Here is a 113,081-nt window from a genome sequence, read left to right on the forward strand (position 1 = left end):
ACCTCGTCCGAGATGGACGGGGTATCAACATATCTGGCGTTGACTTTTGGCACGCTGTTGAGTTCTCAAGGAACGGAAGCTTCCTTCGAGACCGTTTCACCGGCCCCTCCGGGCTTTCCCTTCGTTGTCTCCAACCTTACCAGATCCGTTTCGCGTTTCCGCTCTTCGTTTCCGGCCCCCTGTTGGAGCGGGGTTTTGTCTTCCGGCTTTCGCCTTTCGACGTTTCCGACTTTATCAGACTCTTTCGTGTCCGATTCCCGCCGGCGGGATTTACCTCTACGAGTAGCGACGCAAAAGACCACTCAGAATCTTGATTCTGAGAGGTTCGAAGCGATCGATAGTCAGTCGAAGTGGGCTAGATCCTAGCCGCTGGCCTCGAACAATGTCCAGTTCGTGGCAACTGCTCAAATCTACCTCCCCGCTCCACCCATGTCAACAGGCTTCTTGGGGCGGAGAGGAGACTAGCAGGTCAGCGAGGTCGGATGCACATCGACGGCGTACGCCGTCCGGGTCATGCCGCGGTGGGCAGGGTGTCGCTGCGGTCGGCACGCTCCAGGTCACCCGTCTCACCGTCGAGCGCGGCGCGGCGTCCGACGACGTACACGTACGCGAGGAAGAGCAGCTCCACGGCGACGCCTATGCCGATGCGAGCCCAGGTGGGGAGGTGGGAGGGCGTGACGAAGGCTTCGATGGCGCCGGAGACAAGGAGGACGGCGGTGAGGCCGATGGCCATGCCGATGGCGGCGCGGCCTTCTTCGGCGAGTGCCGTGCGGCGGAGGCGGGGGCCGGGGTCGATGACGGTCCAGCCGAGGCGGAGGCCCGTGCCTGCGGCGACGAAGACGGCGGTGAGTTCGAGGAGACCATGCGGGAGGAGCAGGCCGAGGAAGGTGTCCAGGCGGCCGGCGGAACCCATGAGGCCGAGGCCGAGCCCGAGATTGAGCATGTTCTCGAACAGGACGTAGAGGACGGGGAGCCCCAGGAAGGCGCCGAGGACCAGGCAGTAGCCCGCGGCCGCGGCGTTGTTCGTCCAGACCTGGGCCGCGAAGGAGGCGGCGGGGTGGCTGGAGTAGTAGCTCTCGTACGCCCCGCCGGGGCGGGTCATGGCGTGCAGTTCCTCCGGTGCGGCGATGGCCGACTGGACCTCGGGGTGGGTGGCGATCCACCAGCCGATGAGGGCGGCGACCGCGGTGGAGATCAGCGCTGTGGGGACCCACCAGTGGCGTGAGCGGTAGACCGCCGCGGGGAAGACGCGGGTGAAGAAGAGGGCGGCGTCGCGCCAGCTGGGAGTGCGGGCTCCGGTGACGGCGCTGCGGGCGCGCGCGACAAGGGTGGTGAGACGTCCGACGAGCGCGGGGTCGGGGGTGCTGGACTGGACGAGGGAGAGGTGGGTGGCGGCGCGTTGGTAGAGGGTGACGAGTTCGTCGGCTTCCTCCCCGGTCAGGCGCCCGTGCCGGCGCAGCAGGGTGTCGAGCCGGTCCCACTCGTGGCTGTGGGCGGCTGCGAAGACGTCGAGGTCCATGGGCGCTGCTCCTGGCTGGCCGGGAGGTCCCAGCTTGGCAGACCGGGCAGACTGGGCGCTCCGGGTCCGGGGTGGGCAGGAGGAGGGTTCCCGTATGAGTGAGATGCGTACGGCGGGCGGTGCCGGTCGGCTGGTGACGGGCGAGGCGGTGGAGCTGGGGCTGCACCCGGCGAAGCTGCCGAGCCGGGTGCTGGCCGCGTCGCTGGACGCCGTCGTGTACATCGGCGGTTATCTGATCGTCTCGATCCTGCTGATGGTCGCGACGGCGTCGATGGACGATGCCATGGTCATGGCGGTGTACGTGACCTCGCTGGTGCTGGTGCTGTTCGGGGTGCCGATCGCGGTGGAGACGCTGACCCGGGGGCGGTCGCTGGGGAAGCTCGCGTGCGGGTTGCGGGTGGTGCGGGACGACGGTGGGCCGATCCGGTTCCGGCACGCGCTGGTGCGCGGGGCGGTGGGGGTGGTCGAGATCCAGATGTTCCTGGGGGTGATCGCCTGTATCGCCTCGCTGGTGTCGGCGCGTGGGCGGCGGATCGGGGATGTCTTCGCGGGGACGCTGGTGGTGCGGGAGCGGATTCCGGTGCCGCGGGCCCAGCGACCGATGCCGCCCGCGCCGCCGTGGTTGTCGGGGCAGTTGGCGGGGGTGGATCTGTCGGCGGTGCCGGAGGGGCTGTGGCTGGCGGTGCGGCAGTACCTGTCGCGGGTGCACCAGCTGGATCCGCAGGTGGGCTGGTCGATGGCGGAACGGCTGGCGTCGGATGTGATGGCGTGCACGGGGGTGCCGGTGCCGGACGGGACGCCGCCGGCGGCGTTCCTGGCGGCTGTGGTGGCGGAGCGGCAGGCACGGGACGCGCGCAGGGTCTTCGGGGCCCCGGTCGGTGCGGCCCCGGCCGACGGGACTTCGGTCGGCGGGGCGCTGGAGCCGGGGGCCCTCGGGGTCGCGGGGCGGGGGCAGGCGCCGGGGCTGTCGTCGGCGGGCTGGGCGGCGCCGGGGGCGGACGGCGGGGTGCGGGTGGACGGCGGAGGCCGTGCGGGCGCCGTGTCGCCGGCGTACGCGAAGGAGTCTTCGGGAGCGCCGGTGCCGCCGGCCTCGTCGTCGACGGGGTTCGCGCCTCCGGCCTGATGGGCCGGGTTCCGCCCTGGGCTCAGTCCGTCGCCGGGAACCGGGACGGGGGTGACTCGAGGTCCTCGAGTTCGATGCCCGGGGCGGACAGGACGACGTCGCCGGCGATGTGGACGGTGTGCTGTTCACCGGTCTCCAGGTCGTTGACCTGGTATTCGTCCACGATCAGGGGGGCGTTGTCGGTGGGGTGTGCTTCGCTTTTCAGCAGGGCCCACGACTGGTCGAGGGTGCGGGGTGCGAGCACGGGGGGCTGGAATGCGACGAGGCGTACGCGGGTGGCCGGGGAGCCGGGCCGCAGGCGGAGCAGCCGAGCGGTGGCGATGTAGAACGCGGGTGACGCGCCGGTGAAGCCGTGGGCGGGGACGTTGCCCTCCTGAGCGTGTTCGCCGGAGGGGTCGGTGCGTACCCAGGTGACGCCTTCGAGGGCGGCGCCGCGGACCTGCCAGCTCGCGGCGTGCAGTTCCAGGCGGATGGGGCGGCCGAGTTCGTCGACGGTGAGGTCGACGGAGCCGGCGTGGCTGCCGTCGGGGTGGGTGTTCTGTGCGGTGTAGCGCCAGCCGGTGGGGCCGGTGGCGCAGTGGAAGTGTTCTTCGCCGAGGGGGGTGTGGTCGTGGGTGTCGTGGAACGAGTAGCGGCCGCGGGGCATGGTTCGACCTTACAAAGCGGGTGGGGGCCCGACGGGGCAGGCCCCCGCCGGGGGCGGGGGCCTGCGGGGTGGCTCCTGTGGTGCCGGTGGGGCCGGTGGCGCGCTCTCGCGCGGGCGGCCCGGGCGGCGTCAGTAGCGGTAGTGGTCCGGCTTGTACGGGCCCTCGACCGGGACGCCGATGTAGGCGGCCTGCTCGGGGCGCAGGGTGGTGAGCTTGACGCCGAGGGCGTCGAGGTGGAGCCGGGCGACCTTCTCGTCGAGGTGCTTGGGCAGGACGTAGACGCCGATCGGGTACTCCTCGGGCTTGGTGAACAGCTCGATCTGGGCCAGGGTCTGGTCCGAGAAGGAGTTGGACATCACGAACGAGGGGTGGCCGGTGGCGTTGCCCAGGTTGAGCAGGCGGCCCTCGGACAGGACGATGAGGACCTTGCCGTCGGGGAAGGTCCAGGTGTGGACCTGGGGCTTGACCTCGTCCTTGACGATGCCGGGGATCTTGGCGAGGCCGGCCATGTCGATCTCGTTGTCGAAGTGGCCGATGTTGCCGACGATCGCCTGGTGCTTCATGCGCTGCATGTGCTCGGCGAGGATGATGTCGCGGTTGCCGGTGGTGGTGACGAAGATGTCGGCGATCTCGACGACGTCCTCGAGCGTGGTGACCTGGTAGCCGTCCATCGCGGCCTGGAGGGCGTTGATGGGGTCGATCTCGGTGACGATGACGCGGGCGCCCTGGCCGCGAAGCGACTCGGCGCAGCCCTTGCCGACGTCGCCGTAGCCGCAGACGACGGCGACCTTGCCGCCGATGAGGACGTCGGTGGCGCGGTTGATGCCGTCGATGAGGGAGTGGCGGCAGCCGTACTTGTTGTCGAACTTCGACTTGGTGACGGCGTCGTTGACGTTGATCGCCGGGAAGAGCAGGGTGCCGTCGCGCTGCATCTCGTACAGGCGGTGGACGCCGGTGGTGGTCTCCTCGGTGACGCCGCGGATCTCGGAGGAGAGCTGGGTCCACTTCTGGGGGTTCTCGCCGAGGGTGCGGTTGAGGAGCAGCAGGATCTGCTCGTACTCCTCGCTGTCGGCGGTGGAGGGGTCGGGGGCCTGGCCGGCCTTCTCGAACTCGACGCCCTTGTGCACCAGGAGGGTGGCGTCACCGCCGTCGTCGAGGATCATGTTCGGGCCGCCGGTGGGCGAGTCGGGCCAGGTGAGGGCCTGCTCCGTGCACCACCAGTATTCCTCGAGGGTCTCGCCCTTCCAGGCGAAGACGGGGATGCCCTGCGGATTCTCGGGGGTGCCGTGGGGGCCGACGGCGATGGCGGCGGCGGCGTGGTCCTGCGTGGAGAAGATGTTGCAGGAGGCCCAGCGGACCTGGGCGCCGAGGGCGGCGAGGGTCTCGATGAGGACGGCGGTCTGCACGGTCATGTGCAGCGAGCCGGTGATGCGGGCGCCGGCCAGCGGCTGGGAGGCCGCGTACTCCTCGCGGATGGCCATGAGGCCGGGCATCTCGTGCTCGGCGAGGGTGATCTCCTTGCGGCCGAAGGTGGCCAGGGAGAGGTCTGCGACCTTGAAGTCGTTGTTGACGGGGGACATGCAGTCTCCTCGTGGGGTGCTTCGAGAGCGGACATCGGCTTTCCGCTGCGGGGCGTGGGGAGGCATGCGGACATACGTCTCCCTCGACCGCAGCTCAGCCCGTCGGAGGCCCTCTCTCCCTCGGCCGGTCCGGTGTACGGACCGCCCGACCGCCATCAGCAGCGACGTCTGGCTAGGGACGAATCTACACCGAGGGGCCGGGCGGGTCCGGAAGGTGCGTGGAGGTCGTGTGAAGGGGTTCAGTCCGTCGCGGTGGCCGTGGAGGCGGTGGGAGCGGCGGCCTGCTCGCGGTAGATGTCCGGTTCGAGGTAGATGACGCGCGCGATGGGCTCGGCCTCGCGGATGCGGGCCTCGGCGGCGTCGATGGCGCGGGCGACCTCGGCGGCGGTGTCGTCGTGCTGGACGGCGATCTTGGCGGCGACGAGGAGCTCGTCGGGGCCGAGGTGGAGGGTGCGCATGTGGATCACGCGGGTGACGGTGTCTCCGTCGACGATGGCCTCGCGGATGCGGGCGACGACCTCGGGGCCGGCGGCCTCGCCCAGGAGCAGCGACTTGGTCTCGGAGGCGAGGACGAGCGCGATGACGACGAGGAGGGTGCCGATGCAGAGGGTGCCGATGCCGTCCCAGATGCCGTCGCCGGTGAGCAGGGCCAGGCCGACGCCGGCGAGGGCGAGCACGAGGCCGACGAGGGCCCCGAAGTCCTCCAGGAGGACGACGGGGAGCTCGGGGGCCTTGGCGGTGCGGACGAACTGGCTCCAGCTCTGCCTGCCGCGCACCTCGTTGGATTCCTTGATGGCGGTGCGGAAGGAGAAGCCCTCGGCGATGATCGCGAAGACGAGGACGCCGATGGGCCAGTACCAGTGCTCGACCTGGTGGGGGTGCTTGACCTTCTCGTAGCCCTCGTAGAGGGCGAAGACGCCACCGATGGTGAACAGCACGATGGAGACGAGGAAGCCGTAGATGTACCGCTCACGGCCGTAGCCGAAGGGGTGTTCCTCGGTGGCCTTCTTCTGCGCTTTCTTGCCACCGAGCAGGAGGAGCGCCTGGTTGCCCGAGTCGGCCACCGAGTGCACGCCTTCGGCGAGCATGGACGAGGAGCCGCTGAAGGCGAACGCCACGAACTTGCTCACCGCGATGGCGAGGTTGGCGCCCAATGCGGCGACGATCGCCTTGGTTCCGCCTGACGCGCTCATAGGTGCTGGTGGTCCCTTCCATCGGCCCTGGTCTTTGCCCGGTCTTTACGGCGTTACGGCGGGACATTCTTGCAGGCCGTGATTCAGGCGGTGCGTCAGGCCACCACGGTGGCGCGGAAGACGGTTCCCTCGCCGCTGAGTTCGACCTGTTCGCCCGCGGGGACGTAGGCGGACTGGCCGCGGGTGAGGGTGAGTTTCGGGGCCGCCGGGTCGCCGGGCGTGCGCAGGGTGGCGGTGCCGTCGGTGCAGAGCAGGATCTGGGCGGTGCGGTCGTGGGGGGTGCGGGGGGCGGCGCCGGCGGCGAGGGAGTAGCGGGAGAGCCGGAATTCGTCGATGGGGGTGCCGTAGAGCTCCTCGCCGTCGGGGGACGCCTCGGGGCGCAGGACTCCTGCGTCGCCGGCCTGGAAGCGGACGATGCGCAGCAGTTCGGGGATGTCGACGTGCTTGGGGGTGAGGCCGCAGCGCAGGACGTTGTCGGAGTTGGCCATGATCTCGACGCCGAGGCCGCTGAGGTAGGCGTGGGGTATGCCCGCGCCGAGGAAGAGCGCCTCACCGGGCTGGAGGCGTACGTGGTTGAGGAGCATGGCGGCGATGACGCCGGGGTCGCCGGGGTAGGCGTGTGCGATGGCCGCGTAGGCGGCGTAGGCGTCGGCGTGCGGTCCGCCCTCGGTGGCGAGGCGGCCGGCGGCCTCGCCGGCTTCGTCCACGGCGCCGGCGATGGCCTCGGGTTCGGCGCCGAGCACGGCGGTGAGCACCTCGCGCAGGGCGGCGTCCTCGGGGTGGGCGCGCAGGATGTCTGTGTACGGCTTGAGGGAGTCGACGCCGAGGCCGCTGATGAGGGCGGCGGTCTCCTCGGGGTGCCGGAAGCCGCACAGGCCCTCGAAGGGGGTGAGCGCGACGATCATCTCCGGCTTGTGGTTGGCGTCCTTGTAGTTGCGGTGCGGGGCGTCGACGGGGATGCCGCGGGCCTCTTCGTCGGCGAAGCCGGCGGCGGCCTGGGCGAGGTCGGGGTGCACCTGCAGGGAGAGCGGGGAGCCGGCGGCCAGGAGCTTGAGCAGGAAGGGCAGCCGGGGGCCGAAGCGTTCGACGGCGGCGGTGCCGAGTTCGCCGGCCGGGTCGGCGGCGATGACCTGGTCGAGCGGGACCGGACCGTTGCCGCGGTCGACGCGGGAGGGGGCGCCGGGGTGGGCACCCATCCACAGTTCGGCCTGCGGCTCGCCCGTGGGGGTGGTGCCGAGCAGTTCGGGGATCGCGGTGGTGGAACCCCAGGCGTACGGGCGAATGGTGTTGGTCAGCCGATCCATGCGGTCATGATCTCCCGGTGGAGGTGATGGCGAGGTAAACGGAGGCGAAATCCGTGACGGCGAGGAGTTCGACGGCGGCTTCCAGGCTGCTGCCCTCGGCCGCGGCGAGTTCGCTGAGCGGGGTGTCGTGGGTCGCGGTGAGTTCGCGTGCCGCGGCGACGGAGCTGTGGGCGCCGTTGCCGAGGTGGTTCAGCAGCACGATGCGCAGTCGCAGGGCTTCGGGCTCCTCGACGCGGTCCCGGAAGAAGTCGTCGGGGTCGAGGGCGCCGGCGAAGGCGCCGGCGAGCAGCGCGGTGTGTGTGTCGAGGGCCTGGGGGAGTTCTCCGCACAGGGCGGGGCGGCCGGCGCGGGAGGCGATCGTGGAGGCGAAGCGGCGGGCCGCGACGGCGGCCACGGGGCCTTCGCTCCACAAGACGGGCAGAGTCTCGGCGAGTTCCGAGGCCAGGGTCTTGGCGGGATTGCTGTAGGTGGCGATGGCGGGGCCGCAGCGTGCGGCGACCTCGTCGAGTCGGTCGGCGACGCGTTCGACGGCGTCGGGCGGGGCGGCCAGCAGGCCGATCCGGTCGCCGAGGGCGAGCAGCGGGGTGAGCAGGGCCCAGAAGGCGCCCAGGTCTTCGGCGGGGTCGGCGGCCTCCCCCAGGACGCCTGCGACGGCGCCGGGGTCGGGTGGCGGGGCGTAGGGAAGGACCATGCCGCGCACCTGCTGGATCGCCTCGGCGATGGGTGAGCCGGGGGGGACGACCGCGGCCGCTGTGCAGCCCCGGCGGTAGGCCTGCTCGATGAGGTCGGCGAGGCCGGCCTCCGTGCCCACCGGGCTGGCGATGAGCAGCAGGTCCAGCGGGCCGGCCCAGCCGGGGAGGGTCCACCGCAGGTCGTACGGGGCGGGGCCGGTGGGATGCAGGGGCAGGACGGGGCCGCTGCCGTTGCCGAGGGCGGCCAGCAGTTCGGCGACGGTGGCGGCGGTGGCTGCGCCGGGGCCGGCGACCAGGACGCTGCGGGGCCGGCCGTCCGGCTTCAGTTCGCCGACGCCCGCCTCCTGGGCGAGGCGTGCGGCGGTGCGGACTCGGGCGCCGGCGGCGGCGACCCCGAGGAGGAGGCCGCGGGTGTCGGCGCGGGCGAGGGCGTCGGGGTCGTCGAGCTGCGTCTCGTCCAGCATCGGGAGGTGACCTCCGGTCCGGTTCTGTCGGTTGTCGCGGGGCGCCGTGCGCTGCGGTGTCGTTCGGGGCGCGCTACGCCGGGCGGCGGGCCTCGTCGACGAGCAGGACGGGGATGTCGTCGCGCACGGGGTAGGCCAGGCCGCAGTCGGCGGAGGTGCAGGTGAGCTCGGTGGCCTCGATGTCCTCGCGGAGGGGGGCGTGGCAGGCGGGGCAGGCGAGGATTTCCAGGAGGCTGGCTTCGACGAGCGGCATGGGTCGCGTCTTCCCTTGTGGTGGTCTCTTCCGGGCGTCCGCCGTGTACGGGCGTGCGCGTTCGGACCGGCGGTTTCAGCCTATCGCCGGGGGGCGGGGCGCGCGTGACCGTGTCGGGCGCTTCCCGGGCCCCGGGGGACGGTGTCCGCGTCCCGGCCGGAGGAGGCGGGCGGTGCCTCCTCCGGCCGGGGGCCGTCAGGCACGGACGATGGAGAGGACCTCGTCGCGGACCGCGGTCACGAGGTCGGTGTCGCGGGCCTCGACGTTGAGGCGGAGCAGGGGCTCGGTGTTGGAGGGGCGGAGGTTGAACCACCAGCCGTCGCCGGTGACCGTGAGGCCGTCGAGTTCGTCGATGCCGACGCCGGGGCGGTCGGCGAAGGCCGTGCGAACGGCGGCGGTGCGGACGGCCTGGTCGTCGACGGCGGTGTTGATCTCGCCGGAGGCGGCGTAGCGGTCGTACTCGGCGACGAGCGCGGACAGCGGGCCGTCCTGGCCGCCGAGGGCGGCGAGGACGTGGAGCGCGGCGAGCATGCCGGTGTCGGCGTTCCAGAAGTCGCGGAAGTAGTAGTGCGCGGAGTGCTCGCCGCCGAAGACGGCGCCGGTGCGGGCCATCTCCTGCTTGATGAAGGAGTGGCCGACGCGGGTGCGGACCGGCGTGCCGCCGTGCTCCCTGACGACCTCGGGCACCGACCACGAGGTGATCAGGTTGTGGATGACGGTGGAACCGGGGTGCTTGGCCAGCTCGCGGGCGGCGACGAGGGCGGTGATCGCGGAGGGGGAGACGGGCTCGCCGCGCTCGTCGACAACGAAGCAGCGGTCGGCGTCGCCGTCGAAGGCGATGCCGATGTCGGCGCCGGTCTCGCGGACCTTCTCCTGCAGGTCGACGATGTTCTTGGGGTCGAGGGGGTTGGCCTCGTGGTTGGGGAAGGTGCCGTCGAGCTCGAAGTACATCGGGACGAGGTCGAGGGGCAGCCCGTCGAAGACGGTGGGGACGGTGTGCCCGCCCATGCCGTTGCCGGCGTCGACGACGACCTTCAGGTGCCTGATCGAGCTCAGGTCGACGAGGGTGCGCAGGTGGGTGGCGTAGTCGGCGAGCAGGTCCCGCTGGGTGATCTCCCCGGGGGCGGCGTCGCTCGCCGGGAGGCCCGTGTCGGACCACTCCTCGACGAGCTCGCGGATCTCGGCGAGGCCGGTGTTCTGGCCGACCGGGGCGGCGCCCGCGCGGCACATCTTGATGCCGTTGTACCGGGCCGGGTTGTGGCTGGCGGTGAACATCGCGCCGGGGAGGTCCAGCTTGCCGCTGGCGAAGTAGAGCTGGTCGGTGGAGCACAGCCCGATCTCGGTGACGCTCGCGCCGCGGGACGCCGCGCCGCGGGCGAAGGCCCGGGACAGGCCGGGCGAGGAGGGCCGCATGTCGTGGCCCGTCACGATGGCGTCTGCGCCGGTCACCGTGACGAAGGCCGCGCCGAAGAGTTCGGCGAGCGGCTCGCCCCATTGGTCGGGGACGACTCCGCGGACGTCGTACGCCTTCACGAGTTGGGAGAGGTCGGTCACCGTATGTGCTCCGCTCTGAATCCGGTTGTCGGTGGATGAATCGTCGACAAGGCCAACCTACCCGGCGGATCCGAACGAGAGCGGATGAGGATCCCTGGTGGCGGGGTCAGGACTCCGGGGAGCGCAGGACGCGCAGGTGGCCGCGGCGGGTGATCTCCATGGGGCCGCCCCTGCCGTTCGTGCCGGTGCCGTCGCGCTCCTGGGGCCGGGCGGCCTCGCGCACGGCGTTGGCGAGCGCTTCGAGGTCGTCGCCGCTGGGGCGGGCGGGTCCGGTGTCCGTGGCGAGCCGTACGACCTCCCAGCCGCGGGGGGCGGTGAGGCGCTCGGAGTGCTCGGAGCACAGGTCGTAGCAGTGGGGCTCGGCGTAGGTGGCGAGCGGCCCGAGAACGGCGGTGGAGTCCGCGTAGACGTACGTCAGCGTCGCGACGGCGGGACGGCCACACGCGGTGCGCGAACAGCGACGTACAAGGCTCACGACGTTGGACGGTACCGCACTCTTGAGCGGGCCGCGACGACTCCCCAGGAGCTCACCCCGTCGTGTCGTCCGGGTTGGCCGGTAAGGTCCGACCTGCGGTCAACTCACCTGACCTGCAAAGGTCCGGAAATGTACGGCCGTCCCGGCGAGGACACCGATCACCAAGCGACGCAAATGATGCCAATTGCGATCGGTGAAGCGGTCAGGGCACAGGAAATGTCCGGACGACAGGGGCGGCCGACCGTACATTCTGCGACATCACGGGGGATGTCCGGTCCTGGTCCCCCGTGATGGTGGCAGCGGTCACGGACCCGCATACCCGGGGCTCCCGACGGCTACTCTCAGAGGTGATGGACACCCCTTCGCCCGCACCGCGCCAGCGCCGCCGCGACCGACACGGCCGTGGCATGCGCGGCCCGATCGCGCCCCCGCAGGTGCCACTGGCCCGCAGCCGCGCCGACGCCTTCGACGACCTGGTACGCGACGCGGCGGACCGGCTCGAACGGCGGTGGCCGCAGCTGGCGGAGGTGGAGTTCGCCGTGCAGGAGGTGCCCTGGCCCGCGGACGGCGTCGACGGTGCCGCGGCCGACGGCCCGCTCGACGACGCGGTGCCGCTGGGGCGGCTCGTCGGCGGGCACAAGGGCAGCCCGCACCGCATCGTGGTGTACCGGCGGCCAGTGGAGATCCGGGCCAAGAACCGCGAGGAGCGGGCGCTGCTGGTGCACGACGTGGTCGTGGAGCAGGTGGCGGAGCTGCTGGGGCTGTCCCCGGAGAACGTGGATCCCCGGTACGGGGAGGGTTAGCCCCCCGTACCGGTAAGCGTCGGTGCCCGGCGCGCGGCGCCCGGCCGTCACCGGTTCAGGATGGACAGGTCCTCTTCCGACTTCGGGACGGCGACCAGGCCGCGGTCGTCCGGCATGGTCTGGATCGTGAACATGGGGACGCCGTCCTGCGGCAGGGCGAGCATCCGGGAGGCGTAGACGGGGCCGCCCGAGGCGGGTTCGACCGTGACGGCGTACGCGCCCTTGCCCGCCGAGGGGGCGGGCGGGGACAGCACGACCGTCGTGCCGCGCTTGACCGGGACGTTCTTGGTGACGGGCTCGCCGCCCGCCGTGGAGGCGGAGGTGGTGACCCGCACCGTGGCGTCGCTGTCCGGCGCGGTGAGGGCGAGGGTCGAGCCCCTGCCGCGGTTGTCGGCGGCGGTGGCGCGGTCGCCGACGGGGGCGGTGGCGGGCAGGAAGGCGGTCTCCTGGTCGGCGCCCTTGCCCCGGGTGATCTGCAGGGCGGCGACCACGGGGGCCGCGCCGGAGGTGCCGGTCGGGGTCAGGACGAGCGAGCCGGCCTCGCCCTTGGTGACGTCGCCGAGGTCGACGGAAGTGGTCATGCCGCTCTTGACGTGGACCGTCTCGTGCCCGGCCGGGGTGATCTCGCCGCCGGCGGAGGCGAGGCGCACCTTCAGGTCGGCGTCGTCGTCGCCGGTCGCGAAGGCCACCAGGCGCACCTGCGTGGCGTCCGCGGGGATGCCGGGCATGACGAGGCCGGCGGCGGGGTCGGCGGAGGCGGGCAGCCAGTCGCCGCCGGCCTTGGCGTCCTCGGCCTCGACGGTGGCGCCGACCCGGCCGCTGCGGGCGCTGACGTGGAGGGTGAGGCCGGCGGACTTCTCCGTGGTGAGCGTGGAGAGCAGAACGGGGACCGTCGCGCCGGGCGGCACGGTGATCCCGTCGCTGGTGGCGGTCTTGATCTCGCCCTTGTCGCCGTACAGCTCGAGGTCGACGACGGCGGCGATGTCGTCCGGGTTGGTCAGGTGGACGTAGTCCTGGCGGTCGGCGGCGGTGCTGACGCCGGGGAACCAGAACTCGCTGTCCGGCACGGCGCAGGAGGTGCCGAGCACCGCCCGGGCCGGGCCCGCGTCGATGACCGTGGTCTGCTGCACGGTCCAGCCCGGGGCGAGCGCGCCGTCCGCGGTGCCGAGGAGGGCGGGGGCGTCGGCGACCTCGGTGGTGGCGGTGACCGGCTTGCCGGCCTCCTTCAGCGGGGCGACCGGCTTGCGCTTGGCGGCGGCCTTGCCGTCCTGGTCGGCTGCGGGCAGCAGCTGGGCGGTACCGCCCGAGCCCGCGGAGTCGCCCTTGGGCGTGAAGGCGGTGTAGGTGGTCGAGGCGAAGTCCGAGTCGGACGGGGCCGGGCAGGTGAGCGTGGACCGCTCGACGGGCAGCCGCGCGGCGCTCGCGGCGGGCGCCGCCTCCGGGGCGCCCGCACCGGTGACGGTGGCGACGCCGACGACGCCGGCCAGGGCGGCGGTGACGCCGATCAGGGACAGGGTGCTGCGGTTCACTGCTCGTTGCTCCCGTCGCGGCGGTAGCCGTCCGTGTCGTACGCGTCCGTGTCGTAGGTGCCGTAGGGGGCGTAGGAGGCGTCGTAGCCCTGCGGCTGCTGGGGCTGCTGCCCGTACTCCTGCCGGTCGTAGCCGGGCTGCTGCGGCTGCCCGCCGTAGCCGTACGGGTCGTAGACCTGCTCCTGCGGCTGGGCGGGCTGCTCGTAGCCGTAGGTGCTGGTGTAGTCGGCGGCCCACTGCTCCTGGCCGTACGGGTCGTCCTGGCGGGGGCCGGCTGCGTACGGGTCGTACTCGGCGTACTGCGCGTACTCGGTCTGCTCCTGGTACGCGGGCTCGGCCGCATCGGGGGCGACGGCGTCGGGGTCGACGGCGTCGTCGTCCGCCTCCGCCTCCGCGGCGGCGCGCAGCCGGCGGGCGCGGCGGCCGTCGCCGGCCTGCCCCGGGATGCCGGCGGCCGACGCGGACGGTACGGGCACGGGCTCCGCCTCGGGCAGGTCGTCGTCGATCTCGCGGCGCCGGCCCGGCAGGGCCATGACGACGAGCACCAGGCCGAGGAAGCCCTGGACCCACAGCCACACGGTGTGCGTGAACGGGTCGTCGTAGACGAGGTCGAGGCGGCCGCCGCTGCTGGGCAGCCGGAAGCCCTGGGCCCAGCCGTCGACGGTGGTGGCGGTGAGCTCCTTGCCGTCGAGGGTGGCGGTCCAGCCGGGGGCGGCGCGGTCGGCGACGCGCAGGATGCGGCCGTCCGCGCCGGAGGGGATGGTGGTGTGCGCCTCGACCTTGCCGGAGGCGACGGTCTCGGACCGGGCGGGGGTCGCGGCGCCGTCGCCGGAGCCGCCTTCACCGCCGCCGGAGGGCTCGACGATCGTGACGCGCGAGACCTCGTTGTCGACCCGCCACAGGGCGCTGCCGTCGGCCTGGCTGAGCCGGGACAGGCCGGGCGTGCTGTCGAGGGTGCGGCTCATCTCGCGCGGGGTGCCCTGCTGGACGAGGACGTAGCGCACGGCGTAGCCGCCGAGCTGGCTGGCCTGGTCGGCGCCGGAGCCGGCCACCAGGTTGCCGACGATCTTGCCGAGGCGGGCGTCGCCGCCGTACGCGGCGGCGATCTCGGCGTCACCGAGGCGGGCGCCGGCGCCCCGGACGAGGGCGTACGAGACATGGGCGGGCGTGCCCGAAAGGACGAGGGTGCGGGCCTGGTCGCGGGTGGTGCTCTCCTCGGCGACGAAGGCGGGCACCTGGGTGGGGTCGCGGCGCTCCAGCGGGCCGTCGGCGCCGCCGGCCATCCAGCCGACGGCGGCGGACAGCGGAGCGAGTACGGCGGCCAGGGCGACGAGAGCGGCGACCGGCTGGCGCCAGCCGAAGCCGGAGGCGGCGAGCCGTTCCTTGGCGCCCTCGGCGCCGACCGCGGCGGCCGCGAGCAGGGCGAGGCCGTACACGAGGGTGGCGGGGCCGGCCCAGGCGGTGGTGTTGGCGGCGACCGCGAAGACCAGGCCGGTCAGGGCGCCGGCCCAGGCGGTGAGGATGGCGGACCGCCGTTCGCCGCGCACGAGGGCGGCGAGTCCGGCCAGGACGATGCCCGCGAGCAGGTAGCCGCCGGCCGCTCCGGGGCCGCCGGGGTTGACCAGGAGAAGGTCGGTGGCGGTGGCGGCCTTGGCGCCGTACGGCAGTCCGGCCTCGTACAGGAAGCGCTTGGGGTGCGTCAGCAGCCCGATCGACCAGGGCGCGAGCACCACCACGGGGGCGCCGAGGACCGCCACGGCCCGCATGGCCAGCGGGACGACGAGCCGGCCCTGCCCGCGCACGACGCGCAGGGCGATGGCGACGCCGATGAGCACCAGCGTGACCGGCCAGGTGATGGGGGTGAACGCGGTGGTGATCGTCAGCAGCAGCGCGACGGCCCAGGCGGCGCGCCAGCCGGGGCGCAGGCCGCGGTCGACGGCCTCGTCGGACATTCGCAGCCCCGCGGCGGACACGGCGGCGCGCGCCATGAGCGGCAGCAGGACGGCGAGGACCGCGGTGCCGAGCCGGCCGCCGGCGAGGGCGCCGGTGACGGCGGGCAGGAAGGCGTACGCGACGGCGCCCCAGGCGCGCAGCAGCCGGGAGCCGACGAGCGGCCGCGACACGAAGTAGGCGCTGAGGCCCGCGAGCGGCACCGAGGCGACGAGGAGCACCGTCAGGGCGAGGCCTGTGCTGCCGAACAGGACGCTCGACAAGGTGGCCACGACCGCCAGGTACGGGGGCGCGGTCTCGGTGCTGCCGGCGCCGAGGGCATGCCAGCCGCCCAGGTAGGAGCCCCACAGGTCGGAGGCGTCCGAGGGGGCGGGCAGCAGTGCGCCGCCGGACAGGGCGCCACCGGCGAGGAGCGCGCGGCAGGCGATGAGGGAGAAGAGCAGCAGGACGGCGAAGAGCATCGGGGCGGGCTGCCGGGCGATGCGCCTGAGCAGCGCGAACTGCTCGACGTCCAGGTACTCGCTGTCGTCGTCGCCCCCGCTGGGCCCGGACTCCAGGCCGCCGCCGTGGCGTCCGGCGGAGGAGGCGTCGGCGGCGGCGCGGCCGGAAACGTTGCTGACGACCTGCTCGACGGTGGCCCGTACGGTCGCGCCGGGCGGCGGGAAGAGCGGCCGGAGTTCGGAGGCCGGGACCTCGGGCCGCGAGCGCCGGTGGCGGGCGCCGAGGAGGCGGCCGGGGCGCAGCAGGACCGACAGCAGGCCGGTGATCTCGTCGACGGCCTGTCCGGGGACCTTGCCGACGAGGTAGGCGAGGGTGCGCAGGACGGTGCCGAGCACGATGCGCGCGAAGACGTACGGGAGCAGGATGCCGCGGGTGTTGGCCAGCAGGGTGTAGACGGCGCCGGCCTTGTCGACGCGGTGCGGGTTGACGGCGGAGCGGCCGGCGCAGTCGACGGGGCGGCGCTCGCGGGAGGCGGCCTCGGCGTGCCGCAGGACGGCGTCGGGGGCGACGAGGACGGTGTGCCCGGCGGACTGGGCGCGCCAGCAGAAGTCGACGTCGTCGCGCATGAGGGGCAGCCGGCGGTCGAAGCCGCCGAGGTCCTCCCACACGTCGCGGCGGACCAGCATGCCGGCGCTGGAGACCGAGAGCACCTGGCGGACCTGGTCGTGCTGGCCCTGGTCCTGCTCGCGGCGCTCCAGCCCGGTCCAGCGGCGGCCGCTGCGGGCGATGGAGACGCCGACCTCCAGCAGCTGGCGGCGGTCGTACCAGCTGCGCAGCTTGGGGCCGATGATCGCGGCGGACGGAGAGGCGTCGGCGACCTTGAGGAGGTTGAGGAGGGCGTCCGGGGCCGGCTCGCAGTCGTCGTGCAGCAGCCACAGCCACTGCACGGGTTCGCCGTGGGGCTGCTCGGGCTGGTCGTAGGCGTCGTCGTTCCAGCTGCGGGAGACCGGGTCCCAGCTGCTGGACCGCGCCAGGTAGGGCAGTTGCTCCGCGGTCGGGGGCTCGGCGGCGCGCACGCACTCGTCGACGGCGGCGCCGAAGCCGCTGCGCCGGGCGAGGTGCAGGACGCGGTGGTCGCCGAGGCTCTCGGCGAGCAGGCGCGCGGAGTCGTCGGCGCTGCCGGTGTCGGCGGCGATGACGTCCTGGACGGGGCGGTCCTGGGAGACCAGGCCCGAGAGCGCGTTGGGCAGCCAGCGGGCACCGTCGTGGGCGACGAGCACGGCGGTGACGACGTGGCGCGGGAACTCCGGTGGGGTGGCGGGGGCGAACCCCGCTGCCTGGGCGGCGTATTGAGTCCCGGCTGAGCTGTTCACGGACATCGAGGTTCGGGCCCCGGTTCGCTGGACTTCGGACGACGCCTTGGCGTCTCGGACGGGCCCCCACACTAACGGTTGCGGGAGCCGGCCCTTCCGGGTCCGGGGCACATATACGTACGAACCTCGATGTGACGGACGCCGACCGGGGGCGGGTCCTAGACGACGCCCTTCTTCAGGCGGCGGCGCTCGCGCTCGGACAGACCGCCCCAGATGCCGAAGCGCTCGTCGTTGGCGAGGGCGTAGTCCAGGCAGTCGGAACGGACCTCGCAGGCGAGGCAGACCTTCTTGGCCTCGCGGGTGGAGCCGCCCTTCTCGGGGAAGAAGGACTCGGGATCGGTCTGCGCGCACAGCGCGCGCTCCTGCCACCCGAGCTCTTCGTCGGCCTCTTCGGCCAGCAACAGCTGGAACAGCTCGGTCATGCGCGCCCCTCGTCTGTTTTCGCGTCCCCGTGGTGTTGCCGTTACCTGCGACGGTCGAACGACACGAGTGAAATTACAAGTGTGCCGATACGGGCCAGTCAAGCCGAGATCTGCTATTGGGCCCGTTATTCACCCTGCGGAACCAAGGTCTGACAGAAAGTGTTCAAATCAGCCCAAACGTCCACATACGTCAACCGCGGTCGACGCCCCTTGGGGGCGGCGATCACGATGCGATCACGAAAACACAACGACGTTTCACGAGGAGACGTTCCTGCGTACCCGTGCGGTTGCGTCGGCACTTTTCCTGGGTCTTCTACACACAAACCTTTCACCATGCCGAATAGCCGGATCAGGTGAAAGATTTACGACAAACCCGACATCAAGTTGACAGGCGCGCACGGGACCCGGTGTGCTAGGGCGCATGCCAGTGACCCACGCGCCCTCCCGGACCCGCCGCCTCGGCGAGTTCCGTCGTGCCGTGGAAGCTCACTGTCGCTGTTCCAGCTGTTGCCGCTGAAGGACTTCTCCCAGCTCGCACAGCCTCATGCGCATGCCTGACGCTCCTCACTTCCCGTAGGAACTCCCGCACCCATGAACAGCGACGTCTCGATCGCCGGCGACCCTCTCGCCATCCCCCACCTCCTTCCGCCCGCTCCCGCCTACCCCGTCACCGTCGCGGAATTCGCCGGACTGGCCCGCAAGATCGCGGCCGACCTGGGCAGTTGGTCGCCGCGCGTCCGCTATGACGCCACCACCCGCTGGTACGACCGCCTGGAGACCGGACCCGGGTACGAGGTCTGGCTGCTCAGCTGGGTGCCCGGCCAGGGCAGCGGGCTGCACGACCACGGCCGCTCCTCGGGCGTGCTGACCGTGCTGGAGGGCGCGCTGACCGAGCGCGCCCTGGGCGGCAACGGCGAGACCCGCCGTTCACTCCTGCCGGGCCACCAGCGGGTGTTCGCCCCCGGTTACGTCCACGAGGTGGTCAACGACTCCCTCGAAGGCGCGGTCAGCCTGCACGTCTACTTCCCGGGCCTGACGGAGATGACCCCGTACGCCTGCACCTCCGGGCGGGCCGTGACCGAGGGGACGTTCACCGGCTGACGCGGCGGGCTGACAGACTGTCCGCATGCGAATCGTGGTACTGGCCGGCGGCATCGGGGGAGCCCGTTTCCTGCGCGGCCTGAAGGCGGCGGCACCGGAGGCGGACATCACCGTCATCGGCAACACCGGCGACGACATCCACCTGTTCGGCCTCAAGGTCTGTCCCGACCTCGACACCGTCATGTACACCCTCGGCGGCGGGATCCACGAGGAGCAGGGCTGGGGCCGCGCCGGCGAGACCTTCACGGTCAAGGAGGAGCTGGCCGCCTACGGCGTCGGGCCCGAGTGGTTCGGCCTCGGCGACCGCGACTTCGCGACCCACATCGTGCGCACCCAGATGATCGGCGCGGGATATCCGCTCAGCGCCGTCACCGAGGCGCTGTGCGCGCGCTGGAAGCCGGGCGTACGGCTGATCCCGATGACCGACGACCGGATCGAGACGCACGTCGTCATCGACGACCCGGACACGGCCCCCGGCGGCGGGCGCAAGGCGGTCCACTTCCAGGAGTACTGGGTGCGGCTGCGGGCCTCCGTACCGGCGTACGCGGTGCTGCCCGTCGGCGCGGAGGGCGCCAAGCCCGCGCCCGGCGTGCTGGAGGCGATCGCCGAGGCGGACGTCATCCTCTTCCCGCCGTCGAACCCCGTGGTGTCGGTCGGCACGATCCTCGCCGTCCCCGGCATCCGGGAGGCCATCGCCGAGGCGGGCGTGCCCGTGGTGGGCCTCTCCCCCATCGTCGGCGACGCCCCGGTGCGGGGCATGGCCGACAAGGTGCTGGCGGCGGTCGGCGTGGAGTCCACGGCGGCGGCGGTCGCCGCGCACTACGGCTCCGGGCTGCTGGACGGCTGGCTCGTCGACACGGTCGACGCCGGAGCGGTGGCGGAGGTCGAGGCGGCGGGCATCCGATGCCGGGCCGTGCCGCTGATGATGACGGACCTCGACGCGACGGCCGCGATGGCCCGCGAGGCGCTGACGCTCGCCGGGGAGGTGCGCGCGTGACCGTCTCCTACCGCGTGTGGGCGGTCACCGGGATACCCGAGGTCGAACCCGGCGCGGATCTCGCGAAGCTCGTCGCGGCGAGCGCGGCGGATCTCGCGGACGGCGACGTCCTCGTGGTCACGTCGAAGATCGTCAGCAAGGCGGAGGGGCGCGTCGTGCGCGCCGCCGACCGCGAGGCCGCCATCGACGCCGAGACGGTCCGGCTGGTCGCGCGGCGCGGCCCGACCCGGATCGTGGAGACCCGGCACGGCTTCGTCATGGCCGCGGCCGGGGTCGACGCCTCCAACACGCCGGCCGGCACGGTGCTGCTGCTGCCCGAGGACCCGGACGCCTCCGCCCGCGCGATCCGCACGGGGCTGCGGGACGCGCTGGGCGTCAACGTCGGCGTGGTCGTCACCGACACCTTCGGGCGGCCCTGGCGCGAGGGCCTGACCGACGTCGCCATCGGCGCGGCCGGACTGCGCGTGCTGGACGACCTTCGGGGCGCGACGGACTCCCACGGCAACGAACTGGCCGTGACGGTCACGGCGTTGGCCGACGAGCTCGCCGCGGCCGGCGACCTGGTGAAGGGCAAGTCGACGGGGTCGCCCGTCGCGGTCGTCCGGGGCCTGGACCGCCTGGTGCTGCCCGCGCAGGAGGACGGCGGCGGCGCCCGGGCGCTCGTCCGCCCCGCCGCCAACGACATGTTCCGGCTGGGCACTTCGGAGGCCGTCCGCGAGGCCGTCTCCCTGCGGCGCACGATCCGCGACTTCACTGCCGAGCCCGTCGACGGAGCGGCCGTGCGGCGCGCCGTGGCCCTGGCGGTCACCGCCCCGGCCCCGCACCACACGACGCCGTGGCGCTTCGTGCTGCTGGAGACGGAGGCCGCCCGGGTGCGGCTGCTGGACGCGATGCGCGACGCGTGGGTCGAGGACCTGCGCCGCGACGGCCGCAGCGAGGAGTCCGTCGCCAAGCGCGTGCGGCGCGGTGACGTCCTGCGCCGGGCGCCGTATCTGGTGGTGCCGTGCCTGGTCGCGGACGGGGCGCACGACTACCCCGACGCGCGGCGGTCGGCGGCGGAACGCGAGATGTTCGTGGTCGCGATGGGCGCGGCCGTGGAGAACTTCCTGGTGGCGCTGGCCGGCGAGCAGTTGGGGTCGGCATGGGTGTCGTCCACGATGTTCTGCCGCGACGTGGTGCGCGAGGTGCTGGAACTGCCCGAGGACTGGGACCCGATGGGGGCGGTCGCGATCGGGCGTGCGGCCGCGCCGCCGAAGGAGCGGCCGGGGCGCGGCGCGGAGGCGTTCATCGAGGTGCGCTGACGCGCCGTTCGGCCCGCCTGCGCGTCCGCCGGCGGCAGTGCCCGACGGCCGGCGTGACGGCCTTCGTGTGGTGGACGATGTCCTGTGGCCGCATGATGTCGCAGTGGACGGCGGCGGCCGCATCGGGGAGGTGCCGCCGGCAGCACTCCTCGCTGACGCAGTCCGGCAGGGCGGGCCGGTGGTGCTCTCCCAGCCGATGAGGAGCACCGAGCCGTTGTCCTTCACGGGGACGAAGACACGGAAGTCGATGAGGGCGGCGATTAATCGCTCCCCGTCCCGGTCCGGCTCACGGCGGTCGAGTACCGCGGCGAGAGCGGTGTTCGAAGTCGTCACCCCGCCGAGCACAAGGACACGCCTTTCCTGAGACAGCCCCTGTGTTCGCAAGTGTGCCGGAAGTTCCCTACAGGGGCACGATGTTCCCCGGGGCCATGCGCGGGGCGCGGCGCGGGGGACGACGGCCGGTCAGGAGGATCAGGCGGGCGGCGCGGTGGCGCTGGCCGGCGTAGGGCTCGAGGAGTTCGAGCATCGTCGCGTCGTCGCAGCGGTGGGCGCCGGTGAGGGCGTAGCCGATGGTGTGCGGCAGGTGGAGGTCGCCGACGGTGACGGCGTCGGGGTCGCCGTTGCTGCGCTGCAGGGTCTCCGCCGCGGTCCAGGGGCCGATGCCCGGGATGGCCTGGAGGCGGGCGAAGGCGTCGGCGGGGTCGAGGGCGGTCGCCTGTTCCATACGGGCGGCGGCGCGGGCGGCGCGGACCGCGGCGGCGGAGCGCTTGCCGTCGACGTTGGCGCGGTGCCACTCCCAGGAGGGGATCATGGCCCAGCCGCGGGCGTCGGGCATGACCCGCATACGCAGGTCCTCGCCGGGGCCCGGGGCGGGTTCGCCGAAGCGCCACAGCAGGACGCGCCAGGAGCGGTAGGCCTCGTCGGATGTGACCTTCTGCTCGAGGATCGCCGGGACGAGGGATTCCATGACCAGGCCGGTACGGGTCAGCCGCAGGCCGGGGTTGCGGCGGTGGGCCTCGTGGACGATGCGGTGCCGGGCGGTGAAGGCGGCGGGCTCGTCGGCGTCGCCGAGCAGGCCGGGGAGGCGGTCGAGGAGCCAGTCGGCGCCGGGGCCCCAGGCCTCGGCCTCGATCTCGCCGCCAGAGGGGCGGGCGATCCTCAGGGTGCCGGGGCCCTCCGGTGTGCGCGAGGCGCGGTAGATCGCGCGGTCGGCGCCCACGCGGAAGGCGGGGTCGCCGGGGCCGCGGCGCAGAGGGCCGAGCGTGAGGCCGAGGTCCAGCGGGCCGCGCGGGGTCCAGCGCCGGGTCCGGCCCGGTGTGCGGGGACCGGGGACGCGGCCGTTCGCGTCGCGGAGGAGTCGGGTCTGCTCGGGGTGCACCCTCCGAGCCTACGGGGTGGGCCGTGCGGCGCTCCGGGTTTCCTGCCGGTGGGCGGTGGTGCGCCCGCCCACCGGCCGCGGGTCCGTCGGGAGGGGACGGCTACTGGTCGGACGAGAAGCGGACCGAGCCGTCCGGGATGACCGCGCCGCACCAGATGCGCACCCCGTACCGCAGTTCGTTGTCGGCCCCGATCCGCGCGGAGTCCCCGATGACGGCGCCGTTGACGACGGTGCGCTCGCCGATGACCGCGCCCGCGCCGACCAGGGAGTCGGTGACGATCGCGCCCGGGTGGACGACCGCGCCCGCGAGGACGGTGCTGCCCTCGACCACCGCGCCGGAGCCGATGACGGCGCCCGCGGAGACGGCGGTGCCGCCGGTGAGCTTGGCGTCGTCGGCGACGCGGGCGCCCTCCAGGACGAGGCGCTCGCCGCACCGGCCGGGGACGGCCGGGGAGGGCGCGCGGCCGAGGACGAGGTCGGCGGAGCCGCGGACGAAGGCGTGCGGGGTGCCGAGGTCGAGCCAGTAGGTGGAGTCGACCATGCCCTGCAGGTGCGCGCCGTCGGCCAGCAGGCCGGGGAAGGTCTCGCGCTCGACGGAGACCGGGCGTCCGGTGGGGATGGAGTCGATGACGGAGCGGTTGAAGACGTAGGCGCCCGCGTTGATCTGGTCGGTGACGATCTCCTCGGGGGTCTCCGGCTTCTCCAGGAACGCGGTGACGCGGCCGGCGGCGTTTGTCGGCACGAGCCCGAAGGCGCGCGGGTCCTCGACACGGGTCAGGTGCAGGGAGACGTCGGCGCCGGAGTCGCGGTGGGTGGCGACGAGGCCCGCGATGTCGAGGCCGGTGAGGATGTCGCCGTTGAAGATGAGCACCGGGTCGCCGGGCGCGGAGTCCAGACGGTCGGCGACGTTGCGGATGGCGCCGCCGGTGCCGAGCGGCTCGTCCTCGGTGACGTACTCCAGGCGCAGCCCGAGGGCGGAGCCGTCGCCGAAGTGCGGCTCGAAGACCTCGGCCAGGTAGGAGGTGGCGAGCACGATGTGCTCGACGCCCGCCGCGCGCGCCCGGGCCAGTTGGTGGGTCAGAAACGGCACGCCGGCCGCGGGGACCATCGGCTTGGGTGTGTGCACCGTCAGGGGGCGCAACCGGGTGCCCTTGCCGCCGACCAAGAGGATCGCTTCAGTCACCTGTTTTTGTCTCCGCTTTCTGGCGGGGGCCGAACGTATGAGCGGCCAATCCTACGCAGCGTGCGATCACCGGCCCTGGAGCCCCGCCGCGGTGCGGCGGATGATACCGAGATCGTCGTAAAGCTCCGTTCCCGGGCATTCGGTGGCGAATCCGTCCCGGTGACCGGAGATGGTGTTCATTCGGACCCGCTCCCCCTTCTTGTACTTGTTGCTCCCCGCGGACACCAGATATGTCATGCCCTCCGGATTCCGGCCGTAAATTCCGAGTTTCCACGCGGCGAGCCGGGCGACGGCCGACAGCGCCTCACGAGTGGGCGCCTCCTCGGAGAAGTTGCCCAGCACGGCGATGCCCATGGTGTGTTCGTTGAAGCCGAGGGTGTGCGCGCCGAAGACGGCCTTCGAGACCCCGCCGCTGCGGCCTTCGTAGATGTTCCCGCACTTGTCGACGAGGAAGTTGTAGCCGATGTCGCGCCAGCCGCTGCTCTTGACGTGGTAGCGGTAGATACCGCGGATGACCGAGGGGGAGTCGGCACAGTCGTAGTCGTTGCCGGTGGCGGTGTGGTGGACGAAGATCGCGCTGATGTCGTCGGTGAAATCCGAGTCGCCGCCACGCATTTGCTCGTCGGCGCCCCAGCCGACCCGGGTGATGATGCGGGGCCGCGCGCCGGTGAGGCGCTGCCCGGTGAGGGCCTCGGTCTCGGACCGGCTGAGCGCGGGGACGACGGGGGCCTCGACGCCGGTGCCCGAGGTGTCGGAGGTGTCGTCGGTCGTGTCGGAAGTCGTGCCGTCCGCCGGGTTTCCGCCGCCGGCCGGGTCGCCCCCTTCGAGCGGGTCGACCCCGTCGAAGGGGTCCGTACCGTCGGAGGGGTCCGTGTCCTCGGAGGAGTCGCCCATGACGGAGCCGTCGTTGCCGGGGTCGCCTGCGCCGTCGCCGTCCGGTCCCCCGCCCTGCGGTCCGGACGACTCGGGGCTGTCGGCGCCTTCCTGCGTGCCGTTGCCCGGGTCGTCGCCGGGATCGTCACCGGGGTCGACCATCTCCAGGCGCAGCCCCTTGGGCAGGGCGGGCAGCGGCCCGCGCCTGCCGGACGGCGCTTCGGGGACGACCCGCACCTCCACGCCGTCGGAGCGGCCGACCCACAGCGGGGCGGTCGAGCCGCGCACGCCGGAGGCCGAGCCCTCGGACGAGCCGGCGTCGGGGGCGTCGTCGCTGTGCGCCTCGACGGTGCGCCAGTCGGACCAGGTACCGGTGCCGATGGCGCGGGTCCGGACCTGGACGTCGCCCTGGAGGTCGGCGCCGACGTCGTCCCAGGTGACGCCGATCAGGGAGAAGGGCTGCACGGTCCGGGCGGGCAGTCCCTGGGCGAGTGGCGAGCCGATGGCCCGCCCGGAGGGGGCGAGCGGGGCCAGCAGGAGGGTGTGGGTGGCACCGGCGGGGGTGTCGGAGGCGGCGGCCCGCGCCGGCGTGTGGATGGTGGCGGTGGCGCCGGGGGGAAGCGCGAGCGGCAGGGCGAGGGCAGCCATGCACGCCGCGGTGATCGAAGTCGCAAGAAGTGCACGCATGGGAAAAACAGTTACATAAGGCCCCAGAACCCGCAGCCGGGATCTGACGGGCTGTCCCCTTCTGCCGGTCCCTCAGCCGCGCCCGCCGCGCGGCCGCCTGACGTAGCCTGGGCCGCGTGACATCGACTGCCCGTACGCCCGCCGACCTGCTGCGTTCCGCGCTCGCGGCGGATCCCGCCCGCCCCCTGGTCACCTTCTACGACGACGCCACCGGCGAACGCGTCGAACTGTCGGTGGCCACCTTCGGCAACTGGGTGGCCAAGACCGCCAACCTCATCCAGGACGAACTGGGCGCCCAGCCGGGTGACCGCGCGGCCCTGCTGCTGCCCGCGCACTGGCAGACCGCGGTATGGCTGCTCGCCTGCTTCTCCACCGGGGTGGTCGCGGTGCCCGGCGGCGACCCGGCCGGCGCCGATCTCGTGGTCTCCGGCCCGGACACGCTGGATGAGGCCCGCGCCTGTTCCGGCGAGCGGATCGCGCTGGCGCTGCGCCCGCTGGGCGGCCGCTTCCCGCAGCCGCCGGAGGGCTTCCTCGACTACGCGGTCGAGGTGCCGACGCAGGGCGACCGCTTCGCCCCGTACGCGCCGGTGGACCCGGACGCGCCCGCGCTGGAGCTGCCGGGCGGGGAGGAGCTGTCCGGCGCCGAGGTGGTCGAGCGGGCCCGCGCCTCCGCGGGAGCCCTCGGGCTGACGGCGGGGACGCGGCTGCTCTCGGGCCGGTCCTACGGGGACTGGGACGGGCTCGCCGCCGGTCTGCTGGCGCCCCTGGCCGCGGACGCCTCCGTGGTGCTCTGCCGTCACCTGGACCGGCTGCCCGCCGCCGACCTGGGCAGACGACGGGAAAGCGAACGCGTGACCCACGTGGCCTAAGGGTGTGCCGCGTGCCGGGGCCACGGTGGGCCGGCCCCGGCGTACGGCGCGGTGTCCCACGGCGACGGGCGGATTTCAACAACTCCGCACAACCGAGGGCGGGATTGAACGGTCTTTATAGGTGACCTGATCAGCAAGCGGCACCTGAAGGACGGGACCGGACGTGACCACGCCAGCCGATTCGCCGGAAGCCGAGGACCTCCCTCCCGGTGCGGTCCCGCCGAGGAGGCGCCGCCGCACCTGGCTGCGCGTCCTGGCAGTCGTCATCTCCCTGGCGCTGCTGACCGGCGCCGGGATCTCCTGGTACCTGTACAAGCAGCTCGACGGGAACATCCGCACGGACACGAGCACGGCCCAGGAGCTGATGCGGGTGCAGTCCGAGCGGCCCACGGTGCTGCCGGAGGCCACCACCGCCGAGAACATCCTCCTCCTCGGCTCCGACAACCGCGGCAACGGCAACGGCAAGTACGGCCAGGACACCGGAACCCAGCGTTCGGACACCGCGATACTGCTGCACCTGGCCGCCGACCGGAAGAGCGCGACGGCGGTCAGCCTGCCGCGCGACCTGATGGTCGACATCCCCTCCTGCCGGCGCGCCGACGGCAGCATGACCAATCCCCAGTTCGCCCAGTTCAACTGGGCGTTCGAGTACGGCGGCGCCGCCTGCACGATCCGTACGGTGGAGAAGCTGACCGGGATCCGCGTCGACCACCACCTCGTGGTGGACTTCAACGGCTTCAAGAAGATGGTCGACGCGGTCGGCGGCGTGGAGGTCTGCGTCCCGCACGCCGTGCACGACCAGGACGCGCACCTGGACCTCGATGCGGGCCGCCAACTGCTGCACGGCGAGGACGCCCTCGGCTACGTCCGGGCCCGCAAGGGCATCGGCGACGGCAGCGACACCCAGCGGATGGACCGGCAGCAGCAGTTCCTGGCCTCCCTGGTGCAGAAGGTCGACACCACGGGGGTGCTGCTCAACCCCACCAAGCTCTACCCGCTGCTCGACGCCGCGACCTCCTCGCTCACCGCGGACGCCGGGCTGGACTCACTGGCCGAGCTGTACGACCTGGCGCGGAGCCTGCGCAAGACGCCCACGGACCAGGTGCGCTTCCTGACCGTGCCGCGCCGGCCCTACACCGCCGATCCCAACCGTGACGAACTGGTGCGTCCCGCCGCCGACAAGCTGTTCACGACGCTGCGCGAGGACGGGCAGGTGACGGTCGAGGCCGACCCGGGCAAGGACTCGGGTTCCGGTCGCGGGACGCACGGCGGAACCTCCACCGCCACTCCCGCATCTCCTACACCGTCGGGGTCGGCGACCGCCTCTCCCTCGTACCGCGGCACCACCGCCGACCGCGATGTGTGCGGCGGCAGTGGGGATTGAACAGTTTGTCCAGTTGTAGGAGAGCGGAATTTGTCAGCGACGGACGTAGACGCTGAACTGTGGGGTTAGTGTGAGCGATCCGGCCTGATACAGCGGCCGAGACGGAGGACTCGATCGACCGTGGACACGCAAGGCCGTAGGCAGCACGTCGACCCGGCGGATCAGTGGGTTTTCGATCCCGAGACGGGCAGCTACCAGTTGCGGATGGACCCCCCTCAGCAGCAGGAGCGTGCCGTTCCCGCGCAGGGGACGGGCCGGCGGGCACAGCGCGTCCAGCCGCAGGGCGGCACCCGCGGCCGGCAGGGTCAGGCCGGCGCCGAGGCCACCGGCCGTGCCACGGGGGCGGGGACGGGTCGCTCCGCGAACGGCGGCCGCTCGGCGGGCGGCAGGACGGCGGCCGGCAACCGGGCGGACGGCGGCGGACGGGCGGCGGCGCGCACCAGCCGGCGCCGGCCCAAGCCCCGGCAGTCCGCCAAGAAGCGGGCGCTGATCTGGACCGCGGGCACGCTCGGCCTGGTCGTCCTCGCGGCGTGCATCGGCGTCTACGCGCTGTACCGGCAACTCAACGGCAACATCAACGCGATCGACCCGGGCATCGGCTCCAAGAACGCCACGTCAACCGGCCCGGTCAACATCCTGGTCATCGGCACCGACAGCCGGCAGGGCCTGAAGGGCAAGTACGGCGACGCGGCCAACGTCGGCCACGCGGACACCACGATCCTCTTCCACGTCTCCAAGGACCGCTCCAACGCGACCGCGCTGAGCATCCCCCGCGACATCATCACCGACATCCCGGACTGCCCGACGAAGCAGCCCGACGGCTCCACGAAGATCATCCCGGGTGAGAGCAACGTCCGCTTCAACACCAGCCTCGGCCAGTACGGCCGCAACCCGGGATGCACGATGCGCACGGTCAAGGCGCTGACGGGCATCACCCCGGACCACTTCATGATGGCCAACTTCGACGCGGTGAAGGACCTGTCCACGGCCGTCGGCGGCGTCGAGGTGTGCCTGGCCAAGGACATCGACGACCCGGACTCGCACCTGAAGCTGAGCAAGGGGCGGCACACCGTCGCGGGCGAGCAGGCGCTGGCCTTCGTCCGCACCCGGCACAGCGTCGGCTTCGGCGGCGACCTCAGCCGCATCCAGCTGCAGCAGCAGTTCCTCAGTTCGATGGTGCGCAAGATGAAGTCGGGCGACACGCTGACCAGTCCGACCAAGCTGGTCAAGCTGGCGAACACCGCGACGAAGGCGCTCACCGTCGACACCGGCATCGGCAGTGTGACCAAACTCAGCGAGCTCGCCAAGGACCTGAGCCGCGTCAACACCAAGAACATCACCTTCGCGACGGTGCCGGTCATAGACAACCCGGCCGAGAAGGTGCACACCACGGTCGTGCTGGACGAGACCAAGGCGCCGCAGTTGTTCGCCATGGTGAAGAACGACACCTCGCTCACCGAGGTGAAGAAGCAGCAGAAGGCCTCCGAGGCGGCCAAGCTCAAGGGCCCCAAGGCCGACCCGATCAACGTCCGGGTCGAGGTGTTCAACGGCAGCGGGGTCTTCGGCGCCGCCCAGGACACCGTCAACTGGCTGCAGAACGACCAGGGGGTCAGCCGGTCGACCAACGGCGGCAACGCGCCCGCCGAGGCGCGGAAGACGACGCTGGAGTACGCCCCCAACCAGGCCGACCAGGCACGCCGGCTGGCCCAGATGATGGGGCTGCCGGCCTCCGCGCTGCAGCAGGGCACCAAGGACGCCGCTCCGCGCGCCAACATGACGCTCACCCTCGGCAAGGACTTCACCGCGGCCGGCACACCGATCACCGCGCCGACGAAGGCCCCGGAGGGCATCCAGAAGGTCGAGGCGGACGACAAGAGCGTCTGCGCCAAGTAGCGGCCCGGCAGGGGCGACAGGGCCAAGAGGGGTATCAGGGGTGGGGATCACACTATGACCGACAGTCGTGTGCGCGATCTCGGCTGGGACGACAGCCTCTACGATGCCCGCCCGCAGGGCGGGGAGCGGGGCACGCACGCGCCGGAGAACCCGCACACGGACCCGGCGGACGGCGGCGGGCACCGGCACCCCGGCCCGCGGCGGCGCAGACGCCGGGTCGTACGGTGGACCGCGGTCACGCTCGCGGTGCTGATACTCGGCACGGCGGGGGCCGGTTACGCGTACTACGAGCACCTCAGCAACAACATCCGCAAAGGGAAGCGAAACAGCGGCGAGAGCGATGTGGCCAAGGCGCCGACGAACGCGCTGAACATCCTGCTGCTGGGCGCCGACGGCCGTAACTCCGAGGAGAACCTCAAGCTGGGCGGCGCCAAGTACACCAAGGGCGAGGCTCCCCGCGCCGACGTGATCATGCTGGTGCACCTCTCCGCCGACCGCAGCAACATGTCCGTGGTGAGCATCCCGCGCGACACCAGGGTGCCGATCCCGAAGTGCACCGACCCCAAGACGGGCCGCACGTTCGCCGCCACCACGCACGCGATCATCAACGAGAGCCTGGCGCGCGGCGGTCCCGGCTGCACGCTGGCCACCGTGCAGAACCTCACCGGGGTCTACATCGACCACTGGATGACGATCGACTTCGCGGGCGTGGTGAAGATGGCCGACGCGGTCGGCGGGGTCGAGGTCTGCGTCAAGCAGCCCGTCTGGGACCACCCGACTCGGCAGCAGCCCGGCGGCTCCGGGCTCAAGCTGGACAAGGGCAAGCAGAAGATCTCCGGCAAGAAGGCGCTCCAGTGGCTGCGTACCCGGCACGCCTTCGAGAGCGACCTCGGGCGCGCCAAGGCGCAGCACATGTACATGAACTCGATGGTGCGCGAGCTGCGCTCGCAGAACATCTTCACCGACGGCGGGCGGCTGCAGGCCCTCGCCGAGGCCGCCACCAAGGCCCTGCAGGTGTCGGAGGAGATCGGCACCCCGAAGAAGCTGTACGACCTCGGCATGCAGCTCAAGAGCGTCCCGTCGAACCGGATCACGATGCTGACCATGCCGCCGGTCACGGACACCGAGAACGACCAGCACTACATGCCGGACCCGGTGGCCGCCCCCAAGGTGTGGTCGCGGCTCGTCCACGACGAGCCCTTCGACGACAACGGCAAGAAGAAGGCGACGAAGAAGCAGCAGGCCGAGAGCGGGCCTGCCGCCCGGCCCGCCGCCGACATCCCGGTCAGCGTCGTCAACGGCACCGCGGGCGACAGCACGGGCACTCCGGTGAACGGCCGCGCGCGCACCGTGGCCGGTGTGCTGGCCCGGGCCGGCTTCGGGCGGGCGGCGGCCAGCACCACGCCGGAGCCGTCCGCGACCACCGTGCTCAGCTACCCCGCGGGCGACGGCGCCCAGGGCCGCTCGGACGCGCTCGCCGTGGCCAAGGTCCTGAAGCTGCCGAGCGGGGTTGTGAAGGAATCCTCACATGTCGGCTCCGTCACACTGCTTGTCGGCGCGGACTGGCGGGACGGAACGGTCTTCGGCGGGGCCGGTGAGGACGACGGCGGGCTGCCCACGAGCGCCGGGGCCCTGAACGGATCGAATGATTCAGCCTGCATGGACGTGTACAGGCCATATCGCTGGGATCCCGGTTTGGGGTAATGCGCACGATCGTTTTACGCAGCCGATAAGAATCGAAAGCGTTGACGGCGTCCGGGTTTATGTATCGTGACCTCCAACCATCCGCGAGCAGGGCTGTTCCGGTCCCACAGGACCGTGCCAGCCACACAGCTGAGAATCACCCAAGATCCGCGCGCTGCGGCGCATCGGTGACCGTAGTGACCAGCGCGTCATGGGAGGGCCCACATGCGCCACGGCAGTGCCCCTGGGGGGCGGAACGCCCCCTACGATCCTCACGAACCCGGATGGGACGACTCTCCGTACAGGGACGGTCACGGTCAGCCGTACATCCCGCAGCAGCCGAACCCCCATCAGCCGATCCCGCGGCAGCCGATCCCGCAGCAGCCGCAACGCGGGGGCTACCCCCCGCAGCAGCCGCAGCGCGGCGGTTACCAGCCGCAGCAGCCGTACGCGCCCTATGAGGCGGCGGACTACGAGGCCGCCGGCTACAACGGCGGGACCTACGGCGACGACGGCCGGGACTTCGGGTACGGGGACGACGGGGCGTCCACCGGCACGCTGACCGCCACTCAGGGCGACGGAGCGGACGACGGTGCGTACGACGACGGCGGACGCCGCGGCAACCGCCGCCGAAAAAAGGGCAAAAGGCGCGCATTGCGCTGGGTGGCGATCGTCACGTCGGTGGCGATACTCGGTACGGCCGGTGCCGCCTACGCCTACTACCAGCACCTCAACGCGAACATCAAGAAGGACGCGCTGAACCTCGGCGACAGCCAGGCCGCCAAGAGCAAGGCCAACGCCGCGGGCCAGACCCCGCTGAACATCCTCCTGCTGGGCTCCGACAGCCGTGCCTCCAAGGCGAACCAGAAACTCGGCGGTGCCAAGGGCGACGCCACCCGCAAGCCGCTCGCGGACGTCCAGATGCTGCTGCACGTCTCCGCCGACCGCAGCAACATGACCGTGGTCAGCATTCCGCGCGACACCCGGGTCACCATCCCCAAGTGCACCGACCCGGACGACGGTCACGTCTACCCCGAGACCACGACGGACACGATCAACACGAGCCTCCAGCACGGCGGCCCCGGCTGCACCGTGGCCACCTGGGAGAAGCTCACCGACATATCCATCGATCACTTCATGATGATCGACTTCGCCGGCGTGGTCTCCATGGCCGACGCGGTCGGCGGCGTCCCGGTCTGCGTCAAGGCGAACGTCTGGGACCGCAAGTCCGGACTGAAGCTGACCAAGGGCGACCACACCATCAAGGGCAAGCAGGCCCTGCAGTGGCTCCGCACCCGGCACGGCTTCGAGGACGGCAGCGACATCGGCCGTACCCACGCCCAGCACATGTACATGAACGCGATGGTGCGCCAGCTGAAGTCCGGTGCGAAGCTCAACGACCCGGGCAAGCTGACGGGCCTCGCGGAGGCCGCCACCAAGGCGCTGACCGTCGACACCGGCCTCGGCACGGTCAAGAAGCTCTACGACCTCGGCAACGACCTCAAGAAGGTCCCCACCAGCCGCATCACGATGACGACGATGCCGTGGGGCGCCGACCCGCAGAACCCGGCCGCGCACGTCGTGCCGATCCCAGCGGCGACCAAGCTCTTCACCCTGCTCCGCAACGACCAGGCCGTGGACGGCAAGTCCTCGAAGAAGAAGACGGACAAGGCCACCGCCTCCGCCGGCAAGGCCGCGCCCGCCGCGGAGATCCCGGTGACGGTCCAGAACGGCACCGGCAGCACCTCGACGCCCGCCGTCGCCGGCCGGGCGAGCGCCGTCACGGAGAAGCTGAAGTCCCTGGGCTACACCCAGGCCGAGGCCGACTCCACCCCGCAGTCGCAGTCCGGCAGCACGGTCACGTACGCGAGCGACGACGACAAGGCCGACGCCCTGGCGGTGGCCAAGTCGCTGAAGCTGCCGAGCGGCGCGGTGAAGAAGTCCTCGTCCGTCTCGCAGATCACGCTGGTGATCGGCGCCGACTGGACGGCCGGGACGACCTACCCGGCGGCCAGCAGCTCCGACACCAAGGAGGTGCTGGACAGCGCGAGCGCGCTCAACGCCTCCGACGACTCGGCGTGCATGAAGGTGAACTCCTACTACAGCTGGTAGGGGTTCACCACCGGGATCACGCGTCGGCCGCCGCCCGCACCGCCGGGCGGCGGCTGGCGACGACCCGCTTGGCGAGCGATCGCGGGCTGGTCAGGAAGCCGAAGCCCCACGACATGTGCATCGTGGCGAGCGCCACGGGGATCTGCAGCCGCGCCTTGGCGGGCAGACCCTTGCCGGCCGGGAGCGAGCCCAGAGCGATGGCGGCGAGGTAGCCGCCGGGGACCACGAAGCCCAGCGGGGTGAGGGCGGCGCCCGCCACCACGCCAGCCGCGATGGCCACGACCGCGGCCGGGGCGGCGAGGTAGCGAAGGTTCACCGAGCCCTGGTGGTAGCGGGTGACGACACGGCGCCAGCGCCCGTAGTCCTTGTACTGCTTGGCCAGCGCGCGCACGTTCGGGCGCGGGCGGTACGAGACGCGCAGCTCGGGCGAGAACCAGATCAGGCCGCCCGCCTCACGGATGCGGTAGTTCAGCTCCCAGTCCTGGGCGCGGATGAACTCCTCGTTGTATCCGCCCTGCTGCTCCAGCACCTCGCGGCGGAAGACACCGAGGTAGACGGTGTCCGCGGGGGCGGCGGCGCCGCCGGTGTGGAAGGCCGCGTTGCCGACACCGATCTTCGAGGTCATGGCGGCGGCGACGGCACGCTCCCAGTCGTTCTCGCCCTCGGCGTGCATGATGCCGCCGACGTTGGCGGCGCCGGTCTCCTCCAGCAGCCGCACCGCGGTCTTGATGTAGTCCGGGGAGAGCATGCCGTGGCCGTCGACCCGCACCACGACCGGGTGCCGGGAGGCCTTGATCGCGGCGTTCAGGGCGGCAGGGGTACGGCCGGTGGGGTTGGGCACCGTGTGGACGCGGGGGTCCTCGCGCACCAGCTCGGCCGCGATCTCGTCCGTGCGGTCCGTGGAGGGGCCCAGGGCGATGACGACCTCGAGCTCGCCCGCGTAGTCCTGCTCGAGGATGTGGCGGACGGAGTTGCGCAGATGCCGCTCCTCGTCGAGCACCGGCATGATCACGGAGACGGCGGGCAGCACGTGGGGGGTCGCAGCGTTCACAGCCGCACACGTTACCGCGAACGGATGATACGAGCGCGCGCGGCCGGGCGGGGCTCATCCCGTACGACGGTATGACTCCTTAGCGTGACTCCATGACCGTCGCTCGTCGCCGTCAGCAGCCCGCAGCAGCCGCCCGCCGGGCCCGGAAACGGCCGCCGGTGCGCCGTGGGATGCGCGTCCTCGGCGCCGTCTCACTGGGCATCCTGACCGTGAGCGGGATCGGGCACGCCGTCCTGGGGCACATGGACGACCGCATGGCGCGCGTGGACGCCTTCGCCGGGATGAAGAACCGGCCCAATCCCACCAAGGGCACCAACTTCCTGCTGGTCGGCACCGATGTGCGCCGCGGGCTGACCGCGGCCCAGCGCACCGGGCTGCGCCTGGGTGGGGAGCCCTGTGCCTGCACCGACACCATGATGCTGGCCCACCTGTCGCGGGACGGCCGGCGGGTCAGCGTGGTCGGCCTGCCCCGGGACTCGTACGCGGAGCTGCCGCGCCCCGGCAAACTGAAGTGGGCGTGGGGGGTCGGCGGCCCCGCGCTCGCCGTCAGCACGGTCGAGAAGCTCACCGGGATCAAGATCGACCACTACGCCGAGTTCGACTTCCGCTCCTTCATGAAGACGGTCGACAAGATCGGCGGCGTCGACATCTGCACCGCGCGGCCGCTGCGGGACGCCGCGACCGGGCTGGACCTGCCGGCCGGCACGATCCGCGCGGACGGCGGCACGGCCCTGCGCTTCGTGCGCTCCGGCCATGTCCCGGACACCCCCGACCTCCCGCGGATGCAGAACCAGCAGCGCTTCCTGGCCGCCCTCGTCCACCGGGTCACCGACACCGGGCTGCTGCAGAACCCCGTCAAGCTCGACCAGGTGGCCAAGGCCGCGCTGGGCTCGGTGCGCGCGGACCGGCAGACCGCGCCCGACGACCTGATCGCCCTCGCCACCGGGCTGCGTGGCGGTTTCGGGGCGCGCTCGGTGGAGTTCGCGACCGTGCCGGTGGACTCCACGCCGTTCCGTGTCCAGGGCGTGGGGACGACCCTGCGCTGGGACGTCAAGGGCGCCAAGCGGCTGTTCGACGCGCTCCGCGAGGACCGCCCGCTCACCGGACCGGACGGCGGTCCCGTGGTCACGCCCAGCCCGTCCGCCCCCGAGCCGGAGCAGGTCGAGGTGCCGCCCGGGTCGATCCGCGTCCAGGTCAACAACGGGACGTCGATCAACGGGCTGGGGGCGCGCGCGGACAAGGAACTGCGCCGCGCGGGCTTCCGGACCACCGGTACGCCGGGCAACACCGTCCGGCACGACGCGGAGTACACCGTCATCCACTACGACCCGGGCTGGGACCGGTCCGCGGAGGCCCTGGCGACCGCGCTGCCGTACGCGGACATGCGGCCGGTGGCGGGGCTCGGCCCGACGCTGCGGGTCATCGTGGGCGCGGACTACGACGGCGTGACGCCGGTGCGGGCCGGCGAGCCCGATCCGCCCGCGCCACCGCCGGCGGACCTCGCCCCGACCCGCGGGGACCGCATCCTGTGCGGTTGACCCGCCGCGGGGCCGGGCCGTCCGGACTGACCCCGGCGCCCCGGCGGGTGCCGGGGCCGGGCCGGGGTCAGTCGTCGAAGCCCTCGGCCGCGCGCTTCTCGCGCAGCTCCATGATCGCCCGGCGGCGGGCCAGCCGGTGCGTACGGCGGATCTGCGCCTCCTGCAGCCGGCGCCGGTCCCGGTCGGTCTCGGGCTCGACCTGGGGCACCCGACGCGGCGCGCCCTCGGCGTCCACGGCCACGAAGACCAGGTAGGCGCTGGCCACCTGGGTAGCCGGGCCGGACTCGTTCCAGCGCTCGGCCAGCACGCGCACGCCGACCTCCATGGAGCTCCGCCCGGTCCAGTTCACCTGCGCCTGCACCTTGAGCAGGTCGCCGACCCGCACCGGTTCCAGGAAGGCCATCTCGTCCATGGCGCCGGTCACCGCCGGCCCCTCGGAGTGCCGTCCCGCGACGGCGCCCGCCGCGTCGTCCACGAGTTTCATGACCACGCCGCCGTGCACGGTGCCCAGCAGATTCGTGTCGTGGTGGGTCATGATGTGCGCCAGCGTGATCCGCGAGGCGGACGTGGGCTTGGACGGCACGGGGTGGGGGGAGGGCTCCTCGAACATGGCTCCACCCTAAGCACTGCGGAGCTCCGTCCCGCACCGGTACACCTTGCCCGCCGGCGGGGCCGGGCGGATGCTGAGAAAGGGGTCGACGTCCCGATGTCCAAGAGGTGATCCGCCATGGAAAAGACGTGGACGATCAAGCTGTCGCTGGAGGAGGACGGAAACCGCACCGCCTGCACCGCCGCGCTCACCGGGGACGGCGCCCCGGGGGTGGTGGGGCACGGCTATTCGCGGCGCAATCCGAACGACGAGCCGGACATGCGCATCGGGGAGGACGTGGCCGCCTCCCGGGCGTGCTCCAACCTGGCGCACGAACTGCTGGAACAGGCCGCAGGAATGATCGAGACCCACACCAACACCCCCACGCATCTCACCGGCTGAGAGCACCCGGGCACAATGGGTCACCGCATGGCGGCGGTCCTGTGACCTTTGCATCAGCTCTGCTTCAGAAGCGCCACGAAGCCACTGCCCGGCAGGTCGAGCGGGCACACTGCCGTACATGAACGCATGGCCCGACGGTTGGTCCGACAACAGGAACCAGCGGCAGCAGCAGGTCTCCGAGCCGCCGCTGCCCCCCGAGCTGTCCCCGCGCCGTGCGGCGGCGGGCTCCGGCAGTGTGCCGCGCCAGCAGGCGTACGGCAGCGGCGCCCCCGGTCACGGCGGACCGGGCGGCGGCGACGGTTACGGAGGCGGCGGCTACGGCCCGCCCTCGACCGGCGGCCGGACCGGCCGGCCGGTCAACCGGGCACGCCGGGTCAAGGCCGGCCTGATCGGGCTGGTGGTCGTGGTGCTCGCCTGGGGCGTGGGCACGTACTTCTGGGCCGACGGCAAGGTGCGCCGCGAGGTGGACCTCGGCACGGTCATAGACCGGCCGGAGACCGGCAAGGGCACCAACTACCTCATCGTCGGCTCCGACAGCCGTGAGGGCCTGTCCAGCGACCAGAAGAAGCAGCTGCACACCGGCTCCGCCCAGGGCAAGCGCACCGACTCGATGATGATCCTGCACGTCGGTGACAACGGGAACTCGCTGATCTCGCTCCCCCGTGACTCCTACGTCACGATCCCCCAGTTCAAGGGCTCCGAGTCCGGCAAGACCTTCTCCTCGCGCGGCCAGAACAAGCTCAACGCCGCCTACTCCATAGACGGGCCCACGCTGCTGGTGCGCACCGTGGAGTACAACACGGGCCTGCACATCGACCACTACGCGGAGATCGGCTTCGCCGGCTTCGCCAACCTCGTCGACGCGGTCGGCGGTGTCGAGCTGGACATCCCCCGCAACATCGACGACAAGAACTCGGGCCTGCACATCAAGAAGGGCAAGCAGACCCTCAACGGCGACGAGGCCCTGGCCTTCGTGCGCCAGCGCTACCAGGAGGCCGAGGGCGACCTGGGCCGCACCAAGAACCAGCAGAAGTTCCTGTCCGCGCTGGCGAGCCAGACGGCCACGCCCAGCACGGTCCTCAACCCCTTCAAGCTCTACCCGACCATAGGCGCGGGCCTGGACACGCTGGTCGTCGACAAGGACATGAGCCTGTGGAACCTGGCGTCCATGTTCTGGGCGATGAAGAGCGTCTCCGGCGGTGACGGCATCTCGATGAACATGCCGACCGCGGGCTCCTTCAACACCCCGGTGGGCAGCTCGCTCAAGTGGGACATGCCGAAGGTCAAGCAGCTCGTCTCGGAGCTGAAGAACGACGACAAGGTCACCGTCGCGCCGAACTCCTGACCCTGTCGGACGGCCGGGGCCGGCGGGCGCTTCCACCGCGCCCGCCGGCCCCTGCGTCGTCGCCGCGTGTGCCCAGGGGCACTGTGGCGCGTGGGACCGTGCCCTGGCCACGCCGGGGGCCCCTCAGGCGCGCGGGCCGGGGGGAAGCCGGTCGCGTCCCGGGACTATGCTCAGCAGCGCAATCCGGCCACGACCTGGGAGGGACCCTCCAGATGGCGCTCAAGCTCACCGTGATCGGCACCGGCTACCTCGGCGCGACACACGCCGCGGCTATGGCCGAGCTGGGCTTCGAGGTGCTGGGCCTGGACATCGACCCCGGCAAGATCGAGACCCTGGCCGCGGGCCGCGTGCCCATGTACGAGCCGGGCCTGGAGGAACTGCTGGGCCGCCACGTCGCCGGCCTGCCGGGCTCCACCGGGCGGCTGCGCTTCACCACCTCCTGGGAGGAGGTGGCAGCCTTCGGCGACATCCACTTCGTCTGCGTGAACACCCCGCAGAAGCACGGCGAGTACGCCTGCGACATGAGCTACGTGGACAGCGCCTTCGAACTGCTCGCCCCGCACCTGGAGCGGCCCGCGCTGGTCGTCGGCAAGTCGACAGTGCCGGTCGGCAGCGCGGAGCGGCTGGCGGCACGCCTGGCCGAGCTCGCCCCCGCGGGGGACCGGGCCGAGCTGGCGTGGAACCCCGAGTTCCTGCGCGAGGGCTTCGCGGTCGAGGACACCCTCCACCCGGACCGGATCGTGGTCGGCGTCGCCTCCGAGCACGCCGAGAAGCTGCTGCGCGAGGTCTACGCGACGCCCGTCGGCGAGGGCACGCCCTTCGTCGTCGCGGACTACCCGACGGCGGAACTGGTGAAGACCGCGGCCAACGCCTTCCTCGCCACCAAGATCTCCTTCATCAACGCCATGGCCGAGGTCAGCGAGGCGGCCGGCGGCGACGTGGTGAAGCTCGCCGAGGCCATCGGCCACGACGAGCGCATCGGCAAGAAGTTCCTCCGGGCCGGCATCGGCTTCGGCGGCGGCTGCCTGCCCAAGGACATCCGCGCCTTCATGGCCCGCGCCGGCGAGCTGGGCGCCGACCAGGCACTGACCTTCCTGCGCGAGGTCGACTCCATCAACATGCGCCGCCGCGCCCACATGGTGGAGCTCGCCCGCGAGGTCTGCGGCGGCAGCGGCTTCCTCGGCAGGCGGATCGCGGTGCTGGGCGCCGCGTTCAAGCCGGACTCCGACGACGTACGGGACTCCCCCGCGCTCAACGTCGCCGGGCAGATCCACCTCCAGGGCGGCCAGGTCACCGTCTACGACCCCAAGGCGATGGACAACGCCCGGCGGCTCTTCCCGACCCTCGGGTACGCCTCCAGCGCGCTGGAGGCGGTCCGCGGGGCCGAGGTCGTCCTGCACCTCACCGAGTGGCGCGAGTTCCGCGAGCTCGACCCGGCGGCGCTCGCCGCGGTGGCCGGCCGGCGGCACATCATCGACGGCCGCAACGCGCTGGACCCCGCGGTGTGGCGCGACGCGGGCTGGACGTTCCGCGCCATGGGCCGCCCCAACGCCTAGCCCTCCGAAGGCGGTACCGGGTTCTTCCGGTGCGGGTTGTTTGTGGTTGCGGTGGGGGTGGGGGTGTCCCGGCACGTTCAGTTGCCGCCTTGCGCGCTGTTCGTGGTGGTCCGGGGTCGGGGCCTCCGGGGCTGCACGTCCTGGACTGGCATGTTCACGTACATGACGGGGACCTGCACTTCCCGCCCCGGATGCCGCACACACATACGCCGCACCGTCCAGAACATCCACCCTCCCCCAGCCTCCGGCCGGGGGTGCCCCCCAACTCCCCCGCCCCTCCCTCTCGTCGGCGACTGACCGCCGGTGGGTGGGGTGAGAAGGCGGTCCGGGTTGCCGCACGTGCCCGGACCACCCCCCCACCGGCCGTCAGGCGCCCCCGGGAGCACCTCCCGGCGGTGGCTGGGAGGTACGAGCAGCGGACCCGGCGCCGAGCGATGTGGGGGTAGACCGCGAGCCCCGAGATGGGGCCACCCCCGGCCGAAGGCTGGGGGAGGGCGGGAGGGCAGGGGAGAAACCCCACCGCAACCACAACGCACTCGCGCGCAAACGACGGGCACCCCCGGAACGGTTAGCCGCGAGAGCGGTACGCACGCATTCTTGGCGCGGCTGGCGCGTCTTCGCGGACCCCGCGGGGCACCCGTTCTGCCTCTGCTCCTCCTGACCGCAGGGAAAAAGCCCGAGGGCCCGGAGCGCGACGCTCCGGGCCCTCGGCCCTGTACCGGGCGGGGGGACGTCAGTGGACGTCGCCCATCAGCCGGATGACCCGCTTGCGGTAGACCACGAAGGCCGCGCCCGCGGCGAGCGCCACGAAGCCCTGGATCGCGAAGGAGGTCTCCGACAGGAAGCCGTCGCCGATGACCAGCTGCAGGATGGCCGCCACGCAGTCGCCCGCCGTCACGGCGAGGAACCACAGGCCCATCATCTGGCTGGCGTACTTGGCCGGGGCCAGCTTGGTGGTGACGGACAGGCCCACCGGGGACAGGCACAGCTCGGCGACGGTCTGGATCAGGTAGACCATGGTCAGCCACAGCGGGGTGACCTTGGTGTCGCCGGAGGCGGCGGCCTGCGCCAGCATCATGACGACGAAGGAGGCGCCGATGCCGACGAGGCCGAGGGCGAACTTCACGGTCGTGCTCGGGTTCCTGCGGCCCAGCTTGATCCACACGGCGGCGAAGACCGGGGCCAGGGCCATCACGAACAGCGGGTTCAGCGACTGGAACCAGCTCTCCGGGAAGTCGAAGCCCCACAGCGTGGACGAGGTGTGCTCGGAAGCGAAGACCGTCAGGGTCGAGCCGGACTGGTCGTAGATCATCCAGAACACGGCGGCCACGATGAAGAACCAGATGTAGCCGGTGACCTTCGTCTTCTCGTCCGAGGTGAGCTCCTGGTCACGACGGATGCGCGCGAAGTAGTACGTCGGCAGCGCCAGGCCCAGCAGGGAGAGCGGCCACAGCACCCAGTTGATCGTGAAGTGGCCGGTGAAGGTGACCACGCCGTAGAAGACGACGGCGGCGACCAGCCACAGCAGCGCCTTCTTCATCAGGCCGGCGCGCTCGGCGGCGTCCAGCGGCGTGGGGACCACGCTGGAGACCGGCGCCAGGTTCTTGGTGCCGATGAGGAACTGGGCGAGGCCCAGCGCCATGCCGACACCGGCGAGGGCGAAGCCCAGGTGCCAGTTGACCTGCTGGCCGACGGTGCCGATGACCAGCGGGGCGAGGAAGGCACCGAGGTTGATGCCCATGTAGAAGATCGTGAAGCCGCCGTCCCGGCGCGGGTCGTTCCGGTCCGGGTACAGCTGGCCCACCATCGTGGAGATGTTGGACTTCAGCAGGCCGGAGCCCACGGCGATGAAGACCAGGCCGACGAAGAAGGAGGCCTTCACCGGCACGGCCAGCAGGAAGTGGCCGATCATGATGATCGCGCCGCCGATGGCGACCGTACGGCGCGGGCCCCACAGGCGGTCCGCGAACCAGCCGCCCGGCATCGCCAGCAGGTACACCGTGGCGGTGTAGACGCTGTAGATGGCACCGGCGGTGGCGGCCTTCATGCCGAGGCCGCCGTCCGCGACCGAGGCCGTCAGGTAGAGGACGAGCAGCGCCCTCATGCCGTAGTAGCTGAAACGCTCCCACGTCTCGGTCATGAAAAGAGTGGCCAGGCCGCGGGGGTGGCCGAGGAAGGTGCTGCCGCCGTTTGCAGGGGTGTCCTGCGGAGCGGCGTCCTTCGTCAGGCTGGACGCCATGGACTTTCCTTGCTTCTCGGGACGCGCTGCGAGAGCGGTGCGCGCCCGGGTGGGGGTGGCCGGCACCGACGCGCGCGAGGACGCACCGGGATCCACGACCGACGCCTTCACAGGCGCGGCCCCGGCCGACAGGTCATTGACTGAAATGCTGGTGGGGACCAGCCCCGTCGCAGAAGGGTCCTTCGACGCGTGATGCGCGCCAAAGGTCCCGGTGACTGTTACGGGCTTTTGGTTACCTTATGGCAGCACTACATGTGCTATATGGGACGACTTGAGATGTACCTCACAGCGACCACGGCCCGCCCGGCGTGCGGTTTCTCCGGGCGGACTACCATCAGCGCATGACCCGCGTACTGCTCGCCGAGGACGACGCATCTATCTCGGAACCGCTCGCACGCGCGCTGCGCCGCGAAGGGTACGAGGTCGAGGTGCGCGAGGACGGACCCGCGGCGCTCGAAGCCGCCCTGCTCGGCTCCTTCGATCTTCTGGTGCTCGACCTGGGGCTGCCCGGAATGGACGGGCTCGAGGTGTGCAGGAGGCTGCGCACCGAGGGCCACGGCTTCCCGGTACTGGTGCTGACCGCCCGCGCCGACGAGGTGGACACGGTGGTCGGCCTGGACGCCGGGGCCGACGACTATGTGACCAAGCCCTTCCGGCTGGCCGAACTGCTGGCCCGGGTGCGGGCCCTGCTGCGGCGCGGCACCACCGAGGCCCAGCATCCCTCCACCCAGGGCGTGCGGATCGACGTCGAGTCGCACCGCGCGTGGATGGGGGACGAGGAACTCCAGCTCACCGCGAAGGAGTTCGACCTGCTGCGGGTGCTGGTGCGCGACGCCGGGCGGGTGGTCACCCGCGAGCAGCTGATGCGCGAGGTGTGGGACACCACGTGGTGGTCGTCCACCAAGACCCTGGACATGCACATCTCGTGGCTGCGCAAAAAGCTCGGCGACGACGCGGCTGCCCCGCGCTACATCTCCACGGTGCGCGGCGTCGGCTTCCGGTTCGAGAAGAACTAGGCACGCCACCGCCCCGCACGGTCTGACACGCTTCACTCATGCGCCGCCGTCTCATCCAGTCCACGCTCGCCGTGGTGCTCGTCGTCATCGCCGTCTTCGGTGTCTCCCTGGTCCTGGTGGAGGCCCGGACGATCGAGAACAGCGCCAAGGAGAGCGTGGACTCCGAGGCGGTGCGGCTGGTCGGCATCGTCGAGAGCCGGATGATCGGCGACGAGCGGATCAGCCGCGAGGTGCTGGCCCAGCAGATCGCCCCCGGGCGGTACGCGCTGGTGCAGATCCCGGGGGCGGAGCCGATCAGCATCGGCATCAAGCCCACGGGTCAGGTGATCGCCTCGCAGCAGACGGGCGAGCACGGCGAGACCGTCACCGTCGAGGAGTCCCGCAGCAAGGTCAGCCAGGAGATCGGCCGCACCCTGCTGATCATCCTGGCGGTGGCGCTGCTGGCGGTGCTGGCCGCCGTCGTCCTGGCCGTACGGCAGGCGCGCCGGCTCGGCAGCCCGCTGACCGACCTCGCGGAGACCGCGGAACGACTCGGCTCCGGTGATCCGCGGCCCCGGCACCGCCGCTACGGGGTGCCGGAGCTGGACCGGGTCGCCGACGTGCTGGACCGCAGCGCCGAGCGCATCGCCCGCATGCTGACCGCCGAACGGCGTCTGGCGGCGGACGCCTCCCATCAGCTGCGGACGCCGCTGACGGCGCTGTCCATGCGGCTGGAGGAGATCATCGCCACCGCGGAGGACCAGGAGACGGTCAAGGAGGAGGCGACGATCGCCCTCGGCCAGGTGGAGCGGCTCACCGACGTCGTGCAGCGGCTGCTCACCAACGCGCGGGACCCGCGCACCGGCTCGGCGGTCGTCTTCGACATCGACGACGTGATCAAGCAGCAGGTGGAGGAGTGGCGCCCGGCGTACCGCAGCGCCGGCCGGGCCATCACCTCTTCGGGTACGAAGCGGCTGCGCGCCGTCGGTACGCCGGGGGCGGTCGCGCAGGTACTCGCGTCGCTGATCGAGAACGGGCTGATGCACGGCTCCGGCACGGTCGCGATCTCCACCCGGGTCACCGGTACGCAGGTCGTGGTCGAGGTCACGGACGAGGGCCAGGGCGTGCCGCCGGAGCTGGGGGCGCGGGTCTTCGAGCGCACGGTCAGCGGCCGCAACTCCACCGGCATCGGTCTCGCGGTCGCCCGCGACCTGGCGGAGGCCGACGGCGGGCGGCTGGAACTGCTGCAGCAGCGTCCGCCGGTCTTCGCGCTCTTCCTGGCGCGTGAGGACCGGGCCCGGGGGAAGGGCACGGAAAAGGCCTAGGGACCGCGGCGCGGGGGCCGGCCGAGGCGCCCGCGCGGACCGCGGAGACGGCCGTGGTCAGGCCCTGGCGGAGGGGGCCCCGCCCGTGCCGGTCCGGGCGCCGGGGGCCTCGTTCCCCTTCGCGACCAGGAACGATTCTGCTTGCTGCACCGCCTCACGGACGGGCAGCGCCTTGAACACCCAGGTGCGGTAGGACCAGAAGCGGAACAGGGTGGCCACGGCGATGCCGATGAACTTGAAGACGTTGCTCTGCAACTGGCTGTCCCAGCCGAAGGCGTAGGTCGCCGTGTAGAGCAGCCCGTTCTCGATCACCAGGCCCACCGCGCTGAACACCAGGAACAGGGTCAGCTCGCGCGTGCGGCCGGACTTGTCCCGGTCCCGGTAGGTGAAGTACCGGAAGCCCACGTAGTTGAAGGCGATCGCGACGACGGTCGCGATGATGCTGGCGCGTACCACCTGCAGGTCGGTGACGTGCCGGACGAGGTTGAAGACCCCGATGTTGACCAGGACCCCCGCCCCGCCGACCGCTCCGAATTTGGCGATCTCGCGGGTCATCGCCGTCAGCCGGCTCCGCAGCCCCGCTCGGGTGGTGGATCCGGTCGCACCGTCCATGTGATCGTTCGGCCCCGTCTGTGTCTGGTCAGAGACCTTCATGCTAACCGGGGGCCCTCCCCGACGGCGGTCGGTACCTCATTCGTGCCCGGATATCCTGGTGACTGTGACATTCCCGGTAGTCGGCATGATCGGGGGCGGCCAGCTCGCCCGTATGACCCACGAGGCGGGCATCCCGCTCGGCATCAGATTCAAGCTCCTCAGCGACACACCCGTGGACTCCGCGGCCCTGGTCGCCGGGGAGGTCGTGGTGGGCGACCACCGCGACCTCGACACGTTGCGCGCGTTCGCCGCCGGCTGCGACGTGATCACCTTCGACCACGAGCACGTGCCCACCGAGCACCTGCGGGCCCTGGAGGCCGACGGCATCGCCGTGCGCCCGGGACCCGACGCGCTGGTGCACGCCCAGGACAAGGGCGTGATGCGGGCGAAGCTCGACTCGATCGGCGTGCCCTGCCCGCGGCACCGGATCGTCTCCGACCCGGCCGACGTCACGCGCTTCGCCGAGGAGGGCGCGGGTTATCCGGTCGTGCTGAAGACGGTGCGCGGCGGCTACGACGGCAAGGGCGTGTGGGTCGTCCGGGACGAGGCCGGCGCCGCCGAGCCGTTCCGGGCGGGCGTGCCGGTGCTCGCCGAGGAGAAGGTCGACTTCGTACGGGAGCTCGCGGCCAATGTCGTACGCTCCCCGCACGGGCAGGCGGTCGCCTACCCGGTGGTGGAGTCCATCCAGGTCGACGGCGTGTGCGACACCGTGATCGCGCCCGCGCCGGAGCTGCCGGAGGCCCGGTCCCTGGAGGCCCAGCGGCTCGCCCTGACCATCGCCAAGGAGCTGGGCGTGGTCGGGCACCTGGCGGTCGAGCTCTTCGAGGCCCGTGACGGCCGGATCCTCGTCAACGAGCTGGCCATGCGCCCGCACAACAGCGGCCACTGGACCCAGGACGGCGCCATAACCTCGCAGTTCGCCAACCACCTGCGCGCGGTCCTGGACCTGCCGCTGGGCGACCCGCGCCCGCGCCAGCCGTGGACGGTCATGGCGAACGTGCTCGGCGGTGACTACCCCGACATGTACGCGGCGTACCTGCACTGCATGGCACGGGACCCCCAGCTGAAGATCCACATGTACGGCAAGGACGTGAAGCCCGGCCGCAAGGTGGGCCATGTCAACACCTACGGCGACGACCTGGCCGATGTGCGCGAGCGCGCCCGGCACGCCGCCGACTATCTGCGAGGGACGATCCAAGAGTGAGCACTCCCGCCGGGCCGCTGGTCGGCATCGTCATGGGTTCCGACTCCGACTGGCCGGTCATGGAGGCCGCCGCCCAGGCGCTGGACGAGTTCGAGGTGCCGTACGAGGTCGACGTGGTCTCCGCGCACCGCATGCCGCGCGAGATGGTCGCGTACGGCGAGCAGGCCGCCGAGCGCGGTCTCAAGGCGATCATCGCGGGCGCCGGCGGTGCCGCGCACCTGCCCGGGATGCTGGCGTCGGTGACGCCGCTGCCGGTGATCGGCGTGCCCGTGCCGCTGAAGTACCTGGACGGCATGGACTCCCTGCTGTCCATCGTGCAGATGCCCGCCGGCGTCCCGGTCGCCACGGTATCGGTGGCCGGCGCGCGCAACGCGGGCCTGCTGGCGGTGCGCATGCTCGCCGCGCACGACGCCGAACTGCTCGAGCGCATGCGGCACTTCCAGGACGAGCTGAATCAGCAGGCGACCGAGAAGGGCAAGCGCCTGCGTGCCAAGGTGGAGGGGTCGGCCGGCTTCGGTTTCGGAGGGAAGAAGTAGTCCATGGACCTGCTCGCACACGCACAGGAGCTGCTCACCGCCCACCCCGTGGTGGACGGCCACAACGACCTCCCGTGGCGGCTGCGCGAGCAGGTCCGCTACGACCTCGACCGGCGGGACATCGCCGGTGACCAGTCCGCCCACCTGCACACCGACATCCCCCGGCTGCGGGCCGGCGGCGTGGGGGCGCAGTTCTGGTCGGTGTACGTCCGCAGCGACCTCACCGGGGGCGACGCGGTCACCGCCGTACTGGAACAGATCGACTGCGTGCTGCGCCTGGTCGACCGTCACCCGGACGCCCTGCGCCTCGCGGTGACCGCGGGCGACATGGAGGCCGCGCGCGCCGAGGGCCGCATCGCCTCCCTGATGGGCGCCGAGGGCGGGCACAGCATCGCCAACTCCCTGGGTGTGCTGCGGATGCTGTACGCGCTGGGCGTGCGCTACATGACGCTCACCCACAACGACACCATCGACTGGGCCGACTCCGCCACCGACGAGGCCCGGCACGGCGGACTGACCGCATTCGGCGAGGAGGTCGTCCGTGAGATGAACCGCCTCGGCATGCTCGTCGACCTCTCCCACGTCGCCCCCGACACCATGCGCGCGGCCCTGCGGGTCAGCGAGGCCCCGGTGCTCTTCTCGCACTCGTCCTCGCGTGCCGTCTGCGACCACGTCCGCAACATCCCGGACGACGTCCTGGAGCAGCTGCCCGGCAACGGCGGCGTCGCCATGGCCACCTTCGTGCCGCAGTTCATCCTGCCGGCGGCCGCCGAGTGGATCGTCGGCGCGAACGAGAACATGAAGGCCCACGGCCTCCACCCCCTCGACCAGTCCACCGAGGCGCAGGCCGTCCAGGAGGCGTACGAGGCCGGCCACCCGCGGCCGGTCGCGGACATCGGCACCGTCGCCGACCACCTCGACCACATGCGCGAGGTCGCCGGCGTCGACCACCTCGGCCTCGGCGGCGACTACGACGGCGTCGCCCACCTCCCCGAGGGCCTCGGTGACGTCTCCGGCTACCCGCGGCTGTTCGCCGAACTCCTGCGCCGCGGCTGGTCCGACGACGACCTCGCGAAGCTGGCGTGGCGCAACGCGGTCCGGGTGCTGCGCGACGCCGAGTCGGTCGCGGCGGGGCTGAAGGGCAAGCGCGGACCGTCCAACGCCTCGATCGAGGAGCTGGACGGGTCCGTCGCCCGGTAGCCCGCGGGTCAGCGCCGCAGGCGGCTCCACGGGGTGAAGGTGAAGACCGCGCCGCCGAGCAGGAGGATCGTGCCGGCGACGAGGGCGAGCGCGTGCAGGGACGCCTGGCTGGAGGAGCCGGTGTCGGCGAGGCCTCCGGAGGTGGTGGTCGTCCCGCCGGACGTGCCGGACGACCCGCCGGAACCGCCGCCGGTGATGCCGCCCTGCTGCCCGGTGACGTCCAGGGTCAGGGAGACGCCGGGGTCCTCGGTGGGGGTGCAGGTCGTGGTCGTGCCGAGGGCCTCGACGGTCAGGACGCCCGGCGTGAGGGTGGCCTGCCCGTCGTGGGCGGATGTGTAGGTGCCGGTGAGGTCGGGGATCTCGATGGGGTCGCCGGCCTTGATGGGGTCCTTGTTGGTGGGGCCCTCGACGGCGACCTCGCCCTGGTCGGCGCCGCCGACCACGACCTTCATGGAGGGTTTGACGGAGTCGGCGGGGATGTCGGCGGGGCTGTCCATCACGGACTTGGCGAAGTGGACGGTGAGGTCGTAGGCGCCGCCGTTCTCCTTGGCGTTGATCTGCACGGGCGAGACCGCGCTCTTGTCGCCGATGGGGGTCTTGCAGGCGTAGGAGACGTCGACCTGCTTACCGGTGTGGGAGGCTCCGCCGCCGCCCGTCGCGGTGCTGCTGGGGGAGGTCGTGGGCGTGGTGCTCGGGGTGGTCGTCGGCGTGGTGCTCGGGGTCGTGGTGGGCGTGCTCGTGCCGCCGCCGTCCGCCGTCACCTTGATCGTCGCGGCGACCGGGACCTCGCCGGTCGGCACGCACGTGGTGTCCGTGGAGAAGGCGTTGATCGTGTAGCCGCCGGGCGCGAGGGTGACGTCGCCGGGTGCCGTGAGCTTCAGGGTGCCCTTCATGTCGGAGAGCTTCATCTCGCTGTTCTTGGGGATGGCGGGGTTCTCGCGCGGCCCCTCGACGGCGAGGGTGCCGGTCTGGGCACCGGCGACGGTGACCTGGCCGGAGGGTTTGACGCTGTTCGCGGGCAGGTCGACGAGGTCGGGGTTCTTGGAGGCGGCCTGGGTGAACTTCCAGACCACCTCGATCTCGTCGCCGACCTTGGCCGTGGCGGGCGCGGTGACGTCGGCCTTGGTGGTCCCGTTGACCTTGGGCAGGCCCGACGCCGCGGGCGGGGTGCACTCGGTGGCGTACGAGACCTCGGCGGCCGCGGCCGGAAGGGCCGCGGCGAGGACGCTCGCACCGCTGAGCATCAGGGCGAGGCCGACGGCGGTGGCGGCCCGGGATCGTCGGTTGGTCACGTGCGGTTCCTTTCGTGGCGGTGGGCGGTGCCGTCCGCCCACGGGGGGCCCTCAGCGGTGCGGTGCTGCGGCTGGTGGTCGTGGCTGAACCACGGCAGGGTGGGCGCCGGGCCGGCAGGCGGCGCGACGGTCCCGGGGGCGCGCGGGCGGACCCGGTTGACGACGGCCATGCCGAGGCGGAAGAGCGCGGCGGGCACGACGACGCACAGCAGGAGCCAGAAGAGGGTCACACCCCAGGGGCGGGGGACGTCCCAGGGCTCGGTGGCCAGGACCCTGCCCCCGTGTTCGAGGGTGACGGTGTAGTCGCCGTGGGCGCCGGCCGCCAGCTGGACGGGCAGCTCGATCCGGGCCTTCCTGCCCGGCTGCACGGTGCCGCGCCAGGTGCGCTCCTCCCACTGGGGGCCGAACAGTCCGTGCGAGGTGCCGACCCGGAAGACGGGGTCCTTCGCCGGACCCGAGCCCAGGTTGCCGACGGTGAGCACCAGCCGGCGGCCGGGCGGGGCGCCGAACCACGTGAGCAGGCCGCCGGAGCCGTCGAGGCGGGCGCTGAGGACGGCGAGCCGGCCGCCGCCGGTCTGCTCGGGCAGCGGCGCGCTCGGATGGCCGGCGACGACGAAGGGCGCGTCCACCACGGTGTGCTCGCCGGTGACGGTGGCGACGTGGACGACGCACGGGCAGGGCTTGGGGGGCTCCGCGACCGGCAGCACGCGGCGGAAGGCGCCGCGGCCGTCGGTGGTGACGGCCCTGCCGGACGCGTTGGCGCAGGAGTTGGTGCCGCCGATCGCGTTCTGGCCGCAGAGGAGCAGGGTGAGCAGGGCGTCCGGCCGCCAGCCCGTGCCGCGTACGGTGATGTCGCCGCCGGCGCCCGCCTCCTCGGGGCTGACGGTCACGGCCGGGCCGGGGGCGGCCGCGGCGGTGGGAGCGGGCAGGAACAGCAGCGGGAGCAGGACGAGGGCGGCCGCGAGCAGCCGGTGGGTGCGTCGTCGCATGGGCCTCACGCCGTCCTGCCGCCGACGGCCGCGCCGGTGGCGCCGGGGCCGTCCGGTCCGCCGCCCGCGCGGGCCGCGAGGTCGGTGCCGTCGGCACGGCGGGGATACTCCTGCGCCGCACAGTCCGGGTCCTGTGCGCGGCGCCGCCCACGGATCCGTACCAGCCAGAACAGCAGGACCCCGAGGAGGGCCGCCACGAGGCCCACGGCCGCCCAGGGCACGGCGAGGTACGAGGCGCTGCCGGTCTCGTCGACGTCGCCGCCTGCCGCGGTGACGCGGAGCCGCACGGTGACCCGGTCGAGCTGCGGGGCGCCCGCCCAGTGTTCGGTGAGCTCGACGCGCTGCCCGGGCAGCAGTTCCAGGGGCAGGGTGCGCGCCCGGCGGTCCAGCAGGGTGCGGCCGAACAGGCCCTTGGCGGTGACGGCGAGCCGGGGGGTCAGCGAGACGTTGCCGCGGTTGACGAGGGTGTAGCGGATGGTGGCCTGGCTGTCGCCGGTGCCGGGGAACAGCGGCCCGGTGTGGCCGGCGGTGATGTGCTCCACGGACAGGGCGCCGAGGCCGGGTCCCGCGACGCGCAGGTGGATGCGGGCCCCGACGGCCCTGCGCACGCCGACCCGCACGTCGCCCGCGGCGGTGTCGACGTGGGTGTCCAGGGCGACGATCGCGCCGGGGTGGTCGCCGGGCGAGGCGTCGGCGGGGACGGTGACGGTGAAGGGGATGTCGGCACGGGTGCGGGCGGGGACGGTGAGGCTGCTCCTGGCCAGCCGCACCCAGGAGCCGACGTCGGTGTTCTTCTCGTCGGCGCCGCGCACGGCGAAGCCGCCGTCGCGCGGGGTGTTGTAGGCGTCGGCGCCGTAGAGCCGGAAGGTCATCGGCTCACCGGAGAGGTTGGAGACGGAGACCTTGTCCCGGAGCGTGGTGCCGGGGTCCGCCTCCAGGGTGAAGAAGGGCCGTTCCTGGGCGGTGGGACTGCGGTCCTTCGCCCCGGCGGCCGGTGCGGGGAAGACCGACCAGCGGCCGTTGTCGGCGGCGAAGGCGGCGGGTGCGGGCGCCGCAGCGAGGCCGAGGAGGACGAGGAGGACGGTCAGGAGCGCGCCGAATGCCCTGGCTCCGGCCCTGGCGGCCGCTTCGCCGCCCCTGGCTCTGGTCATGGTCGCGCTCCCTCGCGGTCCGGTGGCGGGCCGGTCCCGACGGCCGGCCCACCCGAGCTATCTGACTGTGCGTCAGGTAAGCGTGAGGGTCAAGACTCCGGAGTAGCTTCCCGTGGCGGAGTACGTGGGCACGTCCAGCGACAGCCCCGCGTCGACGGTGAACTCACCGCCGGTGAGCGTCCCGTCGGGTGCCGAGGCCAGCGTTGCGCCCGCGCTGCCCACGGTCCCGGCGGAGCCCGCCGCACAGGTGCTGGGGCTGCCGGGCGCCGTGACGCACGCCGGGCTCCAGCTGAGCCGGTCGGCGCCGATCAGCGCGCCGCCGGGCCCCTTGAAGTCGGTGACCTTGCCGGTGAGCGACCAGCCCGTGGCGCCGCCGCGGAAGTCCTTGACGGTCACGGCCCGCAGGGCCCCCGTGGAGGCGCCGCCCTCGCCGAAGTCGACCGGCGTCATCTCGACGGTGTCGCCGACCTGGGTCATCGACAGGGTGCCCGCCTTCACCGAGGTGTTGAGCTTCTGGCTGCCGGGCGGCGGCGGGGTGTTGTCGATGACGGTGTAGGCCACCGGCCCGGCCGCGGTGGACGGGTCGTACGCGCCGCCCTCGAAGGCGACGATGCCGGTGGTGTCGAGGTCGCTGACGGCCAGCGTCGCGGTGAAGGCACCCGAGGCGTCGGCGGCGACGGAGGTGAACTCACCGGTGGCGGCGGCGCCCCGGACGCCCGCGACGGTCACCGCGGCGCCCCCGGTGAAGCCGGTGCCCGTGACCGTGACGTCGGCGCCGATCACGCCGGAGGAGGAACCGAGCGCGATGTGGCGGCCGTTGGCGGCGGTCGCGGTGATGGTCTCGGCGACGGGGGCGGGCGGGTTGTTCACGGTGCAGGGGGTGTCCGCCGAGATGCCGTAGTCGGAGTGGACGTTGTAGTCGCCCGGGGTGAGGGTGATCCGGCCGGGCGCGGCGACCGTGAAGGTGCCAGTGATGGTGAAGTTCGGGAAGTCGGCGCCGGCCGGGATCACCGGGTTCTTCTTGGGCCCGACGAGGGTGAGCTCCTGCGTCTGCGCGCCGCCGAGCTGCACCTTGACCGTCGGGGTGATCTGGTCCTCGGGGATGGGGAGGTTGAAGGTGCTGGTGTTGGCCATGGGGCCGTCGAGCACGTAGGTGACGGTGACGGTGTCACCGACCTGCGGGGTCGTGTCGCTCACCGTGACGCCGGCGACGGTCGGGCCGTCGAACGGCGGGATGCCGGAGATGCCGGGCGGGATGCAGTGCACCTGGAAGGTGGAGGTCGCCGCGGCGGCGGGGCCGGCGAGTAGGGTCCCGCCGCCGAAGGCGAGTGCGAGCGCCCCCAGGACGGCGGCGGACCTCCGTCTCCATAAGGTGCCTCTTCGAGGGATGGCAATCATTTCGCACCTCTTGATCACTTTTCTGGCACAGAGTCCCTTTCTGTGCCGACGACGGCCATTGACGTCCGGCGACCAAGAGAAGTCAATGCGAAAGCCTGACCGAATTTGACGGAACGTCAGATACGGTGTCCCGGACGGCGGGTCAGCCACAGCATGCCGCCGGCCCCGAGGAGCAGGACCGTGCCGCCGAGGGTGCCGAGCGCCACGGTGCCGTCCTCCGGGCCGGTCTGCGGCAGGGAGTCCCCGCCGCTCGAACCGCCCGGACCACCCGAGGAGGAGCCGCCCGCCGCCGCGACGTCGAGGGTGAGCGAGGGCCCCGGGTTGTTGCCGGGGGTGCAGGTCGTCGTCGTGCCGAGGGCCTTGATGGTGAGGACCCCCGCGGTGAAGGTGACCTTGCCGTTCCTGCGCGGGACGTAGGTGCCGGACAAGTCGTTGATCTTGATCGGGGTGTTGGCCGGTACGGCCTCGGCGTTCGCCGGGCCGGAGACCTTGAGCGAACCGCTCTCCGCCCCGCCCAGGGCGATGAGGGCGCTCGGGTTCATGGCGCCCTTGCCCAGCTCGACCGGACTGGAGGAGACCCCCTTTCGGAACGACATGACGATCCGGTAGCCCGGCCCCGACTTCGAGGCGGTGACGTCGATGGGCGAGACGGCGCTCTTGTCGCCGATCGGGGTCTTGCAGTTGTACTTGACGTCCACGACCTTCGCGTACGCGGCCGGGGCGCCGCCGAGCACGACCGCCGCCGCCGTGAGGGCGACGGCGGTCGACACCGCGGCCGCCTTGCGCTTGGGGAGCGACACCGGATGTCTCCCTTCCCCCAGAAGTTACTGACGATCCATCAGATGTGGCGCGACAGTACGCCCGTGAGGGAAAGAGGGGAAGAGATCCGGCTCAGGCCGGGGCGGCGACCTCGGCCCAGACCGTCTTGCCCGGCCGGCCGTCGGCATGGCGCGCGACCCCCCAGTCGAGGCAGAGCCGCTGCACTATGAACATCCCGTGCCCTCCCGGCCGTCCGGCACGGTGCGGGGTGCGCGGGGCGGGGCTGCCGACCCCGCCGTCGACGACCTCCAGGCGCAGCGCCTTGGGACTGCGGAACAGCCGCAGCTCCTCGGGGCCGCCCGCGTGCAGGCAGGCGTTGGTCACCAGCTCGGAGACCACCAGCAGGACGTCCTCGGCCGCCGCGCGGCGGTCGGCGGTGTCGGCGGGCAGCCAGCCCCAGTCGTGCAGCGCCTGGCGCGTGAAGTCACGGGCGCTGGGCACCACACCGGCCACGCCGGCGAGCAGCAGCCGGCGCGCCTGGCCACCGCGGTCGCCCTGGTCGCCGTGGCCGTGCGGAGGCACGGCGGCACGGCCCGGGTCCGGGCCGCGGTCGTCGGCCGCAGGGGGCCGGGTGGTGCTCATCAGCGCCTCCACTCACCGATTTCCGCCAGTTCAGAGGTGATCCCGAGGTCTCTCCTGCCCGGGCCGCTCCGGTGAACACCTCTGTATGCGGACGAAACAGGGCGTGCCTCAGCGGCCGCGTACGGGGCCGCTGCGGAGGGTCACTCCTGGAGTGCGTCGTCCAGGGTGTTGTGCACGGTGAACACGGCCTCGGCGCCGGTGATGGCGAAGACCTTGGCCACGGCCGGCCTCATCCCGGCCAGATGGACCGCACCGCCCGCGGCCTCGGCCTTCAGCCGGGTGCCGAGCAGTACGTTGAGCCCGGTGGAGTCGCAGAACTCCAGATGCGTGCAGTCGACCACGATCGTGCCGAAACCGTCCTCGAGCAGCTTGTCGAGCGGCTCGCGCAACAGGTCGGCGGTGTGATGATCGAGTTCACCGGCGGGTGCCACGACCGCCTTCGTGCCGTACCGCTGCACGGACACATGCAGACGGTCACGGCCGGTCGTACCGACCATTTCGCGGTCCATGCGCACTCCTCCCGGGATGACTCGGCGATGCGCACCTCGCACCCTACGCGCTTCCTGACCTGGGTGGTAGTCGCTCCGGCGGCGGTCCGGAGATCGACGGCCCCCGGGTTGCAATAACCGCGCCGAACGGGGTAGGCGTGGAGTGTGGGCTGAATTTCAGGCTCCGCTTGCCCTGCCGCCGCACCGAGGAGGAGAGCATGGCATCCCGGCTCGACGCGCGTGACGCGTCGGCGACCACCGAGGCCAGCGTTCACGAGGAACACGGAACACCGGAGGGCCTGGAGGACCTCCCGGAGATCCCGCCCTTCGACGAAGTGGGTCCGGTCGACGCACGGGCCCTGTCCAAAACGCTCTTCCAGCGGCTGGAGACGCTGGAGGAGGGCACTCATGAGTACAGCTATGTCCGCAACACCCTGGTCGAGCTCAATCTCGCGCTGGTGAAGTTCGCCGCCTCGCGGTTCCGCTCCCGCAGCGAGCCGGTCGAGGACATCGTGCAGGTCGGCACGATCGGGCTGATCAAGGCCATCGACCGCTTCGAACTGAGCCGCGGGGTCGAGTTCCCCACCTTCGCGATGCCGACCATCATCGGCGAGATCAAGCGCTTCTTCCGTGACACCTCCTGGTCCGTGCGGGTTCCGCGGCGCCTGCAGGAGCTCCGGCTCGACCTGGCCAAGGCCGGTGACGAGCTCGCCCAGCAGCTCGACCGCGCACCGACGGTCGCCGAACTGGCCGCCAAGCTCAAGATCACCGAGGCCGAGGTCGTCGAGGGCATGAGCGCGAGCAACGCGTACACCGCGAGCTCGCTGGACGCCCAGCCCGAGGAGGACGACTCCGAGGGGGCCCTCGCCGACCGCATCGGCTACGAGGATCACGGTCTGGAGGGGATCGAGTACGTGGAGTCCCTCAAGCCGCTGATCGCGGAGCTCCCGGCACGCGACCGGCAGATACTGTCGTTGCGCTTCGTGGGCAACATGACACAGTCGGAGATCGGCGACGAGCTGGGCATCTCCCAGATGCACGTGTCGCGGCTGCTCAGCCGCACCCTCGGGCGGCTGCGGCGGGGGCTGCTCGTGGAGGAGTGACCCCGCCCCCCTTCCCCGCGCGGCACGACGGGCCCGGTGAGAGATCTCACCGGGCCCTCCGCGTTGTGCGGCCGCCCGGCCGCCCGCCCACTCAGGACAGGCCGGCGACGTTGCCCGGTCCGTCCCCGCCGGGAGGCCAGTCGATCCCGGGGGCGGCGTAGAAGTTGACCCCCATGGCCGACCACCGCGGGCCCTGGGCCGCGAGACGTTCCCGGAAGGAGGGCCAGCCGGTGCGGGCGGCGGGGGTCCAGCCGAGCTCGGCCACGGCGGGCAGGCGGGGGAAGGACATGTACTCGATGTCGGCGCTGCCGGTGATCGTCTCGGACCACAGCGGGGCCTCGACCCCGAGGACGGACTCCGCGGGGGCGCCCCTGACGAAGCCCGCCGGATCCCAGTCGTAGGCGCTCCGGACGTCGGTCCGCCCGGCCCAGGAGGTGCCCAGGGAGGTGTCCGCGTCGTACTTCATGTCGAGGTACGCGTGGTTCGCGGGCGACAGGACCAGGCGGGTGCCCGCGCGGGCGGCGGCGGCGACGGCGGCCTGGTCCTCGCTGCCGGTCCCCCAGTACTGGGCGACGGCGCCGGGGACGGGATGGGCGCCCGTCATCTGGTGCCAGCCGACGACCGTCTTGCCGCGGGCGCGGACGACGGCCTGGGCGCGGTCCATGAGGGCGACGTACTCGGCATGGGGGGTGGCTCGGGCCTCGTCACCGCCGATGTGGAGGTACGGGCCGGGGGTCATCGCGGCCACCTCGCGCAGGACGGTGTCCACGAAGGCGGAGGTGGCGGGCTTCGGTACGCACAGCGAACTGAAGCCGACGGCGGTTCCCGTGTAGAGCTCGCGGGCGACGCCGTCGCAGTTGAGCCCGGCGTAGGAGGCGAGGGCCGCGTTGGTGTGGCCCGGCATGTCGATCTCGGGGACCACGGTCATGTAGCGGCTCCCCGCGTACGCCACGAGCTGCCGGTAGTCGGCCTTGGTGTAGAAGCCGCCCGGCCCGCCGCCGACCTCGGTGCTGCCGCCGCGGGAGGCCAGCCGGGGAAGCCCGTCGACGGCGATGCGCCAGCCCTGGTCGTCGGTCAGGTGCAGATGGAGCCGGTTGATCTTGTAGAGGGCGAGCTGGTCGATGTAGCGCTCGACCTCGTCCACCGTGAAGAAGTGGCGCGCCACGTCGAGCATCGCGCCGCGGTAGCCGTACCGCGGCGCGTCGGAGATCGTGCCGCCGGCCACGGTCCACGGGCGCCGGGTGGTGTAGCGCCGCTCGACATCGGCGGGGAGCAACTGCCGCAGGGTCTGCACCCCGTGAAAGAGCCCGGCGGGCGTGGCGGCGCGGATGACGAGGGAGCGGGCGGTGGAGCGCAGGGTGTAGCCCTCCGCCCCGGTGGCGCCGCGGGCGTCGAGCGCGAGCACGATGCCGTCATCGGCCCGGTCCCTGGTCACGGGCAGGGCATAGCCGGTCGGCGGGCGCAGCAGCCCGGCCAGTTGGCCGGCGATCGCGCGGGCCCCGGGCGAGCCGGCGGGCACGTGGATCCGCGCGTCCTCCCTGAGGGTGAACGACTCCCCGCCCGGGTCGACCGAGGCCGGTGCGGGGACGACCTGCCCGAGCGGCCGAGCCTCGTCGGCCTCGGTAGGAGCCGGCGCCGCGGTGGCGAGCGGGGCCGCGGCCGCGAGAGACAGCAGGGCCGCGGTCAGCACACGTCGTCGTCTCATTCCCGAACGTCTATCACCCCGACGGCGGCGGCAAGCCGCGTGCGCCGCGGGTCACAGGGATTGGCGCACCCCGCGCCGCCATACGGCGGACACCAGCGGCACACCCGGCCGGTAGGCGAGGTGGACGTGCGACGGCGCGTCCAGCACGACCGCGTCGGCCCGCGCGCCCGGCGCCAGACGCCCGACGTCGTCCCGGCGCAGCGCCCGCGCCCCGCCCAGGGTGGCCGCCTGTACCGCTTCGTCGGGGGTCATCCGCATGTCGCGTACGGCGACGGCCACGCAGAAGGGCATGGAACTGGTGAAGGAGGAGCCGGGGTTGCAGTCCGTGGACAGCGCGACCGTGGCGCCCGCGTCGATCAGCCGCCGCGCGTCGGGGTAGACGGCGCGGGTGGAGAACTCGGCGCCGGGCAGCAGCGTCGCGACCGTGCCGCTGTTCGCGAGCGCGTCCACGTCCGCGTCGGTGAGGTGGGTGCAGTGGTCGGCGGAGGCCGCGTCCAGCTCCACGGCGAGCTGCACGCCCGGACCGTGGCCGAGCTGGTTGGCGTGCACCCGCGGCACCAGGCCGCGGGCGGCGCCGGCGGTCAGGATCGTACGGGCCTGGTCGCCGTCGAAGGCGCCGCGCTCGCAGAAGACGTCGACCCAACGGGCGTACGGGGCGCAGGCGTCGAGCATCGGGCCGGTGACGAGGTCGACGTATCCGGCCGGGTCGTCGGCGTACTCGGGGGCGACGATGTGCGCGCCGAGGAAGGTGACCTCGTCGGCGTGGTCGGCCGCGATGCGCAGGGCCCGGGCCTCGTCGTGCGGGGTGAGGCCGTAGCCCGACTTGGTCTCGATGGTGGTGGTGCCCTGGCGCAGCGCCTCGGCGACGTAGCGGGCGACGTTGGCGTGCAGTTCCTCGTCGCTCGCCGCGCGGGTGGCGGCGACGGTGGTGCGGATGCCGCCCGCGGTGTACGCCTGGCCCGACATGCGGGCGTTGAACTCGCGGGTGCGGTCGCCCGCGAAGACCAGGTGCGAGTGGGAGTCGACGAAGCCCGGGATGACGGCCCGTCCGGCCGCGTCGTACGCCTCGTCGGCGGCGGGCGCCTGCGCGCTCGGGCCGACCCAGGCGATGTGCTCGCCGTCGATGACGACGGCCGCGTCCTCCAGGAGCCCGAGCGGGCCCTCCCCGAGCGCCGGGTCGTTGGTGACCAGGCCGCCGATGTTGGTGATGACGCTGCTGCTCATGACGCGCTTCCTTCGGCGGCGGGAACGGCGGAGATCGCGGCGGCCAGGGCCGCGCCCACGTCGTGGACGAGCTGGTGGGCGCCGTCGCGGACGACATGGCGGCCGGCGACCACCGTGTGGCGGACGTCGGCGCCGGTGGCGGCGAACACGGCGGTCTCGGCGCCGAGGCGGGCCGGCGGCCCCGCGGTGCGCTCGCTGTCGAGCGCGATCGTGGTGAAGTCGGCGAGCGCGCCCGCCTCCAGCCGCCCGGCGTCGGGCCAGCCCAGGCAGGCGTGGCCGTCGGCGGTGGCGGCGCGCAGCAGCTGCGCGGCGGTCCAGTGGCCGCGGGTGCGGGTGCGCAGCCGCTCGTCGAGCTCCATGGCCCGCGCCTCCTCGAACAGGTCGATCACGGCGTGGCTGTCGCTGCCGAGGCTGAGCGGGCTGCCCGCCTCCTGCAGCCGCTTGGCCGGGCCGATGCCGTCGGCGAGGTCCCGCTCGGTGGTGGGGCACATGCAGACGGTGGTGCCGGAGCCGCCGAGCAGCGCGATGTCCTCGTCGGTGAGGTGCGTGGCGTGCACGGCCGAGGTGCGCGGGCCCAGCACGCCGTGGTCGGCGAGGAGCCGGGTGGGGGTGACGCCGTGCGCGGCGCGGCATGCGTCGTTCTCGGCGGGCTGCTCCGACAGGTGGACGTGCAGCGGCGCCTGGCGGTCCTCGCCCCAGCGCACGACCGTGGCCAGCTGGGCGGCGGGGACGGCGCGCACCGAGTGCACGGCCGCGCCGATGCGCGCGTGGGGCCGGTCGGTGAGGGCGGCGGCGCGCTCGGCCCAGGCCTCGGCGTCCCCGTCGCTGAAGCGCAGCTGGTGGGGCTCGGGGGCGGCGCCGAAGCCGGAGGAGAGGTAGACGGTGTCGAGGAGGGTGATGCGGACTCCCGCCTCGTCGGCGGCGGCGATCAGCGCCTCGCCCATGGCGTTGGGCTCGCTGTACGGGGCGCCGCCGGGCTGGTGGTGCACATAGTGGAACTCGCCCACGCAGGTGATGCCGGCCAGCGCCATCTCCGCGTAGGCGGCGCGGGCGAGGTCGAAGTACGTGTCGGGGGTGAGCGCGGCCGCGACCCGGTACATGACCTCGCGCCAGGTCCAGAAGGTGCCGCTGCCCTGCTGGACGGTGCCGCGCAGGGCCCGGTGGAAGGCGTGGCTGTGGGCGTTGGCCAGACCCGGCAGGGTGAGTCCGCGCAGCGTCACGGCGCCGACGGGCGGCGCGGCGGCGCCGGTGCGCATGGCGGCGATACGGCCGTCGGAGCCGGTGTCGAGGACCACGCCCCGCTCGACGCGGCCGCCGGTCCAGGCGTACTCGGCCCAATAGCTCTGCGGCGTCAGCGACACGCCAGGCCCTCCAGTACGTCGGCGAGTGCGGTCACCCCGGCCAGGCAGTCGTCCTCGGTGGCCGTCTCGGCCGGGGAGTGCGAGACCCCGGTGGGGTTCCGTACGAACAGCATGGCGGTCGGGACGGCTTCCGACAGGATGCCGGCGTCGTGTCCCGCCCCGGTCGGCAGCACGGGGGCGTCACCGAGCAGCTTGACGAGCTCGTCGCGCAGGCCGTGCGCGAACTCCACGACCGGGGTGAACGACTCGCGGGTGACCTCCACCCGGACGCCGTCGCGCTCGCCCCGCTCGACCGCCGCGCGCTCGATCTCGCCGACCACCTCGGCGAGGGTGGCCTCGTCGGCGGCGCGCGAGTCCAGCCAGCCGCGTACGAGGGAGGCGATGGCGTTGACGCCGTTGGGTTCCACGCCGACCTTGCCGAAGGTGGCCAGCGCCCCGGCGAGCCGCGCCTTCTTGCGCGCGGCGAGCACGGTGTTGGCGTAGGTCAGCATCGGGTCGCGGCGGTCCTCCAGGCGGGTGGTGCCCGCGTGGTTGGCCTCGCCGTGGAAGTCGAACCGCCAGCGGCCGTGCGGCCAGATGGCGGAGGCGACGCCCACCGCGTGCGGGGTGTCGGCCAGGGCGCGGCCCTGCTCGACGTGGAGCTCGACGAACGCGCCGATACGGGCGAGGCGTTCGGCGTCCGGGCCGATCGCCTCGGGGTCGTGGCCGGCCCGCTCCATGGCCCGGGCCAGGGTGACGCCGTCGCCGTCGCGCAGTTCCCGGGCCTTCTCCGCGGTGAGCTGTCCGGCGGTGAGGCGGGAGCCGACGCAGGCCAGACCGAAGCGGGCGCCCTCCTCGTCGCCGAAGTTGACGACGGCGAGCGGCCTGACCGGGGCGGCGCCGCGGGCCCGCAGCTCGTCCAGCGCCGCGAAGGACGACACGACACCGAGCGGGCCGTCGAAGGCGCCGCCGTCGGGCACCGAGTCCAGGTGCGAGCCGGTGACCACCGCGTCCCCGGCCAAGGGGTCGCCGAGCCAGGCCCACTGGTTGCCGTTGCGGTCCACCTCGTACGCCAGGCCCCGGCCCTCGGCCTGCGCCTTGAACCAGGCGCGGCAGTCGGCGTCCGCGCCGGTCCAGGCGTAGCGGCGGTAGCCGCCGGAGCCGGAGTCGCGGCCGATCGGCCGCAACTCCGTCCACATCTCGTGGAACGAGGAGGTCACGCCTCCCCGCCTTCGCGCATGGGCACGCGCACGCCGCGCTCGGCGGCGACCTCGTCGGCGCGGTCGTAGCCCGCGTCGACGTGGCGGATGACGCCCATGCCGGGGTCGTTGGTGAGCACGCGGCGGATCTTCTCGCCCGCCAGCTTGGTGCCGTCGGCGACGGTGACCTGGCCGGCGTGGATGGAGCGGCCGATGCCGACGCCGCCGCCGTGGTGGATGGAGACCCATGAGGCGCCGGAGGCGATGTTGACCATGGCGTTGAGCAGCGGCCAGTCGGCGATGGCGTCGGAACCGTCGAGCATGGCCTCGGTCTCGCGGTACGGGGAGGCGACCGAGCCCGCGTCGAGGTGGTCGCGGCCGATGACGACCGGGGCGGCCAGGGTGCCGTCGGCGACCATCTCGTTGAAGCGCTCGCCGGCCTTGTCGCGCTCGCCGTAGCCGAGCCAGCAGATGCGCGCGGGCAGGCCCTGGAAGTGGACCCGCTCACCGGCCATCTTGATCCAGCGGGCCAGCGACTCGTTCTCCGGGAAGAGCTCCAGGATCGCCTTGTCGGTCTTGGCGATGTCGGCCGGGTCGCCGGACAGCGCCGCCCAGCGGAAGGGGCCCTTGCCCTCGCAGAACAGCGGGCGGATGTAGGCCGGGACGAAGCCGGGGAAGGCGAAGGCGCGCTCGTAGCCCGCCAGCTGGGCCTCACCGCGGATGGAGTTGCCGTAGTCGAAGACCTCGGCCCCTGCGTCCATGAAACCGACCATGGCCTCGACGTGCTTCGCCATCGCCTCGCGGGCCCGCTGGGTGAACTCGGCGGGCTTCTCGGCGGCGTAGGAGGCCATGTCCTCGAAGTCGACGCCGATCGGCAGGTACGCCAGCGGGTCGTGGGCGGAGGTCTGGTCGGTGACGACGTCGATGGGCGCGTCCATGGCCAGCAGCTGCGGCACCAGCTCGGCGGCGTTGCCGAGGACGCCGATGCTCAGCGGCTTGCGCTGGTCGCGGGCCTCGGTGGCGAGGGCGAGCGCGTGCTCCAGGGAGTCGGCGCGCACGTCCAGGTAGCGGTGCTCGATGCGGCGCTCGATGGCGCGCGGGTCGCAGTCGATGCAGATGGCGACGCCGCCGTTCATGGTGACGGCGAGCGGCTGGGCGCCGCCCATGCCGCCGAGGCCGGCGGTGAGGGTGATGGTGCCGGCCAGGCTGCCGCCGAACTTCTTCTCCGCGACCGCGGCGAAGGTCTCGTAGGTGCCCTGCAGGATGCCCTGGGTGCCGATGTAGATCCACGATCCGGCCGTCATCTGGCCGTACATGGTCAGGCCCAGGGCCTCCAGGCGGCGGAACTCCTCCCACGTGGCCCAGTCGCCGACGAGGTTGGAGTTGGCGATGAGCACCCGCGGCGCCCACTCGTGGGTCTGCATCACACCGACCGGGCGGCCGGACTGGACGAGCATCGTCTCGTCCTGCTTGAGGCCCTGGAGGGTGCGCACCATGGCGTCGAAGGACCGCCAGTCGCGGGCGGCCTTGCCCGTGCCGCCGTAGACGACGAGCTTCTCGGGGTGCTCGGCGACCTCGGGGTCGAGGTTGTTCTGCAGCATGCGCAGTGCGGCTTCCTGCTGCCAGCCCTGCGCGGTCAGCGCGCTGCCGCGCGGTGCGCGTACGGTCCTCGGTCCGGCGCCGGTTCCGGTCATGCCCCTGCCTCCTCGCGACTGGATTGAGTCATTCACATCCTGGTCTGCTGAATAGCACTAGTCAACCGGGCCTCCGTCTCTCCGGCGCCCCCGAGGGGATGTGTCCGGGTCACATTCCCCACGGGCAGGGTCGTACCCGTTCCGCGCCCACCGATCACGACCCGCCCCACCCGATCGGGGGTCCTGACACGATGGCGGTATGACGGAGGAACCGGCGGTACGACGGGAACGGGCACTGCGCGCGGCGGTCGAACAGAGGCTGATCGGGCCGGACAGACCTGTGGTCGGACTGCTGGACCTGGACGGCGTCCGGGCGGCCGCCGCCGAGCTGCGGGCGGCCTTCGCGACGCCCGGCGTGGAGATCACCCACGCCTTCGCGGTCAAGGCGGCCTCCCTCGTGCCCGTGTTGCGGCTGCTGTCCGAGGAGGGCATCGGCGCGGAGGTCGCCAGCCCCGGCGAACTCGCCCTGGCGCGGGCCGCCGGCGTCCCGGCCGGGCGGATCGTGCTGGACTCCCCCGCCAAGACCCCGGACGAACTGCGGGAGGCCCTGGCGCTCGGCATCGCCCTCAACGCCGACAACCCGCAGGAGCTGGCACGGCTGGACCGGCTCGTGCCGCCCGGGACGGCCGCGGCCCCGCTCGGACTGCGGGTCAACCCCCAGGTCGGCGGCGGCACCATCGGCGCGATGAGCACGGCCACCGCCACCTCGAAGTTCGGCGTGGCCCTGCGCGACGAGGGCGCGGCCGACTGGGTCGTCCGCGCCTACCTCGACCGCCCCTGGCTCACCCGGCTGCACACCCACACCGGGTCCCAGGGCGTGTCCCTGGAACTGATGGCCGCCGGGGTGCGCGCGACGTACGAGCTCGCCGAGCGGATCAACACGGCGGCCGGACGGCGCCAGGTCACCACGCTCGACATCGGCGGCGGCCTGCCGGTCAACTTCGCCTCCGACGAGGTCCGCCCGGGCTTCCGCGCGTACGCGGACACGCTCCGCGCCGCCGTCCCCGGGCTCTTCGACGGGCGGTACGCGCTGGTCACGGAGTTCGGGCGGTCACTGGTGGCGAAGCAGGGAACGATCCTGGCGCGCGTGGAGTACACCAAGTCGGCCGGGGGCCGCGCGATCGCCGTGACGCACGCCGGCGCCCAGATCGCCACGCGCACGGTCTTCGCGCCGGACGCCTGGCCCCTGCGGGTGCTCGCGCTCGACCCGAAGGGGCGCCCCAAGGACGGCGACCCCGTCCCCCAGGACATCGCCGGCCCGTGCTGCTTCGCGGGCGACCTGGTCGCGACGGAGCGCGAGCTGCCGCTGCTCGCGGAGGGTGACCTGGTGGCGCTGCCCGACACGGGGGCGTACTACTTCTCGACGCACTTCGCGTACAACTCCCTCCCCCGCCCCGCCGTCCACGGCTACGCCGGGCCCGCCCCGGCGTTCCAGACGCTCCGGCGCGCCCAGACCGTCGAGGACCTCGTCCTGGAGAGCGGCGGCTGACCCGTGCCCCGGGGGGCCACGCCGGACACGGGCCGGCCAGCGGCCCCGGCGAGGCCGGGGCCGGCGCCCCGCGCCCGCACACCGGCGGGTGGGAGGCACTTCAACCCGACGACGGCGCAGCGACCGGGCCGCGCACACAGCCCGCGGCAAGGCGGCCGCCCACCCCCGCGAAGCCGGGGAAAGCGCCTCTGCCTCGAACACCGGCAGATGAGAGGCGCACCCTGCCCGCGGCCCTACAAGCCTGGGGATGCGTCCCGACCAGGCGACGGCGCAGCGACCGGGCCGCGCCCACAGCCCGCGGCAAGGCGGCCGCCCAACCCGGCGAAACCGGGGAAGCGCCTCTGCCTCGAACACCGGCGGATGGGCGCCCACCTCCCCGGCGCCCTCCAAGCGGAGACACCCACCCCGACGACGGCGCAGCGACTCAGCGCGGCGTCCCCATCGCGCCCCGCGAAGCCCGGGGAAGCGCCCCGCGGAGGGACGGGCCCGGAATCCGCCGCGCGGGGTCAGCGGGTTGCCGCGGCGCGGCGGGAGGAACCGCCGGGGGCGGCGTCGCCGGCGACGGGGCCGGTGGTCTCGTAGGCGGGGACGGACGGGGCCGCGGGGCCGCGCCCCGCGTACTCGGGCCGGACCCACAGCAGCGCCTCGTGCCTCCGCTCCCAGCGCCCCAGGCGCACCGCCTTGGCCCAGAGCCCCGCACCGGCCCCCGCGAGCAGCATCCCCGCCGCCGCCGGCGCGGCGACGCTGGACACCAGGGCCACCACAAGCGCCCCGAGCAGCCACCACCGCCGGGCCCGGGCCCAGGCACGCGCCGTGACCCGGCGGTCCTGCAGGAAAACGCCCCGGGGCGCGCGCTCGGCCGCCTCCGCGAGGGCCGTGTACCGCCGCCTGCGCACCAGGAAGGCCGCCACCGCGGCGACCACGAAGAGCGCCGCCCCGCCCAGCACACCGATACGGCGGCCGGTCAGGCCGGGCACGAAGACCCCGACGCCCGCCGCCACGACCCCGAGCCACCACAGCCAGCGCGCCGGTACCCGTACCAGGACCGCCACCCGCGCCAGCGCATACGCTCCGCGCACCACCGCTGCCTCCTCCTTCACGGCTCGCTCCGAGAGTGCTGAGGAGGGAGGTTACTCACGGGACGTCAAGATTCCGTGAGAAAGCAGCGGCCGCTCCCCCGGCCGCCCCGGCACCGCATGCGCCGCTCACCAGCCGGTGATACCACTGAAAGCGGGGGCTGCTGGGGCTGGAGTGGTGCGTATGAACATCGTGGTCGACCTCAATCGCTGCCAGGCCTACGCGCAGTGCGCGTTCCTCGCTCCCGAGGTCTTCGAACTGCACGGCGAAGAAGCCCTGCTGTACGTCCCCGTCATCCCGGAAGACCAGCGGGAGCGCGTCCACCGCGCGGCGGTGGCGTGCCCGGTCCAGGCCATCCTCGTCGGCGAGGCGGCGGGTGCCGATGTCCGGTGAGCTGCGCGACGGCCGCATCGTCATCGTCGGCGCGTCCCTGGCCGGGCTCCGGGCCGCCGAGACGCTGCGCGAGGAGGGCTTCTCGGGGTCGCTGACCCTGGTGGGCGACGAGCCCCACCCCCCGTACGACCGGCCGCCGCTGTCCAAGCAGGTGCTGCTCGGGCGGGTGCCCGCGACGGACACCGGGCTCCCGGAGCGCCGCCCGGTGGACGCGCACTGGAAGCTCGGCGTGAGCGCCACGGGGGTCGACGGGATCGGCAAGCGGGTCTTCCTCGCGAACGGCGAGGAACTGCCCTACGACCGGCTGCTGATCGCCACCGGTACCCGGGCGCGGCCCTGGCCCAACCCCGCCGAGGCGGCGCTGGACGGCGTGTTCACCATGCGGACCAGCGACGACGCGGCCGGGCTCGCCGAGCGCCTGGACGCGGACCCGCGGCGGGTCCTGGTGATCGGCGCGGGGTTCACCGGCTCGGAGATCGCCTCCGCCTGCCGGGAACGGGGCATCGAGGTGACGGTCGTGGAGCGCGGTCCCGCGCCCCTGGTCGGCGCACTCGGCGGGACGCTCGGCTCGGTCGCCGCGGAGATGCACCGCAGGCACGGGGTGGACCTCCGCTGCGGGGTTCAGGTCACCTCTCTGGAGGGTGACGGCAGGCTGACCGGCGCCCGGCTCTCCGACGGGAGCACCGTCGAGGCGGACGTCGCCGTGGTCGCCCTCGGCGCGGTGCGCAACACCGAGTGGCTGGCCGAGTCGGGGCTCGCCGCGGGGCCGCGCGGGGTGACGTGCGACGCCGGGTGCCGCGCATTCGACATGTACGGCATCGTCACCGACGACGTGTTCGTCGCCGGTGACGTGGCCCGCTTCCCGCATCCGCTCTTCGGCTACCAGCTGCTCGCCCTGGAGCACTGGGGCAACGCGGTCGCCCAGGCCGAGGTGGCGGCCCACAACATGGTCAGCGCGGGGCCGTTCCGGCGGCCGCACCTGGCCGTGCCGACGTTCTGGTCCAGCCAGTTCGGCCACAACATCAAGTCCGTCGGCGTGCCCACCTACTCCGACCAGGTCGTCGTCGCCCAGGGCTCGCTGCGCGAGGCCCGCCTGGTCGTCGTCTACGGCTACAAGGGCCGCGTCACGGCGGCGGTGACGGTGAACCGGGCCAAGTGGCTGGACTACTACCAGACCCTGATCGAGACGGCGGCGCCCTTCCCGCCCGAGCCCGGGGCCGCCGACCGGACGATGCCGATGGTCCCCCTGCCGTCCGACGTGCCCGATCCCGCGGTGCTCTCGCACGGCCCGACGGTCGCCCTCACCGGTCATCTGCCGGACCGGCGCCTGACCCTGGTGCGGCACGGCGGCTGAGGCCGCCGCCGACCGTGATCCACGACGACGAGGAGCCCGCGCGCATGGCCGCCGACACGCTGTACCGAAGGATCGCCGACTACGCCAACCGTCACGATCCCTATCCGCTCTACGCCGAACTCCGCGAGAGCAAGGTGGCCCCGCAGGACGACGGCAGCTATCTCGTCGGCACCTACCACGAGATCAAGGCCCTGCTGCACGACCCGCGGATCAGTTCCGACCGGCGCAACCGCAGCGACCCGGAGGAAGTGCGGCTGGCCACGGAGGTGGCCCCGTCCTTCATCGGCATGGACGATCCCGAGCACGACCGGCTGCGCCGCACCGCGATGCGGCCCTTCGGCCCGCCCCACACCCCCGGCCGGGTCGACGCCATGCAAGGAGAGATCGCCGTCATCGCCGAGGAGCTCATCGCGGGCCTGGCGAAGAAGGAGCGCGTCGACGTCGTCGACGACTTCGCCTACCCGCTCCCGGTCACCGTGATCTGCCGGCTCCTGGGGGTGCCCCAGGAGGACGAGCCGAAGTTCCGCGGCTGGTCCGACGCGATCGTCGGCGGCTTCGACCCCACGCCGGGGGACGATCCCGGCGAGCGGGCGCGGGCCGGAGCGGAGGCCAGGAAGGCGATGGGCGTCTACCTGGGCGGGCTCGCCGAGCAGCGGCGCGGCAAGCCGACCGGCGACCTGCTCTCCGCCTTCGTCAACGACCAGGACCCCGGCGGCGGTCTCTCGCAGATCGACCTCATGGTCACCTCCGTCCTGCTGCTCGTCGCCGGGCACGAGACGACCGTCAATCTGATCACCAACGGCATGCTCACGCTGCTGCGCCGTCCTGACCAGCTGGAGCTGCTGCGCCGTGAACCGGCCCTGATGCCGCAGGCGGTGGAGGAGCTGCTGCGGTTCGAGCCGCCGGTGCAGATGCTGCCCCAGCGCACCCCGCTGGTCGACGTGGAGGTCGCGGGGGTCACCGTTCCCAAGGGGGCGCCGCTCATCCTGGTGCTCGCCTCCGGCAGTCGCGATCCGCAGCGGTTCCGCGATCCGGACCGGTTCGACCCGCAGCGCACGGACAACCAGCACCTGGGCTTCGGCAGCGGCATCCACAGCTGCTTCGGGGCGCCGCTGGCCCGCCTTGAGGCGCAGATCGCCCTCACGGCGCTGCTGCGGAGCCTGGAGGGCCCCCGGCTGGTGGAGGATCCGCCGCCGTACCGGCGCAGCCCGGTGCTGCGCGGCCCCCGGCACCTGCTCATCGAGCACGGCGGAGTGCGCGCCTGACCCGCACGCGGGCCCCGTCCGGCGGCGGTGCGCCCGCTGTCACTCCACGAAGAGGCCCTGCGCGGCCGCCTTCGCGTCGAACTCCTCCAGGCGCGCCTGCGCGTCGGGCAGCCCGTCGCACATGGCCTCCAGCAGGACCCGCCCGAGCAGCATCGGCGCGCACGCGGTGTCGAAGGCGAGCCCCGTGCCGACGGCCGCCGGGAGCAGGACGTCGGAGTGGGCGGCGACCGGCGCGAAGGCGCTGTCGGCGACGGTGACGACGGTCAGCCCGGCGGCGCGGGCGTACTCCAGTGCCTCGACCACCTCACGCGGGTGCCGGGGCAGCGCGAAGCACAGCAGCGCCGTGGCCCCGGCGCGCACCGCGGCGTCGACGCGGTCGGCGAGCATCGTGCCGCCCTCGTCGAGGAGACGGACGTCGGGGTGCACCTTGGCCGCGAAGTAGCCGAAACCGCGGGCCTGGGCGGCCGCGGCGCGCAGCCCGAGCACGGGCAGCGGCCGGGACGCGGCGAGCAGGGCGCCGGCGCGGGCGACGGGGCCGGGGTCGGCGAGCAGCGCGGCGAGGTGCCGCAGGTTCTCGATCTCGGCCTGGACGGCTTCCTGGTACTCGTTGAAGGAGTCGCCGGCCGGCTGCTCCTGCGGGGCGGCGGCGGGGGCCACGTCGCGCAGGTGGCGGCGGAGCGCGGGATAGCCGTCGAAGCCGAGCGCGACGGCGAAGCGGGTCACGGAGGGCTGGCTGACGCCGGCCAGCTCGGCGACCTCGACGCTGGACAGGAAGGGCGCGTCGGCGGCCCGCCGGACGAGGCAGTGCGCGATGCGGCGCTGGGTGGGCGTGAGCCGGTGCGATTCGAACAGCTTCATGAGGCGCGCCGACGCGGTGTCGGTCCCGTCGGCTCCGGTGGCGTTCTCGGTGGCCATGGCGCCCTCTCCGCTCGGCCATTCATGTGCCGATGACTCTGCATGATTCTATGCAGGAGGGCAAGACGCCCCGGCTCACGCCGGCGGCAGCAGCTTCTTCTGCGGCTTGCCCATGGCGTTGCGCGGCAGTTCCGCCAGGAAGCGGACCTTGCGCGGGCGCTTGTGCACCGACAGGTGCCCGGCCACGAAGTCGATCAGCTCGCGTTCGCCGACCCCGTCCGCCACCACGTAGGCCACGATCTCCTGGCCGAGGTCGGCGTGCGGGGCGCCCACCACGGCTGCCTCGCGCACGGCGGGGTGGTCCAGCAGGGCGTTCTCCACCTCGCCCGCGCCGATCCGGTAGCCGCCGGACTTGATCAGGTCGGTCGAGGCCCGGCCGACGATGCGGTGCATGCCGTCCGGCTCGATCGCCGCGATGTCCCCGGTGCGGAACCAGCCGTCCTCGGTGTACGAGGCGGCGGTCGCCTCGGGCCGCCCCAGGTAGCCGTCGAAGAGGGTGGGCCCGGTCAGTTGGAGCTCGCCGATCTCCGCGCCCGGCTCCGCGGCGATCCGGGTGCTGATCCCCGGCAGCGGCAGCCCCACCGAACCCGGGCGGCGCTCGCCGCAGGCGCGGGTGCTGACCGTGATCAGGGTCTCCGTCATGCCGTAGCGCTCGACCGGCCGCTGCCCGGTCAGCGCCTCCAGGTCGCGGAAGACGGGTGCGGGCAGCGGCGCGCTGCCGGAGACCAGCAGCCGGGCGCCGCTCAGCGCCTTCGCGGACTCCGGGTCCTTGGCGAGCCGGCCCCAGACGGTCGGCACGCCGAAGTACAGGCTGCCGCCCGCCGACGCGTACGCCTGCGGGGTGGGGCGGCCCGTGTGGACCAGGCGGCTCCCGGTGCGCAGCGCGCCGAGCACCCCGAGGACGAGGCCGTGCACATGGAACAGTGGCAGGCCGTGGACAAGGGTGTCCTCGGCGGTCCACTCCCAGGCCTCGGCGAGCGCGTCCAGGTCGGCGGCCACGGCGCGGCGCGGGATCAGCACGCCCTTGGGCGCGCCGGTCGTGCCCGAGGTGTAGAGGACGAGGGCCGTGGTGTCCGGGTCCGGCTCCGGGCCGTCCCAGGACCGGCGCTCGGCGGGATCGGCCGGGGGCGCCTCGACGGCGCCGGAGTCGCGCATGATGTGGTCGCGCTCGGCCGGGCCCGCGTCGGGCGGTACCGGGACGACGGGCACGCCCGCGAGGAGGCCGCCGGCCACCGCAGTGACCGTCTCCAGGGACGGCGTCGCGTGCACCGCGACCGCCGGGGCCCCCGCGATGCGCGCGGCGAAGGCGGCCGCGGCGCCGAGCAGGTCCTCGCGCGAGCACGAGCGCCCGTCGACGGTGACCGCGTCGGGGCGGTCGGCGGGGGCGTCGTGGAGCGCGGTCAGCAGGCGCGGCGCGTGTCCGGTCACGGCACGACGATACTGGGGCGGGCCCTGAGAAGGTTCGGGGGTTTCCCCCAGTGTCACGGGGCCGCCCGGTCCGTACGGTGGCGTCATGGACGCCCGAGACCCAGAGCTGCAGAAGGAATTCGCCGCCACCATGCAGGCGCGCAAGGACCTTGGGGAGGAGTACGAGTCGGCTCTCATCGACTCCTTCCTGGAGAAGATGGACCAGCGCATCGACTCCCAGGTCGAGCGGCGGGTGCGCCGCGAACTCGCCGAGCACCAGACGGCGTTCGCCCGCGCGGGACGCCGGGTCGGCCCGGAGGCGCGCGGCCAGGGGGGCGGCCGGTTCGGCGCCCGCTACGGCTTCGGGGCGTTCTCGCTCATCATGGCCATCCCGCTGTCCGCCATCGCCGCCGACAAGGGGGACCTGCCCGGGCTCCTCGTCGCGTGGATCGGCATCGTCGCCGTCAACGCCGCCCATTCGCTGGGCTGGCTGTTCACCGAGCGGGGCAGCGGCCCGCGCCGCGCCAAGGACCCGGACGCCTGGGAGGACTGACGGTCCTACGCGGTGAGCAGCGCCACGACGCGGCGGGCCGCCGTCCGGCCGCGCGCCGCGGCGAAGGGCAGCGGCCCGGCGTCCATGCGGAACGGCAGTCCGTCCGCGCCGAGCACCCGGCCGCCGGCCTCGGCGACCAGCAGGATGCCCGCGGAGTGGTCCCACGGGTTGTCGTACGCGTAGGTGGCCGCGTCGAGCCGCCCGAGCGCGACGTCGAGGTAGTCGCAGCCGGCGGAGCCGCTCGCCCACGGCTTGATGCCGTGCGCGGGCCCCAGTTCGTACAGCCGCCGGTGCTGGTCGGCGGTGAGGTGCGCGGGCCGGGCGCCGGCCACCAGCAGCACCTCCTCCACGTCCTCCGGGACGTCCGCGCGCACCCGCAGCGGCCGGCCGTCGGCGTACGCGCCCTCGCCGCGCCGGGCGGTGGCGAGGATCCCGTCGACGGGCCGGTACGTCCAGGAGGCCAGGAGTTCGCCGCGCGCGGCGAGCGCGACCTGGGTGACGAACGAGGCGTCGCCGCGCACGAAGTTGGAGGTGCCGTCGACCGGATCGATGATCCACACGGGATCGTCGCCCAGCAGCGCCCCGAGCAGCGCGGGATCGGTGTGCACCGCCTCCTCGCCGATGACGCGGGATCCGGGCAGCAGACCGGTGAGGGTGCGCGTGAGGCGTTCCTCGACGCGGCGGTCGGCGACCGTGACGAGGTCCAGCGGGCCCTTCTTCTCGTCGACGTCGCCCTCGGCGAGGCGGCCGAAGCGCGAGAGCGCCTCCTCGTCGGCCACGGCGCGTATGGACTCCTCGACGGCAGAGTACGTCTGTGCGCTGATCACGCGGTCACTCAACCAGAAGAGCGGCCCGCGCGGAGACGCGGGCCGCTCTTTCACAGATTGCGCGGGGACCGCCGCACCCCCGGTCACCCGGGGGGCGGGACGACGGCGGTCCCCGCGAGGGACGTGCGCCGGATCAGGGCCGGGCCACACGTCCTTGGGGTCACCATGGAGGTCCGGGAGCCGCTCCGGAGGTCCTTGGCGCCACATCCGTGGGTGTCGGCCGGGCGACCGGAGTGCCGTCCGCCGACATCCACCAATGTGCCGGAGCCGTGTTAAGCGCGTGCTGCGCGTACGTGACGCGGGTGTACCACTTCCGCGAACCCGTGGCGGACCCGCGCTCCCGGGCCCCGCGTACCGCTTACTTGGCCTCCTCGGCCAGGAAGGCGAGCAGGTCCTGGCGGCTGACGACGCCCGTCGGCTTGCCCTCGACCAGCACGATCGCCGCGTCGGCCGAGCCCAGCACCGCCATCAGATCGGCGACCGGCTCACCGGAGCCCACCTGCGGCAGCGGCGCGCACATGTGCCGCTCCAGCGGGTCGTCGAGGGTGGCGCGCTTGGTGAACAGCGCGTCGAGCAGCTCCCGCTCCACGACCGAGCCGACGACCTCGGCGGCCATGACGTCGGGGTGGCCGGCGCCCGGCTTCACGATCGGCATCTGGGAGACGCCGTACTCGCGCAGCACCTCGATGGCCTGGCCGACCGTCTCGTCGGGGTGCATGTGCACCAGGTGCGGGATGCCGCCGTCCTTGCGGTCCAGCACGTCGGCGACGCGGGCCTGGCCGGAGCCCTCCTCCAGGAAGCCGTAGTCGGCCATCCACTCGTCGTTGAAGATCTTCGACAGGTAGCCGCGGCCGGAGTCCGGCAGCAGCACGACCACCACGTCGTCCGGGCCGAGCCGCTCGGCCACGCGCAGCGCCGCGACGACCGCCATGCCGCAGGATCCGCCGACGAGCAGGCCCTCCTCCTTGGCGAGGCGGCGGGTCATCTGGAAGGAGTCCTTGTCCGAGACCGGGACGATCTCGTCCGCGACGGTGCGGTCGTAGGCGGTGGGCCAGAAGTCCTCACCGACGCCCTCGACCAGGTACGGGCGGCCGGAGCCGCCGCTGTAGACGGAGCCCTCCGGGTCGGCGCCGATGACCTGGACCCGGCCCTCGGAGGCGTCCTTCAGATAGCGGCCGGTGCCGGAGATGGTGCCGCCGGTGCCGACGCCCGCCACGAAGTGGGTGATCTTCCCCTCGGTCTGCTCCCACAGCTCCGGGCCGGTGGAGTGGTAGTGCGAGGCCGGGTTGTTGGGGTTGCTGTACTGGTCCGGCTTCCAGGCGTTCGGGGTCTCGCGCACGAGCCGGTCGGAGACGTTGTAGTACGAGTCCGGGTGCTCGGGGTCCACGGCGGTGGGGCAGACCACGACCTCGGCGCCGTAGGCGCGCAGCACGTTGATCTTGTCGGTGGAGACCTTGTCAGGGCAGACGAAGATGCACTTGTAGCCCTTCTGCTGGGCCACGATCGCCAGACCCACCCCGGTGTTGCCGGAGGTCGGCTCCACGATCGTGCCGCCGGGCTTGAGCTCGCCGCTCTTCTCCGCGGCCTCGATCATCCGCAGCGCGATGCGGTCCTTGACCGAACCGCCGGGGTTGAAGTATTCGACCTTGGCCAGGACGGTCGCCTGGATTCCTGCCGTCACGCTGTTGAGCCTCACCAGCGGGGTGTTGCCGACGAGGCTGATCATCGAGTCGTGGAACTGCACCATTGTCTCCGGGTTCTCCGTGATTGTGAGGCCAGGGTAAGCGGTTTTCCGACGGGGAGCCGCCCGCGCCGGGAACGGGCGTCCCACGCTTCACACCGGTGTTACCTACGCCCCGGAAGGTCCGGATGTAGAGTCACACCGTGGCGCGATCACGACACGTCGCAGTTACGACACCGGGCTTGTACAACCGGGGGGTGAGCAATGCCTGACGAGCGGCACCCGGACAGCACCGGCACGGGCAACGCCGACTACGCCGCCGCCCTGAGCGGCCTGGCCGTGGTGGAATCGGGCCTCGCCTCCGTGCGGGAACGGCTCACGGCGCTCGCCTCCGTGCGCCCGTCGCGGCCGGCCGAGCCGGTGATGCCGGGCGGGATCGCCGAGGTGATCCACGGCGAGGCGGAGCAGCAGCACATGATCGAGCAGCTGCAGCGCGAGGCCCGCAAGGAGGTGCTGACCTTCGTGCGGCCGCCGTACGTCTCCGCCGCGGGCAATTTCGTGCAGAAGGAGCGGCTGGCCGCGGGGGTCCAGTACCGCTCGCTGTACGAGACGACGGCCCTGGTCTACCCCGGCGCGGCCGACATGCCGGGCTTTGTGGAACCCGGGGAGCTGGCGCGGGCGGCGCCGAGCGTGCCGATGAAACTGATGATCGTCGACGCCGAGCGGGCCCTGCTGCCGCTGTCCGGCGGCGCCGACCGGTCCGTGGTCTCCTCCGCCGGCCTGCTGCTGCTCCACCCCTCGGTGCTGGTCGACGCCCTGCTGGAGCTGTTCGAGGACCGCTGGCTGCGCGGTACGCCCCTGCGCATGCCCTCGCTGGGCGACACCGAGGAGGACCCGGAGTTCCCCGGCTCCCCCGAGCTCGACGAGCAGCTGCTGTCGCTTCTGATGTCGGGGCTGCCCGACAAGGCGATCGCCTCCCAGCTCGGGATATCCCTGCGCACGCTGCAGCGGAGGATCCGGGCCCTGATGGAGTCCACCGGCACCGCCAATCGCACCCAGCTGGCGTGGTTCGTCGCGCAGCAGCGCCTGACCTGAGTCCTGCCCGGGTCGCGGTTGCGGCGGGCATCGGACGGGGCAACAAAGTCTTGTACGGGTGCGGGCCACGAGGGCCGGCACCCGACGCGGGAGGTGGACGTTGTCCAGGGCAAGGGTGGCGCGGCGGATCGCGACGGCCGCCGCGTACGGAGGGGGCGGCATCGGGCTGCTGGGCGGTGCGGCGGTCGGCCTGGTGCTGACCGAGGCCGCGCTCGCCCGCAGGACCGTGGGCGGCTCCGACGCCGTCCCGCCCCGCGCGGACGGGGTCTACGGCGCCGCCTTCGCGCTGAGCACCGACGAGCGGCCCATCGTGCTGGCCCTCATGGGCGACTCCACGGCCGCGGGCCAGGGGGTCCACCGGGCCAGCCAGACGCCCGGCGCGCTGCTGGCGTCCGGGCTGGCCGCGGTGGCGGAACGGCCGGCGCGGCTGGTCAATGTGGCCAACCCCGGTGCGCAGTCCGACGACCTGGCCCGCCAGGCCGATCTTCTGCTGGGGGGCGGTCCCGGTACCGCGCCCGATCTGTGCGTGATCATGATCGGCGCGAACGACGTGACCCGGCGCATGCCGCTGGCCGTCTCCGTACGGATGCTGTCCGACGCGGTACGGCGGCTGCGGGAGGCCGGCTGCGAGGTGATCGTCGGGACCTGCCCGGACCTGGGCACGATCGAGCCGGTCTACCAGCCGCTGCGCTGGATCGCCCGCCGGCTGAGCCGCCAGCTCGCCGCCGCGCAGACCATCGCGGTGGTCGGGATCGGCGGCCGCACCGTGTCACTGGGAGATCTGCTCGGGCCGGAGTTCGAGTCACGCCCGCGCGAGATGTTCGGCCCGGACAACTACCACCCCTCGGCCGAGGGGTACGCGACCGCGGCCATGGCGATGCTGCCCACCCTGTGCTCGGCGTTCGGGCTGTGGCCCGAGGAGGACGAGCGCCCCGACGCCCGGCGCGGCGAGGGCTTCCTGCCGGTGGCCCAGGCCGCCGCGGAGGCGGCGGGCGAGGCCGGCACCGAGGTCACCGCTGCGGCCGGCACGGTCTCCGGCCCCCGCGGCCGCTGGGCCCTCCTCAAGCGCCGCCGCCGGCGCCGCCTCCCCGACACGACCGAACCGGCCCCCACGGCCGAGGCCGCGGCGGAGGCCGCCCAGAACTGACGCCTCCCGCGGCCGCCCGGCTTCGGGGGCGTGCCCGGGGAGGGGCAGGCCCCGAAGCCGCCGCGAGACGTCATCGCCCTCGGAGCGCCCGGGACCGGCGCCGCCCGACTCCGGCCCGGCGCATGCCGGCAGCGCCGCGGGAGCGCGTCCCGCCGACAGCCCGGTCCGACCGCACGGCGGCCGGAACCGCGGGGTCAGCCGGCCTTGCGCTGGTTGAAGCGGAGCAGATTGCCGGAGGGGTCGCGGAAGGCGCAGTCACGGACGCCGTACGGCTGGTCCATGGGCTCCTGGAGGACCTCGGCGCCCGCGGCCCGGATGCGTTCGAAGGTGGCGTCGACGTCACCGGTGGCGAAGATGACCCCGCGCAGCATGCCCTTGGCCAGGAGCTCGGCCATCGCCTGCTTGTCGGTGTCCGAGGCGTTGGGGTTCGCGAGGGGCGGTTCCAGGACGATGTCGACACCGGGCTGGTCCGGGGAGCCGACCGTCACCCAGCGCATCCCCTCGAAGCCGACGTCGTTGCGGACCTCCAGGCCGAGCACGTCACGGTAGAAGGGGAGCGCCTTGTCGTGGTCGTCGACGGCGATGAAGCACTGTGAAAGCGTGATGTCCATGCGGTTCACGCTAGGACCGGGCGGCGTTTTTCGCCCCTCCGTTCCTCACCGGCCTGGTGTACAGCTTCGCGATGCACGCCGGGATCGGCGCGCCCGGCTCGTGGTCGCGGGCGCGGTAGGCGCTCGGGGTCTCCCCCACGAGCTCGGTGAAGCGCGAGCTGAACGAGCCCAGCGACGTACAGCCGACCGCGAAGCACACCTCCGTGACCGTCAGGTCGCCGCGCCGCAGCAGGGCCTTGGCCCGTTCGATCCGGCGCGTCATGAGGTAGCTGTACGGGGTCTCGCCGAACGCGGCGCGGAAGCTCCGGGCGAAGTGCCCCGTCGACATCAGCGCCTGGCGGGCCAGCGCCGGGACGTCGAGCGGCTCCGCGTAGTCGCGGTCCATCGCGTCGCGGGCCCGCCGCAGCCGTACCAGGTCGTCCCGATTCACCCGTTCAGCATCCCATGCGCGGTCCCGGAGCCACCAGCACGGACCACCAATGCTAAGCAAGCGCTCAGAAAGAGGCCCGTGTCACAGCTCCCAGGCCGTGACTCGCTCCGCTACGTACAGGTAACTTCCCAGAGAGTCCAGCCGTATCTCCGCCGCCTCGACGAGGAGTCGCGATGCCCGAAGCCGTGATCGTCTCTGCCGCCCGTTCCCCCATCGGCCGGGCTGTCAAGGGGTCCCTCAAGGACCTGCGCCCCGACGACCTGACCGCCACGATCATCCAGGCGGCCCTGGCCAAGGTGCCGCAACTGGACCCGCGCGAGATCGACGACCTGATGCTGGGCTGCGGTCTGCCCGGCGGCGAGCAGGGCCACAACCTCGGCCGGATCGTGGCCGTGCAGATGGGCATGGACCACCTCCCGGGCTGCACGATCACGCGCTACTGCTCCTCCTCCCTGCAGACGACCCGGATGGCGCTGCACGCCATCAAGGCGGGCGAGGGCGACGTCTTCATCTCGGCCGGCGTCGAGACGGTCTCCCGCTTCATCAACGGCAGCTCCGACGGCATGCCCGGCACCCACAACCCGGTCTTCGCCGAGGCCGAGGCCCGCACCGCGGCCCGCGCCGAGCAGGGCGGCGGCGAGTGGCACGACCCGCGCGAGGACGGGCTGCTCCCGGACGCGTACATCGCGATGGGCCAGACCGCCGAGAACCTGGCGGCCATCAAGGGCGTCACCCGCGCCGACCAGGACGAGTTCGGCGTCCGCTCGCAGAACCTGGCGGAGGAGGCCATCAAGAAGGGCTTCTGGGAGCGCGAGATCACCCCGGTGACGCTGCCGGACGGCACCGTGGTCTCCAAGGACGACGGCCCGCGCGCCGGGGTCACCCTGGAGGCCGTGCAGGGCCTGAAGCCGGTCTTCCGCCCCGACGGCACGGTCACCGCCGGCAACTGCTGCCCGCTCAACGACGGCGCCGCCGCGCTGGTCATCATGAGCGACACCAAGGCGCGCGAGCTCGGCATCACCCCGCTCGCCCGGGTGGTCTCCACCGGCGTCTCGGGCCTCTCCCCCGAGATCATGGGCTACGGCCCGGTCGAGGCGTCCCGCCAGGCCCTGCGGCGCGCCGGGCTGACCATCGACGACATCGACCTGGTCGAGATCAACGAGGCCTTCGCGGCGCAGGTCATCCCGTCCTACCGGGACCTGGGCGTCGACATCGACAAGCTCAACGTCAACGGCGGCGCGATCGCCGTCGGCCACCCCTTCGGCATGACGGGTGCCCGCATCACCACCACGCTGATCAACTCGCTGCAGTGGCACGACAAGCAGTTCGGCCTGGAGACGATGTGCGTCGGCGGCGGCCAGGGCATGGCCATGGTCATCGAGCGCCTGTCGTAGCGAGGACCCCCGCGACGTCGGACACCTGTTCGAGACACAAGTCGCAATCGAACCGCCCCCGGGATGTGACCTAATCCCGGGGGCGGTCGTTTACGCAGCTCAGGGGCGTGTCACCCGGTTGGCCCAAGACTTAGGACCCACCCATTTCGTGACGTTCCGCACTGCAGAGGCCATGGATTCCGGTGCAGAGTGGTGGTGTACAGGGGGCCAGGCTCGGGAAAGCACAGTCGGGAGTACGCCAGTGAGCGCCATGTTCCTCGTCCTGCTGACGGGCGCGGCAACCGCCGTGGCCGCCGGCTCCGCCGCGCTGTTCGCCACGCGCGGCGTACGTCGTGACGTCGCGGCCCTGCGCGCGGACCTGGCCGAGGCCCGTGCCGCACGGACCGCGGTGCCCGCCGCACGCACGAACCCGGACACCGAGGCCATCCGCACGGCTGTCGCCGACGCCCTCGCCGACGAGCGGGAGCGCGAACTGGCCGAGGCCCGGGCCTTCTGGGCCGCCCAGGAGGCTCCGCTGAGCTACGGGACGGGCGAGTCCGGGGAGGCCCTCGTCGACCCGCAGCTCGACGCCCAGCTCTTCGGCGGCCAGGGGACCGGCCCCGGTCCCGGTGCCGCCGGTGCCGACTACGAGGTGCTGCCGTACGGGCCCTTCCTGCCCCGCCAGGCCGACTTCGCGGGACTGGAGCCCGGCGGTCCCGTCGGGCCGGTGCCCTTCCGGCACCCCTCCGACGCCGAATTCGGCGTCCCGGCACCGGTCGTGGCCAACCAGGAGCAGACCGCCGAGCGCCTCTGCGAACTCGCGGACCTGCGGATGCCGCTCGCCGATGTGCGTCCCGGCCCGCTCGGCACGCTCGACGTGTACGTCTTCGCCGACGGCACCACGCTCTGCATGACCCCGGGCGACCGGGAGACCTCCGAGCGCCTGTGCGAGGCCCTGGACCGCGGTGAGTCCCCGGTCCTGCTGGGCGGCTCCGCCGTGGCCGGCGGCTACGCGCTGACCTTCACCTACGGCGAGGAGTCGGTGTACGTCCTCGCCGACCGGGTGGTCGCCTCCCTGTAGCCGGCCCGCCCTACGGACCGCAGCGCGCGGCCGTGTCCCCGATCCGGGACACGGCCGCGTCGCGTACGTGCGCCAGTTCGGGGTGCGGTTCCAGCGCGGCGGCCAGGTCGTGCGCGGCCACGGAGATCTGGTCGCCGATCACGAAGATCCCCTCGTCCGGCATCAGCAGTGGTTCCCGCCCGGGGAACTCGATCCGCTGCGCCTGCGCGGCCAGTTCGCGGGCGAGTTCGAGGCCCGCCCGGGCCACCTCGCCGCGGAGCCTGCTCTGCGGCAGGGAGCGGTAGCGCGCCGCCAGGAGTCCGGCGGCGTCGCGGAGCGTCGTACAGTCCAGCACGGCGGCGAGCCTACCGGTGCGTACACACAACCGACCGCGTTGCACTGTTGCCATTGGTCGACGGCTCAGGCACGGTGGGGTGACCGGAACGCATACCGGAGGCGCCGATGTCACAGACCTTCTCGGAAGAGACCCACCGGAACCTGCTCTCCCACATCCCGCACTGCACCGGCCGCGAGATCGGCGAATGGCTTCGCACGGTCGACGACGGACCCGCATTCCTCCGCTTCGAAGAGAAAGTCAGCTGGCTCCGCAGCGAGCACGATCTGTCCTACGGGCACGCCAAGGCCATCGTCCACGAATACGACCTGAGGCGGGCCGCGCGGAGGTTCGGCTGACGCGCCTCCCCTTCCGCACATGCGAACGGGCCCCGAAAGGCACTGCCTCCGGGGCCCGTTGAATGTCCGGCGCGGGTCGGCGCACCGGGCGGTGCGACTAGTCGTCGCCGCGCAGGATCGCGATCAGCCGCAGCATCTCCAGGTAGATCCAGACCAGGGAGAGCGTGAGGCCGAAGGCCGCCATCCAGGACTCCTTCTGCGGAGCGCCGTACCGGATGCCGTCCTCGATCTGCTTGAAGTCCAGCGACAGGAAGAACGCGCCCAGCGCGATCCCGATGATGCCGACCACGACGCCCAGGCCGCCGCTGCGCAGGCCGAGGCCGTCACCGCCGCCGATCATCGCGACGATGAGGTTGACGAACGTCAGGATGACGAAGCCGATCGCGATCGCCATGCCGATGCGGGCGTAGCGGGCGGTGACCCGGATGAGACGCGTGCGGTACGCCACCAGCATGCCGACGAAGACCGCCATCGTCCCCAGCACGGCCTGCAGCGGGATGCCCGGCCACATGAAGTTGAAGATCTTGCTCCAGACGCCCAGGAAGACGCCCTCGAAGGCCGCGTAGCCGAGGATCAGCGCGGGCGAGGCCTCGCGCTTGAACGACTGGATCAGGCCGAGGACGAGCGCCACCAGCATGGCGCCGATGCCGAGCCCGTAGCTCTTCTCCGACACCGGCAGCGCGAACCACGCCACGAGCGCGCCGAGCACGACCGTGCCCAGGGTCATGGAGGTGCGCATGACGACGTCGTCCATCGTCATCCGGCCGGCCTGCGCGGGGGCGGCCGGCGGGGCCTGGTACGTCGTGTCGTAGGGGTTGGTGCCGGCGTACGGGTTGCCACCCGCGTACGGGTTGCCCTGCGTCTGCGGCTGGGCACCGCCGAAGCCCGCGTAGCCCTCCCCGCGGGAGAACCCCCGCCGGGAGAAGACCGGGTTGCTGCTCCTCATCTGTCACTCCTCCATGGCCGCGCGATACGGCTTCGCACCAAGAGTAATGGCATGGCAAAGCGGGCCGGCTAGTCCTCAAGGAGGATCTTTTCGCCCCCCACCACGCACTGCCACCACGCCTTTCCCCGCATCCGGCGCGCCACACCGCCGGGGCCCGAACGGCGGGTGCCGGGGAGGGGCCGAGCCCTCCCCGGCACCCGCCGTCAGCCGAACACCGCTCAGCGGCGCGTCAGGATCTGGCTCAGCACCTCGTGCACGTAGGTGTTGGCGTGCTTGCCGGTGAAGCGGTTCGCGAGCGGGCCGGCCGCGGTCACGGGGACGTCCACACCGGTGTGACCGGAGGTGGTCCAGTCGATGTAGAAGCTCTTGTCGCTGCCGTGGATGCTGAACGGACCGTCCTCGGCGGAGACGCCGGTGCCGGACTCGTCGTTCGCGTCGGCCTCCTCGACGGCCAGGCCGCCGGTCTCGTGGTCACCGGTGACGACCAGCAGGGTGTCCGGGTGGGTGGCGACGTAGGCGCGGGCCACCGCCACCGCCTTCTCCAGCTCCTGCATGGACTGCAGGACGCGGGTGCCGTTGTTGGAGTGCGCGAACTCGTCTACGCCCTCCTCCTCGACCATGAGGAAGAAGCCCTTCTTGTTCTTGTCCAGCGTGCTCAGGGCCTTGCTGGTCATGGTGGACAGGCCGACCACCGGGTTGTACACGTCGCCCTGGCCCTCGGGGCGCTGCTGGAACATCTCCTCGTTGGAGAAGAGACCGAGGAGCTTGCCGCCCTTGGCGCGGGCGAGCTGGTCACCGTCGGTGACGTAGTTGTAGCCGGCCTTCTGGGCCTTCTCGATCAGGTCGCCCTTGGTGCCCTTGCTCGCCTCGGAGGGGTCCTCGGCGGGCTGGTCCTGGAAGGCGCCGGGGCTGCCCGCGGGCAGCCACCAGTCCTCGCCGCCGCCCAGGATGACGTCGGGCTTGCTGACCTCGATGTACTGACGCGCGATCTCGTCCTGCGCCGACCGGTTGGCGGTGCTGGAGAAGAAGGCGGCCGGGGACGCGTCGGTGACCTGGGCGGTGGTCACCAGGCCGGTGGCCTTGCCTGCGGCCTTGGCCTGCTGGCCGAGGGTGGCCAGCGGGTTGCCGTCCACGTCGACGCTGATCGCGCCGTTGTAGGTCTTCTCACCCGTGGCCCACGCGGTGGCCGCCGCGGCGGAGTCGGTGACGACGGCCTTCGGGTCGTCCGGCTCGGTGGTCAGCTGGCCCGAGTACGGGAGCTTGTCCATCGCGAGCTCGCCGTTGAGACCGCTCAGGTGCAGGCGCGCGGCCTGCCGTGCGGCGGCACCCATGCCGTCGCCGTTGATGAAGATGACGTTCTTCGCGGCAGGGGCCTTGCCCTTGCTTGCGGCTTGCGGAGCCGTAGCCGACGCACCCAGCGTCGGGTTGACCACCATGGTCACCACCGCGGCAGCGGCAGCGGCCGCCACGGGCGCGGCGAACCGCCGGACCCTGCGAACACCCACGGACACAACGACCTCCGTTGCTCACTTGCCATTACTTGAGTGTGAACATAGGAGCCTTAGGGGGAAGGTTGACTAAGAGCAGATGTCCAGTACACGACGGAATCATCAGGTGACGGTAAACGCGCGGGCCCGGACTTGTCCGTACAGGTCGTACGGCATTTCACCGGAGTGACGCACGTCGCACCGCCCTGTCCGGCCACTTCGCGCGGATCACCGCGTCGCGGGCCGATGTGGATGCGCACAGCGCAACGGGGCCGGAAACGCCGGAACGCCCGCCCGGAGGGCGGGCGGACGCGTCCCGGAGCGACCGCGCGGTTCAGTCGCGGTTCGCGTTCGGCAAACGAATGGTGAAGTCGTCCTCGACCGGCGGGTCCAGCTCCTGCTCGCGCAGACCGGTCGCGGCGAAGCACCGTACGCGTACGGCATCGGGGCTGACGTCCAGCCGCAGGAAGCTCTTGAAGAACGGCGGGCTGTACGTGGCGGAGCCCGGGGAGAGCAGCCGGGTGAGCACCCGGCGGACGGGGAGGCGCAGCCGGCGCCCGCGGTCCGGGCGGGACGGCGCGCCCAGGACGCTCGCGACGAAGCGGGTCCGCAGCGTCACCCGCGCGCCGGTGGGACGGGTGGCCTTCATGCCCAGGCGCCGGGCGAGGACCGCGGACGCCTCGTCCGGGGTCAGGTCGAACAGGCGGCGCAGGTGCAGCCGGCGGCCGTAGAGACGGCTGTAGAACGCCAGGGAGTCGCCGCGCATCGGGTAGCAGCGGAAGCGGTCCTCGGTGACGCCGCCGACCTCCACCCGGGGGATCGTGTGGGTGGCGTGCATGAAGGCGCCGCCACCGCCGGAGACGAGGTACTCGATCCTGCGGCCGTCCACATCGACCGGGTAGTGCTGGTAGTTGTGGATGTCGCCGCCGATCGCGGCGACGAAGTTGTGCTCCGGGTCGCGGACGATCTCGTCGACCGTGCCGCCGCCCTCGATGGCGCAGGGGTGGTGCTCGCCGTCCACGTAGATCGGGGAGCCGGTGACGAGGATCTTGGGCCGGGGCCCGAGGGAGACCCGGCGCAGCCACTCGCCCTGCTCCCGGTCGATGTCGCCGAGCAGCCCGGTGTCGATGCCTATGATCCGTATCGGCCCCGAGTCGATCGCCCAGTACGGGCCCGGCTGGGACGCCGCCTGCGAGGGCGCGGAGCGCAGCAGCCGGGCCTCGTCGAGGCGGGCGTCGTCCGGCACCGCGGGCTTCGCCCACAGCAGGGTGCGCCACCAGGCGGGGGTCAGCGGCCGGGGACGGGGCGCGGCGGGCAGCCCGGGGGCGCGGCAGAACACCCGCATGAAGCCGGTGAGTCCGTCGTACCAGTCGTGGTTCCCGGGGATGGCGTAGATGGGGGCGTCGTAGTCCCGGTAGGGCCGGAAGAACTTGGTCTCGTACTCGTTGGCGTTGCCGACGGGGTAGAGGACGTCGCTGCAGATCACCGCGTAGCGCGTGCCGGCCCCGGCCTTCAGCAGCCCGGGCACCACGGCGTACTGCGGGTCGTCGCCCTCGCCGGTGTCCCCCAGGACGAGGAAGGAGTACACGTCGGGATCGTCCCGCTCGATCACCAGGTCCGCGGTCGCGGCGCCGCGGTCCGACTGGCCGCTCATCCACCGCTCCCGGTCCCGGCCGGTCGGGTCGCCGAACAGCGAGGCGAGCGGGCCGTTGCGGGCCTTCCACAGGGTCACCGGGTCCAGCCACGACAGGTTGACCACGCGGGCCGGCATCAACTCCTTGTAGGAACCGGGCTTCTGGCTCTCCCAGCCGGCACCGGCCAGGGAATCACGCGAGGAGTCGGACACGGGCGCACTGTAGCAACCGGGCCGGGCCCCGCCACCGGCGCCCGAGCCGTCTTCCTCGTACACGGCGCGGCGGCCCTACGCGAGGGCCGAGCCGCTCTTCCACTGCTCCCAGGGCATGTTCCAGCCGTTGAGGCCGTTGTCGGGGGCGATCGTGTGGTCGTGGGAGTGCTTGACGACGACCACGTCGCCGATGAGGGAGTTGTGGTAGAACCACGCCGCGTTCTGCCCGGGGTCGCCACCGCCGCGGACGTCGTTCAGGCCCACGCAGCCGTGGCTGACGTTGGAGTGCCCGAAGACGGAGTCCGGCGCCCAGTAGTTGCCGTGGATGAAGGTGCCGGAGGTGGACAGGCGCATCGCGTGCGGGACGTCGGGGATGTCGTACTCCCCCGCGTATCCCACGGTGGCGCCGTTCATCCTGGTGGAGACGAGCTTCTGGGAGATCACCATCTGCCCGTTGTACGTGGTGCTGCCCGGCGCGCCGGAGGTGATCGGGATCGTGCGGACCGTGCGGCCGTCGCGGACGACGCGCATGGTGTGCCCGGCGGCGTCGACGGTGGAGACCTGACGGCGGCCGACGGTGAAGCGGACCGTCTTGTCCTGGGTGCCGTAGGCGCCCGCCGCGCCCTTCACGCCGTCCAGGCGCAGGCTCAGGGTGACCCGGGTGTGCGCCTTCCAGTACGTCTGCGGGCGCAGGTCCAGGCGCTGGTCGCCGAACCAGTGGCCCACGACCTCCTGGCCGCTGTCACTGCTGACGCGTATGCCGTGTTCGACGGCCCTCTTGTCGGTGACCGGCTTGTTGAAGGTCACCGACACGGGCATGCCGACACCGACGGTAGAGCCGTCCTCGGGGGTGAACGTGCCGATCAGGCGCTCCTCCTTCGCGAGCGTGGTGAAGGACAGGCGCCGGGTCTGTGCCCGGCCCGCTTCGTCCGAGGCGCGGACGACGAGACGGTACGAAGTGCCGTAGGCCAGGGAGGAGTCCGGGGACCAGCGCCGGTGGTCGCCGGCCACGGTCCCGCGCACCGGCTGTCCGGCCGCGGTGCTGAGGTCGACGGACGAGATCCTCCCGCCGGACACCTCGACGTCGCCCGCGCCGCCGACGGACGCGTGCCGCTCCCCGTCGGCGGCGCCCGTGGCGAGCCGGAAGGCGGCCGCGGCCCGCGGCTGGGACGAGGACGCCCCGGACGGCGCTGTGCCCTGCGCGGTGGGCGCGGTGCCGGGCTGCGCGCCCGCGCAGGCGGTGAGCATCGACGCCCCGAACACGGCAAGGGCGAGCACGGTCAGACGGGGAAGGGACGGCACGCTTACTCCTGTGGACCGCGGAACTGTCATCGGGCGAGAGAGGCCGCGTCGCCCATGACGACGACGGGGTGGTCGGCGGGGTCGAGGGCCCGCAGCAACTGCTTCATGTGCGTCTTGGAGAGGCTGACGCAGGCGTGTGTGGCGCCGCCGTGGTCGACGTGGATCCATATGCCCCCGCCGCGGTCCGCGCCCATCGGCTGGGCGCCGTTCATCGGTGACGTGCCGGGCTGCCGGTTGTAGTTGATGGCGATGACGTAGTCGAAGGAACCGGCGAGCGGTTCGCCCTCGATGCCGGTGCCGCTGATGGAGAAGGCACCGGAATGGTGGTAGGGCAGCTTGGTGCCGGGGTCGGGCAGGCGTCCGCCGGCGTCGGTGAGACCGAACACCCCTATGGGGCTGTGCAGGTCGCCCGCGTAGTGCTCCTCGGTCCAGCCCTTGTAGCCGTTGTGCGCGGCCCACAGCGCCCCGGGACGCCAGCCGCCGTCGGCACGCTCGTAGAGCACGACCTTCGAGGACGCCGAGTTCTTGCCGGCTCCCGTGACCAGGACGACCTGCCGGGCGTCGGCCGGGATGCGCGAGAGGGTCCTGGGACCGAGTCCCGGCAGCCGGGCGGGGAGTTCCGGCCCCGGCGACACCGCCGGTCGTGCTGCGGCGGGGGCGGCGGCCGGCTGCCGGGCCGCCGGGCCGGCGGCGTCCTGGACGACCGAGGCCGTCTCGGGGGCCGGGATGGGGTTGCCCTCGGGTATGTGGTGGTACGCGGCGATCCCCAGCGCGGAGACGATGACCGCCGCGGTCGCCGATATGTAGGGCCTGTGGAGGCGCATGAGTGCAGGCTTTCTCAAGACGACGGGGAAATTGAGGGGCCCCCCGTGGCGGGGCCCGCAGTTCCGGACGACCGGACGGTGTCCGTGGGAGATGCGGCACACCTGGCGTCCCCGCCCGTGCGACGGGTACGGCCCTGGGCCGCGGAGGTGGTCTCACAGCTGTTCAACCGGGCGGACGCCGAAGCGGGTTGCCTGGACGGCGAGGATCCGGCCGCAATGCCGGGGCGTGTTCGTCGCGGGAGAGGCCGCCGCCGGGGACGTGGGTCATCGCCCGGAGATCCGCCGTGTCGTATCAGCGGCAGATCTCCGGGTCGGTCATTCGGTGTTCGCCGTGTTCAAGCCGCCCTCTCGTGCCCCTTCCGGGCCGCGCGGCTCGGCTCCCGGCTCAGCGGCGAGCGTTCTTCGGCACGGTGATCTGGTGCTCGCCCCAGCTCATCCGGGTGGTCGCCGCATAGTTGACCGTCGTGCCCGCGTCGAGGCCCGCATCCTTGGCCCTGGCCGAGGGCCGGACCAGCAGGAGCTGCTCGCTGAGCATCGCGCCGGTGGACGCGTCCACAACCAGTCGCTGCTGCGTGATCCCCAGCGGCGTCCGGTAGGTGACGGGGAAGTCGACCCCGACGCCCTCGCGCCCCAGCGGATCGGTGACCCGCCCGACCACCCGGACTCCGGGCAGGTCCGCCATCACCCGGTACGCCGCCGCCCGGACGCCGGGCTTCACGGGCATCGTGACGAGGTTGCCCGCCTGGCGCAGCATCCAGGCACTGCGGCCCGAAGTGCCGCTGTCGGTGCCGTTGTCCTGCGCGTACAGCCGCTCCAGGTAGCGGCGCAGCTGTCCGCTGGTGGAGGGCAGCGCGCGCAGATCCTTGTAGGAGACGTTGTTCGGGCCGACGGCGTAGATCTTGTCGTCGACGTTCGTCCGCAGGACCATCGGCCGCCCGGTTCCCATCGTGTAGCCGAGCCTGCCCGTCCCGGCCTTCTTCGCGACCTCGACCTCGACCGTGCGGGGCGAGCCCGCGGCATGCCAGCGGGCCTCGTCCGCCGCGGTCCGGGGCTCGGTCACGGAGTCCAGGCCGGAGACCATGAGGCTCCCGGTTCCGGGGCGCACGCCTACCGACCACTCGTCGGTCGACGTGCTGCGCACGGCGAAGAGCTGCCCCTTCGCTTCGGCCACCTCCACGTTCTCCGAGCGCGTGGTGGTCTGCCAGTACGTTCCCTCGGCGACCGAGGTCTCCGCCTTCTCGGCCGCGCTGAGCAGTTCGAAGTTGCCGTCGACGCGGATGTCCGCGCCGGCGCCGGGCCCCTGCGTTCCGGCGGAGGACCGCGGCCGGGCGGTCGGCCGGTCGGCCGGCCCCTGCCAGTCGACCGCGCTCACGGCCACCACGGACGCCGCCACCGCCGCGAGGGCCACCGCTCCCAGCGGCCGGAACCCGCTTCTCCGGCGCGGCGCGAGGAAGCGTGCCGCGCGGCCGTCCGTCGCGCCGGCGACGATGCGCGCGAGGTCCTCCCGCTGCCGCGTCGGGTCCGCCAGCCGGGACGGATCCAGTTCGTCGGGCCGTGCGTCCGCGAGCACCTTCATGACGTCGGGCCTCCCGGACGGCTTGTGGGTGTTCTTCACGCGGGTGCTCCTTCGCGTTGGGTGGGGTAGGAGGGGGCCTCTGCGGGAGGTGCGGACGTCGCGTCCGGCACGGGTGCCGCCTCCAGGGCTCTCTCCAGACGGCGGCGGGCCCGGTAGAGCCGGACGGTCAGCGTCGCGGTGGTGCAGTCCAGGACCCGAGCGGCCTCCTTGGCGCTCAGGCCGTGCCAGGCGATCAGCGTCAGCAGTTCCCGGTCGGCCTCCGGCAGGCTCGCGAGCGCCTGCAGCGCGATGTGCCGATCGGTGACCACCGCCGCGACGTCACCGACGTCGGTCTCGGCGCCGCTGCTGATGCGCTGTGCTTCCTCGGCCGCGAGAAGGTACTGGTGGGCGTCCCGGCGACGCAGTTCGCGCACCAGGTTGCGGGCCACGCCCAGGAGCCACGGCAGTGCCGGATGGGGAATGTCCCGCACCCGCCGCCAGGCGACGGTGAACGTCTCGCTGGTGATGTCCTCCCCCACCTGCCGTCCGACGAGGCTGGTGGCGTACGCAAGGACACGCGGATGGCACTCCTCGTAGACGTCCCGGAAGCGTTGATCAGGTGTCACGCGCCGTCCCCTCATCTCGGCTCTCTCACCAAGCAATGAGCGCAGCGGCCCGTTTCTTACATCCCGAACCGGAAATTCCACGGATGTGGTCCACATCACGCCGGAGGGCCGGCCCCGGTGCGCCGCCGGCGGCGCGTCCCGGGGCTCCGGCGCGGACGCGTGGCGGCTGCTCCGCGGGGCCGGCGGGGATCACGCCGACCGCGTCGCGGTCCGGCGCCGGGGCGGGGTGGGAGAGGAGGAGGGGAGAGAGTGCCCGGAACCGGATTTGAACCGGTACGCCCGCAAGGGGCAGCGAGGTTTAAGCTCGCCGTGTCTGCATTCCACCATCCGGGCAGGGCGGCGCGAGAGCGCGGTACGAGCCTATCCGGCGGGGCGGGTGGAACAGGGGCCAAGATTCGTCATGTTGTCTGATTTTAAGGGTGGCTGACAAGGCGTCAGATATCGCCCGCGCGGAGGAAAGCACAGGCCCGGGGCCGTCCGGGCGGTGGACCGGGCCCGCTGCATATGACGTGAAATCGCTTCCACCCTGGGGCGGGATCTCGGGGTCCCCGTCATCCCCAAGTAGTACGGCGGAGCCGGCGCGTACCTCTCGGGACTGCCATCAGAACCAGGTCGTGGACGGATCCCGGCGACGTCCGGCGTCGGGACGATGGACGGGTCCGATCGACTCACCCCGTCCCGACAGGAGCAGCGTGCCGTGACCACCACCACCGCACACCCCATCGCCACGGCCGCGGCCGCCCGTGCCACCGATCTGAGCAAGGTCTACGGAGAGGGCGAGACGCGGGTCGTCGCGCTCGACGCGGTGTCGGTCGAGTTCCGCGCCGGCGAGTACACCGCGATCATGGGGCCCTCGGGCTCGGGCAAGTCCACGCTGATGCACTGCATGGCGGGGCTGGACACGGTCTCGTCCGGTTCGGCGCGGATCGGGGACACCGAGCTGTCCGCCCTGAAGGACAAGCAGCTCACCAAGTTGCGCCGGGACAAGATCGGCTTCGTCTTCCAGGCGTTCAACCTGCTGCCGACGCTCACCGCCGCCGAGAACATCACGCTCCCCATGGACATCGCCGGCCGCAAGGTCGACAAGGAGTGGCTGGACCGGATCGTCGAGACGGTCGGGCTGTCCGGGCGGCTGTCGCACCGGCCGTCGCAGCTGTCGGGCGGCCAGCAGCAGCGGGTCGCCGTCGCCCGGGCGCTGGCGAGCAGGCCGGAGATCGTCTTCGCTGACGAGCCGACCGGCAACCTGGACTCCCGTTCCGGCGCGGAGATCCTCGGCTTCCTGCGCAACTCCGTACGGGAGCTGGGCCAGACGGTCGTCATGGTCACCCACGACCCGGTCGCCGCCTCCTACGCCGACCGCGTGGTCTTCCTCGCCGACGGGCGGATCGTCGACGAGCTGCACGGCCCGACCGCGGACACGGTGCTGGAGCGCATGAAGCGCTTCGACGCCAAGGGCCGCACGAGCTGAACCCCGCCGCCGACCACGAGCCACGACCGAGAGACAGCCCCTGACATGTTCCGTACCGCCCTACGCAACGTCCTCGCGCACAAGGCCAGACTGCTGATGACCGTGCTCGCCGTGATGCTCGGCGTGTCCTTCGTCGCCGGCACCCTGGTCTTCACCGACACCATCGGCGACGCCTTCCGCCGGAGCTCCGCCAGGAGCTACGCCGACGTGTCGGTCGCCGTGACCCCCGAGGACTCGGACTCCTACCTCTCCCAGACCCTGCTGGCCCGGATCCGCGAGCTGCCCGGCGCCGAGTCCGCGACCGCGACCGTCACGGGCTTCACCGGCGTCGCCGACAAGAAGGGCGAGCTGCTCGGCGACGGCTGGTCCACCCGCGGCGGCAACTACACCGGCGGCGACCGCTACCCGCTGCGTGCCGGCCGCGCCCCGCACGGCCCCGCCGAGGTGGCGCTGGACGCGAAGACCGCCGACCGCGCCGGCTACCGGGTCGGCGACACCGTCCGGATGTCGGTCGACGGCCCGGTCATGGAGCAGAAGGTGACCGGCGTCTTCACCACCGACGACGGCAATGTCGCGGCGGGTGGCAGCCTGGTGCTCTTCGACACCGCCACGGCGCAGAGGCTCTTCGCCAAGCCGGGCGTGTACGAGGAGATCGACGTCAAGGCGGCCCCCGGCACCGCGCAGACCGCACTGAGGACCGAGGTGGAGAAGCTGCTGCCGCGGTACGCCAAGGGCGCCACCGCGACGACCGGCGAGAAGCTTGCGGCGGACGAGGCGAAGCAGATCGCCTCCGACCTCAGCAGCTTCAACACCACCCTGCTGACCTTCGCCGGGATCGCGCTCTTCGTCGGCATCTTCATCATCGCCAACACCTTCACGATGCTCGTCGCGCAGCGCACCAAGGAGCTGGCCCTGCTGCGCGCGGTCGGCGCCGGCCGCCGTCAGGTGACCCGGTCGGTGCTGGTGGAGGCGCTCGTCGTGGGCCTGGTCGCGGGCGTCACCGGGTTCCTGCTGGGCATCGGCATCGCGGCCGCCATGCGGGCCCTGCTGGGCTCGACGGGCGCCGAACTGCCCGACGGCGCGCTGGTCGTCCAGCCGGGCACCGGTGCCGCCGCCCTCGCGGTCGGTGTCGGCGTCACCGTGCTCGCCGCGTGGCTGCCGGCCCGCCGGGCGGCGAAGATCCCGCCGGTGGCCGCGATGGGCAGCGTGCACGCCCCGGCGACCGTGAAGGGCCTGGTCGTACGGAACACCGCCGGCGCCCTGCTGTCCGCGGCCGGCGCGGCGCTGATCGTCGTCGCCAAGGGGATGAAGGACGGCGGCAACACGGTGATGGGCGGCGGCGCGGGCCTGCTGCTGATCGGCGTCTTCGTCCTCACCCCGCTGCTGTCCCGCCCGGTGATCGCCGCCGCGGGGCCCCTGTTGCGGCCGTTCGGCGTCACCGGCAAGCTCGCCCGGCAGAACTCCGTACGCAACCCGCGGCGCACCGCGGCGACCGCTTCGGCGCTGATGATCGGGCTGACGCTGATCACCGGTCTGACGGTGGTCGCCACCTCGGTGAAGACGAGCGTCGACAACTTGGCGGCCTCCCACCTCAAGGCCGACTACCAGGTCGCCATGGCCACCTACCAGGAACTCTCCCCCGACGTGGCCGAACAGGTGGCCGCCCTCGACGGCGTCACCGCCTCCAGCCCGGTGCGCAACGTCCGCACCGACATGGACGGCGAACGCGAATGGCTCACCGGCGTCGACGCGCGGGCCATCGGCAAGCTCCTCACGCTGGACTTCACCCGCGGCTCCCTCTCCGCGGTCCGCGGCGACTCGGTGGTCGTGGACACGGACACCGCGAAGCGGCGCGGCTGGCACCTCGGGCAGACCCTGCCCGTGCGCTACCAGGACGGCACCAAGGGGCACGTGACGGTCAACGGCCTCTACAAGGGCGGTGATCTGATCAGCGGTGTCCTGGTCGACAACACCACGGTGACCCCGCACAGCCCCAAGGCCGGCGACATGCGCGTACTGGTGAGGACGGCGGGCGGCCCGAGCCAGGCGCACCACGAGGCGCTGGTGAAGGCGCTCGGCCGGAACCCGGTCATCAAGATCCAGGACAAGGCCGACATCTCACGGGAGATCAGCTCGACGATCGACCTGATGCTGAACATCCTCTACGGACTGCTCGCGATGGCCGTGCTCGTCGCCGTGCTGGGTGTCGTCAACACCCTGGCGATGTCGGTCTTCGAGCGGCAGCACGAGATCGGCATGCTGCGGGCGATCGGCCTGGACCGCGGCTCCGTCAAGCGGATGGTCCGGCTGGAGTCGCTGGTGATCTCGCTGTTCGGCGCGGTGCTCGGCATCGGCCTGGGCGTCTTCATCGGCTGGGCGGCCGGCGGCCTGATCAAGGCCGACCTGGCGGGCTATGCGATGGTGCTGCCCTGGGACCGGATCGGGCTGTTCCTGGCGATCGCCGCCGTGGTGGGCGTGCTGGCCGCGCTGTGGCCGGCCCGCCGGGCGGCCCGGCTGAACATGCTGGAGGCCATCAAGGCCGAGTAGCGGCCGGTCGGACGGAACGGGGGCGGGGCCGACACGGCCCCGCCCCCGCCGCGCTCAGGCCCCCTTGCCGGAGCCCAGCCAGGCGGCCCGGGTGCGCGGCATCCCGGAGCCGCCGTCCTTCGCCGGGCGGACGGCGAGGACCTGGTTGACGCCGATGCGGTTCTGCTCGAAGGCGAGCGCGGAGGCCGCCATGTAGAGCCGCCACACCCGGGCGCGGCCGGCGCCGGCGAGACGTGCGGCCTCGGCCCAGTGGTCCTCCAGGTTGGCGACCCACTGGCGCAGGGTCAGGGCGTAGTGCTCGCGGATCGCCTCCACGTCGCGCACCTCCAGCCCGGCCTCCTCCAGCCGGGAGACGGTGGAGCCGACCGGGGCCAGCTCCCCGTCGGGGAAGACGTACCGGTCGATGAACTCGTCGACGTGGTACGCGTCCTCGTCGGTCCACGGGCGGCGGGCGATCTGGTGGTTGAGCAGCCGCCCGCCGGGCCGCAGCAGGCCGTACAGCACCCCGGCGTACTCCCGGTAGCGCTCGCGGCCCACGTGCTCGGCCATGCCGATCGACGAGATGGCGTCGTACGGCCCGTCGTCCACCGCCCGGTAGTCCTGGACGCGGATGTCGATCCGGTCGGTGAGGCCGGCGTCGGCGACCCGCTTGCGCGCGTAGGAGGCCTGCTCGGTGGAGAGCGTGACGCCGGTGGCGTGGACGCCGTAGTGCTCGGCGGCGTGCATCACCATCGAGCCCCAGCCGCAGCCGACGTCCAGCAGCCGCTGCCCCGGCCGCAGTTCCAGCTTGCGGCAGATGAGGTCGAGCTTGGCGGCCTGGGCGTCCTCCAGAGTCGCATCGGGCCCCTCCCAGTAGGCGCACGAGTAGACCATGGACGGGCCGAGCACGAGCTCGTAGAAGTCGTTGCCGACGTTGTAGTGGTGGCTGATCGCCTGCCGGTCGCGGACCGGGCTGTGCAGGACGCCGCTGCGTCTGCGGACCTCCTCCGGCGGCGGGGGCGGGGGCAGTCCGGGCCCGGCGAGGGCGAGCGCCTCGCGGGCCAGCCGGTAGGTGTCGGGGTCGCGTACGAGTCCGAGCAGACGGCGCGGTGATGCCCCGTCGCCTTCCGCGGGACGCTCCCACACGATGCCGGAGAGCCGGTCGAGCGCCTCGTAGAGATCGCCGTCGACGTCCAGTTCACCGGCCACCCAGCCGCGGGCCAGACCGATCTCGCCGGGCTTCCACAGCAGCCGCCGCAACGCCCTGCGGTGGCGTACGACCAGGGCCGGGGCGTCCGGCGGTCCGGTCTCGCTGCCGTCCCACGCGCGGATGCGCAGCGGGAAGGGGAAGCCGAGCGCCTGCTCGGCGAGGGCGGTCAGTCGTCCGGCCGCATCGGCCATGGCGCGTACCTCCGTGCCTCCATGAAGACGGGTCCACTGGGCTGGGAAACGGGTGCGGGATACAACGACATTCCCGCGATTCCACTTCTTTACCTCTACCCATCTCATGTCCGGTGCCCGCAGGCCAGGGACACGGGGACGACGAAGGGCGCCCGCCCCACGGATGGCGGACGCCCTTCGGCCGAACTGCTACCTGCTCAGGAGGCCTTGGCCTTGGTGGCCTCGGCCTTGACGGCCGCGGCCGGGACCGGCTTGGCGGCCTCGTAGAACTCCTCGCGCGGGTTCTCGATGGCACCGAGCGAGACGACCTCGCGCTTGAGGAACATCGCGAGCGTCCAGTCCGCGAGGACCCGGATCTTGCGGTTGAAGGTCGGAACCGCCATGCCGTGGTAACCACGGTGCATGTACCAGGCCAGGCGGCCCTTGAACTTCAGCTTCATCTTGCCGAAGCGGATCAGGGCGACACCCTTGTGCAGGCCGAGGCCGGCGACGGCACCCTTGTTGGCGTGGCGGTACTCCTTCTGCGGGAAGCCGCGCATGCCGGACACCACGTTGTCGCCGAGGACCTTGGCCTGGCGCAGCGCGTGCTGGGCGTTCGGCGGGCACCAGGCGCCGGGGCCGGAGGCCAGGTCGGGGACCTGCGCGTTGTCACCGGCGGACCAGATGTAGTCGGTGCCCTGGACCTGGAGGGTCGGGGCGGTGTCGACGTGGCCGCGCGGCCCGAGCGGCAGACCGTACTTGGCGAGGGCCGGGTTGGGCTTGACGCCCGCGGTCCACACGATGGTGGAGGCGTCGACCTCCAGGCCGTTGGCGAGCACCACGTGCTTGTCGACGCAGGAGGTCATGGAGGTGCTGAGGTAGACCTCGATACCGCGCTCGCGCAGGTGCTCCAGGCCCCAGGTGCCGAGCTCCGGTCCGACCTCGGGGAGGATCTTGTCGGCGGCGTCGACGAGGATGAAGCGCATGTCCTCGCGCTTCACGTTCGTGTAGTACTTGGCCGCGTCGCGGGCCATGTCCTCGACCTCACCGATGGTCTCGGCGCCGGCGAAGCCGCCGCCGACGAAGACGAAGGTGAGCGCCTTGCGGCGGACGTCGTCGTCGGTGGTGGAGTCGGCCTTGTCGAGCTGCTCCAGCACGTGGTTGCGCAGGCCGATGGCCTCCTCGACGCCCTTCATGCCGATGCCGTGCTCGGCGAGGCCGGGGATCGGGAAGGTGCGGGAGACGGCGCCGAGCGCGACGACCAGGTAGTCGAACGGCAGCTCGTAGGCCTCGCCCACGAGCGGCTCGACGACCGCGACCTTGCGGTCCTGGTCGATGCTCGTGACCCGGCCGGTGAGGACCTCCGCCTTGGGGAGCACGCGGCGCAGCGGCACCACGACGTGGCGGGGGGAGATGCTGCCGGCGGCGGCCTCCGGCAGGAAGGGCTGGTACGTCATGTACGAGCGCGGGTCGACGACGGTGACCGTCGCCTCCGCGTAACGCATCTTCTTGAGGATGCGCCGCGCCGCGTACAGGCCGACGTACCCTCCGCCTACTACGAGGATCCTGGGACGCTCCGTGGTGCTCATGCTTCGAGTATTCACCACGCCCCGGGGGGTACCTCGTGAGCCCCTTCACAAGGTTTTCCGGGCCCTCTGCTACACTGCGCCGCTTCGTGACCAGGGCCACAGCACCCGAGGGGAACCCGGTGGGGCTCACAGGCGTTGAGCGCCCCCTCCGACCAGCGGCGATCGGCGTCCGGGGGTACCACGCGCCCCTCCCGCAACACAGGCGAAACACTTGTGCACAAAGGGTTTTGGGGTCACCAGGGGTCCCTGGCCTTCGAAAGTCGGGCCGTCCGGCGGGAACTTTCATGTGAAGAAATTCACGAACTTTGCGGGGCGGGCGTGTCACACCCGCCCCCAAGCCCCGCTCAAATGGCAAACGCCCTGCTCAGGCGATGCTCCAGGCGATACCGTCGAGGATGTCGTGCTCGCTCACCACGACCTCCCGCGCGCCCGTGCGCTCCATGATCCGCAGCAGCACCAGCGCCCCGGCGCCGATCACGTCGACCCGCCCCGGGTGCATCACCGGGATCGCGGCGCGCTCGGCGTGCGTGGCCGTCAGCAGCCGTCCGCTGATCTCCCGGACCGTCTCGACAGGGATGCGGGAGTGATGGATGGCCGCCCAGTCGTACTCGGGCAGCCCCAGCGCGATCGCGGCGACCGTGGTGACGGATCCGGCCAGGCCGACCAGGGTGCGGGCCTCGCGCAGCGGCACGGTCTGCTCCGCGAGGTCGAGGGCGGCGTCGATGTCCCGCGTCATGGCGGCGATCTGCTCCGCGGTGGGCGGGTCGGTGACCACGCCGTCGCGGACGAGGTGGCGCTCGGTCATCCGCACGCAGCCGACGTCGACCGAGCGGGCCGCGGTGACATGGTCACCGCCGACGACGAACTCGGTCGAGCCGCCGCCGATGTCGACGACCAGGAACGGCCGCCGGAGGTCGTCGCGCCCGGTCAGCTCCTTGGTCGCGCCGGTGAAGGAGAACTCGGCCTCCTGGTCGCCGGTGATCACCTCGGGCTCGACACCCAGAATGTCCACGACCCCGCGGACGAAGTCGTCCCGGTTGGAGGCGTCGCGGGAGGCGGAGGTGGCCACGAAGCGGATCCTCCGCGCCCCCAGCTCCTCGATGACGGCGGCGTACTCGCGGCACGCCGCGAAGGTCCGCTCCAGGGCCTCGGGGGCGAGCCGGCCGGTGCGGTCCACGTCCTGGCCGAGCCGGACGATGGTCATCCGGCGATCCAGATCCTTGATCTCGCCGGTCGCGGGGTCCGCGTCGGCGACGAGCAGGCGGATGGAGTTGGTCCCGCAGTCGATGGCGGCGACCGTCGACGAGCGCGTCACCGCTGCTCCCCCTCGTCCGCCCGACCGGCCTGCTCCCGCGTGCCGCACGGGGTGACACACGGGCCCTTGCGCCACCACTCGGGCAGCATGGCGATCGTCTCGTCGCCCAGCGGGTTCACCCCGGGGCCGGCCGCGAGGGAGTGGCCGACCAGGACGTGCAGGCACTTGACCCGGTCCGGCATACCGCCGGCGCTGGGGAAGCCCTCCAGGACCTCGATGGCGTCCCGGCGGGCGATGTAGTCCTCGTGCGCGGCGCGGTAGGCGGCGGCCAGCTCCTCGTCCTCGGCGAGGCGGGCCGTCATCTCCTTCATGACCCCCTCGGCCTCCAGGGTGCCGATCGCCGAGGCCGCACGCGGGCAGGTCAGGTAGTACAGCGTCGGGAACGGCGTGCCGTCCTCCAGGCGCGGTGCCGTCTCCACCACATCCGGGTTGCCGCACGGGCAGCGGTGGGCGATCGCCCGCAGGCCGCGCGGCGGGCGGCCGAGCTGCTCCTTGAACGCGGCGATGTCCGCCTCGGTGGGCGGGGCGGGCTCGGTCTGCGGCGGGGGCTTTTCCATGCCTGGGCGTGTCTCTTTCAGGGCTTGCGTCAACGGTGTGCTGCGGTGGCGGCGGCGTCCGCGTGGTCGACGCCGTCCCACAGGTTGGCGTACCAGGGGCGGCGGGCCGCGCTGTCGCTGCGGCGGGCGCCGGAGTCCTGGGGGGCCGCGGCCCCGGTGGGCTTCACCACCGTATACGCCGTCTCGCCCGGCAGTACGTAGTGCAGACGGGCCCGGGCCTGCGCCTTCACGTACTCGGGGTCCTGCCAGCGGGCCCGCTCCTCGCGCAGTTCGTCCACCCGCTTGCGGGCCTGCTCCGCCTGCCGGCGCTGGTCGGCGATCTGCGAGCGCTGCGCCACGTACTGGCGGGTGGGGTACGCGAGGGCGACGACGAGGGCGCAGACCACCAGCGCCAGCAGCGCGGCCCGGCCCGTCAGCCGGTTGCGGCCGCGGGGCAGCGCCGGCCGCGGACGGCCGGCCGCCCGGTACACGCGGGCCTGCGCCTGCGCGCCGAAGGCGCGGATGCGTGTCGCGGTGGAGAAGCGATCCGGCACGTGCACCTCCGGTGGGGGGTTCGCGGTCGTCGTTCCTGCAGCGCACGGTGCCGCCCGCCGCGGGCGCGGCGGGCGGCACCGGACTGCGTCAGCCCTTGAAGCGCGGGAACGCGGAGCGGCCGGCGTACACCGCCGCGTCGTCGAGGATCTCCTCGATGCGCAGCAGCTGGTTGTACTTGGCGACGCGCTCGCTGCGCGCGGGGGCGCCGGTCTTGATCTGGCCGCAGTTGGTGGCGACGGCGAGGTCGGCGATGGTGACGTCCTCGGTCTCGCCGGAGCGGTGCGACATCATGCACTTGTAGCCGCTGCGCTGGGCCAGCTCGACCGCGTCGAGGGTCTCGGTCAGGGAGCCGATCTGGTTGACCTTGACCAGCAGCGCGTTGGCGGTGCCGTTGTCGATGCCGCGCTGCAGCCGCTCGGGGTTGGTGACGAACAGGTCGTCGCCGACGAGCTGGACCTTGTCACCGAGCTGCTCGGTGATGGTCTTCCAGCCGTCCCAGTCCTCCTCGTTCAGCGGGTCCTCGATGGAGACCAGCGGGTACGCCTCGACCAGCTCGGCGTAGTACGCGGTCATCTCGGCCGCCGACAGGGACTTGCCCTCGAAGGAGTAGCTGCCGTCCTTGTAGAACTCGGTGGCGGCGACGTCGAGCGCCAGCGCGATGTCCTGGCCGGGCTGGTATCCGGCCTTCTTGATGGCCTCGACGATCAGGTCGAGGGCGTCGCGGTTGCTCGGCAGGTTCGGGGCGAAGCCGCCCTCGTCGCCGAGGCCGGTGGACAGGCCGCGCTCCTTCAGGACCGCCTTGAGGGTGTGGTAGACCTCGGCGCCCCAGCGCAGGGCCTCGGAGAAGGACTCCGCGCCGATCGGGGCGATCATGAACTCCTGGATGTCCACGTTGGAGTCGGCGTGCGAGCCGCCGTTCAGGATGTTCATCATCGGGACCGGCAGCACGTGGGCGTTCGGGCCGCCGAGGTAGCGGAAGAGCGGGAGGTCGGAGGCCTCGGAGGCCGCGTGGGCCACGGCCAGCGAGACACCGAGGATGGCGTTGGCGCCGAGGGAGGACTTGTCCGGGGTGGCGTCCAGGTCGAACATCGCCTGGTCGATCAGGCGCTGCTCGGTCGCGTCGTAGCCGACCAGCTCCGGGCCGATCTGCTCGATGACGGCCAGCACGGCCTTCTCCACGCCCTTGCCCTGGTAACGGCTCTTGTCGCCGTCGCGGAGCTCGAGGGCCTCGAACGCACCGGTGGACGCACCGGAGGGGACGGCTGCACGGCCCGTGCTGCCGTCGTCGAGGCCGACCTCGACCTCGACGGTGGGGTTGCCTCGCGAGTCGAGGATTTCCCGGGCTACGACGACGTCGATGGACGGCACGTGAGTCTCCTTCTGGATGTCTCTTCGTTTCGGCATGAGCCTAACCGACCCGAAAAGCCCCGGCCGGGCACGCTCGGGGGTTGGACATGCCCGCCCCGGGAACGGAGGAGAAAGTTCAGCCCGATGTCAGCCTGCGTCCGCCGGCGGAGGCGGAGCCTCCGGCCGGCGGCGGGCGGCCGGCTCAGCGGCCGAGGTCGAGGTACTGCCCGGAGGTGATCATGTTCGGGTCGTCGCCGATGACGTCGCGGTTCGCGGCGTACAGTCCGCGCCAGCCGCCCGGCACGTGCTGCTCCATCGCGATCTCGCAGAGCGAGTCGCCCTCCTGGACCAGGTAGCGGCCGCCGGCGGTGCTCTTGGCGGTGGTGCCGCCGCCCTGACGGGTGTCGGCCTTCTTGGTCTCGGTGCGCGTGTCGGTGGCACGCGGGATGACGCCCCAGGCGGCCTGGCCCTCGACGAACTGGGGCGGCAGGCCGGCGTGGCCGGGGTTCCGGACCCCCGTGGAGTCCGTGGTGTCCCCGGTCGAGGTGCCGTCGGTGGCGATGCCGGTGTCCGGCTTGCGGTGCTTGCCCGAGCCCTTGCCCTCGTCCTCGGCGGAGGCGGTCGCGGAGGCGTCGGGGCGCTTGGTCCCGCCGGCGTCCGTGGCGGCGCCGGTGTCGTCGCCGGTGCCCCGGGTGGTGCCCTGGGTGCCGTCGCCGGAGGTGGAGCCGTCGGCGCTCTCGTCGCCGGTGGCGCTGCCCGGGTCGGTCGCGGTGTCGTTGCCGCCGTCGCCGCCGTGCAGCAGGCCGAGGAGGGCGTCGGTGAGTCCGGCGGACTCCGCGCAGCTGGACCACGCGTCCGGGCCGAGCTCCCCGAGGATCTTCTCGGCCACGGATATCTGCTCGTTGCGGCTGGCGAGATCGGGGCGCTCGGCGTACTGCGTGCCGCCGTACTGCTCCCAGGTCTCCTCGGTGATCTGCAGGCCGCCGTAGAAGCCGTTGCCGGTGTTGGCACTCCACAGGCCGCCGCTCTCGCACACGGCGACCGCGTTCCAGGTGCTGTTGGCGTCGGCGGCGCTGGCGCCGCTCGCTGCGAAGAGGGGGAGCGTGAGGCCCGCCCCGGTCGCCGCGACCGCGACCACTGCGGTCGGGGCCTGACGCGGCTTGCGGTGTCGGCCGTTCCCGGACTTCAGCATGCGCCATCGCCTTTCACATTCAAATATTGCGATGGCGCCAGACCGTAGTGGTCTTGGCCCATGCATCACAAGTCGATGTCTCACGGATCACGTGAAGATCACGTTCTGACGCGACGTCAGTCACTTTCCGGTGTGAAGGAGACCGGCAACGTCCGCAGACCGCGCATGATCAGACCGCCGCGCCACCTCAGGTCGGCCGGATCGGCGGCCAGCCGCAGGTCCGGCAGCCGGGTCAGCAGCGTGGCGAGCGCGGACTGCGCCTCGAGCCGGGCGAGCGGCGCGCCCAGGCAGTAGTGGATGCCGTGACCGTAGCCGAGATGCTGGTTGTCGCGGCGCGACAGGTCCAGGACGTCCGGGTCGGCGAAGCGCGCCGGGTCCCGGTCGGCCGCCGCGAGGACGACGAGCACCGGGTCGCCGGTGCCGATGGACTGCCCGCCGACGGTGAGCGGTTCGGTGGCGAAGCGCCAGGTCGCCAGTTCCACCGGGCCGTCGTAGCGAAGGAGTTCCTCGACGGCGGTGGCGAGCGGCTCGCGCTCGCCACCGGCGATGGACTCCTGGAGGCGGTGCCGCTGCTCGGGGTTGCGCAGCAGCGTGTAGGTGCCGTTGCCGATGAGGTTGACCGTCGTCTCGAAGCCCGCGAAGAGCAGGATGAAGGCCATCGCGGCGGCCTCGTTCTCGGTGAGGTGCTCGCCGTGGTCGCTGGCGCGGATCAGCCCGGAGATCAGGTCGTCGCCGAGGTCCGAGCGCTTGCGGTGGATCAGCTCCAGCAGATAGGCGCGCATCTTCTTCACCGAGCGCGCCACTCCCCCGCGCGGCCCGCCGCCGTGCCGGATCATCATGCCCGCCCAGTCGCGGAAGTCGTCCTGGTCCTCGGCGGGGACGCCCAGCAGGTCGCAGATGGCGTAGATCGGCAGCGGGAACGCGAACTCATGGATGAGATCCGCCTCCCCCTTCGCGGCGAAGCCGTCGATCAGGCGGTCGGTGAGCTCCTGCACCCGCGGGGCGAACTCGGCGACCCGGCGCGGGGTGAAGGCCTTGGACACCAGCCGGCGCAGCCGCGTGTGGTCGGGCGGGTCGATGTTGAGCAGGTGCGTCATCAGGTCGGCGCTGCGCTCGCCCGGGATGCCCACCTTGCCCTTGGCGTGGGCGCGTTCGGAGTGGTGGACGGGATTCTTGCTGAGCCGTGCGTCGGCGAGCGCCTGCCGGGCGTCCGCGTACCGGGTCACCAGCCAGGCCTCGACCCCGCTGGGCAGGGTCGTGCGGTGCACCGGGGAGTGCTCGCGCAGCCAGGCGTAGGCGGGGTACGGGTCGGACGCGAACTGCCAGGTGAACAGTTCGGGGGCGGCCGGGTCGGGGGTCACGCTGTCATGCACCCCATGACGTTAGCCGGTCGCGGCTGAGCCGGTCGGCGAGGCGGGTGGTCTCCGGGAGGCGGTAGGAGGGGGCCAGGGCCAGCACATGGCGGCACGCCGTGTCCAGGTCGATGCCGTGGCCGGTCGAGACGTAGACCGGCTTCACCCCGGCCTGCGTCCGCAGGACGCGGCCCACGGTCTCCCCCGCGTCCACCAGCGGTACGGCCGACCCCCGGGCGTCACCGAGCGCGGCCGGGTCCCAGCCGCCGACGAAGGGCGTCTTCGCCACCCCCGCGGCCGGGAGGCCGGTGACCACCCCGAGGTGGCAGGCGAGCCCGAAACGGCGCGGGTGGGCCAGCCCCTGACCGTCGCAGAGCAGCAGGTCGGGCGTGACGGAGAGCTTCTCGAGCGCGGCGATCAGCACGGGCAGCTCCCGGAAGGCGAAGAGCCCGGGAACGTACGGGAAACCGGCCCGGGCGGTCGCCGTGACCTGCTCCACCGGTGCCAGCGTCGCGGTGTCGAGCACGACGACGGCGGCGGCGACGGTGTCGCCCTCGACACCGTGACCGCCGCCGTAGGCGACGTCCAGTCCCGCGACGTACCGCGGTCGCTGCGGGCCGGGCCCGCGGTGGTCGGCCAGCGGGCGGAGCCGGTCCTGCAGCGCCAGGGCCTCGGCCTCGTCGCGCGGCCACGCGTGCGGTACGTCGATGCGCATGGCGGCCAGCCTAGGCCGGGGTGCGCGGTCCGGATTTCCCGAGGACAGGCCCCGGACCCGTCCTACACCTCCTTGCCGCCCTCCTCCTGCCCCGGCCCGGAGCGGGTCGGCGCGCCTCTCGGGGCGCCACCGGCGCCGCCCGGGGCACCGCTGGCGCTGCCCGCCGGGCTGCGGGTGCCTCCCTCGGGGCCGCTCACCCCGTGGGAGCCCCAGTTGCCGAAGCCCTTCAGTGAATGCGGCAGACGCCGGATGCCGTCCTGCGGCCATTCGTCCGGCTCCCGCCATTCGGTCAGAGAGTGCCGCTCGCCCTCCTGGTGACCCGGGCCGTGGTCGGCGGGGGTCTCCCGGCCGTACTCCTGACGCGTGTGCCACGCCCCCGCGCGGGGTTGCGGCTTCTGCTCGGGAGGCGGTTCCTTGCTGCGGGCCCACAGGCCGAGCGACACCGCCCCGACCAGGATCCCGACGAGGAAGATGCCCACTACCAATGGCGCGATACCGACGATGTAGTCGTGCGGCACGGCCAGCTGGATCTGCTCCAGTGCTCGCATACGTCCCATTTACCCGCTCTGCCCCAGCTCAACGCAAAAGTCCGCGGGTGGATCCGTCGCGCCGGATCAGCCCGGCTGCTCGGCCGCCAGGATCGCGTCCCGGTAGCGGCGGGCGGCCGCCCGCAGCGCGGACTCCGGGTCGATGCCGGCCGCCTGGGCGGCGAGGGCGAGAGCCAGCAGACGGTCACCGGTGTCGGGGGCGTCCTGCGCCGGGACGGGGACCGGCAGGCCCGCCTGGCGGGCGCGGGCGCCGAGCTTGGCGGCGAGGGCGAGCGCGGGCTGGCCGAGGGGGATGCCCTCGGTGACGGAGCCGCGGCGCTTCTCCACCGCCTTGGTGCGCAGCCAGTGCTCCCGGACGTCCTCCGGGGTCTCGGCGACCTCGTCGCCGAAGACGTGCGGGTGCCGGTGGATCAGCTTGTCCACGATGGTGGCGGCGACGTCGTCGATGGAGAAGGGCTCCTCGGGGTCGTCCTGCGCGATCCGCGCGTGGAAGACGACCTGCAGCAGCACGTCGCCGAGCTCCTCGCGCAGGGCGTCGCGATCGCCCTCCTCGGCGGCCTCGACGAGCTCGTAGATCTCCTCGATGCCGTACTTCACCAGCTCCTCGCTGGTCCGGACGCTGCTCCACGGGCACTCGCGGCGGATCCGGTCCATCACCTGCACGAGGTCGAGCAGCCGGGCGCCCGGCAGGTCGTACGAGCCGGGCAGCAGCTCCAGGTCGGGCATGTGGACCCGGCCGGAGCCGCCGAGCCTGGCCAGGTCGTCGGTGACGGCACGGTCGCCCTCACCGCCGGCCAGGTAGACCACGGTGCGCCCGTCCCCGGTGAGGTCGACCAGCTCCCGTCCGGTGGGCGCGGTCTGCTCGACGGCGACCCCGGCCTCGCGCAGGTAGGGCAGCTGCGGATTCCCGGGGTCGGGGCAGACGACCAGGTCGGCGGCGCGCAGCAGCTCCCAGGCGGGCCAGGAGAGCAGGCCGGGGGCGACACGGTGGGTGGTGGTCAGCAGTACCAGGCGGCCCGGGCGGGCGGAGTCATCGGAGTGGTCCACCCGACGAAACTACCTCGCCGCGGCCCGGCCCCGGCTCCGGGCCCGCGCCGGGCCCCGGGCGGCGGGGGCATGTCGGCCCGGTCAGGCGCCGGCGGTGCTGCGGCTCACCTCGGTCAGCCAGGGGTCCTTGGTGGCGTCCAGGTTGAGCTTGTCGGAGTTCCACTTCCCGTAGCGCGGGTTGACGTCGATGTGCAGCTTCTTCGACGTGTCGCGCAGCACCTTGATCAGCGCGGCCTGGCCCTCCGGGGTCTGCACGTCGGCGCCGTGCAGGCGGGCGACCTTCTGCATCAGCAGGTCGGTGCGGATGCTCTCGTCGATGTCGGCGGGCACCATCGCGTAGGTCTGCAGCAGCTGCGCCTGCAGCGCCGCCTTGCCGCCCGCCTGCTTCTCGGTGTCCTCGCGGGCCTTCTGGAGCTCGCGCCGGGTGACGGAGACACCCACGTCCTCGGCGGCCCGCTCGATCACCTGGTTCTGCACCAGCCGGTGAACGACGTTGCGCTGCAGGTCACTGCTGCCCTCGATGAGCTGGGCGGCCTGCGGCGACTTCTCCTGCGCGGCGCGCACGGCGGCGACCTTCGCCTGGACCGCCTCCACGGTGATCTGCCTGCCGCCCACCACCGCCGCGGCACCCGCGTGCGGCGTGCCGCAGGCGGTCAGCAGTGGCGCGGCGAGCAGCACGGCTGCGGCGGCGGTGGCGGAGAGCGCAGTCCTGCGGCGGAGCATTTTGCCTCCCGGCAAGGGATCGAGCGACGGTGCACGACCTGGCAGTGATGCAGTGATCGAGGATATTGAGCGGGGCGCCGGGATATCCAGCACTCTGCACAACACACTGCGCAAACGATCCGCGACCTGTCAGGTGTCGCAGGCGACCCCGTCGCCGTCCCGGTCCAGCGCCCGGGAGTAGCCCGGGTCACCGCGGTGCAGCGGGGCGGCGCCGGCCTCGCGGGCCGCCGCGCAGTCCGCGTACGAGGCACCCGGGGAAGCGGCGTCGCCGTCCTTGCCGTCGCCCGTACCGGAACCGCTGCCGGAACCGGACCCGTCGCCGGCCGCCACCGGCTTGCCGGCGTCGGGCAGGGGCTCGTCGGGGCACGTGTCCAGCACCTTCACCATCGCGGCCTTCTCCGCCGCGGTGACCCACAGCCCGTACTTCTTCTTCACCGCGACCTGGCGGGCCACGTACGGGCAGCGGAAGGCCTTGTTCGGCGGCAGCCAGGTCGCCGCGTCGCCGTCGCCCTTGCCGCGGTTGGCCGGGCCGTCCACGGCGAGGAGGTTCAGCGGGTCGTTGGCGATCTGCCTCCGCTTGTCGCTCGACCAGTACTTGGCGCCCTTCTGCCACGCGTCGCTGAGCGCCACGACGTGGTCGATGTCGACCGTGCTGCGGCCGCGCGTGAAGCCGATCTCCTTGCCGGTGTACGGGTCGTCGAGGGTGCCCGAGGCGACGACGCAGTCGCCGCCCCGGTCGGAGCGGAAGGACGTGCCGGTGAGGTCGCGCCGCAGTATGTCGTCGCGCGTGTCGCAGCCGTTGTGGTCGGTGTCCACCCAGGCCGCGCCGAACTGGTCGCGCGTGTAACCCGTCTTGGGCGCCCGGCCCTTCACCGTCAGGTCGCCGACCGCCTTGAGCGCGCTGCCGGCCGGGGCCCCCTCGCTCCCGGCGCCGTTGCCCGTACCGCTCCCGATGCCCTCGCCCGTGCAGCCGGCCAGACCCACGCCGAGCAGCACGGCGATGGTTGCCGCTGCCGTTCCCGCCCTGGTTGTACCCACCTTGGCACTCTAGGGGGTGACGGGTGGGCGCGGGCAGGGGGCGTACGACCGCCGAACGGTCAGCTCGCGGCGGCCGATCGGCGCAGTTCGTCCACAAGAGAGAGGAAGAGGAAGAAGTTCGGGATGTCCCCGACCTTCTTGGAGGACCAGGACAGCGACTTGCCGGCCTTGCGGAGCACCAGGATGCCGTCGCTGACCCGGACGTCCTGGATCTCGGGCCACGTCACGGCGCCGCGCTTGGACGTGGCGATGCCGCCGTTGTTGACCGAGATGTCGCCGAAGGTCAGTGTCTGCCCCTCGGCGAGCATCCGCAGCATCCCCGGCAGCTGGAAGCCGGTGATCTCCTGCTGGATGAACGGTCCCCACCGCTCGGGCTCCGCGTAGAAGTTGGTGACCTTCCGGACGGTGCCGTCCTTCTTGTGCAGCGTGTAGCGGTGGTCGGTGCCGACGTAGACGCCGTTGACGTACTTCTCGGTGATCTGCTGCAGCGCCATCATCGAGTCCCAGCGGAAGGCGGCGGGCCGTCCCTTGCGGTCGACCTCGATGAGGCCGTTCTCGAAGAAGTAGAGGCGGCGACGGGCCGCCTTGCGGGAGAAGTTGGGGGTCTGCAGGGCCAGCCAGATGAACCAGACGGCGAGCACGACGGTGAGCAGACCGATGGTGATCAGGAAGAGCAGGTTGCACACCATCAGGAAGCCCAGCCGCTTGGGGAGGATCGTGATGCGGTGCCGTCCGAGGCCCTCGGCCGCGGCGAGGGACGCGATGTCGTCGGGTATGCGGTCTTCCATGGGGCTCTGCCGATCTCGGGAAAGGGGCGGCCCTGGCGCGGCGCGCGCCAGGGCCCGGGAATCGTAGCCGGTGGGCTCAGCCGCCGAGCTTGTCGATGTCGACGGCGTCCTTGGCTGCGGGGGCGGTGATGTCCACCGGCTTGCCGAAGTCGGAGAAGATCAGGGTGCCGGGCTCCTTGCCGCCCTTGGTGACCACCTTGAGCACGTACGGCTTGCCCTCGGTGGCGACATAGGCGGTGGTGGTCTCGGCGCCGTCCTTGCCGGTGAGCGGGAGGGCGGGGATGCCGGCGACGGTGGCGGGCTCGCCCTTCTTCTCGCCCAGGTCGCCGCCTGTGTCCTTCTCCATCTCGGCGAGGAACGCGTTCAGGTCGCAGGCCTGGAGGAAGTCCTTGCTGTCCGGGCCGGAGGCCTTGGTCTTCATCCAGCGGTCGCCGATGAGGTGCTGGGCGGCCGCGCCGTCGGCGCCCTGGGACTTCCAGAAGGCGTCGTCGCCCTTCATGTAGAGCGAGGGGCCCACCTTGATCAGCTGGACGGTGCCGCCGTCGGCGGTGACCTCGCCCTTGCAGTCGCCGGTGCCGGTCATCGTCATGCGGTACTTCATCCGCTCGCCGTCGCTGATGCCGTCGAGGTCGACGGTCATCGACGAGGCGGACTTCATGGCGGCCACGGCCTTCTTCTCGATCGTGGTGGACGGCTGGTCGGCCAGGGCGGTGGAGGCGGGTTGCGCCGTGCCGCCGAGCGGGCCGCAGGCGGCCATGGTGAGGGCGGCGGTGATGCAGCCGAGCGCCGTGAGCGCACCGCGAGTGGTGGTCATGAGGGTCGTCCCCCTTGGTGGACAGCGAGTGGATGACGGTTGCGGTCGGCGGAACGCTCGGGCCGGGCAACCCGTGAACCGATGGGTCAATGACAGCATGAGCTGTGAACCGAGTCAACATGAGATTCCCATTCACAAGAATTCACGCCGTGAAGGGTTGGATCTTGCGTACGTCGGTATGCTCGTGGCCACAGCCGCATCCCCAGCGCGGGAAGGGAGCCAGCCAGGTGCCGGAGAACGCAAGCGAGGTGACCGCCGCGGGGATCGCGCGGCTGGCCGGGGTGGGGCGCGCCGCCGTCAGCAACTGGCGCCGCCGGCACGCCGACTTCCCCAAGCCGGTGGGCGGCACCGACACCAGCCCGACCTTCGCCCTGTCCGAGGTCGAGGGCTGGCTGCGCGGGCAGGGCAAGCTCGCCGAGGTCCCGCTGCGTGAACGGGTGTGGCAGCGGGCCGAGTCGCATCCCGCGGGCGTTCCCACCGCGCTCCGGCAGGCCGGCGCCGCGTGCCTGCTGGCCGGCGAACACCCCGGCGCACGGCCGCGGTCGGACGAGGACGGCACCGCCGGCGCCGTCCGGAACCTCTTCGAGCGACGCTTCGAGGGGCGGTTCACACCCGGCACGCCCGTCGACTCCGAGCTGCTGCGCGGCGCCGCCGACCTCGCCGCGGAACTGGGCCCGCGCCAGGCCTACGAGTTCCTGCTCGGCCGCTATCTGGACGCCAACCCCCGGCAGCACACGCTGACCCCGCCGGCGCCCGCCGAGCTGATGGCCGCGCTCGCCGGCCCCGCCCGCACCGTGCTGGACCCCGCCTGCGGCACCGGCACCCTGCTGCGCGCCGCCGAGACCCCGCACGAGGTGTACGGCCAGGAGGCCGACCCCGACCTGGCCGCGCTGGCGGCGCTGCGGCTGGCCCTGCACGCCGGCCCCGCCACGGGGGTACGGGTGGCCGCGGGGGACAGCCTGCGCGCCGACGCCTTCCCGGAGCTCGCCGCCGACGCGGTGCTGTGCCACCCGCCCTTCAACGAGCGCAACTGGGGCCACGAGGACCTCGCGTACGACCCCCGCTGGGAGTACGGCTTCCCGGCCCGTACCGAGTCCGAACTCGCCTGGGTGCAGCACTGCCTGGCCCGGGTCAGGGAGGGCGGCACCGTCGTCCTGCTGATGCCCCCCGCCGCCGCCTCGCGCCGCTCCGGCCGCCGGATCCGCGCCGACCTGCTGCGGCGCGGTGCGCTGCGCGCCGTGGTCGCGCTCCCGGCCGGTGCCGCGCCACCGTACGGCATCCCGCTCCACCTGTGGGTGCTGCGCAGGCCCGGCGGCGGCACCCCGGCCTCCCCGCACCTGCTGCTGGTCGACACCGCGGGCACGCAGGACGCCGCCCCCGGCGGCGAGAAGGTGCCCTGGCAGACCGTGCGCGCCACCGTGCTCGACGCCTGGCAGTCCTTCGACCGGCACGGCACCACCGAGGAGCGGCCCGGTGTCAGCCGCGCCCTGAAGGTCATCGACCTGCTCGACGACGACGTGGACCTGGCCCCCGCCCGGCATCTGCCGCCTCCCGCGGCGGGCGGCGGCGCGGCCGAACTCGCCGGGGTCCGCGAGCGGCTGGCCGCCACGCTGCTCCGTACCGCCGAACTCGCGCCCGCCCCCGCCGGGGCGGCCGAGCCCCTCCGCTGGCCGCTCACCACCGTCGGTGAACTGGCCCGCGCCGGGGCCCTCGTGCTGCGCGCGGGCGGCACCGGGAGCGCCCCTGGCGGAAGCGGCCCCGCCGTGCTCACCGAGCACGACGTCCTCGGCGGCACCGCTCCGAGCGGCACTCTGCCCGAGGCGCCGCCGGAGGAGGAGCCGGTCCTGACGCAGGAGGGCGACGTGGTCGTCCCGGTCCTCGGCCGGGGTTCGGCCGCCCGGGTCGTGGACGCCGCCACCGCGGGCGCGGCCCTCGGCCGCAACCTCCATCTGCTCCGCCCCGACCCGGCCGCGCTCGACCCCTGGTTCCTCGCCGGCTTCCTGCGCGGCACCGCCAACAACCGCCAGGCCAGCAGCTACGCCTCCACCGCGACCCGGCTCGACGTGCGCCGGCTCCAGGTGCCGCGGCTGCCGCTGACCGACCAGCGGCGGTACGGGGGGCGCTTCCGCACCCTGGCCGCCTTCGAGGAAGCCCTGCGGCTGGCGGGGCAGCTGGGCGAGCAGTTGGTGCAGGGGCTCTACGACGGGCTGACGGACGGCACCGTGCGCCCCGAATAGTTACGGGATCGGGTGACAGCCTGTCGGGGTCGGCGGATACTCTCGCGATACCACCCGCAGCTGTCCCCCGTACTGATGCTCAGGGAGTCCGAGAGCAGTGATGAACGGCCCCGGCCCGGTCCCGCCGTATCCACCCGCTCCGTCCAAGGCGGCGGCGGTCACGCTCCGTGCCGTTTTTCTCACGATCACCGCGATCAGCTGCGGATTCCTGTCCTGCCTGCCGCTTCTGCACCTGGCCGTCCAGCGCCGCCGGACGATGGACTGGGTGTTCTTCTGGCTCGGCACCGCGCTGAGCATCGCCTCCTTCGCGACGATCGGCATCGTGCCGGAGGCGAGTACCTGGACCGACGTGGCGCTGATCACCGTCATGGTCATGGTCCCCGTGGTCGGCGTCCACTACCTCGTGGCCGACCTGGCGCTGCACCGGGCCAACCAGGTGCCCGGATACCCGTCGTACGCCACGACCATCCCCTACCCGCAGCCGCACCAGCCGGCCCCGCCGCAGCCGCCGATGGACTACAACCCCTACCGCGGCACCGCCCCGACCCCGCCGACCCCGCCACCCGCGCCGCAGCCCCCGGTGCCGCCGCAGGCGACCCCGCCGCACCAGCCGCGGATCAACCAGGTGCGGGCGGAGCTGGACGAGCTGAGCGACCTGCTGCGCAAGCAGGAGGGCGATCAGTGAACGGACGGATCGTCGCCGGCCGATACGAGCTGGCCACGGTCCTCGGCCAGGGCGGCATGGGCCAGGTGTGGACCGCGTACGACCGCAGGCTGGACCGGCGCGTCGCCGTGAAACTGCTGCGCCCGGACAAGGTCGCGGGCAGCGCGGACGCGGAGGAGCTGCGCCAGCGCTTCGTGCGGGAGTGCCGGGTCACCGCCCAGGTCGACCATCCCGGGCTGGTCACCGTCCACGACGCGGGCAGCGACGCCGACGAGCTGTACTTCGTCATGCAGTACGTCGAGGGCGCCGACCTCGCCGACCACCTCGCCGAGCACGACCCCTACCCGTGGCAGTGGGCGGTGGCGATCGCGGCGCAGCTGTGCGCCGCGCTGTCGGCGGTGCACGCGGTGCCGATCGTGCACCGCGACCTCAAGCCCCGCAATGTGATGGTGCGTCCGGACGGCACGGTGCTCGTCCTGGACCTGGGCGTCGCCTCCGTCCTGGACACCGACACGACGCGGCTCACCCACACCGGCACGCCCATCGGCACGCCCGCGTACATGGCGCCGGAGCAGGCCATGAGCGGTGCCGTGGGGCCCCGCACGGATCTGTACGCCCTCGGGGTGCTGCTGCACGAACTGGTCAGCGGCACCGTCCCGTTCGCGGGCTCCACCGCCCTGGGCGTCCTGCACCGGCACCTGTACGAGCAGCCGGTGCCGCTGCGCCAGGTGCGGCCGGAGGTGCCCGAGCCGCTGGAGGCACTGGTGCTGCAGCTGCTGGCGAAGGACCCGCAGCACCGCCCGGCCGACGCCCAGGAGACCTACCGCAGGCTGGCGCCGCTGCTGCCGGTGCCCGGTGCCGTCCACCGCCCCCTCGGGCCGATGGACCCCACCCGCCCCTTCCTGCGCCCGCACGCCCCCTGGCCGGACCGCCCGGCCGCCCCGCCGCAACCCACCCCCGCCCCCCAGGGGCCCGCAGCCCCCGCCGCGCACGGCATCGCGGAGGCGGTCGACGAGGTCAAGCGGCTGCTCGACGCGGGCCGCATCACGCAGGCGGTCGACATCCTGGGCGGTGTGCTGCCGGCCGCCGCGGAGAAGCACGGCGAGCACTCACCGGTCGTACGGATGCTGCGCAAGCAGTACGCGGCCACGCTCATGGAGGACGGCCAGTACCGCCGCGCCCTGCCCGAGCTGCGCCGGCTCGCCGACGAACTGGCCGCCGAATCAGGGCCGCTGGGCCGCCAGTCGCTGCAGTACCGCTACGAGGCCGCGCAGTGCCTGGAGCAGCTGGGCGAGGCGGCGTCCGCCCTCGCCGAGTACCGGGCGCTGCTGCCCTCCTTCGAGCAGTACCGCGCCACCGACCCCGACCTGCCGCTGGAGGTACGGCGCCGCATCGGCCATCTGCTGCTGTCGGTGGGCGACCGCATGGCCGCCCACGACGTGCTCTCCCGCCTGCTGTACGACTCCGAGCGCGTGCACGGCCCGCACCACCCCTTCTCTCTGGAGGTGCGGCGGACGCTGACCTGGCTGGGGCAGGTGGGCCGCTGACGGAAGGCGCCCGGCGTCCCGGTGACCGGAGGCTCCCGCCGCCCGGTACCCGAGGGAGGGGGCCGGTACGTCAGCCGCGGCCTTGCATGGCCAGACGCAGGCGCGCCGCCCGCGCGCTCATCGCGCGCTTCAGCCGGGGCCCGAAAGGCTTCTCCACGAGACGGTGGATCGTGTAGGCCGGCACCAGCATCCCGACGATCGCGGTCACCAGGGTCTCCCGCGGGGTGAGCCCGAGATGCCGGTGCAACGCGGTGATGGCGAACCAGCCGAGATGCTCGTGAACCAGGTAGAAGGGGTACGTCAGGGCTCCGGCGAAGGTCAGCCGGCGCCAGTTGGCCCAGCGGAGCCACCCCAGTGCCACGGCGGCCACCGCCACGAAGGCCAGGGTGACGACGAGCAGGATCACATGGGGGGAGCGCGGCTCCCCGCCCGTCGCGTCCGGGGACCACAGAGCGGTGGTGGAGTAGCGCTGTCCGAGCAGCCGGCTGACGCCGACGATGCCCCAGAGCAGCAGGTCGCCGCCGTAGCGGTGGATCAGGTACAGGGCGAGGCCGCCGATGAAGAACGGGGCGTGGTCGCGCATCACGATCTCGTCGGTCAGCGGGGTGTCGGCGACCCGGGCCAGCACGCTCGCCACCGTCCACAGGCAGCAGAAGATGACCACCCGGCGGTAGGTCACGCCTCGACCCACAGCGTCCAGCACACCCCGAGGACCCGGGGTACCCCCATCGGCTGCTGCAGCATCGTGAGGTTGACGAGCACCTCGTTCAGCCGGAGGGGGTGGATCACGGCGGGCGCCGCCACGCAGGCCACGGTCGTCAGCACGATCGCCGCCCAGTAGGCCGGGTAGAGCCGCGAGACACGGGAGCGGAAGAAGTCGCCGAGCGACTTCCCCCAGGTGCTCATGCAAATCACGAAACCGCTGATGATGAAGAAGAGCTGCACGCCCAGGCAGCCGTAAACGGCAACGTCGGAAAGGTGCGGGAAAAGCTCCCGCGGATTGCGTCCCCATGCGTGTCCGGTCTGCGCCTTGCCGACGTAGTGGAAAAGGCAGACCATCAGTGCGGCGACAAGGCGCAGTCCGTCCAGCACGCAGCCGATCGCCGCCGGCGCGGGCCCCTGCTTGCCGCCCGTTATGAGGGGTGCGGCCTCGGCCGCACCCCGTTCCGTCACCGTAGAGGACATCGTGCTCCCACCAACCGTCCGCAGGATCCGGCATCCCCGCGACACGGGGCGCTAGGCGAGCGTAAGGATTGACGGCACGTCGCGATTCGGGCCAAGTCGACATCCGCGGACATCCGGAGCGGGCCGCGAAAACCCTCCAGCCCGAGTTCATCTTCCGA

Annotated in this window: 99 protein-coding genes, 1 tRNA gene and 1 pseudogene; 36 read left to right on the forward strand and 65 right to left on the reverse strand. The window is 72.6% G+C overall.

From position 1 onward, the window contains the following. Nucleotides 1-511 precede the first annotated feature (511 nt). Entirely contained in the window at nucleotides 512-1,519 is a 1,008-nt protein-coding gene (locus ACWDAS_RS16365) for a stage II sporulation protein M (protein ID WP_450390674.1), read from the reverse strand. 94 nt (nucleotides 1,520-1,613) lie between these two features. Here ACWDAS_RS16365 and ACWDAS_RS16370 point away from each other — a divergent pair, with 94 nt between their 5' ends. Next, nucleotides 1,614-2,642 carry an RDD family protein gene (locus ACWDAS_RS16370; RefSeq protein WP_450390676.1) on the forward strand — a complete coding sequence of 343 codons (1,029 nt, stop codon included), beginning with the start codon at nucleotides 1,614-1,616 and terminating at the stop codon, nucleotides 2,640-2,642. A 22-nt stretch (nucleotides 2,643-2,664) separates the two neighbouring features. Here ACWDAS_RS16370 and ACWDAS_RS16375 read toward each other — a convergent pair whose 3' ends face one another. The 8 genes from ACWDAS_RS16375 to ACWDAS_RS16410 form a co-directional block, all read right to left on the reverse strand. Further along, complete coding sequence (locus ACWDAS_RS16375) at nucleotides 2,665-3,288, reverse strand: hypothetical protein (protein WP_450390679.1); 624 nt, start codon at nucleotides 3,286-3,288, stop codon at nucleotides 2,665-2,667. 129 nt (nucleotides 3,289-3,417) lie between these two features. After that, on the reverse strand, nucleotides 3,418-4,869 hold the full coding sequence (gene ahcY / locus ACWDAS_RS16380) for an adenosylhomocysteinase (protein ID WP_450390682.1): 1,452 nt from the start codon (nucleotides 4,867-4,869) through the stop codon (nucleotides 3,418-3,420). A 239-nt stretch (nucleotides 4,870-5,108) separates the two neighbouring features. After that, entirely contained in the window at nucleotides 5,109-6,062 is a 954-nt protein-coding gene (locus tag ACWDAS_RS16385; RefSeq protein WP_450390684.1) for a cation diffusion facilitator family transporter, read from the reverse strand. A 95-nt stretch (nucleotides 6,063-6,157) separates the two neighbouring features. Further along, nucleotides 6,158-7,366, reverse strand: coding sequence for a mannose-6-phosphate isomerase, class I (gene manA, locus ACWDAS_RS16390; protein ID WP_450390687.1), 1,209 nt, complete (start codon nucleotides 7,364-7,366; stop codon nucleotides 6,158-6,160). 4 nt (nucleotides 7,367-7,370) lie between these two features. Further along, nucleotides 7,371-8,522, reverse strand: a complete 1,152-nt coding sequence (locus ACWDAS_RS16395; RefSeq protein ID WP_450390689.1) for an SIS domain-containing protein — start codon at nucleotides 8,520-8,522, stop codon at nucleotides 7,371-7,373. A 73-nt stretch (nucleotides 8,523-8,595) separates the two neighbouring features. Then, a complete protein-coding gene (locus tag ACWDAS_RS16400; RefSeq protein ID WP_450390692.1) occupies nucleotides 8,596-8,775 on the reverse strand; it encodes a Trm112 family protein in 180 nt (59 codons plus the stop codon). Between the two features lie 195 nt (nucleotides 8,776-8,970). Continuing rightward, a complete protein-coding gene (locus ACWDAS_RS16405) occupies nucleotides 8,971-10,329 on the reverse strand; it encodes a phosphomannomutase/phosphoglucomutase (RefSeq protein WP_450390695.1) in 1,359 nt (452 codons plus the stop codon). 106 nt (nucleotides 10,330-10,435) lie between these two features. After that, on the reverse strand, nucleotides 10,436-10,852 hold the full coding sequence (locus ACWDAS_RS16410; RefSeq protein WP_450391160.1) for a DUF3499 domain-containing protein: 417 nt from the start codon (nucleotides 10,850-10,852) through the stop codon (nucleotides 10,436-10,438). Between the two features lie 302 nt (nucleotides 10,853-11,154). Between ACWDAS_RS16410 and ACWDAS_RS16415 the strand changes: the two genes are divergently transcribed. Continuing rightward, on the forward strand, nucleotides 11,155-11,607 hold the full coding sequence (locus ACWDAS_RS16415; protein ID WP_450390698.1) for a metallopeptidase family protein: 453 nt from the start codon (nucleotides 11,155-11,157) through the stop codon (nucleotides 11,605-11,607). A 47-nt stretch (nucleotides 11,608-11,654) separates the two neighbouring features. Here ACWDAS_RS16415 and ACWDAS_RS16420 read toward each other — a convergent pair whose 3' ends face one another. The 3 genes from ACWDAS_RS16420 to ACWDAS_RS16430 form a co-directional block, all read right to left on the reverse strand. Beyond that, nucleotides 11,655-13,136 carry a DUF5719 family protein gene (locus ACWDAS_RS16420; RefSeq protein ID WP_450390701.1) on the reverse strand — a complete coding sequence of 494 codons (1,482 nt, stop codon included), beginning with the start codon at nucleotides 13,134-13,136 and terminating at the stop codon, nucleotides 11,655-11,657. Beyond that, the gene (locus ACWDAS_RS16425) at nucleotides 13,133-16,906 is read right to left on the reverse strand and encodes a glycosyltransferase (protein ID WP_450390704.1); all 3,774 of its coding nucleotides are present in this window, start codon (nucleotides 16,904-16,906) and stop codon (nucleotides 13,133-13,135) included. The genes ACWDAS_RS16420 and ACWDAS_RS16425 overlap by 4 nt, the downstream gene beginning before the upstream one ends. Nucleotides 16,907-17,058: 152 nt before the next feature. Beyond that, the gene (locus tag ACWDAS_RS16430; protein WP_018559705.1) at nucleotides 17,059-17,322 is read right to left on the reverse strand and encodes a WhiB family transcriptional regulator; all 264 of its coding nucleotides are present in this window, start codon (nucleotides 17,320-17,322) and stop codon (nucleotides 17,059-17,061) included. A 591-nt stretch (nucleotides 17,323-17,913) separates the two neighbouring features. Between ACWDAS_RS16430 and ACWDAS_RS16435 the strand changes: the two genes are divergently transcribed. The 3 genes from ACWDAS_RS16435 to ACWDAS_RS16445 are packed head-to-tail and all read left to right on the forward strand — an operon-like array spanning nucleotide 17,914 to nucleotide 20,721. Next, a complete protein-coding gene (locus ACWDAS_RS16435) occupies nucleotides 17,914-18,423 on the forward strand; it encodes a cysteine dioxygenase (RefSeq protein ID WP_450390707.1) in 510 nt (169 codons plus the stop codon). Nucleotides 18,424-18,448: 25 nt separating this feature from the next. Then, entirely contained in the window at nucleotides 18,449-19,420 is a 972-nt protein-coding gene (gene cofD / locus ACWDAS_RS16440; protein ID WP_450390710.1) for a 2-phospho-L-lactate transferase, read from the forward strand. Continuing rightward, a complete protein-coding gene (locus tag ACWDAS_RS16445; protein ID WP_450390712.1) occupies nucleotides 19,327-20,721 on the forward strand; it encodes a coenzyme F420-0:L-glutamate ligase in 1,395 nt (464 codons plus the stop codon). The genes cofD and ACWDAS_RS16445 overlap by 94 nt, the downstream gene beginning before the upstream one ends. Before the next feature lie 400 nt (nucleotides 20,722-21,121). Here ACWDAS_RS16445 and ACWDAS_RS16450 read toward each other — a convergent pair whose 3' ends face one another. The 3 genes from ACWDAS_RS16450 to ACWDAS_RS16460 all read right to left on the reverse strand — a co-directional run bounded on the left by ACWDAS_RS16450 (nucleotide 21,122) and on the right by ACWDAS_RS16460 (nucleotide 24,803). Next, the gene (locus tag ACWDAS_RS16450) at nucleotides 21,122-22,099 is read right to left on the reverse strand and encodes a DNA-3-methyladenine glycosylase family protein (protein ID WP_450390714.1); all 978 of its coding nucleotides are present in this window, start codon (nucleotides 22,097-22,099) and stop codon (nucleotides 21,122-21,124) included. A 100-nt stretch (nucleotides 22,100-22,199) separates the two neighbouring features. Then, nucleotides 22,200-23,282: a sugar phosphate nucleotidyltransferase gene (locus ACWDAS_RS16455; protein ID WP_450390717.1), complete on the reverse strand. Its 1,083-nt coding sequence runs from the start codon at nucleotides 23,280-23,282 to the stop codon at nucleotides 22,200-22,202. A gap of 66 nt (nucleotides 23,283-23,348) precedes the next feature. Next, nucleotides 23,349-24,803, reverse strand: a complete 1,455-nt coding sequence (locus ACWDAS_RS16460) for a peptidoglycan recognition protein family protein (protein ID WP_450390720.1) — start codon at nucleotides 24,801-24,803, stop codon at nucleotides 23,349-23,351. 155 nt (nucleotides 24,804-24,958) lie between these two features. Here ACWDAS_RS16460 and ACWDAS_RS16465 point away from each other — a divergent pair, with 155 nt between their 5' ends. The 5 genes from ACWDAS_RS16465 to ACWDAS_RS16485 all read left to right on the forward strand — a co-directional run bounded on the left by ACWDAS_RS16465 (nucleotide 24,959) and on the right by ACWDAS_RS16485 (nucleotide 32,783). Further along, on the forward strand, nucleotides 24,959-25,711 hold the full coding sequence (locus tag ACWDAS_RS16465; protein ID WP_450390723.1) for a TIGR03089 family protein: 753 nt from the start codon (nucleotides 24,959-24,961) through the stop codon (nucleotides 25,709-25,711). A gap of 163 nt (nucleotides 25,712-25,874) precedes the next feature. Further along, nucleotides 25,875-27,095 (forward strand): LCP family protein, encoded by a 1,221-nt coding sequence (locus tag ACWDAS_RS16470; protein ID WP_450390726.1) that lies wholly within the window; start codon nucleotides 25,875-25,877, stop codon nucleotides 27,093-27,095. Between the two features lie 120 nt (nucleotides 27,096-27,215). After that, complete coding sequence (locus ACWDAS_RS16475; protein WP_450390729.1) at nucleotides 27,216-28,988, forward strand: LCP family protein; 1,773 nt, start codon at nucleotides 27,216-27,218, stop codon at nucleotides 28,986-28,988. 54 nt (nucleotides 28,989-29,042) lie between these two features. Then, nucleotides 29,043-30,692: an LCP family protein gene (locus ACWDAS_RS16480; RefSeq protein WP_450390732.1), complete on the forward strand. Its 1,650-nt coding sequence runs from the start codon at nucleotides 29,043-29,045 to the stop codon at nucleotides 30,690-30,692. Nucleotides 30,693-30,896: 204 nt separating this feature from the next. Next, nucleotides 30,897-32,783, forward strand: coding sequence for an LCP family protein (locus tag ACWDAS_RS16485; RefSeq protein WP_450390734.1), 1,887 nt, complete (start codon nucleotides 30,897-30,899; stop codon nucleotides 32,781-32,783). Between the two features lie 16 nt (nucleotides 32,784-32,799). On the opposite strand, the gene ACWDAS_RS16490 is transcribed toward ACWDAS_RS16485, so the two are convergent. Continuing rightward, the gene (locus tag ACWDAS_RS16490; protein ID WP_450390736.1) at nucleotides 32,800-33,834 is read right to left on the reverse strand and encodes a glycosyltransferase family 2 protein; all 1,035 of its coding nucleotides are present in this window, start codon (nucleotides 33,832-33,834) and stop codon (nucleotides 32,800-32,802) included. Nucleotides 33,835-33,926: 92 nt separating this feature from the next. Here ACWDAS_RS16490 and ACWDAS_RS16495 point away from each other — a divergent pair, with 92 nt between their 5' ends. Then, nucleotides 33,927-35,372 (forward strand): LCP family protein, encoded by a 1,446-nt coding sequence (locus ACWDAS_RS16495; protein WP_450390739.1) that lies wholly within the window; start codon nucleotides 33,927-33,929, stop codon nucleotides 35,370-35,372. 67 nt (nucleotides 35,373-35,439) lie between these two features. Here the strand turns inward: ACWDAS_RS16495 and ACWDAS_RS16500 are convergent, their stop codons facing one another. Next, the gene (locus tag ACWDAS_RS16500; protein WP_450390742.1) at nucleotides 35,440-35,982 is read right to left on the reverse strand and encodes an acyl-CoA thioesterase; all 543 of its coding nucleotides are present in this window, start codon (nucleotides 35,980-35,982) and stop codon (nucleotides 35,440-35,442) included. Between the two features lie 117 nt (nucleotides 35,983-36,099). Between ACWDAS_RS16500 and ACWDAS_RS16505 the strand changes: the two genes are divergently transcribed. The 4 genes from ACWDAS_RS16505 to ACWDAS_RS16520 all read left to right on the forward strand — a co-directional run bounded on the left by ACWDAS_RS16505 (nucleotide 36,100) and on the right by ACWDAS_RS16520 (nucleotide 39,925). Next, complete coding sequence (locus tag ACWDAS_RS16505) at nucleotides 36,100-36,363, forward strand: DUF1876 domain-containing protein (RefSeq protein WP_450390745.1); 264 nt, start codon at nucleotides 36,100-36,102, stop codon at nucleotides 36,361-36,363. A 118-nt stretch (nucleotides 36,364-36,481) separates the two neighbouring features. Then, a complete protein-coding gene (locus ACWDAS_RS16510) occupies nucleotides 36,482-37,708 on the forward strand; it encodes an LCP family protein (RefSeq protein WP_450390748.1) in 1,227 nt (408 codons plus the stop codon). Nucleotides 37,709-37,920: 212 nt separating this feature from the next. Next, nucleotides 37,921-39,264, forward strand: a complete 1,344-nt coding sequence (locus tag ACWDAS_RS16515) for a UDP-glucose dehydrogenase family protein (protein WP_450390750.1) — start codon at nucleotides 37,921-37,923, stop codon at nucleotides 39,262-39,264. Between the two features lie 436 nt (nucleotides 39,265-39,700). After that, nucleotides 39,701-39,925 (forward strand): VOC family protein, encoded by a 225-nt coding sequence (locus tag ACWDAS_RS16520; protein ID WP_450390752.1) that lies wholly within the window; start codon nucleotides 39,701-39,703, stop codon nucleotides 39,923-39,925. Nucleotides 39,926-39,997: 72 nt separating this feature from the next. Here ACWDAS_RS16520 and ACWDAS_RS16525 read toward each other — a convergent pair whose 3' ends face one another. Beyond that, on the reverse strand, nucleotides 39,998-41,503 hold the full coding sequence (locus tag ACWDAS_RS16525; protein WP_450390755.1) for a peptide MFS transporter: 1,506 nt from the start codon (nucleotides 41,501-41,503) through the stop codon (nucleotides 39,998-40,000). Between the two features lie 341 nt (nucleotides 41,504-41,844). On the opposite strand from ACWDAS_RS16525, the gene ACWDAS_RS16530 reads away from it, so the two are divergent. Both ACWDAS_RS16530 and ACWDAS_RS16535 read left to right on the forward strand, forming a co-directional pair. Beyond that, nucleotides 41,845-42,519, forward strand: a complete 675-nt coding sequence (locus ACWDAS_RS16530) for a response regulator transcription factor (protein ID WP_389256499.1) — start codon at nucleotides 41,845-41,847, stop codon at nucleotides 42,517-42,519. Nucleotides 42,520-42,557: 38 nt separating this feature from the next. Further along, entirely contained in the window at nucleotides 42,558-43,823 is a 1,266-nt protein-coding gene (locus ACWDAS_RS16535; protein WP_450390759.1) for an ATP-binding protein, read from the forward strand. Nucleotides 43,824-43,880: 57 nt separating this feature from the next. Here ACWDAS_RS16535 and ACWDAS_RS16540 read toward each other — a convergent pair whose 3' ends face one another. Further along, the gene (locus ACWDAS_RS16540; protein WP_450390761.1) at nucleotides 43,881-44,435 is read right to left on the reverse strand and encodes a GtrA family protein; all 555 of its coding nucleotides are present in this window, start codon (nucleotides 44,433-44,435) and stop codon (nucleotides 43,881-43,883) included. A gap of 106 nt (nucleotides 44,436-44,541) precedes the next feature. Between ACWDAS_RS16540 and ACWDAS_RS16545 the strand changes: the two genes are divergently transcribed. From ACWDAS_RS16545 to ACWDAS_RS16555, 3 genes are read left to right on the forward strand one after another with little or no spacing between them, the layout of a single operon-like run. After that, nucleotides 44,542-45,681, forward strand: coding sequence for a 5-(carboxyamino)imidazole ribonucleotide synthase (locus tag ACWDAS_RS16545; protein ID WP_450390764.1), 1,140 nt, complete (start codon nucleotides 44,542-44,544; stop codon nucleotides 45,679-45,681). A 32-nt stretch (nucleotides 45,682-45,713) separates the two neighbouring features. Beyond that, nucleotides 45,714-46,217 (forward strand): 5-(carboxyamino)imidazole ribonucleotide mutase, encoded by a 504-nt coding sequence (gene purE / locus ACWDAS_RS16550; RefSeq protein ID WP_361797940.1) that lies wholly within the window; start codon nucleotides 45,714-45,716, stop codon nucleotides 46,215-46,217. A 3-nt stretch (nucleotides 46,218-46,220) separates the two neighbouring features. Then, entirely contained in the window at nucleotides 46,221-47,417 is a 1,197-nt protein-coding gene (locus ACWDAS_RS16555) for a dipeptidase (RefSeq protein WP_450390767.1), read from the forward strand. An 8-nt stretch (nucleotides 47,418-47,425) separates the two neighbouring features. Here the strand turns inward: ACWDAS_RS16555 and ACWDAS_RS16560 are convergent, their stop codons facing one another. The 7 genes from ACWDAS_RS16560 to ACWDAS_RS16590 all read right to left on the reverse strand — a co-directional run bounded on the left by ACWDAS_RS16560 (nucleotide 47,426) and on the right by ACWDAS_RS16590 (nucleotide 54,157). After that, nucleotides 47,426-48,661 carry a hypothetical protein gene (locus ACWDAS_RS16560; protein WP_450391163.1) on the reverse strand — a complete coding sequence of 412 codons (1,236 nt, stop codon included), beginning with the start codon at nucleotides 48,659-48,661 and terminating at the stop codon, nucleotides 47,426-47,428. A 44-nt stretch (nucleotides 48,662-48,705) separates the two neighbouring features. Beyond that, complete coding sequence (locus ACWDAS_RS16565) at nucleotides 48,706-49,698, reverse strand: hypothetical protein (protein ID WP_450390770.1); 993 nt, start codon at nucleotides 49,696-49,698, stop codon at nucleotides 48,706-48,708. 5 nt (nucleotides 49,699-49,703) lie between these two features. Next, nucleotides 49,704-50,849, reverse strand: coding sequence for a WxL protein peptidoglycan domain-containing protein (locus ACWDAS_RS16570; protein WP_450390771.1), 1,146 nt, complete (start codon nucleotides 50,847-50,849; stop codon nucleotides 49,704-49,706). 72 nt (nucleotides 50,850-50,921) lie between these two features. Beyond that, a complete protein-coding gene (locus tag ACWDAS_RS16575; RefSeq protein ID WP_450390773.1) occupies nucleotides 50,922-52,247 on the reverse strand; it encodes a beta-xylosidase in 1,326 nt (441 codons plus the stop codon). Between the two features lie 116 nt (nucleotides 52,248-52,363). Beyond that, a complete protein-coding gene (locus ACWDAS_RS16580) occupies nucleotides 52,364-53,047 on the reverse strand; it encodes an LPXTG cell wall anchor domain-containing protein (protein ID WP_450390776.1) in 684 nt (227 codons plus the stop codon). Between the two features lie 91 nt (nucleotides 53,048-53,138). Beyond that, a complete protein-coding gene (locus ACWDAS_RS16585; RefSeq protein WP_450390778.1) occupies nucleotides 53,139-53,648 on the reverse strand; it encodes an ATP-binding protein in 510 nt (169 codons plus the stop codon). Nucleotides 53,649-53,788: 140 nt separating this feature from the next. Next, the gene (locus tag ACWDAS_RS16590; protein WP_450390781.1) at nucleotides 53,789-54,157 is read right to left on the reverse strand and encodes an STAS domain-containing protein; all 369 of its coding nucleotides are present in this window, start codon (nucleotides 54,155-54,157) and stop codon (nucleotides 53,789-53,791) included. Nucleotides 54,158-54,354: 197 nt separating this feature from the next. On the opposite strand from ACWDAS_RS16590, the gene ACWDAS_RS16595 reads away from it, so the two are divergent. Continuing rightward, nucleotides 54,355-55,239 (forward strand): RNA polymerase sigma factor SigF, encoded by an 885-nt coding sequence (locus ACWDAS_RS16595; RefSeq protein WP_450390783.1) that lies wholly within the window; start codon nucleotides 54,355-54,357, stop codon nucleotides 55,237-55,239. Nucleotides 55,240-55,330: 91 nt separating this feature from the next. On the opposite strand, the gene ACWDAS_RS16600 is transcribed toward ACWDAS_RS16595, so the two are convergent. The 5 genes from ACWDAS_RS16600 to hutU are packed head-to-tail and all read right to left on the reverse strand — an operon-like array spanning nucleotide 55,331 to nucleotide 62,401. Further along, nucleotides 55,331-56,944 carry a beta-N-acetylhexosaminidase gene (locus ACWDAS_RS16600; RefSeq protein ID WP_450390786.1) on the reverse strand — a complete coding sequence of 538 codons (1,614 nt, stop codon included), beginning with the start codon at nucleotides 56,942-56,944 and terminating at the stop codon, nucleotides 55,331-55,333. Between the two features lie 51 nt (nucleotides 56,945-56,995). Continuing rightward, complete coding sequence (gene hutI / locus ACWDAS_RS16605) at nucleotides 56,996-58,168, reverse strand: imidazolonepropionase (protein ID WP_450390789.1); 1,173 nt, start codon at nucleotides 58,166-58,168, stop codon at nucleotides 56,996-56,998. Continuing rightward, nucleotides 58,165-59,523, reverse strand: a complete 1,359-nt coding sequence (locus ACWDAS_RS16610) for a formimidoylglutamate deiminase (protein ID WP_450391165.1) — start codon at nucleotides 59,521-59,523, stop codon at nucleotides 58,165-58,167. Before ACWDAS_RS16610 ends, hutI begins: the two co-directional genes overlap by 4 nt. Further along, nucleotides 59,520-60,707, reverse strand: a complete 1,188-nt coding sequence (locus ACWDAS_RS16615) for an allantoate amidohydrolase (RefSeq protein ID WP_450391167.1) — start codon at nucleotides 60,705-60,707, stop codon at nucleotides 59,520-59,522. The genes ACWDAS_RS16610 and ACWDAS_RS16615 overlap by 4 nt, the downstream gene beginning before the upstream one ends. A 17-nt stretch (nucleotides 60,708-60,724) precedes the next feature. Further along, entirely contained in the window at nucleotides 60,725-62,401 is a 1,677-nt protein-coding gene (gene hutU / locus ACWDAS_RS16620; protein WP_450390791.1) for a urocanate hydratase, read from the reverse strand. Nucleotides 62,402-62,600: 199 nt separating this feature from the next. Here hutU and ACWDAS_RS16625 point away from each other — a divergent pair, with 199 nt between their 5' ends. Then, nucleotides 62,601-63,890, forward strand: coding sequence for a diaminopimelate decarboxylase (locus tag ACWDAS_RS16625; RefSeq protein ID WP_450390794.1), 1,290 nt, complete (start codon nucleotides 62,601-62,603; stop codon nucleotides 63,888-63,890). A gap of 506 nt (nucleotides 63,891-64,396) precedes the next feature. Here the strand turns inward: ACWDAS_RS16625 and ACWDAS_RS16630 are convergent. After that, nucleotides 64,397-64,972 carry a hypothetical protein gene (locus tag ACWDAS_RS16630; protein WP_450390797.1) on the reverse strand — a complete coding sequence of 192 codons (576 nt, stop codon included), beginning with the start codon at nucleotides 64,970-64,972 and terminating at the stop codon, nucleotides 64,397-64,399. 178 nt (nucleotides 64,973-65,150) lie between these two features. On the opposite strand from ACWDAS_RS16630, the gene ACWDAS_RS16635 reads away from it, so the two are divergent. The 3 genes from ACWDAS_RS16635 to ACWDAS_RS16645 are packed head-to-tail and all read left to right on the forward strand — an operon-like array spanning nucleotide 65,151 to nucleotide 67,979. After that, on the forward strand, nucleotides 65,151-65,360 hold the full coding sequence (locus tag ACWDAS_RS16635; RefSeq protein WP_450390799.1) for a ferredoxin: 210 nt from the start codon (nucleotides 65,151-65,153) through the stop codon (nucleotides 65,358-65,360). Next, nucleotides 65,350-66,714, forward strand: coding sequence for an NAD(P)/FAD-dependent oxidoreductase (locus ACWDAS_RS16640; RefSeq protein ID WP_450390802.1), 1,365 nt, complete (start codon nucleotides 65,350-65,352; stop codon nucleotides 66,712-66,714). The genes ACWDAS_RS16635 and ACWDAS_RS16640 overlap by 11 nt, the downstream gene beginning before the upstream one ends. Nucleotides 66,715-66,758: 44 nt before the next feature. After that, nucleotides 66,759-67,979: a cytochrome P450 gene (locus ACWDAS_RS16645; protein ID WP_450390805.1), complete on the forward strand. Its 1,221-nt coding sequence runs from the start codon at nucleotides 66,759-66,761 to the stop codon at nucleotides 67,977-67,979. Nucleotides 67,980-68,018: 39 nt separating this feature from the next. On the opposite strand, the gene ACWDAS_RS16650 is transcribed toward ACWDAS_RS16645, so the two are convergent. Both ACWDAS_RS16650 and ACWDAS_RS16655 read right to left on the reverse strand, forming a co-directional pair. Next, nucleotides 68,019-68,894 carry a MurR/RpiR family transcriptional regulator gene (locus ACWDAS_RS16650; protein ID WP_450390808.1) on the reverse strand — a complete coding sequence of 292 codons (876 nt, stop codon included), beginning with the start codon at nucleotides 68,892-68,894 and terminating at the stop codon, nucleotides 68,019-68,021. Between the two features lie 75 nt (nucleotides 68,895-68,969). Further along, nucleotides 68,970-70,322 carry an acyl-CoA synthetase gene (locus ACWDAS_RS16655; protein ID WP_450390810.1) on the reverse strand — a complete coding sequence of 451 codons (1,353 nt, stop codon included), beginning with the start codon at nucleotides 70,320-70,322 and terminating at the stop codon, nucleotides 68,970-68,972. Between the two features lie 85 nt (nucleotides 70,323-70,407). On the opposite strand from ACWDAS_RS16655, the gene ACWDAS_RS16660 reads away from it, so the two are divergent. Beyond that, the gene (locus ACWDAS_RS16660) at nucleotides 70,408-70,854 is read left to right on the forward strand and encodes a hypothetical protein (protein ID WP_450390813.1); all 447 of its coding nucleotides are present in this window, start codon (nucleotides 70,408-70,410) and stop codon (nucleotides 70,852-70,854) included. A 5-nt stretch (nucleotides 70,855-70,859) separates the two neighbouring features. Here ACWDAS_RS16660 and ACWDAS_RS16665 read toward each other — a convergent pair whose 3' ends face one another. Then, nucleotides 70,860-71,681 (reverse strand): inositol monophosphatase family protein, encoded by an 822-nt coding sequence (locus tag ACWDAS_RS16665; RefSeq protein WP_450390816.1) that lies wholly within the window; start codon nucleotides 71,679-71,681, stop codon nucleotides 70,860-70,862. A 358-nt stretch (nucleotides 71,682-72,039) separates the two neighbouring features. After that, entirely contained in the window at nucleotides 72,040-73,425 is a 1,386-nt protein-coding gene (locus ACWDAS_RS16670; protein WP_450391170.1) for a cystathionine beta-synthase, read from the reverse strand. Nucleotides 73,426-73,626: 201 nt separating this feature from the next. Between ACWDAS_RS16670 and ACWDAS_RS16675 the strand changes: the two genes are divergently transcribed. Together ACWDAS_RS16675 and ACWDAS_RS16680 are read left to right on the forward strand one after the other, a co-directional pair. Next, on the forward strand, nucleotides 73,627-74,457 hold the full coding sequence (locus tag ACWDAS_RS16675; RefSeq protein ID WP_450390819.1) for a helix-turn-helix transcriptional regulator: 831 nt from the start codon (nucleotides 73,627-73,629) through the stop codon (nucleotides 74,455-74,457). A gap of 115 nt (nucleotides 74,458-74,572) precedes the next feature. After that, entirely contained in the window at nucleotides 74,573-75,604 is a 1,032-nt protein-coding gene (locus ACWDAS_RS16680) for an SGNH/GDSL hydrolase family protein (protein ID WP_450391172.1), read from the forward strand. A gap of 194 nt (nucleotides 75,605-75,798) precedes the next feature. Here the strand turns inward: ACWDAS_RS16680 and ACWDAS_RS16685 are convergent, their stop codons facing one another. Together ACWDAS_RS16685 and ACWDAS_RS16690 are read right to left on the reverse strand one after the other, a co-directional pair. Further along, entirely contained in the window at nucleotides 75,799-76,215 is a 417-nt protein-coding gene (locus ACWDAS_RS16685; RefSeq protein ID WP_450390822.1) for a VOC family protein, read from the reverse strand. A gap of 10 nt (nucleotides 76,216-76,225) precedes the next feature. Then, nucleotides 76,226-76,645, reverse strand: coding sequence for a helix-turn-helix domain-containing protein (locus tag ACWDAS_RS16690; RefSeq protein WP_450390824.1), 420 nt, complete (start codon nucleotides 76,643-76,645; stop codon nucleotides 76,226-76,228). A 173-nt stretch (nucleotides 76,646-76,818) separates the two neighbouring features. On the opposite strand from ACWDAS_RS16690, the gene ACWDAS_RS16695 reads away from it, so the two are divergent. Both ACWDAS_RS16695 and ACWDAS_RS16700 read left to right on the forward strand, forming a co-directional pair. Beyond that, a complete protein-coding gene (locus ACWDAS_RS16695) occupies nucleotides 76,819-78,039 on the forward strand; it encodes an acetyl-CoA C-acetyltransferase (protein ID WP_450390827.1) in 1,221 nt (406 codons plus the stop codon). Nucleotides 78,040-78,280: 241 nt separating this feature from the next. Next, on the forward strand, nucleotides 78,281-79,099 hold the full coding sequence (locus ACWDAS_RS16700) for a hypothetical protein (protein WP_450390830.1): 819 nt from the start codon (nucleotides 78,281-78,283) through the stop codon (nucleotides 79,097-79,099). A 10-nt stretch (nucleotides 79,100-79,109) separates the two neighbouring features. On the opposite strand, the gene ACWDAS_RS16705 is transcribed toward ACWDAS_RS16700, so the two are convergent. Next, nucleotides 79,110-79,433: a hypothetical protein gene (locus ACWDAS_RS16705; protein WP_450390833.1), complete on the reverse strand. Its 324-nt coding sequence runs from the start codon at nucleotides 79,431-79,433 to the stop codon at nucleotides 79,110-79,112. Between the two features lie 107 nt (nucleotides 79,434-79,540). On the opposite strand from ACWDAS_RS16705, the gene ACWDAS_RS16710 reads away from it, so the two are divergent. After that, complete coding sequence (locus ACWDAS_RS16710) at nucleotides 79,541-79,771, forward strand: DUF4287 domain-containing protein (RefSeq protein WP_319161564.1); 231 nt, start codon at nucleotides 79,541-79,543, stop codon at nucleotides 79,769-79,771. Between the two features lie 97 nt (nucleotides 79,772-79,868). Here the strand turns inward: ACWDAS_RS16710 and ACWDAS_RS16715 are convergent, their stop codons facing one another. The 8 genes from ACWDAS_RS16715 to ACWDAS_RS16750 all read right to left on the reverse strand — a co-directional run bounded on the left by ACWDAS_RS16715 (nucleotide 79,869) and on the right by ACWDAS_RS16750 (nucleotide 88,690). Continuing rightward, nucleotides 79,869-80,717: a Bax inhibitor-1/YccA family protein gene (locus ACWDAS_RS16715; RefSeq protein WP_450390837.1), complete on the reverse strand. Its 849-nt coding sequence runs from the start codon at nucleotides 80,715-80,717 to the stop codon at nucleotides 79,869-79,871. 218 nt (nucleotides 80,718-80,935) lie between these two features. Further along, the gene (locus ACWDAS_RS16720) at nucleotides 80,936-82,222 is read right to left on the reverse strand and encodes an alkaline phosphatase (protein WP_450390840.1); all 1,287 of its coding nucleotides are present in this window, start codon (nucleotides 82,220-82,222) and stop codon (nucleotides 80,936-80,938) included. Between the two features lie 316 nt (nucleotides 82,223-82,538). After that, nucleotides 82,539-84,050, reverse strand: coding sequence for a metallophosphoesterase family protein (locus ACWDAS_RS16725; protein ID WP_450390843.1), 1,512 nt, complete (start codon nucleotides 84,048-84,050; stop codon nucleotides 82,539-82,541). A gap of 75 nt (nucleotides 84,051-84,125) precedes the next feature. Next, nucleotides 84,126-85,352, reverse strand: coding sequence for a L,D-transpeptidase (locus tag ACWDAS_RS16730; RefSeq protein WP_450390846.1), 1,227 nt, complete (start codon nucleotides 85,350-85,352; stop codon nucleotides 84,126-84,128). Between the two features lie 26 nt (nucleotides 85,353-85,378). Beyond that, the gene (locus tag ACWDAS_RS16735) at nucleotides 85,379-86,176 is read right to left on the reverse strand and encodes a L,D-transpeptidase family protein (RefSeq protein WP_450390849.1); all 798 of its coding nucleotides are present in this window, start codon (nucleotides 86,174-86,176) and stop codon (nucleotides 85,379-85,381) included. A 385-nt stretch (nucleotides 86,177-86,561) separates the two neighbouring features. Next, entirely contained in the window at nucleotides 86,562-87,791 is a 1,230-nt protein-coding gene (locus ACWDAS_RS16740; protein ID WP_450390852.1) for a CU044_5270 family protein, read from the reverse strand. Continuing rightward, on the reverse strand, nucleotides 87,788-88,357 hold the full coding sequence (locus ACWDAS_RS16745; protein ID WP_450390855.1) for an RNA polymerase sigma factor: 570 nt from the start codon (nucleotides 88,355-88,357) through the stop codon (nucleotides 87,788-87,790). The genes ACWDAS_RS16740 and ACWDAS_RS16745 overlap by 4 nt, the downstream gene beginning before the upstream one ends. 250 nt (nucleotides 88,358-88,607) lie before the next feature. Continuing rightward, nucleotides 88,608-88,690: transfer RNA gene (locus ACWDAS_RS16750), tRNA-Leu, on the reverse strand. A 316-nt stretch (nucleotides 88,691-89,006) separates the two neighbouring features. Between ACWDAS_RS16750 and ACWDAS_RS16755 the strand changes: the two genes are divergently transcribed. Both ACWDAS_RS16755 and ACWDAS_RS16760 read left to right on the forward strand, forming a co-directional pair. Beyond that, complete coding sequence (locus ACWDAS_RS16755; protein WP_450390857.1) at nucleotides 89,007-89,825, forward strand: ABC transporter ATP-binding protein; 819 nt, start codon at nucleotides 89,007-89,009, stop codon at nucleotides 89,823-89,825. Between the two features lie 45 nt (nucleotides 89,826-89,870). Beyond that, nucleotides 89,871-92,372, forward strand: coding sequence for an ABC transporter permease (locus ACWDAS_RS16760; RefSeq protein ID WP_450390860.1), 2,502 nt, complete (start codon nucleotides 89,871-89,873; stop codon nucleotides 92,370-92,372). A gap of 54 nt (nucleotides 92,373-92,426) precedes the next feature. On the opposite strand, the gene ACWDAS_RS16765 is transcribed toward ACWDAS_RS16760, so the two are convergent. The 16 genes and pseudogenes from ACWDAS_RS16765 to ACWDAS_RS16840 all read right to left on the reverse strand — a co-directional run bounded on the left by ACWDAS_RS16765 (nucleotide 92,427) and on the right by ACWDAS_RS16840 (nucleotide 107,290). Next, a complete protein-coding gene (locus tag ACWDAS_RS16765; RefSeq protein WP_450390863.1) occupies nucleotides 92,427-93,752 on the reverse strand; it encodes a class I SAM-dependent methyltransferase in 1,326 nt (441 codons plus the stop codon). A 197-nt stretch (nucleotides 93,753-93,949) separates the two neighbouring features. After that, nucleotides 93,950-95,320 carry an NAD(P)/FAD-dependent oxidoreductase gene (locus ACWDAS_RS16770; protein ID WP_450390866.1) on the reverse strand — a complete coding sequence of 457 codons (1,371 nt, stop codon included), beginning with the start codon at nucleotides 95,318-95,320 and terminating at the stop codon, nucleotides 93,950-93,952. A 364-nt stretch (nucleotides 95,321-95,684) separates the two neighbouring features. Then, nucleotides 95,685-96,635 carry a Ppx/GppA phosphatase family protein gene (locus tag ACWDAS_RS16775; protein WP_450390869.1) on the reverse strand — a complete coding sequence of 317 codons (951 nt, stop codon included), beginning with the start codon at nucleotides 96,633-96,635 and terminating at the stop codon, nucleotides 95,685-95,687. Further along, nucleotides 96,632-97,192, reverse strand: coding sequence for a DUF501 domain-containing protein (locus ACWDAS_RS16780; protein WP_450390872.1), 561 nt, complete (start codon nucleotides 97,190-97,192; stop codon nucleotides 96,632-96,634). The genes ACWDAS_RS16775 and ACWDAS_RS16780 overlap by 4 nt, the downstream gene beginning before the upstream one ends. Before the next feature lie 29 nt (nucleotides 97,193-97,221). After that, nucleotides 97,222-97,725, reverse strand: coding sequence for an FtsB family cell division protein (locus tag ACWDAS_RS16785; protein WP_450390875.1), 504 nt, complete (start codon nucleotides 97,723-97,725; stop codon nucleotides 97,222-97,224). A gap of 88 nt (nucleotides 97,726-97,813) precedes the next feature. Then, nucleotides 97,814-99,094, reverse strand: coding sequence for a phosphopyruvate hydratase (gene eno, locus ACWDAS_RS16790; protein ID WP_450390878.1), 1,281 nt, complete (start codon nucleotides 99,092-99,094; stop codon nucleotides 97,814-97,816). Between the two features lie 181 nt (nucleotides 99,095-99,275). Next, nucleotides 99,276-100,265, reverse strand: a complete 990-nt coding sequence (locus tag ACWDAS_RS16795) for a transglycosylase family protein (protein WP_450390880.1) — start codon at nucleotides 100,263-100,265, stop codon at nucleotides 99,276-99,278. 116 nt (nucleotides 100,266-100,381) lie between these two features. Further along, nucleotides 100,382-101,638, reverse strand: a complete 1,257-nt coding sequence (locus ACWDAS_RS16800) for a cytochrome P450 family protein (protein ID WP_450390883.1) — start codon at nucleotides 101,636-101,638, stop codon at nucleotides 100,382-100,384. Continuing rightward, nucleotides 101,631-102,332, reverse strand: coding sequence for an endonuclease V (locus ACWDAS_RS16805; protein WP_450390885.1), 702 nt, complete (start codon nucleotides 102,330-102,332; stop codon nucleotides 101,631-101,633). The genes ACWDAS_RS16800 and ACWDAS_RS16805 overlap by 8 nt, the downstream gene beginning before the upstream one ends. A gap of 62 nt (nucleotides 102,333-102,394) precedes the next feature. Next, entirely contained in the window at nucleotides 102,395-102,889 is a 495-nt protein-coding gene (locus ACWDAS_RS16810; protein ID WP_450390888.1) for a DUF6479 family protein, read from the reverse strand. Between the two features lie 57 nt (nucleotides 102,890-102,946). Next, complete coding sequence (locus tag ACWDAS_RS16815) at nucleotides 102,947-103,927, reverse strand: nucleoside triphosphate pyrophosphohydrolase (RefSeq protein ID WP_450390891.1); 981 nt, start codon at nucleotides 103,925-103,927, stop codon at nucleotides 102,947-102,949. A gap of 81 nt (nucleotides 103,928-104,008) precedes the next feature. Further along, nucleotides 104,009-104,650 (reverse strand): SurA N-terminal domain-containing protein, encoded by a 642-nt coding sequence (locus ACWDAS_RS16820; RefSeq protein WP_450390893.1) that lies wholly within the window; start codon nucleotides 104,648-104,650, stop codon nucleotides 104,009-104,011. 129 nt (nucleotides 104,651-104,779) lie between these two features. Continuing rightward, entirely contained in the window at nucleotides 104,780-104,980 is a 201-nt protein-coding gene (locus ACWDAS_RS16825; protein WP_450391174.1) for an excalibur calcium-binding domain-containing protein, read from the reverse strand. Next, nucleotides 104,972-105,688, reverse strand: a pseudogene (locus ACWDAS_RS16830) (HNH endonuclease family protein); the annotation flags it as partial. The pseudogene ACWDAS_RS16830 and the gene ACWDAS_RS16825, both read right to left, overlap by 9 nt. A gap of 59 nt (nucleotides 105,689-105,747) precedes the next feature. Further along, nucleotides 105,748-106,476, reverse strand: coding sequence for a DUF6585 family protein (locus ACWDAS_RS16835; protein ID WP_450390896.1), 729 nt, complete (start codon nucleotides 106,474-106,476; stop codon nucleotides 105,748-105,750). Nucleotides 106,477-106,552: 76 nt separating this feature from the next. Further along, the gene (locus ACWDAS_RS16840; RefSeq protein WP_450390899.1) at nucleotides 106,553-107,290 is read right to left on the reverse strand and encodes a hypothetical protein; all 738 of its coding nucleotides are present in this window, start codon (nucleotides 107,288-107,290) and stop codon (nucleotides 106,553-106,555) included. A 227-nt stretch (nucleotides 107,291-107,517) separates the two neighbouring features. Between ACWDAS_RS16840 and ACWDAS_RS16845 the strand changes: the two genes are divergently transcribed. From ACWDAS_RS16845 to ACWDAS_RS16855, 3 genes are all read left to right on the forward strand, one after another. Further along, complete coding sequence (locus tag ACWDAS_RS16845) at nucleotides 107,518-109,527, forward strand: N-6 DNA methylase (RefSeq protein ID WP_450390902.1); 2,010 nt, start codon at nucleotides 107,518-107,520, stop codon at nucleotides 109,525-109,527. A gap of 100 nt (nucleotides 109,528-109,627) precedes the next feature. After that, complete coding sequence (locus tag ACWDAS_RS16850) at nucleotides 109,628-110,212, forward strand: hypothetical protein (protein WP_450390904.1); 585 nt, start codon at nucleotides 109,628-109,630, stop codon at nucleotides 110,210-110,212. Then, complete coding sequence (locus ACWDAS_RS16855) at nucleotides 110,209-111,738, forward strand: protein kinase domain-containing protein (RefSeq protein ID WP_450390907.1); 1,530 nt, start codon at nucleotides 110,209-110,211, stop codon at nucleotides 111,736-111,738. The genes ACWDAS_RS16850 and ACWDAS_RS16855 overlap by 4 nt, the downstream gene beginning before the upstream one ends. A gap of 70 nt (nucleotides 111,739-111,808) precedes the next feature. Here ACWDAS_RS16855 and ACWDAS_RS16860 read toward each other — a convergent pair whose 3' ends face one another. Together ACWDAS_RS16860 and ACWDAS_RS16865 are read right to left on the reverse strand one after the other, a co-directional pair. Beyond that, the gene (locus ACWDAS_RS16860; RefSeq protein ID WP_450390910.1) at nucleotides 111,809-112,429 is read right to left on the reverse strand and encodes an acyltransferase family protein; all 621 of its coding nucleotides are present in this window, start codon (nucleotides 112,427-112,429) and stop codon (nucleotides 111,809-111,811) included. After that, nucleotides 112,414-112,911: an acyltransferase family protein gene (locus ACWDAS_RS16865; RefSeq protein WP_450390913.1), complete on the reverse strand. Its 498-nt coding sequence runs from the start codon at nucleotides 112,909-112,911 to the stop codon at nucleotides 112,414-112,416. Before ACWDAS_RS16865 ends, ACWDAS_RS16860 begins: the two co-directional genes overlap by 16 nt. Nucleotides 112,912-113,081: the final 170 nt, after the last annotated feature.

It is taken from the genome of Streptomyces sp. NPDC001070 (genome assembly GCF_053598835.1).

What these genes read in the sequence shown, in the direction of transcription:
- ACWDAS_RS16365 (WP_450390674.1), bottom strand. Translation starts at nt 1,519, where the DNA reads ATGGACCTCGACGTCTTCGCAGCCGCCCACAGCCACGAGTGGGACCGG.
- ACWDAS_RS16370 (WP_450390676.1), top strand. Translation starts at nt 1,614, where the DNA reads ATGAGTGAGATGCGTACGGCGGGCGGTGCCGGTCGGCTGGTGACGGGC.
- ACWDAS_RS16375 (WP_450390679.1), bottom strand. Translation starts at nt 3,288, where the DNA reads ATGCCCCGCGGCCGCTACTCGTTCCACGACACCCACGACCACACCCCC.
- ahcY (WP_450390682.1), bottom strand. Translation starts at nt 4,869, where the DNA reads ATGTCCCCCGTCAACAACGACTTCAAGGTCGCAGACCTCTCCCTGGCC.
- ACWDAS_RS16385 (WP_450390684.1), bottom strand. Translation starts at nt 6,062, where the DNA reads ATGAGCGCGTCAGGCGGAACCAAGGCGATCGTCGCCGCATTGGGCGCC.
- manA (WP_450390687.1), bottom strand. Translation starts at nt 7,366, where the DNA reads ATGGATCGGCTGACCAACACCATTCGCCCGTACGCCTGGGGTTCCACC.
- ACWDAS_RS16395 (WP_450390689.1), bottom strand. Translation starts at nt 8,522, where the DNA reads ATGCTGGACGAGACGCAGCTCGACGACCCCGACGCCCTCGCCCGCGCC.
- ACWDAS_RS16400 (WP_450390692.1), bottom strand. Translation starts at nt 8,775, where the DNA reads ATGCCGCTCGTCGAAGCCAGCCTCCTGGAAATCCTCGCCTGCCCCGCC.
- ACWDAS_RS16415 (WP_450390698.1), top strand. Translation starts at nt 11,155, where the DNA reads ATGGACACCCCTTCGCCCGCACCGCGCCAGCGCCGCCGCGACCGACAC.
- ACWDAS_RS16425 (WP_450390704.1), bottom strand. Translation starts at nt 16,906, where the DNA reads ATGTCCGTGAACAGCTCAGCCGGGACTCAATACGCCGCCCAGGCAGCG.
- ACWDAS_RS16430 (WP_018559705.1), bottom strand. Translation starts at nt 17,322, where the DNA reads ATGACCGAGCTGTTCCAGCTGTTGCTGGCCGAAGAGGCCGACGAAGAG.
- ACWDAS_RS16435 (WP_450390707.1), top strand. Translation starts at nt 17,914, where the DNA reads ATGAACAGCGACGTCTCGATCGCCGGCGACCCTCTCGCCATCCCCCAC.
- cofD (WP_450390710.1), top strand. Translation starts at nt 18,449, where the DNA reads ATGCGAATCGTGGTACTGGCCGGCGGCATCGGGGGAGCCCGTTTCCTG.
- ACWDAS_RS16445 (WP_450390712.1), top strand. Translation starts at nt 19,327, where the DNA reads ATGCCGGGCCGTGCCGCTGATGATGACGGACCTCGACGCGACGGCCGC.
- ACWDAS_RS16460 (WP_450390720.1), bottom strand. Translation starts at nt 24,803, where the DNA reads ATGGCTGCCCTCGCCCTGCCGCTCGCGCTTCCCCCCGGCGCCACCGCC.
- ACWDAS_RS16480 (WP_450390732.1), top strand. Translation starts at nt 29,043, where the DNA reads ATGACCGACAGTCGTGTGCGCGATCTCGGCTGGGACGACAGCCTCTAC.
- ACWDAS_RS16485 (WP_450390734.1), top strand. Translation starts at nt 30,897, where the DNA reads ATGCGCCACGGCAGTGCCCCTGGGGGGCGGAACGCCCCCTACGATCCT.
- ACWDAS_RS16495 (WP_450390739.1), top strand. Translation starts at nt 33,927, where the DNA reads ATGACCGTCGCTCGTCGCCGTCAGCAGCCCGCAGCAGCCGCCCGCCGG.
- ACWDAS_RS16500 (WP_450390742.1), bottom strand. Translation starts at nt 35,982, where the DNA reads ATGTTCGAGGAGCCCTCCCCCCACCCCGTGCCGTCCAAGCCCACGTCC.
- ACWDAS_RS16505 (WP_450390745.1), top strand. Translation starts at nt 36,100, where the DNA reads ATGGAAAAGACGTGGACGATCAAGCTGTCGCTGGAGGAGGACGGAAAC.
- ACWDAS_RS16510 (WP_450390748.1), top strand. Translation starts at nt 36,482, where the DNA reads ATGAACGCATGGCCCGACGGTTGGTCCGACAACAGGAACCAGCGGCAG.
- ACWDAS_RS16515 (WP_450390750.1), top strand. Translation starts at nt 37,921, where the DNA reads ATGGCGCTCAAGCTCACCGTGATCGGCACCGGCTACCTCGGCGCGACA.
- ACWDAS_RS16525 (WP_450390755.1), bottom strand. Translation starts at nt 41,503, where the DNA reads ATGGCGTCCAGCCTGACGAAGGACGCCGCTCCGCAGGACACCCCTGCA.
- ACWDAS_RS16530 (WP_389256499.1), top strand. Translation starts at nt 41,845, where the DNA reads ATGACCCGCGTACTGCTCGCCGAGGACGACGCATCTATCTCGGAACCG.
- ACWDAS_RS16535 (WP_450390759.1), top strand. Translation starts at nt 42,558, where the DNA reads ATGCGCCGCCGTCTCATCCAGTCCACGCTCGCCGTGGTGCTCGTCGTC.
- ACWDAS_RS16540 (WP_450390761.1), bottom strand. Translation starts at nt 44,435, where the DNA reads ATGGACGGTGCGACCGGATCCACCACCCGAGCGGGGCTGCGGAGCCGG.
- purE (WP_361797940.1), top strand. Translation starts at nt 45,714, where the DNA reads ATGGGTTCCGACTCCGACTGGCCGGTCATGGAGGCCGCCGCCCAGGCG.
- ACWDAS_RS16555 (WP_450390767.1), top strand. Translation starts at nt 46,221, where the DNA reads ATGGACCTGCTCGCACACGCACAGGAGCTGCTCACCGCCCACCCCGTG.
- ACWDAS_RS16560 (WP_450391163.1), bottom strand. Translation starts at nt 48,661, where the DNA reads ATGCTCAGCGGTGCGAGCGTCCTCGCCGCGGCCCTTCCGGCCGCGGCC.
- ACWDAS_RS16565 (WP_450390770.1), bottom strand. Translation starts at nt 49,698, where the DNA reads ATGCGACGACGCACCCACCGGCTGCTCGCGGCCGCCCTCGTCCTGCTC.
- ACWDAS_RS16570 (WP_450390771.1), bottom strand. Translation starts at nt 50,849, where the DNA reads ATGACCAGAGCCAGGGGCGGCGAAGCGGCCGCCAGGGCCGGAGCCAGG.
- ACWDAS_RS16575 (WP_450390773.1), bottom strand. Translation starts at nt 52,247, where the DNA reads ATGATTGCCATCCCTCGAAGAGGCACCTTATGGAGACGGAGGTCCGCC.
- ACWDAS_RS16585 (WP_450390778.1), bottom strand. Translation starts at nt 53,648, where the DNA reads ATGAGCACCACCCGGCCCCCTGCGGCCGACGACCGCGGCCCGGACCCG.
- ACWDAS_RS16590 (WP_450390781.1), bottom strand. Translation starts at nt 54,157, where the DNA reads ATGGACCGCGAAATGGTCGGTACGACCGGCCGTGACCGTCTGCATGTG.
- ACWDAS_RS16595 (WP_450390783.1), top strand. Translation starts at nt 54,355, where the DNA reads ATGGCATCCCGGCTCGACGCGCGTGACGCGTCGGCGACCACCGAGGCC.
- ACWDAS_RS16600 (WP_450390786.1), bottom strand. Translation starts at nt 56,944, where the DNA reads ATGAGACGACGACGTGTGCTGACCGCGGCCCTGCTGTCTCTCGCGGCC.
- hutI (WP_450390789.1), bottom strand. Translation starts at nt 58,168, where the DNA reads ATGAGCAGCAGCGTCATCACCAACATCGGCGGCCTGGTCACCAACGAC.
- ACWDAS_RS16615 (WP_450391167.1), bottom strand. Translation starts at nt 60,707, where the DNA reads ATGTGGACGGAGTTGCGGCCGATCGGCCGCGACTCCGGCTCCGGCGGC.
- hutU (WP_450390791.1), bottom strand. Translation starts at nt 62,401, where the DNA reads ATGACCGGAACCGGCGCCGGACCGAGGACCGTACGCGCACCGCGCGGC.
- ACWDAS_RS16625 (WP_450390794.1), top strand. Translation starts at nt 62,601, where the DNA reads ATGACGGAGGAACCGGCGGTACGACGGGAACGGGCACTGCGCGCGGCG.
- ACWDAS_RS16635 (WP_450390799.1), top strand. Translation starts at nt 65,151, where the DNA reads ATGAACATCGTGGTCGACCTCAATCGCTGCCAGGCCTACGCGCAGTGC.
- ACWDAS_RS16640 (WP_450390802.1), top strand. Translation starts at nt 65,350, where the DNA reads ATGTCCGGTGAGCTGCGCGACGGCCGCATCGTCATCGTCGGCGCGTCC.
- ACWDAS_RS16645 (WP_450390805.1), top strand. Translation starts at nt 66,759, where the DNA reads ATGGCCGCCGACACGCTGTACCGAAGGATCGCCGACTACGCCAACCGT.
- ACWDAS_RS16650 (WP_450390808.1), bottom strand. Translation starts at nt 68,894, where the DNA reads ATGGCCACCGAGAACGCCACCGGAGCCGACGGGACCGACACCGCGTCG.
- ACWDAS_RS16660 (WP_450390813.1), top strand. Translation starts at nt 70,408, where the DNA reads ATGGACGCCCGAGACCCAGAGCTGCAGAAGGAATTCGCCGCCACCATG.
- ACWDAS_RS16675 (WP_450390819.1), top strand. Translation starts at nt 73,627, where the DNA reads ATGCCTGACGAGCGGCACCCGGACAGCACCGGCACGGGCAACGCCGAC.
- ACWDAS_RS16685 (WP_450390822.1), bottom strand. Translation starts at nt 76,215, where the DNA reads ATGGACATCACGCTTTCACAGTGCTTCATCGCCGTCGACGACCACGAC.
- ACWDAS_RS16695 (WP_450390827.1), top strand. Translation starts at nt 76,819, where the DNA reads ATGCCCGAAGCCGTGATCGTCTCTGCCGCCCGTTCCCCCATCGGCCGG.
- ACWDAS_RS16710 (WP_319161564.1), top strand. Translation starts at nt 79,541, where the DNA reads ATGTCACAGACCTTCTCGGAAGAGACCCACCGGAACCTGCTCTCCCAC.
- ACWDAS_RS16715 (WP_450390837.1), bottom strand. Translation starts at nt 80,717, where the DNA reads ATGAGGAGCAGCAACCCGGTCTTCTCCCGGCGGGGGTTCTCCCGCGGG.
- ACWDAS_RS16735 (WP_450390849.1), bottom strand. Translation starts at nt 86,176, where the DNA reads ATGCGCCTCCACAGGCCCTACATATCGGCGACCGCGGCGGTCATCGTC.
- ACWDAS_RS16755 (WP_450390857.1), top strand. Translation starts at nt 89,007, where the DNA reads ATGGACGGGTCCGATCGACTCACCCCGTCCCGACAGGAGCAGCGTGCC.
- ACWDAS_RS16760 (WP_450390860.1), top strand. Translation starts at nt 89,871, where the DNA reads ATGTTCCGTACCGCCCTACGCAACGTCCTCGCGCACAAGGCCAGACTG.
- ACWDAS_RS16765 (WP_450390863.1), bottom strand. Translation starts at nt 93,752, where the DNA reads ATGGCCGATGCGGCCGGACGACTGACCGCCCTCGCCGAGCAGGCGCTC.
- ACWDAS_RS16770 (WP_450390866.1), bottom strand. Translation starts at nt 95,320, where the DNA reads ATGAGCACCACGGAGCGTCCCAGGATCCTCGTAGTAGGCGGAGGGTAC.
- ACWDAS_RS16780 (WP_450390872.1), bottom strand. Translation starts at nt 97,192, where the DNA reads ATGGAAAAGCCCCCGCCGCAGACCGAGCCCGCCCCGCCCACCGAGGCG.
- ACWDAS_RS16795 (WP_450390880.1), bottom strand. Translation starts at nt 100,265, where the DNA reads ATGCTGAAGTCCGGGAACGGCCGACACCGCAAGCCGCGTCAGGCCCCG.
- ACWDAS_RS16805 (WP_450390885.1), bottom strand. Translation starts at nt 102,332, where the DNA reads ATGCGCATCGACGTACCGCACGCGTGGCCGCGCGACGAGGCCGAGGCC.
- ACWDAS_RS16810 (WP_450390888.1), bottom strand. Translation starts at nt 102,889, where the DNA reads ATGGGACGTATGCGAGCACTGGAGCAGATCCAGCTGGCCGTGCCGCAC.
- ACWDAS_RS16820 (WP_450390893.1), bottom strand. Translation starts at nt 104,650, where the DNA reads ATGCTCCGCCGCAGGACTGCGCTCTCCGCCACCGCCGCCGCAGCCGTG.
- ACWDAS_RS16835 (WP_450390896.1), bottom strand. Translation starts at nt 106,476, where the DNA reads ATGGAAGACCGCATACCCGACGACATCGCGTCCCTCGCCGCGGCCGAG.
- ACWDAS_RS16840 (WP_450390899.1), bottom strand. Translation starts at nt 107,290, where the DNA reads ATGACCACCACTCGCGGTGCGCTCACGGCGCTCGGCTGCATCACCGCC.
- ACWDAS_RS16850 (WP_450390904.1), top strand. Translation starts at nt 109,628, where the DNA reads ATGAACGGCCCCGGCCCGGTCCCGCCGTATCCACCCGCTCCGTCCAAG.